The organism is Micromonospora sp. NRRL B-16802 (assembly GCF_001279555.1).
Classification (GTDB): domain Bacteria; phylum Actinomycetota; class Actinomycetes; order Mycobacteriales; family Micromonosporaceae; genus Micromonospora; species Micromonospora profundi.
Genome location: NZ_LGEB01000002.1, coordinates 1 through 115343, shown reverse-complemented (window position 1 = coordinate 115343; position 115343 = coordinate 1). Strand labels below are relative to the sequence as shown.

The 115343-nt window shown below is 71.9% G+C and carries 101 protein-coding genes and 3 tRNA genes (1 of these 104 running past the window's edge); 34 read left to right on the top strand and 70 right to left on the bottom strand.

All coding sequences use genetic code 11. The features are described from left to right. The 5 genes from rimM to proS all read right to left on the bottom strand — a co-directional run. Positions 1-202 carry the start of a ribosome maturation factor RimM gene (rimM, locus tag ADK66_RS03680; protein WP_053652450.1) on the bottom strand. 374 nt of this gene lie to the left of the window's left edge, so 202 of the gene's 576 nt are visible here — the first part of the coding sequence; the start codon lies at positions 200-202; its stop codon lies off the left edge, out of view. Next, positions 202-435: an RNA-binding protein gene (locus tag ADK66_RS03675; protein ID WP_053652449.1), complete on the bottom strand. Its 234-nt coding sequence runs from the start codon at positions 433-435 to the stop codon at positions 202-204. Before ADK66_RS03675 ends, rimM begins: the two co-directional genes overlap by 1 nt. A 1-nt stretch (position 436) precedes the next feature. Beyond that, positions 437-937: a 30S ribosomal protein S16 gene (gene rpsP, locus ADK66_RS03670; protein ID WP_053652448.1), complete on the bottom strand. Its 501-nt coding sequence runs from the start codon at positions 935-937 to the stop codon at positions 437-439. 230 nt (positions 938-1167) lie between these two features. Continuing rightward, a complete protein-coding gene (locus tag ADK66_RS03665; protein ID WP_053652447.1) occupies positions 1168-1815 on the bottom strand; it encodes a DUF402 domain-containing protein in 648 nt (215 codons plus the stop codon). A gap of 75 nt (positions 1816-1890) precedes the next feature. Further along, a complete protein-coding gene (gene proS, locus ADK66_RS03660) occupies positions 1891-3297 on the bottom strand; it encodes a proline--tRNA ligase (protein ID WP_053652446.1) in 1407 nt (468 codons plus the stop codon). A 182-nt stretch (positions 3298-3479) separates the two neighbouring features. Here proS and ADK66_RS03655 point away from each other — a divergent pair, with 182 nt between their 5' ends. Then, positions 3480-4082 carry a TetR family transcriptional regulator gene (locus ADK66_RS03655; RefSeq protein ID WP_053652445.1) on the top strand — a complete coding sequence of 201 codons (603 nt, stop codon included), beginning with the start codon at positions 3480-3482 and terminating at the stop codon, positions 4080-4082. A gap of 177 nt (positions 4083-4259) precedes the next feature. Here the strand turns inward: ADK66_RS03655 and ADK66_RS03650 are convergent, their stop codons facing one another. The 7 genes from ADK66_RS03650 to ftsY form a co-directional block, all read right to left on the bottom strand. Beyond that, complete coding sequence (locus tag ADK66_RS03650) at positions 4260-5339, bottom strand: amidohydrolase family protein (RefSeq protein ID WP_053652444.1); 1080 nt, start codon at positions 5337-5339, stop codon at positions 4260-4262. Positions 5340-5430: 91 nt separating this feature from the next. Then, entirely contained in the window at positions 5431-6984 is a 1554-nt protein-coding gene (ffh, locus tag ADK66_RS03645) for a signal recognition particle protein (RefSeq protein WP_053652443.1), read from the bottom strand. A 402-nt stretch (positions 6985-7386) separates the two neighbouring features. Beyond that, entirely contained in the window at positions 7387-9657 is a 2271-nt protein-coding gene (locus ADK66_RS03640; protein WP_053652442.1) for a [protein-PII] uridylyltransferase, read from the bottom strand. A gap of 16 nt (positions 9658-9673) precedes the next feature. Then, positions 9674-10012 carry a P-II family nitrogen regulator gene (locus ADK66_RS03635; RefSeq protein ID WP_007456507.1) on the bottom strand — a complete coding sequence of 113 codons (339 nt, stop codon included), beginning with the start codon at positions 10010-10012 and terminating at the stop codon, positions 9674-9676. Positions 10013-10037: 25 nt separating this feature from the next. Further along, a complete protein-coding gene (locus tag ADK66_RS03630; RefSeq protein ID WP_053652441.1) occupies positions 10038-11450 on the bottom strand; it encodes an ammonium transporter in 1413 nt (470 codons plus the stop codon). 289 nt (positions 11451-11739) lie between these two features. Next, on the bottom strand, positions 11740-12603 hold the full coding sequence (locus ADK66_RS03625; protein ID WP_192580334.1) for an aminoglycoside phosphotransferase family protein: 864 nt from the start codon (positions 12601-12603) through the stop codon (positions 11740-11742). Positions 12604-12609: 6 nt separating this feature from the next. Beyond that, complete coding sequence (gene ftsY, locus ADK66_RS03620) at positions 12610-13800, bottom strand: signal recognition particle-docking protein FtsY (protein ID WP_053652440.1); 1191 nt, start codon at positions 13798-13800, stop codon at positions 12610-12612. A gap of 83 nt (positions 13801-13883) precedes the next feature. Between ftsY and ADK66_RS03615 the strand changes: the two genes are divergently transcribed. The 5 genes from ADK66_RS03615 (at position 13884) to ADK66_RS03595 (ending at position 18847) form a co-directional block, all read left to right on the top strand. Next, positions 13884-15596 (top strand): alkaline phosphatase D family protein, encoded by a 1713-nt coding sequence (locus ADK66_RS03615; RefSeq protein ID WP_053652439.1) that lies wholly within the window; start codon positions 13884-13886, stop codon positions 15594-15596. A 26-nt stretch (positions 15597-15622) separates the two neighbouring features. Continuing rightward, positions 15623-16063 (top strand): MarR family winged helix-turn-helix transcriptional regulator, encoded by a 441-nt coding sequence (locus ADK66_RS03610; RefSeq protein WP_053652438.1) that lies wholly within the window; start codon positions 15623-15625, stop codon positions 16061-16063. A 133-nt stretch (positions 16064-16196) separates the two neighbouring features. Further along, the gene (locus ADK66_RS03605; RefSeq protein WP_053652437.1) at positions 16197-17786 is read left to right on the top strand and encodes an MDR family MFS transporter; all 1590 of its coding nucleotides are present in this window, start codon (positions 16197-16199) and stop codon (positions 17784-17786) included. Continuing rightward, on the top strand, positions 17783-18277 hold the full coding sequence (locus tag ADK66_RS03600; RefSeq protein ID WP_053652436.1) for a universal stress protein: 495 nt from the start codon (positions 17783-17785) through the stop codon (positions 18275-18277). Before ADK66_RS03605 ends, ADK66_RS03600 begins: the two co-directional genes overlap by 4 nt. A gap of 42 nt (positions 18278-18319) precedes the next feature. Then, positions 18320-18847, top strand: a complete 528-nt coding sequence (locus ADK66_RS03595) for a DinB family protein (protein ID WP_053652435.1) — start codon at positions 18320-18322, stop codon at positions 18845-18847. A gap of 8 nt (positions 18848-18855) precedes the next feature. Here ADK66_RS03595 and ADK66_RS03590 read toward each other — a convergent pair whose 3' ends face one another. The 3 genes from ADK66_RS03590 to ADK66_RS03580 all read right to left on the bottom strand — a co-directional run bounded on the left by ADK66_RS03590 (position 18856) and on the right by ADK66_RS03580 (position 23632). Continuing rightward, positions 18856-19476, bottom strand: a complete 621-nt coding sequence (locus ADK66_RS03590; protein WP_053652434.1) for an HAD-IA family hydrolase — start codon at positions 19474-19476, stop codon at positions 18856-18858. Beyond that, the gene (smc, locus tag ADK66_RS03585) at positions 19476-23090 is read right to left on the bottom strand and encodes a chromosome segregation protein SMC (RefSeq protein ID WP_053652433.1); all 3615 of its coding nucleotides are present in this window, start codon (positions 23088-23090) and stop codon (positions 19476-19478) included. Before smc ends, ADK66_RS03590 begins: the two co-directional genes overlap by 1 nt. A 347-nt stretch (positions 23091-23437) precedes the next feature. Then, the gene (locus ADK66_RS03580; protein WP_007456482.1) at positions 23438-23632 is read right to left on the bottom strand and encodes a hypothetical protein; all 195 of its coding nucleotides are present in this window, start codon (positions 23630-23632) and stop codon (positions 23438-23440) included. Between the two features lie 370 nt (positions 23633-24002). On the opposite strand from ADK66_RS03580, the gene ADK66_RS03575 reads away from it, so the two are divergent. Both ADK66_RS03575 and ADK66_RS03570 read left to right on the top strand, forming a co-directional pair. Beyond that, positions 24003-25076, top strand: a complete 1074-nt coding sequence (locus ADK66_RS03575) for a CAP domain-containing protein (protein ID WP_082377174.1) — start codon at positions 24003-24005, stop codon at positions 25074-25076. Positions 25077-25190: 114 nt separating this feature from the next. Then, entirely contained in the window at positions 25191-26033 is an 843-nt protein-coding gene (locus ADK66_RS03570) for an endo alpha-1,4 polygalactosaminidase (protein ID WP_053652432.1), read from the top strand. Between the two features lie 48 nt (positions 26034-26081). On the opposite strand, the gene ADK66_RS03565 is transcribed toward ADK66_RS03570, so the two are convergent. The 9 genes from ADK66_RS03565 to rsmD all read right to left on the bottom strand — a co-directional run bounded on the left by ADK66_RS03565 (position 26082) and on the right by rsmD (position 34084). Then, on the bottom strand, positions 26082-28307 hold the full coding sequence (locus tag ADK66_RS03565; protein ID WP_053652431.1) for an MMPL family transporter: 2226 nt from the start codon (positions 28305-28307) through the stop codon (positions 26082-26084). Between the two features lie 220 nt (positions 28308-28527). Further along, entirely contained in the window at positions 28528-29385 is an 858-nt protein-coding gene (gene mutM / locus ADK66_RS03560; RefSeq protein ID WP_053652533.1) for a bifunctional DNA-formamidopyrimidine glycosylase/DNA-(apurinic or apyrimidinic site) lyase, read from the bottom strand. Then, on the bottom strand, positions 29378-30316 hold the full coding sequence (rnc, locus tag ADK66_RS03555; RefSeq protein ID WP_231639885.1) for a ribonuclease III: 939 nt from the start codon (positions 30314-30316) through the stop codon (positions 29378-29380). The genes mutM and rnc overlap by 8 nt, the downstream gene beginning before the upstream one ends. After that, the gene (locus tag ADK66_RS03550) at positions 30313-31278 is read right to left on the bottom strand and encodes a fatty acid synthesis plsX protein (RefSeq protein ID WP_053652532.1); all 966 of its coding nucleotides are present in this window, start codon (positions 31276-31278) and stop codon (positions 30313-30315) included. Before ADK66_RS03550 ends, rnc begins: the two co-directional genes overlap by 4 nt. Positions 31279-31413: 135 nt before the next feature. Further along, on the bottom strand, positions 31414-31587 hold the full coding sequence (gene rpmF / locus ADK66_RS03545; RefSeq protein WP_030335284.1) for a 50S ribosomal protein L32: 174 nt from the start codon (positions 31585-31587) through the stop codon (positions 31414-31416). A gap of 5 nt (positions 31588-31592) precedes the next feature. After that, complete coding sequence (locus ADK66_RS03540) at positions 31593-32156, bottom strand: DUF177 domain-containing protein (RefSeq protein ID WP_053652430.1); 564 nt, start codon at positions 32154-32156, stop codon at positions 31593-31595. 109 nt (positions 32157-32265) lie between these two features. Then, entirely contained in the window at positions 32266-32763 is a 498-nt protein-coding gene (locus ADK66_RS03535) for a hypothetical protein (RefSeq protein WP_053652429.1), read from the bottom strand. Between the two features lie 278 nt (positions 32764-33041). After that, the gene (gene coaD, locus ADK66_RS03530; RefSeq protein WP_053652428.1) at positions 33042-33524 is read right to left on the bottom strand and encodes a pantetheine-phosphate adenylyltransferase; all 483 of its coding nucleotides are present in this window, start codon (positions 33522-33524) and stop codon (positions 33042-33044) included. After that, positions 33521-34084 carry a 16S rRNA (guanine(966)-N(2))-methyltransferase RsmD gene (rsmD, locus tag ADK66_RS03525; RefSeq protein ID WP_053652427.1) on the bottom strand — a complete coding sequence of 188 codons (564 nt, stop codon included), beginning with the start codon at positions 34082-34084 and terminating at the stop codon, positions 33521-33523. The genes coaD and rsmD overlap by 4 nt, the downstream gene beginning before the upstream one ends. A 302-nt stretch (positions 34085-34386) precedes the next feature. Between rsmD and ADK66_RS03520 the strand changes: the two genes are divergently transcribed. Together ADK66_RS03520 and ADK66_RS03515 are read left to right on the top strand one after the other, a co-directional pair. Beyond that, complete coding sequence (locus ADK66_RS03520) at positions 34387-35895, top strand: hypothetical protein (protein ID WP_053652426.1); 1509 nt, start codon at positions 34387-34389, stop codon at positions 35893-35895. Positions 35896-36216: 321 nt separating this feature from the next. After that, entirely contained in the window at positions 36217-37188 is a 972-nt protein-coding gene (locus ADK66_RS03515; RefSeq protein ID WP_053652425.1) for an LPXTG cell wall anchor domain-containing protein, read from the top strand. A gap of 413 nt (positions 37189-37601) precedes the next feature. Here the strand turns inward: ADK66_RS03515 and recG are convergent, their stop codons facing one another. Beyond that, positions 37602-39800 carry an ATP-dependent DNA helicase RecG gene (gene recG, locus ADK66_RS03510; RefSeq protein ID WP_053652424.1) on the bottom strand — a complete coding sequence of 733 codons (2199 nt, stop codon included), beginning with the start codon at positions 39798-39800 and terminating at the stop codon, positions 37602-37604. Then, entirely contained in the window at positions 39797-41410 is a 1614-nt protein-coding gene (locus ADK66_RS03505) for a DAK2 domain-containing protein (protein WP_053652423.1), read from the bottom strand. Before ADK66_RS03505 ends, recG begins: the two co-directional genes overlap by 4 nt. A 269-nt stretch (positions 41411-41679) precedes the next feature. Here ADK66_RS03505 and rpmB point away from each other — a divergent pair, with 269 nt between their 5' ends. Then, positions 41680-41871 (top strand): 50S ribosomal protein L28, encoded by a 192-nt coding sequence (gene rpmB / locus ADK66_RS03500; RefSeq protein ID WP_011905179.1) that lies wholly within the window; start codon positions 41680-41682, stop codon positions 41869-41871. Positions 41872-41998: 127 nt separating this feature from the next. Here the strand turns inward: rpmB and ADK66_RS03495 are convergent, their stop codons facing one another. Both ADK66_RS03495 and ADK66_RS03490 read right to left on the bottom strand, forming a co-directional pair. Beyond that, positions 41999-42460, bottom strand: a complete 462-nt coding sequence (locus ADK66_RS03495) for a GNAT family N-acetyltransferase (protein WP_053652531.1) — start codon at positions 42458-42460, stop codon at positions 41999-42001. A gap of 29 nt (positions 42461-42489) precedes the next feature. Beyond that, positions 42490-43422 carry a thiamine-phosphate kinase gene (locus ADK66_RS03490; protein ID WP_369814757.1) on the bottom strand — a complete coding sequence of 311 codons (933 nt, stop codon included), beginning with the start codon at positions 43420-43422 and terminating at the stop codon, positions 42490-42492. Between the two features lie 153 nt (positions 43423-43575). Between ADK66_RS03490 and ADK66_RS03485 the strand changes: the two genes are divergently transcribed. After that, positions 43576-43809, top strand: a complete 234-nt coding sequence (locus tag ADK66_RS03485; protein ID WP_007456453.1) for an Lrp/AsnC ligand binding domain-containing protein — start codon at positions 43576-43578, stop codon at positions 43807-43809. Between the two features lie 9 nt (positions 43810-43818). Continuing rightward, entirely contained in the window at positions 43819-44502 is a 684-nt protein-coding gene (locus tag ADK66_RS03480) for a DUF3515 family protein (protein WP_082377185.1), read from the top strand. A gap of 76 nt (positions 44503-44578) precedes the next feature. Here the strand turns inward: ADK66_RS03480 and ADK66_RS03475 are convergent, their stop codons facing one another. Both ADK66_RS03475 and ADK66_RS03470 read right to left on the bottom strand, forming a co-directional pair. Then, the gene (locus ADK66_RS03475; RefSeq protein WP_053652421.1) at positions 44579-45679 is read right to left on the bottom strand and encodes a D-alanine--D-alanine ligase family protein; all 1101 of its coding nucleotides are present in this window, start codon (positions 45677-45679) and stop codon (positions 44579-44581) included. A gap of 161 nt (positions 45680-45840) precedes the next feature. Further along, positions 45841-46059: a hypothetical protein gene (locus ADK66_RS03470; protein ID WP_053652420.1), complete on the bottom strand. Its 219-nt coding sequence runs from the start codon at positions 46057-46059 to the stop codon at positions 45841-45843. 276 nt (positions 46060-46335) lie between these two features. Between ADK66_RS03470 and ADK66_RS03465 the strand changes: the two genes are divergently transcribed. Both ADK66_RS03465 and ADK66_RS03460 read left to right on the top strand, forming a co-directional pair. Beyond that, complete coding sequence (locus ADK66_RS03465) at positions 46336-47181, top strand: helix-turn-helix transcriptional regulator (protein ID WP_053652419.1); 846 nt, start codon at positions 46336-46338, stop codon at positions 47179-47181. A gap of 5 nt (positions 47182-47186) precedes the next feature. After that, positions 47187-47387 carry a DUF397 domain-containing protein gene (locus ADK66_RS03460; protein ID WP_053652418.1) on the top strand — a complete coding sequence of 67 codons (201 nt, stop codon included), beginning with the start codon at positions 47187-47189 and terminating at the stop codon, positions 47385-47387. Positions 47388-47615: 228 nt separating this feature from the next. Here the strand turns inward: ADK66_RS03460 and ADK66_RS03455 are convergent, their stop codons facing one another. The 5 genes from ADK66_RS03455 to ADK66_RS03435 all read right to left on the bottom strand — a co-directional run bounded on the left by ADK66_RS03455 (position 47616) and on the right by ADK66_RS03435 (position 52839). Next, complete coding sequence (locus ADK66_RS03455) at positions 47616-48665, bottom strand: ROK family protein (RefSeq protein WP_053652417.1); 1050 nt, start codon at positions 48663-48665, stop codon at positions 47616-47618. A 513-nt stretch (positions 48666-49178) separates the two neighbouring features. Further along, positions 49179-49967: a putative protein N(5)-glutamine methyltransferase gene (locus tag ADK66_RS03450; RefSeq protein ID WP_053652529.1), complete on the bottom strand. Its 789-nt coding sequence runs from the start codon at positions 49965-49967 to the stop codon at positions 49179-49181. A gap of 4 nt (positions 49968-49971) precedes the next feature. After that, positions 49972-51090, bottom strand: coding sequence for a cystathionine gamma-lyase (locus tag ADK66_RS03445; RefSeq protein ID WP_053652416.1), 1119 nt, complete (start codon positions 51088-51090; stop codon positions 49972-49974). Positions 51091-51097: 7 nt separating this feature from the next. After that, positions 51098-52105 carry an NAD(P)H-dependent glycerol-3-phosphate dehydrogenase gene (locus ADK66_RS03440; RefSeq protein WP_053652415.1) on the bottom strand — a complete coding sequence of 336 codons (1008 nt, stop codon included), beginning with the start codon at positions 52103-52105 and terminating at the stop codon, positions 51098-51100. After that, positions 52102-52839: a 1-acyl-sn-glycerol-3-phosphate acyltransferase gene (locus ADK66_RS03435; protein ID WP_053652528.1), complete on the bottom strand. Its 738-nt coding sequence runs from the start codon at positions 52837-52839 to the stop codon at positions 52102-52104. The genes ADK66_RS03440 and ADK66_RS03435 overlap by 4 nt, the downstream gene beginning before the upstream one ends. A 127-nt stretch (positions 52840-52966) precedes the next feature. On the opposite strand from ADK66_RS03435, the gene cofC reads away from it, so the two are divergent. From cofC to ADK66_RS03410, 5 genes are read left to right on the top strand one after another with little or no spacing between them, the layout of a single operon-like run. Continuing rightward, positions 52967-53617, top strand: coding sequence for a 2-phospho-L-lactate guanylyltransferase (cofC, locus tag ADK66_RS03430; RefSeq protein ID WP_053652414.1), 651 nt, complete (start codon positions 52967-52969; stop codon positions 53615-53617). Positions 53618-53640: 23 nt separating this feature from the next. Then, complete coding sequence (locus ADK66_RS03425; RefSeq protein ID WP_053652527.1) at positions 53641-53838, top strand: cold-shock protein; 198 nt, start codon at positions 53641-53643, stop codon at positions 53836-53838. Between the two features lie 54 nt (positions 53839-53892). Continuing rightward, positions 53893-56238 (top strand): RNA degradosome polyphosphate kinase, encoded by a 2346-nt coding sequence (locus tag ADK66_RS03420; RefSeq protein WP_053652413.1) that lies wholly within the window; start codon positions 53893-53895, stop codon positions 56236-56238. A gap of 24 nt (positions 56239-56262) precedes the next feature. After that, on the top strand, positions 56263-57783 hold the full coding sequence (locus ADK66_RS03415; protein ID WP_053652412.1) for a CYTH and CHAD domain-containing protein: 1521 nt from the start codon (positions 56263-56265) through the stop codon (positions 57781-57783). After that, positions 57771-58649, top strand: a complete 879-nt coding sequence (locus tag ADK66_RS03410; RefSeq protein WP_053652526.1) for an NUDIX hydrolase — start codon at positions 57771-57773, stop codon at positions 58647-58649. The genes ADK66_RS03415 and ADK66_RS03410 overlap by 13 nt, the downstream gene beginning before the upstream one ends. A 100-nt stretch (positions 58650-58749) precedes the next feature. Here ADK66_RS03410 and ADK66_RS03405 read toward each other — a convergent pair whose 3' ends face one another. The 4 genes from ADK66_RS03405 to leuC all read right to left on the bottom strand — a co-directional run bounded on the left by ADK66_RS03405 (position 58750) and on the right by leuC (position 63823). Beyond that, positions 58750-60750 carry an endonuclease/exonuclease/phosphatase family protein gene (locus ADK66_RS03405; protein ID WP_053652411.1) on the bottom strand — a complete coding sequence of 667 codons (2001 nt, stop codon included), beginning with the start codon at positions 60748-60750 and terminating at the stop codon, positions 58750-58752. Positions 60751-60895: 145 nt separating this feature from the next. Further along, a complete protein-coding gene (locus ADK66_RS03400; protein WP_053652410.1) occupies positions 60896-61603 on the bottom strand; it encodes an HU family DNA-binding protein in 708 nt (235 codons plus the stop codon). Positions 61604-61775: 172 nt separating this feature from the next. Beyond that, positions 61776-62363, bottom strand: a complete 588-nt coding sequence (gene leuD / locus ADK66_RS03395) for a 3-isopropylmalate dehydratase small subunit (protein WP_053652409.1) — start codon at positions 62361-62363, stop codon at positions 61776-61778. Positions 62364-62377: 14 nt separating this feature from the next. Continuing rightward, positions 62378-63823: a 3-isopropylmalate dehydratase large subunit gene (leuC, locus tag ADK66_RS03390; protein WP_053652408.1), complete on the bottom strand. Its 1446-nt coding sequence runs from the start codon at positions 63821-63823 to the stop codon at positions 62378-62380. 49 nt (positions 63824-63872) lie between these two features. On the opposite strand from leuC, the gene ADK66_RS03385 reads away from it, so the two are divergent. After that, positions 63873-64559: an IclR family transcriptional regulator gene (locus tag ADK66_RS03385; RefSeq protein ID WP_053652407.1), complete on the top strand. Its 687-nt coding sequence runs from the start codon at positions 63873-63875 to the stop codon at positions 64557-64559. Positions 64560-64737: 178 nt separating this feature from the next. Here the strand turns inward: ADK66_RS03385 and ADK66_RS03380 are convergent. From ADK66_RS03380 to ADK66_RS03365, 4 genes are all read right to left on the bottom strand, one after another. After that, positions 64738-64810 (bottom strand) — tRNA-Glu (locus ADK66_RS03380). A gap of 207 nt (positions 64811-65017) precedes the next feature. Beyond that, positions 65018-65090 (bottom strand) — tRNA-Glu (locus tag ADK66_RS03375). Positions 65091-65225: 135 nt separating this feature from the next. Beyond that, positions 65226-65297: transfer RNA gene (locus ADK66_RS03370), tRNA-Gln, on the bottom strand. A gap of 108 nt (positions 65298-65405) precedes the next feature. Beyond that, the gene (locus tag ADK66_RS03365) at positions 65406-66209 is read right to left on the bottom strand and encodes a fumarylacetoacetate hydrolase family protein (protein ID WP_082377171.1); all 804 of its coding nucleotides are present in this window, start codon (positions 66207-66209) and stop codon (positions 65406-65408) included. A 175-nt stretch (positions 66210-66384) separates the two neighbouring features. Between ADK66_RS03365 and ADK66_RS03360 the strand changes: the two genes are divergently transcribed. Next, positions 66385-67833 carry a hypothetical protein gene (locus ADK66_RS03360; RefSeq protein ID WP_053652405.1) on the top strand — a complete coding sequence of 483 codons (1449 nt, stop codon included), beginning with the start codon at positions 66385-66387 and terminating at the stop codon, positions 67831-67833. Positions 67834-67867: 34 nt separating this feature from the next. Then, positions 67868-68734: a hypothetical protein gene (locus ADK66_RS03355; protein WP_053652404.1), complete on the top strand. Its 867-nt coding sequence runs from the start codon at positions 67868-67870 to the stop codon at positions 68732-68734. 79 nt (positions 68735-68813) lie between these two features. Here the strand turns inward: ADK66_RS03355 and ADK66_RS03350 are convergent, their stop codons facing one another. The 9 genes from ADK66_RS03350 to ADK66_RS03310 all read right to left on the bottom strand — a co-directional run bounded on the left by ADK66_RS03350 (position 68814) and on the right by ADK66_RS03310 (position 76148). Next, positions 68814-69410, bottom strand: coding sequence for a TetR family transcriptional regulator (locus tag ADK66_RS03350; protein ID WP_053652403.1), 597 nt, complete (start codon positions 69408-69410; stop codon positions 68814-68816). Between the two features lie 73 nt (positions 69411-69483). Next, positions 69484-70482 (bottom strand): aldo/keto reductase, encoded by a 999-nt coding sequence (locus ADK66_RS03345; RefSeq protein WP_053652402.1) that lies wholly within the window; start codon positions 70480-70482, stop codon positions 69484-69486. A 120-nt stretch (positions 70483-70602) separates the two neighbouring features. Beyond that, positions 70603-71028 carry an alternative ribosome rescue aminoacyl-tRNA hydrolase ArfB gene (arfB, locus tag ADK66_RS03340; protein WP_053652401.1) on the bottom strand — a complete coding sequence of 142 codons (426 nt, stop codon included), beginning with the start codon at positions 71026-71028 and terminating at the stop codon, positions 70603-70605. A 34-nt stretch (positions 71029-71062) separates the two neighbouring features. Further along, complete coding sequence (locus ADK66_RS03335; RefSeq protein ID WP_053652400.1) at positions 71063-71359, bottom strand: hypothetical protein; 297 nt, start codon at positions 71357-71359, stop codon at positions 71063-71065. A gap of 110 nt (positions 71360-71469) precedes the next feature. Then, positions 71470-72330: a S1C family serine protease gene (locus ADK66_RS03330; protein WP_053652399.1), complete on the bottom strand. Its 861-nt coding sequence runs from the start codon at positions 72328-72330 to the stop codon at positions 71470-71472. A gap of 35 nt (positions 72331-72365) precedes the next feature. After that, positions 72366-73325 carry a VWA domain-containing protein gene (locus tag ADK66_RS03325; RefSeq protein ID WP_053652398.1) on the bottom strand — a complete coding sequence of 320 codons (960 nt, stop codon included), beginning with the start codon at positions 73323-73325 and terminating at the stop codon, positions 72366-72368. After that, positions 73322-74332: a DUF58 domain-containing protein gene (locus tag ADK66_RS03320; RefSeq protein WP_197281404.1), complete on the bottom strand. Its 1011-nt coding sequence runs from the start codon at positions 74330-74332 to the stop codon at positions 73322-73324. The genes ADK66_RS03325 and ADK66_RS03320 overlap by 4 nt, the downstream gene beginning before the upstream one ends. Before the next feature lie 26 nt (positions 74333-74358). Further along, positions 74359-75408 (bottom strand): MoxR family ATPase, encoded by a 1050-nt coding sequence (locus ADK66_RS03315; RefSeq protein ID WP_053652396.1) that lies wholly within the window; start codon positions 75406-75408, stop codon positions 74359-74361. Between the two features lie 233 nt (positions 75409-75641). Beyond that, the gene (locus ADK66_RS03310; RefSeq protein ID WP_053652395.1) at positions 75642-76148 is read right to left on the bottom strand and encodes a hypothetical protein; all 507 of its coding nucleotides are present in this window, start codon (positions 76146-76148) and stop codon (positions 75642-75644) included. A 367-nt stretch (positions 76149-76515) separates the two neighbouring features. Between ADK66_RS03310 and ADK66_RS03305 the strand changes: the two genes are divergently transcribed. After that, on the top strand, positions 76516-77460 hold the full coding sequence (locus tag ADK66_RS03305) for an endonuclease/exonuclease/phosphatase family protein (RefSeq protein WP_053652525.1): 945 nt from the start codon (positions 76516-76518) through the stop codon (positions 77458-77460). A 139-nt stretch (positions 77461-77599) separates the two neighbouring features. Here ADK66_RS03305 and cimA read toward each other — a convergent pair whose 3' ends face one another. Continuing rightward, positions 77600-79183 carry a citramalate synthase gene (gene cimA / locus ADK66_RS03300; RefSeq protein ID WP_053652394.1) on the bottom strand — a complete coding sequence of 528 codons (1584 nt, stop codon included), beginning with the start codon at positions 79181-79183 and terminating at the stop codon, positions 77600-77602. A gap of 289 nt (positions 79184-79472) precedes the next feature. Between cimA and ADK66_RS03295 the strand changes: the two genes are divergently transcribed. Continuing rightward, complete coding sequence (locus ADK66_RS03295; RefSeq protein WP_053652524.1) at positions 79473-79931, top strand: hypothetical protein; 459 nt, start codon at positions 79473-79475, stop codon at positions 79929-79931. 56 nt (positions 79932-79987) lie between these two features. Continuing rightward, positions 79988-80728 (top strand): tyrosine-protein phosphatase, encoded by a 741-nt coding sequence (locus ADK66_RS03290; protein ID WP_053652523.1) that lies wholly within the window; start codon positions 79988-79990, stop codon positions 80726-80728. Between the two features lie 81 nt (positions 80729-80809). On the opposite strand, the gene ADK66_RS03285 is transcribed toward ADK66_RS03290, so the two are convergent. After that, on the bottom strand, positions 80810-81907 hold the full coding sequence (locus ADK66_RS03285) for a branched-chain amino acid aminotransferase (RefSeq protein WP_053652393.1): 1098 nt from the start codon (positions 81905-81907) through the stop codon (positions 80810-80812). 162 nt (positions 81908-82069) lie between these two features. After that, positions 82070-83104: a 3-isopropylmalate dehydrogenase gene (locus tag ADK66_RS03280; RefSeq protein WP_053652392.1), complete on the bottom strand. Its 1035-nt coding sequence runs from the start codon at positions 83102-83104 to the stop codon at positions 82070-82072. 224 nt (positions 83105-83328) lie between these two features. On the opposite strand from ADK66_RS03280, the gene ADK66_RS03275 reads away from it, so the two are divergent. Next, positions 83329-84171, top strand: a complete 843-nt coding sequence (locus ADK66_RS03275; RefSeq protein ID WP_053652391.1) for an FAD:protein FMN transferase — start codon at positions 83329-83331, stop codon at positions 84169-84171. 401 nt (positions 84172-84572) lie between these two features. After that, positions 84573-84929, top strand: coding sequence for a hypothetical protein (locus tag ADK66_RS03270; RefSeq protein WP_053652390.1), 357 nt, complete (start codon positions 84573-84575; stop codon positions 84927-84929). Positions 84930-85017: 88 nt separating this feature from the next. Here the strand turns inward: ADK66_RS03270 and serA are convergent, their stop codons facing one another. From serA to ADK66_RS03245, 5 genes are all read right to left on the bottom strand, one after another. Continuing rightward, positions 85018-86616: a phosphoglycerate dehydrogenase gene (serA, locus tag ADK66_RS03265; protein WP_053652389.1), complete on the bottom strand. Its 1599-nt coding sequence runs from the start codon at positions 86614-86616 to the stop codon at positions 85018-85020. 401 nt (positions 86617-87017) lie between these two features. Then, complete coding sequence (ilvC, locus tag ADK66_RS03260) at positions 87018-88031, bottom strand: ketol-acid reductoisomerase (protein WP_053652388.1); 1014 nt, start codon at positions 88029-88031, stop codon at positions 87018-87020. Positions 88032-88125: 94 nt separating this feature from the next. Next, positions 88126-88641: an acetolactate synthase small subunit gene (ilvN, locus tag ADK66_RS03255; protein WP_053652387.1), complete on the bottom strand. Its 516-nt coding sequence runs from the start codon at positions 88639-88641 to the stop codon at positions 88126-88128. A gap of 2 nt (positions 88642-88643) precedes the next feature. Then, entirely contained in the window at positions 88644-90524 is a 1881-nt protein-coding gene (locus tag ADK66_RS03250; protein ID WP_053652386.1) for an acetolactate synthase large subunit, read from the bottom strand. A 187-nt stretch (positions 90525-90711) separates the two neighbouring features. Then, positions 90712-93066, bottom strand: coding sequence for a bifunctional diguanylate cyclase/phosphodiesterase (locus tag ADK66_RS03245; protein WP_053652385.1), 2355 nt, complete (start codon positions 93064-93066; stop codon positions 90712-90714). A gap of 127 nt (positions 93067-93193) precedes the next feature. Between ADK66_RS03245 and ilvD the strand changes: the two genes are divergently transcribed. Beyond that, a complete protein-coding gene (gene ilvD / locus ADK66_RS03240) occupies positions 93194-95041 on the top strand; it encodes a dihydroxy-acid dehydratase (protein WP_082377182.1) in 1848 nt (615 codons plus the stop codon). A gap of 104 nt (positions 95042-95145) precedes the next feature. Here the strand turns inward: ilvD and ADK66_RS31765 are convergent, their stop codons facing one another. From ADK66_RS31765 to ADK66_RS32130, 5 genes are all read right to left on the bottom strand, one after another. Then, a complete protein-coding gene (locus ADK66_RS31765; RefSeq protein ID WP_167945542.1) occupies positions 95146-95319 on the bottom strand; it encodes a hypothetical protein in 174 nt (57 codons plus the stop codon). A 118-nt stretch (positions 95320-95437) separates the two neighbouring features. After that, positions 95438-97147, bottom strand: a complete 1710-nt coding sequence (locus ADK66_RS03230) for a SulP family inorganic anion transporter (protein ID WP_053652382.1) — start codon at positions 97145-97147, stop codon at positions 95438-95440. Continuing rightward, positions 97144-97482, bottom strand: coding sequence for a helix-turn-helix transcriptional regulator (locus ADK66_RS03225; protein WP_013284484.1), 339 nt, complete (start codon positions 97480-97482; stop codon positions 97144-97146). The genes ADK66_RS03230 and ADK66_RS03225 overlap by 4 nt, the downstream gene beginning before the upstream one ends. 76 nt (positions 97483-97558) lie before the next feature. Next, a complete protein-coding gene (locus ADK66_RS03220) occupies positions 97559-99997 on the bottom strand; it encodes a glycoside hydrolase family 2 protein (protein ID WP_053652381.1) in 2439 nt (812 codons plus the stop codon). Further along, a complete protein-coding gene (locus tag ADK66_RS32130; RefSeq protein ID WP_053652380.1) occupies positions 99994-100251 on the bottom strand; it encodes a hypothetical protein in 258 nt (85 codons plus the stop codon). The genes ADK66_RS03220 and ADK66_RS32130 overlap by 4 nt, the downstream gene beginning before the upstream one ends. 116 nt (positions 100252-100367) lie before the next feature. On the opposite strand from ADK66_RS32130, the gene ADK66_RS03210 reads away from it, so the two are divergent. After that, positions 100368-101387 (top strand): LacI family DNA-binding transcriptional regulator, encoded by a 1020-nt coding sequence (locus ADK66_RS03210; RefSeq protein WP_053652379.1) that lies wholly within the window; start codon positions 100368-100370, stop codon positions 101385-101387. A gap of 20 nt (positions 101388-101407) precedes the next feature. On the opposite strand, the gene ADK66_RS03205 is transcribed toward ADK66_RS03210, so the two are convergent. Continuing rightward, positions 101408-103960, bottom strand: a complete 2553-nt coding sequence (locus ADK66_RS03205) for a GGDEF domain-containing phosphodiesterase (protein ID WP_053652522.1) — start codon at positions 103958-103960, stop codon at positions 101408-101410. 216 nt (positions 103961-104176) lie between these two features. Between ADK66_RS03205 and ADK66_RS03200 the strand changes: the two genes are divergently transcribed. Then, positions 104177-104569, top strand: a complete 393-nt coding sequence (locus ADK66_RS03200) for a PH domain-containing protein (RefSeq protein WP_053652378.1) — start codon at positions 104177-104179, stop codon at positions 104567-104569. Between the two features lie 94 nt (positions 104570-104663). On the opposite strand, the gene ADK66_RS03195 is transcribed toward ADK66_RS03200, so the two are convergent. Further along, positions 104664-105590: a 2-hydroxyacid dehydrogenase gene (locus tag ADK66_RS03195; protein WP_053652377.1), complete on the bottom strand. Its 927-nt coding sequence runs from the start codon at positions 105588-105590 to the stop codon at positions 104664-104666. Positions 105591-105775: 185 nt separating this feature from the next. Here ADK66_RS03195 and ADK66_RS03190 point away from each other — a divergent pair, with 185 nt between their 5' ends. From ADK66_RS03190 to ADK66_RS03180, 3 genes are all read left to right on the top strand, one after another. Beyond that, complete coding sequence (locus ADK66_RS03190; RefSeq protein WP_053652376.1) at positions 105776-107593, top strand: SpoIIE family protein phosphatase; 1818 nt, start codon at positions 105776-105778, stop codon at positions 107591-107593. A gap of 81 nt (positions 107594-107674) precedes the next feature. After that, a complete protein-coding gene (locus tag ADK66_RS03185) occupies positions 107675-108847 on the top strand; it encodes a sorbosone dehydrogenase family protein (protein ID WP_053652375.1) in 1173 nt (390 codons plus the stop codon). A 61-nt stretch (positions 108848-108908) separates the two neighbouring features. Beyond that, the gene (locus ADK66_RS03180) at positions 108909-110474 is read left to right on the top strand and encodes a metallophosphoesterase (protein WP_053652374.1); all 1566 of its coding nucleotides are present in this window, start codon (positions 108909-108911) and stop codon (positions 110472-110474) included. Between the two features lie 12 nt (positions 110475-110486). Here ADK66_RS03180 and ADK66_RS03175 read toward each other — a convergent pair whose 3' ends face one another. From ADK66_RS03175 to ADK66_RS03165, 3 genes are all read right to left on the bottom strand, one after another. After that, positions 110487-112844, bottom strand: coding sequence for a pyruvate dehydrogenase (locus ADK66_RS03175; protein WP_053652373.1), 2358 nt, complete (start codon positions 112842-112844; stop codon positions 110487-110489). A gap of 120 nt (positions 112845-112964) precedes the next feature. Then, a complete protein-coding gene (gene gatB, locus ADK66_RS03170; RefSeq protein WP_053652372.1) occupies positions 112965-114464 on the bottom strand; it encodes an Asp-tRNA(Asn)/Glu-tRNA(Gln) amidotransferase subunit GatB in 1500 nt (499 codons plus the stop codon). 132 nt (positions 114465-114596) lie between these two features. Beyond that, a partial coding sequence (locus tag ADK66_RS03165; protein WP_231639883.1) for a putative Ig domain-containing protein occupies positions 114597-115343 on the bottom strand: 747 nt, incomplete at its 5' end.

The window sequence follows — 115343 nt, the reverse complement described above, 5'->3', positions numbered from 1 at the left end:
TGGCCGGGACCCGGAACAGCACCCCGGGAACGTCGGCCGACCCGGGCGGCGGCGGGGCTGGGTTCGGGGGTGTCGCCCCCGGCTCAGTGCGCAGCACTGTGCCGGGGGCGAACCGCGCTTCGGGCTCGTCGGTCCGCACTTCCACGGTGACCTCACCGCGGATGCCGTGCGGTTTGCCGATCCTTCCGACGACGAGCTGCATCAGTACGAGTCGACGATGTCGACGCGTACCCCGCGCCCGCCGATGGAGCCGATCACCTGACGCAGCGCCTTGGCGGTCCGACCGGACCGCCCGATCACCGTGCCGAGGTCCTCGGGGTGGACGCGGACTTCTAGCCGCTTGCCCCGACGGGAATCGACCATCCGCACCCGGACGTCGTCCGGGTGCTCGACGATGCCCTTGACCAGGTGCTCCAACGCCGGACGCAGAGGCATGTCAGGCCTGCTCACCAGCGTCGGCGGCGGGGGCCTCGGCCGGAGCCTCAGCGGCCGGAGCCTCGGCGGCGGGCGCCTCGGTCGCCGGGGCTTCGGTCTTCGGAGCCTCGGCAGCCTTGGCGGCCTTCTTGGCCGGCTTGGCCGGGGTCTCCGGGGCCAGTCCGGCGGCGGCCTTCGACTCAGCCTCGTACGCCGCCTTGCGGTCGGCCTTCTCGGGGGCGACCAGCAGCGGCGGCGGGGCCGGCAGACCCTTGAACTTCTGCCAGTCACCGGTCAGCTCCAGCAGCCGCTGCACCGCCTCGCTCGGCTGGGCGCCGACGGACAGCCAGTACTGGACCCGCTCCGACTTGACCTCGATGATCGAAGGGTCTTCCTTCGGCTGGTACACACCGACGAACTCGATCGCACGACCGTCACGCTTGGTACGCGAGTCGGCGATGACGATGCGGTACTGCGGGTTGCGGATCTTGCCCATCCGCAGGAGCCGGATCTTTACGGCCACAGTTGTTTCGCTCCTGTTGCGATCTCACCGGCCCGTTCGGGCGGTGTGCATGGGTGAGCGCCGACCGGCACAGTGGGGTTGGGCCGGAGACAACTCGGTGGACTGGCAACGCGCCCGGGTTAGAGGGCGCCGAACGCGCGCCGGATACCAGCGACCTATTCTGCCAGATCCGTCGCCGATCGCTCACACCGGACCCGTACAGCGGGTCACCGGTGACCAGGAACACCGCCTCAGCGCACCGGCGGGCGGTCCCACCCCGGGGGAAGTTCATCCGGTACGTCCCATTCCGGCGGCGGTTGGTAGTCGCACCAGGTGCCGTCGAACGGGAACCTGCCGGCCTCGGCGAGCGCGATCACCCGTTCGCCCTCGGCGCGGACCGCCTTCTCGTCGGTCACCCAGTAGTCGTCACCGAAGGCGAGCCGTTCGACGAACTCGTCCTCGTCCTTCCACTGCCAGCTGCGGTCCGCCCGCACCACCACGTCGAGGTCCTGGTCCACCACGTCGACGCCGGCCACCGGGCCGTCGTCCCAGCGCACGCCGGGCTCCTCCAGATTGACGTACCAGTTGACGAACCGGCCGTGGGCGTCCCGGAACCACCAGACCGAGTGCGCCGCCCCGGTGGGCAGGAACTTCAACAGCGGCGGGCCGTTCCAGCGGCCATGCGCCAACCGGTACGTCGACGAGATCCACTCGGCGAACGACACGGCCCGCATCCCCAGCCCGGCCTCGGTCACCTCGTGGGCCACCGGGGAGTCCCGGGCGATCCAGACCAGCAGGCCGCGCTCGTCGTCGCTGACCACCCGGCCCGGCCGGACCCATCCGATCCGGCCGTGGCGCACGTTCCGGTGCATGATCAGCCGACCCGGCGCGAAGCGCACGGCAAGACCTCCGGAGCTGTTAGCAGGGGGCCCTTCCTCTACCGCAGGCGGTAAGAAGGTGCCCTTCCTTACATCTCAGTAGGCGCGGGCGAGGATGGCGACCAGGTCGGGCTCGTCCTCCGAGTCCGGCACCGAGCCGTCGGCGCGTACCAGGCAGCGCACCGTCACGCCCTGGCCGTTGGCCTCCGCCTCACCCGCCACGCCGACCGCCGACCACGGCACCCGGGCCCAGCCGGTCGCGGCAGCCTCGATCGCCTCCGCGAGGGTGGCCACCTCCACCGTGCGGGAGTTCCGGTTGGCAAGCGCCTGGTCGTGCAGCACCTGCTGGTCGGCCTCCAACGCCGCCAGCACCGCGGCGACCACGTCGGCAACCGGCGTCGGGGACTTCGAGCCGTCGGTACGGCGCACCACTACCGCGTTGCCCGCGGCCAGGTCACGGGGGCCGACCTCGACGCGTACCGGATAGCCCCGCAGCTCGGCGTCGACGGCCCGGCGACCGAACGCGGTGTCGGTCCGGTCGTCGAGCGCCACCCGGACACCGGCGTCGCGCAGGGCGTCGCGCAGCTTGGCCGCCGCCTCGCCGACACCCTCGCCGTCCTTGACGATCATGACGTACGCCTGGATCGGGGCCAGCCTCGGCGGCACCCGCAGGCCGTTGTCGTCGCCGTGGGCCATGATCAGACCGCCGAGCATCCGGGTCGACGTGCCCCAGGAGGTCGTCCAGGCGTGCTCCCGGCCACCCTCCTTGGCGGAGTAGCTGATGTCGAACGCCTTGGCGAAGTTCTGGCCCAGCTCGTGGCTGGTGCCCAACTGAAGCGCCTTGCCGTCGCCCATCATGCCTTCGCAGGTGTACGTCGCCGTGGCACCGGCAAAACGCTCACGGGCCGTCTTCAGGCCCACCACCACCGGGATGGCGAGCACGTTGACCATCAGGTCCTCGTACGCCTCGTGCAGGATCCGCCGCGCGTACGCCCGCGCGTCCTCGCGGGTGGCGTGCGCGGTGTGCCCCTCCTGCCACAGGAACTCGCTGGTCCGCAGGAAGATCCGCGGGCGCAGCTCCCACCGGACCACGTTCGCCCACTGGTTGAGCAGCAGCGGCAGGTCCCGGTACGAGTCGATCCACTTGGCCATGAACTCGCCGATGACCGTCTCGCTGGTGGGACGCACCACCACCGGCTCGGCGAGCTGCTTGCCGCCACCGTGGGTGACCACCGCCAGCTCCGGCGAGAAGCCCTCGACGTGCTGTGCCTCACGCTTGAGGTAGCTCTCGGGGATGAAGAGCGGGAAGTACGCGTTCTCCGCCCCGGCCGCCTTGATCCGGGCGTCCATCTCGGCCTGCATCCGCTCCCAGATGGCGTAGCCGGCCGGTCGGATGACCATGGTCCCGCGGACCGGGCCGTTGTCGGCCAGCTTCGCCTTGGCGATCAGGTCCTGGTACCAGCGGGGGAAGTCCTCCGCACGGGGAGTGAGCACGCGTGCCATGACCGCACATCCTATGCGCCGCACGGTGAGCCACCGCGCCCGGGAGGCGTCACGCCACGCCGACGGTGCCCCGCCAGCACCTTTGGACGGCAGCGCCGCTTCCATCTGCGCTTCGCTACAGCTGTGTCCGGCTACGGCGACGCTGGGCTGATGGGCCGGCGCGATCGTAGACTTCGATCATCATGACTGAATCGACGCACTCGCCGCGCCAGCGGCTGCGGGACACGATCGTGGACGCGGCGCGGGCGCGGACCATCGCCTCCGGCTGGGATGCGGTACGGATGGGCGGGGTGGCCACCGCGGCCGGGGTGAGCCGGCAGACCGTCTACAACGAGTTCGGCAGCAAGGCCGGGCTGGCCGAGGCGCTCGCCCGACGTGAGGTCGACCGGTTCGTCGGCGACGTCCGGGCCGCACTCGTCGCGCACGGTGACGACGTTCAGGCCGGCGCGTACGCGGCGATCTCGCACACCCTCGCCACGGCTGCGGACAACCCACTGGTCAAGGCGATCCTGACCAGCGCCCGGGGCGGCTCGGACGAACTTCTGCCGTACCTGACCACCCGGGCCGAAGTGGTGCTCAGCGAGGCGTCCGGCGCGCTGATCGAGTGGGCCGACGGGCAACTGCCCGGAGCGGACCGGGCCGCGCTGACCTTCGCCGCCGACACGATCGTCCGGCTCGTGGTCAGCCACATCGTGCTCCCCGCCAACCCGATCGACCAGACCGCCACGGCCCTGACCAACCTGGCCGTACGCCTCTTCGCCGCCGCAGCCCGCCCCACCCCATAACCGGCAGCCCTGGCAAAACCCCGCCGCCAGTGACCCGTGACGGGGCCGACGACCGCAGCCACCCCCGCCCCGATCCGATCCGCCCGATCCGACTGGCGACTACATCCAGGATCAAGCGTGATCTTGCGCCACGACAGACGACGGGCGGGCGGCGGGCGGACGCCTGGGCCCTTGGCGTCAGCGGATGACGCGACCTCGGAGGATCGTGCGGGACGGGGCGCGGACGACGCGCAGGTCACGACGAGGGTCCTCGGGGTAGACGGTCAGGTCGGCGAGGCCGCCTTCGACCAGGCCGGGGAAGCCGAGCCACTCGCGGGCGCCCCAGGAGGCGGCGGCGAGCACGTCAAGCGCCGGCATTCCGGCCTGCTCGTGCAGCAGCATCATCTCGTCGGCGGCGAGCCCGTGGTTGATGCCGCCGCCGGCGTCGGTACCGACGTAGATCGGCACGCCCGCCTCGTGGGCGGCCCGCACCACCTCGGGGAAGCGGTCGCGCAAGGAGAGCATGTGGTCGGCGTACCGGGGGAATTTCTCCCGTGCCTGGTCGGCGATGCCCCCGAAGGTGGCGATGTTGATCATCGTGGGGACGAGCGCGGTGCCTCTGCGGGCCATCTCGTCGATCAGGTCGAGGCTCAGCCCGGTGCCGTGCTCCACCGAGTCCACTCCGGCCCGCACCATGATCTCGACGGCGGATTCGGAGAAGGTGTGCACCGCGGCGCGTACCCCGGCGTCGTGCGCCGCCCGCACGGCGGCGGTGAGGGTCTCGGCGTCCCAGGCCGGCGCCAGGTCGCCCACGCCCCTGTCGATCCAGTCGCCGACCAGCTTGACCCAGCCGTTGCCGGCCCGCGCCTGCGCGGCGACCGTCGCGGCCACGTCGGGCGCGCCGACCTCCACTCCGATGTCGCGCAGGTAGCGCTTCGGCGGCGCGACGTGCCGGCCGGCGCGGGCCAGTCGCGGCAGGTCCGGTTCGTCGCCCAACTCGGCGTACGGGTACGGCGAGCCCGCGTCGCGGATGGCCAGCACGCCAGCGTCGCGGTCGGTGCGGGCCAGCGTGCGGGCCTGGTCGAGGGAGGTGATCGGGGTGCCGCCGCGCGCGATGCCGATGTGGCAGTGCGCGTCGACGAGGCCGGGAAGGACGAACCCGCCGTCCACGACGGTCTCCGCGCCGGACACCGGGGTGAAGGTCACCCGGTCGTCGACCAGCCAGAGATCCCGGACCTCGTCGTCGGGGAGCAGCACACCGCGCACATGAAGAGCCATGGGCACAGTCCTACCCGATCAGCGCACATCGAGGGCGAGCAGGTCGTTCTTCCGGGCGGTCGACACCCTCGCCCGCCGTCACCGACACGCGTCAGCGGGGGCCCTTGTCGCCGCCCTTGCCGAGCTTGTTGAAGTCGATCTTCGGAAGCTTGAAGCCGGGCGGGAGGCCCTGACCACCCGCGAGGTCGTTCGGGTCCATCCCCGGCGGGAGCTGCGGCATGCCGCCCGGGAAGCCACCCGGCATCCCTGCACCGGTACGCGGACGACCGCCGCCCTTGGTGCCCTTGCGCTTGTTCTTCGGCGACTTGGTCGCCTTGCGCCGGCCGGCGCCGGGCAGGCCCATCATGCCGCCCATCTGCTTCATCATCTTCTGCGCGTCGGCGAAGCGGTTGAGCAGCTGGTTGACGTCCATCACTGTGACGCCGGAGCCGTTGGCGATGCGTGCCCGGCGGGACCCGTTGATGATCTTCGGGTTGGAGCGCTCGCCAGGGGTCATCGACCGGATGATCGCGGTGACCCGGTCGAAGTGGCTGTCGTCCAGCTCGGCCAACTGGTCCTTCATCTGCCCCATGCCGGGCATCATGGCCAGCACGTTGGCGATCGGCCCCATCCGCCGCACGGCGATGAGCTGGTCGAGGAAGTCATCGAGGGTGAACTGCTCACCGCCTACCAGCTTGGCGGTCATCTTCTCCTTCTGATCGGAGTCGAAGGCCTGCTCGGCCTGCTCGATCAGAGTGAGGACGTCGCCCATGCCGAGGATGCGGCTGGCCATCCGGTCGGGGTGGAAGACGTCGAAGTCCTCCAGCTTTTCACCTGTGGAGGCGAACAAGATCGGCTGCCCGGTCACCTCGCGCACGGACAGCGCGGCACCACCACGCGCGTCACCGTCGAGCTTGGACAGCACCACGCCGGTGATGCCGACGCCGTCGCGGAACGCCTCAGCAGTGCGGACGGCGTCCTGACCGACCATCGCGTCGATGACGAAGATGACCTCGTCGGGCTGGACGGCGTCACGGATGTTGGCGGCCTGCTGCATCATCTCGGCGTCGATGCCGAGTCGACCGGCGGTGTCGACGATGACGATGTCGCGCGCCGCCCGCTTCGCGTGCTCGATCGACGCGCGGGCCACCTGCACCGGGTCACCGGTGCCGTTGCCGGGCTCCGGGGCGTACACCTCGACACCGGCCCGACCACCGAGCACCTGGAGCTGCCCGACGGCGTTGGGGCGCTGGAGGTCGGCGGCGACCAGCAGCGGCTGGTGCCCCTGGCTCTTGAGCCAGCGGGCCAGCTTGCCTGCCAAGGTGGTCTTACCGGAACCCTGGAGGCCGGCCAGCATGATCACGGTCGGCGGCTGCTTGGCGAACTGGAGCCGCCGCCCCTCGCCGCCGAGCACGTTGATCAGCTCTTCGTTGACGATCTTGATGATCTGCTGGGCCGGGTTCAGCGCCTGCGAGACCTCGGCGCTGCGGGCACGCTCCTTGACGGCCGCGATGAAGCCCTTGACCACCGGCAGCGCGACGTCCGCCTCCAGCAGCGCAAGGCGGATCTCGCGCGCGGTGGCGTCGATGTCGGCGTCGGTGAGCCGGCCCTTGCCGCGGAGCTTGGTGAAGATCCCGGACAGGCGGTCACTCAAGGTGTCAAACACGCGAACATCCCGTTTGTCAGTGTTCCGGCGGGCACAACCCGGCCGGCACTGCGGAGTCCGGCCACCGCTAGGGTAACCGGCCCGCCAGCCGGGCGCTGTCGCCCGGCCCGGCCTGCGTCGCCGGCCCCAACTCGGGCGGGCCCTCGCCTACCCGCCCGCGCTCCCGACGGTGGTGGGTTGAGCGGCGACGGCCTGGCCCGCCTCGGTGCCGGACTCCGCCGCGAGCGTGATGACACAGAGGTATCAATATGACTGTGAGGTATCACGCTCACCACACGGCAGGACCGGGCGCGAGCCGCACGGCAGCCAGGACCGGGCCCGAGCCGCACGGCAGGACCGGACCCGAGCACGGCAGCCAGGACCGGGCGCGAGCCGCACGGCAGGACCGGGACGCGACGGGAGCTACACGGCGGCGAGGACCGCGGCTTCCAGGCGGGCCCGGGTGGCGTCGTCAGGCCAGCCGCCGACCAGGTAGAAGGCATCGACCACGTCACCGCCGAGGGTGGAGATGCGGGCGGCGCGGACCAGCGCGCCCGCCTCGTCGAGCGCGCAGGTGACCCGGTAGAGCAGCCCGGCGGCGTCGGCGGCGCGGAGTTCGAGCAGTACGGCGTCGGTGGCCGCCTCGCGGTGCCAGACGACCCGGGGAGCCGCGCCACCGCCCCGGGCGGCGAGCGCACGACCGCGTAGCCGCTGGGTGACCGACACGTCGCCGCCGACCGCTCGGCGCAGGTCGGCGCGCAGCGGGACCGGATCGGCCGGCAGTCCGTAGCGGGGTTGCACCCGGCACTCGACCAGGGCCCGGCCGTCGACCACGGAGGCGTCCGCGGAGATCACTTCCAGCCGGTGCAGGGCCAGGCAACCGGCCACCGTGGCGAGCAGGCCACGCCGGTCGGCCGCGGCCACCGCCACCCGGTCGCCGGTCAGGTGGACGACCGGCAGCGGCCCGTCCAGCAGCGCCGGGTCCGGGGCCGGGGGCTCGGGGAGTACGCCGGTGTCCAGTGCGGTGCGGACGCGGGCGACAAGCTCGGCGACGAGCCTGCCCTTCCAGTCCGACCAGGCGGCGGGGCCGGTGGCCGCCGCGTCCGCGCGGACCAGCGCGTGCAGCAGGTCGAGGGTGCCGGTGTCGCCCACCGCCTCGGCCACCGACGCGATGGTGACCGGGTCGGAGAGGTCCCGGCGGGTGGCCACGTCGGGCAGCAGCAGGTGCAGCCGGACCAGCCGGCCGATCAGCTCGACCTCGGCGGCGGGCAGGCCGATCCTTGTCGCCACCGCCTCGGCGACCGGAACGCCGACGGTGCTGTGGTCGCCGGGAAGGCCCTTGCCGATGTCGTGCAGGAGAGCGCCGAGCAGCAGCAGGTCGGGGCGTTCCACATCGCGGGCATGGTGGCTGGCCTCGTGGGCGGTCTGCACGAGGTGCCGGTCGAGGGTGTAGCGGTGCACCGGGTTGTGCTGGGGCAGGCTGCGCAGCCGGGTCCACTCGGGCAGCCAGCCGTCGACAAGGCCGTACCTGTCGCAGGTTTCCCAGGCGGGCACGAGGCCGGGACCGGCGCCGAGGAGGGTGGTGAGCGCGGCCCGGGCCTCGGCCGGCCACGGCGCGGGCAGCGGCGGGCAGTACGCGGCCAGCCACTCGCAGGTGGCCCGTGCGATCGGCAGCCGGGTCGCGGCGGCCGCGGCGGCCACCCGCAGGGACAGGCTCGGGTCGGGGCGTGCGCCGATGGCCGTGCGGGCAAGCACCAGCTCGCCGTCGTGCTCGACGACATCACGGGCCACCGGGCGGCGGACGGGTCGACCGTTGCCGCCCCGGGAGCGGCCGGAGCGCAGCCGGTCGGCGGCGCGGAAGGCGTCGTCCAGGGCGTGACTCACAGTGCGGGCGTCCCCGGCCACTCGGCGCAGGAGGGCGTCGCCGTCGTCAAGTGCGAGGAGCGCGGCGACGCCGTCGCGTTCCTGGGCGACCAGCCGGTCCACCCGGCGGCCGACCTGCTGGTGCAGGGCGTCCCGGGTGTCTAGCAGGCGCAGGTGGGCGGCGCGGACGGCGGGTCGCAGCGCGTCGGTGATGCCGGCGGCGGAGATCGCCCGCAGCAGCCCCACGTCGCGCAGCCCGCCAGCGGCCTCCTTGAGGTCACCTTCGAGCAGGAAGGCGAGTTCGCCGTGGGCCTGCCAGCGGGCGGTGGTGACCTCCCGCAGGCCCACCAGTTGGCGGACGGCGGTGCGCCGCCAGTGGTCGGCGGCGGTGCTCACCAGCGCCTCGGCCAGCACCGGGTCGCCGGCCACCAGCCGCGCGTCGAGCAGCCCGAGGGCGACCTTGACGTCGTCCTGGGCCACCGAGAGCGCTTCGGAGACGGTCCGCACCGAGTGGTCCAAGCGCAGGCCGGCGTCCCATATGGGGTACCAGACCGAGGCTGCCAGTTCGTCGGTGCCGGGCACGCCGGCGTGCAGCAGGACCAGGTCGAGATCGCCGTACGGGGCGCACTGCCGCCGTCCCAGCCCGCCCACAGCGATCAGCGCGACGCCGTCCCGCGGAGGAAGTAGACCGCGCAGGAAGTTGTCGTACGCCGCCGCTCGCGCCTGTCGGGCGGGCTCGCCGATGCCCCCCGGTACGCCGACGACCTCGTTGATCAAGAGGTTCGCGCCACGGTCGGCCGCTGACGCGTTCCCCTTGATCAACGAGGTCATGTCGGTCGCTTCCTGATCAGAGAGCGTCGAGGCCGCGCTCGCCGGTACGCACCCGGACGACCTCCTCGACACCGGTGACCCAGACCTTGCCATCGCCGATCTTGCCCGTACGGGCCGCCCCGACGATCGCGTCCACGATCTTTTCCACGTCGATCTCGTCGGTGAGCACCTCGACCCGGATCTTGGGCAGGAACTCGACCGTGTACTCGGCACCCCGGTAGACCTCGGTGTGCCCCTTCTGCCGTCCGTACCCCTGCACCTCGCTGACGGTCAACCCGGCCACCCCGAGGGCGTGCAGAGCTTCCTTCACCGCGTCCAGTTGGTACGGCTTGATGACCGCGGTCACCAGCTTCATGTCCAACCCCTCCATCCCAGGAACGTTAACCGGCGACCTTCTCGCTGACCGGCGCGGAGGAGTCCGCTTCCGGCGTGGCACCGCTCGTCGCGCCGCCACCAGGGGTGCCGATGCCGGCCATCGCGAACGCGCTGCCCGTGCCGCCACCTGACGGGGACAGGTCGTAGCCGCTCTCGGCGTGCTCGGCGATGTCGATGCCGTCGACCTCGGCCTCACCCTTGACGCGGAAGCCGATCGTCTTCTCGATGGCGAAGGCCAACACCCAGGCGATGGCGAACGACCAGACGGTGACGATCAGACCGGCGAGGGCCTGCCGCCCGAGCTGGGTCACGCCGCCGCCGTAGAACAGGCCGTCGGAGGCACCCACCACGTCGCTGATCGCGGCGTTGACGGAGTTGGTGGCGAACAGGCCCAGCCAGAGCGAGCCGATCCAGCCGCCGACGAAGTGCACGCCGACCACGTCGAGGGAGTCGTCGTAGCCGAGCTTGTACTTGAGGCTGACGGCCACGGCGCACACGGCTCCGGCGACGAGGCCGAGCAGCACTGCCGCCCACGGTGCGATGAAGCCACAGGCCGGGGTGATGGCGACCAGGCCGGCCACAGCGCCGGAGGAGGCACCGACCATCGTCGGCTTGCGGTCCTTGATCCACTCGACAACGATCCAGCCGAGCACTGCCGCCGCCGTGGCGAGCTGGGTGTTGATGAAGGCGAGCGCGGCGACCGAGTCGACGGTCAGCTCCGAGCCGGCGTTGAACCCGAACCAGCCGAACCACAGCAGACCCGCGCCGAGCGCGACCAGCGGGATGTTGTGCGGCTTCATGCCCTCCCGCGGCCAGCCGAGCCGCTTGCCGAGCACCAGAGCCACGGCCAGGGCTGCCGCACCGGCGTTGATGTGCACGGCGGTGCCGCCGGCGAAGTCCAGCGCGTGGATGTCACCGCCGATGATGCCGCCGCCCCACACCCAGTGGGCGACGGGGAAGTAGACAAGGGTGGCCCAGCCGAAGGCGAACAGCAGCCAGCCGGCGAACTTGGCCCGGTCGGCGATGGCACCGCTGATCAGCGCGACGGTGATGACCGCGAAGACCATCTGGAAGGCCATGAACACGTAGAGCGGAACCCCGATGCCGCTGGGGTTCTCGGCCGTGGCACCCCACAGGTCGGTCTCGGCGAGGAAGGTCTTGGTGCCGAGGTACGCGCCCGGGTCGCCCCAGAAGCCGTTCACGTCGGTCCCGAAGGCGACGCTGAAACCGTAGAACCACCACAGAATAGAGATGAGCCCGATGGCGGAGAAGCTCATCATCATCATGTTGAGTACGCCCTTGGACCGGTTGAGGCCGCCGTAGAACAGCGCCAGTCCGGGGGTCATGAGCAGCACGAGCGCTGTCGAAACCAGCAGCCAAACGGTATTGGCGCCGTCGATCGTCGGTGCTTCAGGCACGCTGGCCTCCTAAAGGTGAAGTCCTCCTTCGCGGCTTTCCGGGGCAGCGTCGCCCGTTGGCCGGTTGCGCGGAAGCTTCGCGGCCGGCTGTTTCACGCAGGGTCCCGTGCGGGTTTCCGTTTGGTGACGGGTTGTTTCGTACGTGTCACGGAGTCTGCACAGTCGTCGGCATGGACGGTGGTGGATCGTCCGGACGGCGGATGTCGATGGCCGACCGGCGGTACCCATCGACCGACGCGCCCGCCGAGACCGGCCGGGCATCGACCGGCCGGCGCTCAGCGGGTGACGCTCAGCGGAGGGCGTTCTCCAGGGCGTGCCGCTCGTAGTCGAGCAGCCGCAGATCGCGCATCGGCCGGCGCAGGTGCCCCTTGTGCACGATCCGGACGAATGCCGGCTCACCGGCGGCGGCCATGCGGCGGATGCCCTCGACGTGGTCCACGATCCGCTTGCGGATGGTCCGGATCAGGCGATGCCGGTCACGGGGGATCAGCCCGTACGCGTCGGCGAACAGCCGCAGCCGACGCGGACGGTCCGGACGCTTCCAGCCCAGCGTGATCGAGTCCCGGTCCGCGAAGATCGGAACCCAGGTCCATGCCGCGTACGCCACGTCGTAGATCCGGGCGCCGGGCGAGGCGAGGTCGAAGTCGATGAGCCCGAGCGTGCCGTCCGGTCGCCAGATCACGTTGTGCGGCGCGGCGTCGTGGTGGCAGATCACCTCGGTGTCCGGTGGCGGGGGGCCGAACGAGCGCCAGACCGCACCCGGCGGCGGGGTGAAGCCGTACTGCGCGTCGTGGAACATCCGCAGCATCGTGGCGACAGTGACAAGCGCCTCGTCGGTGACCCAGTGCGGGGCCAGCGGATATTCTCCGCACTCCCCCTCCAGGTACGACAGCACCTCACGGTTGCGTTCGTCCATGCCGAGCGCCCGGGGTGCGCCGGTGAACCCGACGTACTCCAGGTGCCGCAGCAGGGCGTGCACGGACGGGGTCCACGGCCCGGCGTTGCGGCGGACCGTGTCCCCGACGCGGACAACGGTGCTCACGTTGCCGCCGTGCAGCGGGATCTCCTGCGAAGTCACGTACGGTCTCCCGAGGCGCTGCGAGGGGTGGCCGGGATCACGCCAGCCCGCGTACGCGCGATCGTCAGTGGTCACCCGAGACTACGCGTCCCGTCCGGCCGGCTCGGTCCCCAGCAAGGCGTCGACGAACTGCGCCGGGTCGAACGGGGCGAGATCGTCCTTGCCTTCGCCGAGCCCGACGAGCTTCACCGGGATGCCGAGCTTGCGCTGCACGGCGATCACGATGCCGCCCTTCGCGGTGCCGTCGAGCTTTGTCAGCACGACGCCTGTCACGTTTACCACCTCGGTGAAGACGCGCGCCTGTTCGAGGCCGTTCTGGCCGGTCGTGGCGTCCAGGATGAGCAGTGTCTCGTCGATCGGGCCCTGCTTCTCGACCACCCGCTTGACCTTGCCCAGCTCGTCCATCAGGCCGATCTTGTTCTGGAGGCGGCCGGCGGTGTCGATGAGCACGGTGTCCACGCCGGTGTCGATGCCACGACGGACGGCGTCGAAGGCGACGCTGGCCGGGTCGGCGGCCTCCGGGCCACGGACGGTCTCCGCGCCGACCCGCTCGCCCCAGGTCTGCAACTGGTCGGCGGCGGCGGCCCGGAAGGTGTCGGCGGCGCCGAGCAGCACGGTACGGCCGTCGGCGACCAGCACCCGGGCGATCTTGCCGCAGGTGGTGGTCTTGCCGGCGCCGTTGACGCCGACCACCAGCACGACCGCCGGCATGCCGTCCTTCGGGGCGGTGCGCAGCGACCGGTCCATGCTCGGGTCGAGGGCGTTCACCAGCTCGGCGGCGAGCAGCGCGCGCAGCTCACCGGCCGAGCGGGTGCCCAGCACGCGGGTGCGCTCGCGCAGACTGTCGACGATGTCACGGGTCGCGTCGACGCCGACGTCGGCGGTGATCAGGCTGTCCTCGATCTCCTCCCAGACGTCCTCGTCTAGGTGGTCGCGGGCGAGCAACCCGAGCAGGCCCTTGCCGAAGACGTTCTGCGAGCGGGACAGCCGGGAGCGGAGCCGGACCAGCCGACCGGCGGTCGGCTCGGGCACCTCGACGGTGGGCGCGGGCGCCTCGATCACCGGCGGTGGCTCGACCAGGACGCCGGTGGACAGATCGGACTCCGGTGCCTCGACCGGCGGGCCGGCGAGATCCTCCTCGGCGCGTGTGTCGACCTCGGTGCGCGGCAGCGGTGGCTCGGGCCTCCGGCGCAACCGGGGCACGACCAGCCCGACTGTGCCGGCGATCAGCACACCGAGCAGGACCAGAGCGAGGACGAGATATTCGGCCATGCCGGAATCCTGTCAGATGCCGGCGGCGGCGTCCCAGCCACCGCACCCGGCCGCTTCCACGAACCGGCGGTAGGCTCGGCCGCATGCCCGCCGCACACCTCCTGATCGGCCCTCTGCTGCGGCGCGTGGTGGACACCCGGGCGACGGTCTGGGTGGAGACGGCGGCGCCCGCCGTGGTCACCGTCCGCACCGCCGACGGCGCCACCGGCACCGCTGCCACCTTCTCGGCGTACGACCACCACTACGCGCTCGTGGTGGTGGAGGGCCTCACCCCGGACAGCACGACGACGTACGAGGTGCTTGTCGACGGCGAGGTGGTCTGGCCGGTGCCGAGCAGCGGCTTCCCGCCGAGCGTGATCCGCACCCGGGCCGCCGACGACAGGGATCAGCCGGTCAATCTGATCTTCGGCTCGTGTCGGGAGACCACCCAGCACTCCACCACCCGCAAGCTGCCGCCGGACGCGCTCGACGCGTACGCCCGGCGTTTGATGGCCGACCCGGAGTCGAACGCGCTGCCGGACCTGCTGGTGCTGCTCGGCGACCAGGTCTACGCCGATGTGACCTCGCCGACTGTGCGCCGGCTGCTGCGTCGCCGCCGGCGTCGTCCGAAGGGCGCTCCGGCGGACCAGGTGGTGAGCTTCGACGAGTACACGAAGCTCTATCTGGAGTCCTGGCGCGATCCGGAGATCCGCTGGCTGCTGTCCACCGTGCCGAGCGTGATGATCTTCGACGATCACGAGATCATCGACGACTGGAACACGTCCGCGTCGTGGCGGGCGGAGGTGCGCGAGCAACCGTGGTGGGCCGAGCGGATCGGCAGTGGGCTCGCCTCCTACTGGGTCTACCAGCACCTGGGCAACCTCTCCCCCGACGAGATCGCCGCCGACCCGGTCTTCGCCAAGGTGTCGGCCGCCGAGGACGCCACTGGCGTGCTCCGCGAGTTCGGTGCCCGGGTCGACAAGGAATCCGACGTGGCGCACGACACCGAGCGCTGGCGCGCTGTGCAGTACCAGTGGAGCTACGCGCTCGACCTGGGCCGGACCCGGCTGGTCATGCTGGACAACAGGTGCAGCCGGGTGCTCGAGCCGGGCAACCGGGCGATGCTGCCGCCCGGTGAGTGGTCGTGGTTCCTCGACCAGGCGCACGGCGTCTACGACCACCTGGTGGTCGGCAGTTCGCTGCCGTGGCTGCTGCCGCAGGGCATCCACCACATCGAGTCGTGGAACGAGAAGCTCGCCGACTCGCGCCGCCCCTGGGTGGCACGCGGGGCGGAGAAGCTGCGCCGGGCGCTCGACCTGGAGCACTGGGCTGCTTTCCGGCGCTCCTTCGAGGCGCTCGCGGAGACGTTCGCCCGGATCGGCACCGGCACGCCGAGGCAGTCCGGGGCACGGGTCGGTGCCGGCCCGGCGTACGCCCCACCGGCGTCGATAAGCGTGCTCTCCGGGGACGTGCACCACTCGTACGTGGCTCGGGCGCGGTTCGCCGACCCATCGGTGATCACTCCGGTGCACCAGCTCACCTGCTCGCCCATCCACAACCAGGTGCCCGCCGGGATCCGCCCGTTGATGCGGCTGGGCTGGTCGTCCGGCCCGGCGGGGGCGACACGGGCGCTGGCCCGCTCGGCTGGCGTCCGTCGCCCGGGGGTGCGCTGGCGCAAGCTGGCCGGTCCGTACTTCGGTAACGCCGTCGGCACCCTGACCCATCAGGGTCGCCGGGCCGACGTCGTCATCGAGGGCACCACGGGCGAGGGGCACCTACGTCGGGTGATGAACCGGCGGCTCTCCGGCGACCGCTGATCCGGCCCCGCCGTAGTCTCTAGCCCGTGGACGAGCACCTTCCGGAGCCGATCCGGGCAGTCGAGCACGAGTTGACAGCCCTGCTGCGTCGAGGTCGGGCAGTCTCCTGGGAGATCGCCCGGGAGGTGCACCCGAACCTCGAACCGAACACGTACGGGCTGCTGCTCTGGCTGCGGCGCAGTGGGTCGATCCGGTTGACCGAGCTGGCGGCGCGACTCGGCGTGGGAAAGGGCACGCTGAGTCGGCAGATCAACGGGCTGGAGGCGCTGGGTCTGGTCCACCGCGACCCCGACCCGAGTGATCGGCGGGCCGCGCAGATCAGGTTCACCGAGGAGGGTCGGCGCCGGTTCGACGCCGCCCGGGCGGCCCGCGTGGGCGAGTTCCTGCGCACCCTTGACGACTGGCCGGCCCGGGACGTCGAGGAGTTCGCCCGCCTGCTCGGCAGGTTCAACGACTCCTGGAAATGACCCGCGCGGCGGGGAATGACGCCCACGTCCGCCAAGTTGTTGCTTGAGGCAACCAAAGCACCCGGTTGCTTCAGGCAACCCTCCGAGGCGGGCGAGCCCCGGTGACCCCCCACACCGCATGGAGGCAACAACGATGAGCCAGGCGACAGCGCCAACCCGGGCGCCCGGCGTCGTCGACATGACCCACCGGCAGATCCTGGAGGCTCTCTCCGGCCTGCTGCTGGGCATGTTCGTCGCGATTCTCTCCTCGACGGTGGTGTCGAACGCGCTGCCGCGGATCATCACCGAACTACGCGGCGGCCAGTCCGCGTACACCTGGGTGGTCACCTCCGCCCTGCTGGCAACCACCGCAACAACCCCCATCTGGGGCAAACTGGCCGATCTGGTCAGCAAGAAGACACTCGTCCAGTTGTCGCTGGTGATCTACGTCCTCGGCTCGGTGCTCGCCGGAGCGGCGCAGGGCACCGGCGAACTGATCGCGTGCCGGGTGTTGCAGGGCATCGGCGCCGGCGGCCTCACGGCCCTGGCCCAGGTGATCATGGCCACCATGATCGCGCCGCGTGAGCGTGGCCGCTACAGCGGCTACCTCGGTGCGGTGATGGCGGTCGGCACCATCGGCGGCCCGCTCATCGGTGGCGTGATCGTCGACACCTCGTGGCTCGGCTGGCGCTGGTGCTTCTACGTCGGCGTGCCGTTCGCCATCGCCGCGCTCGTCGTCCTCCAGAAGACGCTGCGCCTGCCTGTGGTCAAGCGCAAGGCCCAGATCGACTGGTGGGGCGCCACGCTCATCACGGCGGCCGTCTCGGTGCTGCTGGTCTGGGTCTCGCTCGCCGGCAACCAGTTCGCCTGGGCCTCCGGGCAGAGCGTCGTCATGGTGCTCGGCGCCCTGGTGCTCGCCGCGCTGGCGATCCGGGTGGAGACCCGGGCCGCCGAGCCGATGATCCCGCCACGGCTGTTCCGCAACCGCACCATCGTCCTGGCCGTCGTCGCCAGCATCGCCGTCGGCGTGGGCATGTTCGGCGCCTCGGTCTTCCTCGGCCAGTACTTCCAGATCAGCCGCGGCCAGAGCCCGACCATGTCCGGCCTCATGACGCTGCCCATGATCCTCGGCCTGCTTGTCTCCTCGACGCTGAGCGGTCGGATCATCACCCGCACCGGACGCTGGAAGCGGTTCCTGGTGCTCGGCACGGCACTGCTCACCGCCGGATTCGCGCTGATGGGCACGCTGCGGGCCGACACCAGCTTCACCCTGCTCTCGGTCTACATGGCGTTGATCGGCATCGGCCTGGGCATGACCATGCAGAACCTGGTCCTCGCCGTGCAGAACACAGTCGACCCACGCGAACTCGGCGCGGCCAGCTCGGTGGTGGCGTTCTTCCGCAGCCTCGGCGGCGCGATCGGCGTCTCCGCGCTCGGCGCGGTGCTCGCCCACAAGGTCAAGGACTACACGGCAGCCGGCCTGTCGCAGCTCGGCATCCCCGCGTCCAGTTCCGGCAGCGGCGGGAGCCTGCCCGACGTGCACACCCTGCCCGGCCCGATCCGGCTCGTGGTGGAGAGCGCGTACGGCCACGGAGCCGGCGACATCTTCCTGGCCGCCGCCCCCTTCGCGCTTATCGCGCTGATCGCGGTGATCTTCATCAAGGAGGTGCCGCTGCGGCAGCACAACAGCGCACCGACGACAGGCGACGTCGAGCGGGAGCCGGCCGTGGAGGCAGCAGCATGAGCGTCGGAGCACCGGACCGCGAGGAATTCGGCCCCCGGACCCGTCCGCTGCCGTTCGAGCGGGGCACCGACGGCCCCCGGGTCGTCCTGGTCGGCGTGGACGGCACCCGCACCTCCGAGCGGGCTGGCGCCTACGCCGCCGGTCTCGCCCGCCGGCAGGGCGCCGCCCTCGTGGTGGTCTTCGTCAGCTCGTCGAGCGGGCTGACCGCCCTCGTGCCCGGGATGGACGCCGCCGCGGTCCAGCGCACCCACGACGAGCTGGCCGACGAACTGCGTCGCGAATGCCGGCGCGGAGCCGACGAGTGGAAGCTGCCGGTGACCTTCCTGTGCCGGCGCGGCGACGCCTACGCCGAGCTGTGCGCGGCGGCCGACGAGTGCCAGGCCGACATGGTCGTGGTGGGCGCGTCCGAGCAGGCCGGTCACCGGCTTGTCGGCTCGGTCGCGACCCGCCTCGTCCGCACCGGGCGCTGGCCGGTCGTCGTGGTGCCCTGAAAAGCCGTCGCTTTTGTCGTACCCGGACCACAGGATGTCCGGATGACATGGAGAGCACCCGAGATCGACCGCACACATGAGCCGCTCGTCGCTGACGAGCGCACCATGCTCGAAGGTTGGCTCGACTATCACCGCGAGACCCTGCTGCAGAAGTGCGCCGGGCTGACCGCCGAGCAGTTGCGCACGGCGAGCGTCGAGCCGTCCGGCCTGAGCCTGCTCGGGCTGGTCCTGCACATGACCGACGTGGAGCGGTCCTGGTTCCGCCAGCGCTTCGCGGGCGAGGTCCTACCCGACCTGTTCGACTACGACACCGACAACGACGCCGACTTCCACGCCGCCGCCGACGCCGACCCGGAGGCGGCCTTCGCCACCTTCCGGGCCGAGGTCGAGGCCGCCCGGGCCGCGACCGCGGGACGATCCCTGGACGAGACGTTCACGCTGACCCGCAGCGACGGAGACCGCACCTTCAGCCTGCGCTGGGTCTACGTGCACATGATCGAGGAGTACGCCCGGCACAACGGGCACGCCGACCTGATCCGCGAGCGGATCGACGGCGTCACCGGCGACTGACGGCAGGCTCAGTAGTCCAGGGCCGCCCGCAGGTAGCGCAGATCCGCGTGCCCGCCCCAGCGGTGCGCCGACAGCCCGGCCGCGCGGGCGCCCCGGATCGCCCAGTCCTCGTCGTCGACGAACAGGACCCGGGCCGGCGGGGTCCGGACCGCCACGCACGCCGCCTGGAAATACTCCGGCGCGGGTTTGTGCACACCGAGGGTCGAGGAGTTGACCACCACGTCCACCTCGTCGGCGAGGTCGAGCGCGGCGAGGTCGGCGTCGAGCAGGTCTGTGGCGTTGGTGGCCAGACCGACCCGGATCCCCGCGGCGCGCACCTCCCGGACGAAGTCGAGCACCTCGGTGTCCACCTCGCCCCGGTAGCGCTGCCACTGCTCCACCGCCGCCCGAGCCCGGTCCGGGCCACCGGCCGGCTCGACGAGCGCGTCGGCCACGCTGCTCATCCAGTCGGCGTGGCTGACCTGCCCGGTGAGCACCGGCCGGAGCCGACCCCACTGCATCGCGATCTCGCTGAGCACACCGTCGGCCAGGCCGTACTCTCGCTCCACCTCGGCGGCGACCGCCGGATCCCACCGCCGCAGGACGCCATCCAGATCCAGCAGGAGCGCCGTCGCGCGTTCCCGAGCCACTACCCGTTCTCCTCGCCGCGGCTGTGCCGCTGGTCGTCCTCATCGGCCCTGTTGAGCCGTTGACTGATCACCTGGGTGACCCCGCTGCGCATCGTCACGCCGTAGAGCGCGTCGGCGATCTCCATCGTCCGCTTCTGGTGGGTGATGACGATGAGCTGGCTCTTCTCCCGCAACTGTGCCAGCAAGGTGATCAACCGGCCCAGGTTGACGTCGTCCAGGGCCGCCTCGACCTCGTCCATGATGTAGAACGGGCTGGGCCGGGCGCGGAAGATCGCCACCAGCATGGCCACCGCGGTCAGCGACCGCTCGCCACCGGAGAGCAGCGACAACCGCTTGATCTTCTTGCCCGGCGGGCGGGCCTCCACCTCGACACCCGTAGTGAGCAGATCGTCCGGGTCGGTGAGGATCAACCGGCCCTCGCCGCCGGGGAAGAGCACCGTGAACACCTGCTCGAACTCCCGCGCCGTGTCGGCGAACGCGCTGGCGAAGACCTCAAGGATCCGCTCGTCCACGTCCTTGACCACCGTGAGCAGGTCCCGCCGGGTGGCCTTGAGGTCCTCCAACTGCTCGGAGAGGAACTTGAAGCGCTCCTCCAGCGCGGCGAACTCCTCCAGGGCCAGCGGGTTGACCTTGCCCAGCAGGGCCAGCTCCCGCTCCGCCTTGGCGGCCCGCTTCTCCTGCACGGGCCGCTCGTAGCGGACCGGCTCGGGCACCGGCAGGCCGTCGCGTTCGGCTGTCGCGACGTCGACAGGGGTCGGTGGGACGGGCTGGTTCGGCCCGTACTCGGCGACGAGGGTCTCCACGTCCAGCCCGAAGTCCTCGGCCGCCTTCGCCTCCAACTGCTCGATGCGCAGTCGCTGCTCGGCGCGGGCCACCTCGTCGCGGTGCACCTGGCTGGTCAGCCGCTCCAGTTCCGCGGCCAGTCGCTTGGCTGCCCCGCGTACCTCCTGGAGTTCCGCCTCGCGGGCGGCCCGTTCCCGGGCCACCTCGTCGCGGTGCTCCTCGGCCGTCGCGATCGAGGTGGTGAGCCGGGTGAGCGCCTCCCGGGCGCCAGCCGCGACGGCCCGGGCGATGCCCGCGCCCCGGGTGCGCGCGGCCCGCCGGGCTGCGGCGCGCTCCCGGGCGGCGCGCTCCGCGGTGGCCTGCCGGGCCAGCGAGTCGGCCCGGCCGGCGATCGAGGAGACCCGCTCCTCGGCGGTACGCACCGCGAGCCGGACCTCCATCTCGTTCTGCCGGGCCTGCGGCACCATGGCGGCGAGTTGGTCCCGTTCCTCGGTGGAGGGTTCGGCGTCGACAGGGGTCTCCTCGGCCAGGCGCAGCCGCTCCTCCAGCTCGGCGAGCGCGGCAAGGTCCCGCTGTCGGGCCGCCTCGGCGCGCGCCCGGGATTCACCGAGCCGGTCGGTCTCCGCCTTCGCCGAGCGCGCCGCCGCACCCAGCTCGGCCAGCCGGCGGGCGGCGGCGTTGCGGTGGCTCTCCGCCTCGCGCTTCTCGGCGGCGGCGTGCTGCACTGCCTCCTTGGCGGCGGTCACCTCGGCGCGCGCCTCGACGAGCTGCTCGCGCAGCTCGGCGCCGGAGCGTTCGGCGGCGAGCCGGTTGGTACGCGCCTCCTCGACGGCCGCCTGCACCTCGATGTAGCTGGGCGCCTTGGCCGACCCACCGGCCGCCGCGTACGCCCCGACCACATCGCCGTCGGGGGTGACCGCACGCAGCTCGGGGTTGCCGGCGACCAGCTCGGCAGCGGCGGCGAGGTCGTCGACGAGCGCCACGTCGCGCAGCGCCCGGTGCACGGCGGGGCGCAGCTCGGCGCCGCACTCGACGAGGTCGGGTGCCCAGCGGGCACCGTCGGGCAGCTTCGGGCGCAGCGCGTCGGCGGAGCCGGTCATGCCGGGCCCCGCCGGACTGCCGACGAGCAGGCCCGCCCGGCCGGCGTCGGAGATCTTCAGCAGGCGCATCGCCTCGACGGCCTCGTCCACGCCGCTGATGGCTACCGCGTCGGCGAGCCCGCCGAGCGCGGCGGCAAGCGCCGCCTCGTGCCCCGGCGCGACGGTGAGCAGCCCGGCGAGGCTGCCGAGCAGGCCCGGCACGTCCCCGGCACGGGCCAGCAGCGCGCCGGCGCCGTCCTTGCGCCGCAGACCGAGTGCCAGCGCCTCCTCCCGGGCCTTCCAGGTGGCGGCGTCCTTCTCGGCGGCCCGCTCGGCGTCGGCGAGCGACCGTACGGTGGCCTGCGCCCGCTCCTGCACGGCGACGGCCTCGGCGTGCCGGGCGTCCAGGTCGGCGTTGTCCCGGTCCGCCTCGGTGGACTGCGCGGCCACCGCGTCCAGGTCGGCCTGTGCCTGCTCGGCGCGGCCCAGCGCGTCGGCGTGCGCCACGGCGAGCCGTTCGATCTCCTCACCGGCGCTCGTGGTGCGGGCGCGGGCCGAGTTGACCTGGCCGGTGAGCCGGGCCATGCCCTCGCGCCGGTCGGCGATGGCCTTGGCGGCGACGACAAGCTCCCGCTCGGCGGCGGCGAGCTGCCGTTCCAGCTCCTGACGGTGCTCGACGGCCTCGGCCAGCCGGACCTGGTCGTCGGTCAGTGCCGCGCGCAGCTCCTCCTCCTGCTCGCGGACCCGCTCCGACTCGGCCTCCAGCTGGTCGGGGTCGCGGCCCGGGCGCTCGTCGTCGCCGGTGGCGCTGAGGTGCCGCAGCCGCTCCCGGGCCAGCTGTTCGATCGAGCGGAAGCGTTCCTGGAGGGCGGACAGCTTGTACCAGGTGTCCTGGGCGGCGGCGAGCAGCGGAGCGTCCTCGGCCAGCGCGGCCTCCAACTCGCCGAGCCGGCCCTGCACCTCGGTGTGCTCGCCCTCGATCTGCTCGCGCCGCTCCCGTAGCGCGGTCTCGTCGGCGATCTCCCGGTCGAGGGTGGTCCGCAGGGTGGCGAGGTCGTCGGCGAGCAGCCGGAGCCGGGCGTCGCGCAGGTTGGCCTGGATGGCGGCGGCTCGGCGGGCCACCTCCGCCTGGCGGCCCAGCGGCTTGAGCTGGCGGCGCAGCTCGGCGGTGAGGTCGGTCAGGCGGTTGAGGTTCACCTGCATGGCGTCGAGCTTGCGCAGCGCCTTTTCCTTGCGCTTGCGGTGCTTGAGGACGCCTGCCGCCTCCTCGATGAACGCGCGGCGGTCCTCCGGCTTGGCGTGCAGCATGCCGTCGAGCCGGCCCTGACCGACGATGATGTGCATCTCCCGGCCGATACCGGAGTCCGACAGCAGCTCCTGGATGTCGAGCAGCCGGCAGGAGTTGCCGTTGATCTCGTACTCGCTCTCGCCGGAGCGGAACATCCGGCGGGTGATCGAGACCTCGGTGTACTCGATGGGCAACGCGCCGTCGGTGTTGTCGATGGTGAGGGTGACCTCGGCGCGGCCCAGCGGCGCGCGACCGGCGGTGCCGGCGAAGATCACGTCCTCCATCTTGCCGCCGCGCAGCGCCTTGGCGCCCTGCTCGCCGAGCACCCAGGCGATGGCGTCGACGACGTTGGACTTGCCGGAGCCGTTCGGGCCCACCACGCAGGTGATTCCGGGCTCCAGCTTCAACGTCGTGGCGGAGGCGAAGGACTTGAAGCCCCGCACCGTCAGACTCTTGAGATACACCTTCTCGATCCTCGTCCGGTGGCCGCCGTACCGTCGCCGGCTGCGGGGACCTGGGTGAACCCGCAGACTAACCCGGTGGCGGGAGCCGTCGGGCACGCGACCCGCCCCGGGTCGTGCCGGCAGTCGGCCGGACCGCCTCTGCGGCTGTGACCGGAAAGACAAAGCGCATTCATGATCAGCCTGCTGGTACGCGTATTTCCGGAAACCGTCCGGGTGGGTGGCGCGGCACCGAATACAAGATCACGAATCATCGGCCGAGGAAAAGGAGCCGGACAGCGTTGCGCGCCGGCACGGAGGTGTCGGCGCGCATTTTTGCGGTGGTGCGATTCAGTTTTCCGACCCGGAGATCAGGTCAGCGCCGGCTCGGCGAGACGAAGCAGATCATCCGCTTCCGCCGCTGCCGCCGCGAGCCGATCATTGTCGGCACGCAGACGCGTGATCTCGAACTCCAGTGCCTGAACCCTGGCACGCAGTCGGGTGACCTCGTCGAGCAGACGCCGGTCGGGCGCTGCACCTACGTGGCCGTAGAGGGCCTTCGCCATGCTGACTCCTTGATATGCGCTGCCGGAAAGGCCGGCCAACGCGCGCCCATTTGTACGCGGCTGCCATTCCAGGTGTATCTGGGCATGACCGGGCGCGACTGGCGACACCTATATATTGAGCCGCTAACCCCTCGTTCGTCAAGTTCTCGCAGGCCGTAGATCATCTCCACGTCGACCTGTCCACTTGTCGGGGGGCTGCCACAAGGCACGGACACGCTCTGTCCGGACACCTTTACTGTACGCCCGGATTCCCGGAAGTCCGCCCCTCGGCGTCCCACTTCCCCTTAACTCTTCCTTAGCCACGTTGCCGCAGCTCGTGGGCGAGTCGTAGCGTCACCCCGGCCAACAACCGACCCCGTGGAGGCATGGCGTGCACGGCTGGACCGACCCGATGGACCCGAACGGCGCACCCCGGCGCGCCGAGCGGCCGACCGACGAGCCGGACTGGCTGAGAGATCGACCGGAGCCCCGTTCGGCCTACCTGTTCGGCGACGACCCCGACCAACCCGGCGACGGGTGGCACCACACGGAGCCCACCTCCCGGTGGCAGCCGGCACCCATGGATGAGCCCACCGACGCGGAGGCCACTGGCGGCTGGGCGGCACCGACCAGCGCCATGCCCATTGACGCGGAGACCAGCGGCGCTTGGCGGGCCGGCACCGGCGACGAGGGCCGGCCCGGCGAGGGCCGACACCGCTCGCCGCGGCGCTGGCGTCGCCCCCTGCTGATCGGCGGCGCCGCCGCGGCCGCCACGCTCGTGGTGAGCTTCGGTGTGGGCGCACTCGCCCTGCCCGGCGGGGACCGGTCGACAGTTGAGCCGACCGCTGTCGACGACACCGCCGCCGCCGCGCCCGCCGAGCAAGCCGAGCAACCGGCCGGCGACACCTTGATCGCACCCTCCCCCACCGCCACGCCCAGCACGGCACAGCCGACCCCGACGCCGAGCAAGGTCGTCAAGCCCACCCCGGCGCCGTCGCGCTCCACCGCCGCGTCACGGCGTACCGCACCCCGCAGCACCGCGCCGAGCAGCTCCGGCGGCTCCGGCGGCACCGCTGGCACGGTGAGCGCCCAGGCTCGCGAGGTGGTGGACCTGGTGAACGCCGAGCGGGCCAAGGCCGGCTGCAAGGCGCTGAGCATCGACGACAAGCTGATGACCGCCGCGCAGCGGCACAGCCAGGACCAGGCCGACCACAAGAACATGTCGCACACCGGCAGCGACGGCAGCAACCCCGGCGTCCGGCTCGACCGGGTCGGCTACGCCTGGCGCACCTACGGCGAGAACGTGGCCTGGAACCAGCAGACGCCGGCCAGCGTGATGAGCGCCTGGATGAACAGCACCGGCCACCGGAAGAACATCCTGAACTGCGCGTTCACCGAGATCGGCGTCGGCATCGCCAGTAGCAACGGCCCGTACTGGACGCAGGTCTTCGCGGCGCCGCGCTGACCGCGCGTCGTCCGCGCCCCCGCGCTCGTTTGACCCGGTGAGGTACGTCGGGCCGGAGCGCGGGGCGGCGTACCGGCCGGCGGCGACGGGCCGCCCAGGACCCGGGAGCTGCCGATGCGGATCCGGCCGCGGCGACGAACCGCCGTACGCCCGCTGCGTCGGATCGTGTCGGCAGGCGTCGCGCTCGTCCTGGTGCTACCGGTGTACGGGTGCCGGGCCGAGCTGACCCCGCCCGGCGCGCCCACCCCGTGGCCGGCCGGGCAGGCCCGCCACTGGCAGTGGCAGTGGCAGCTCAGCGGCCCGCTCGACCCGACAGTGGACGCGGACGTCTTCCTGCTCGACCCGGTGGCCACCACCGCCGCGCAGACCGCCGAGCTGCGCTCGCGCGACCGCCGGCTGATCTGCCAGGTGTACGTCGGCTCGGTGCGCTCGACCGACCCGGACGCCAGCCGGTTTCCCGCCACCGTGCAGGGCTCGGCCGCACGCCGACCCGGCAGCCGGTGGCTGGACGTACGGGGATGGGACGCTCTGGAGCCGGTGCTGGCCGACCGGTTCCGGCTCTGCCGGGGCAAGGGCTTCGGCGCTGTGGCGTTCGCCGACGCCGACGGGTACGAGCACCGCACCGGCTTTCCCCTCGGCTTCGACGACCAGCTGCTGTTCAACCGTCGGCTGGCGCAGCTGGCCCGGTCGCTTGACCTCTCACCCGGGCTGGTCAACGCCGTGCCGCAGCTCGCGGCGCTGGCCCCCGACTTCGATTTTGCGGTGAACGAGGAGTGCGTACGGCTGGACCAGTGCGCCAAGCTGCTGCCGTTCGCCGATGCGGGCAAGCCTGTCTTCCACGTCGAATACACGGGCTCGACCGACGACTTCTGCGTCACCACTGTCGGCTACGGCTTCGCGTCGATACGCAAGGAACGGGCGTTGGACGCCTGGCGGGAGGCGTGCGCGCTGCCCTGACACGGTCGGCCGGGCCACAGTCGTGGCCCGGCCTAACTCGCGCCTGGGTCAGGGCACCGCCACCAGCTCCGGCGCGGCTGCCGGCGGATCGGCGTCGGCGGGGGCCGGCTTCGGACGCGGGCGCAGGAAGCGCGGCGCCCACCAGTTGGCGTCGCCGAGCATGGTCATCAGCGCCGGCAGCACCACGGCCCGGATGATCGTGGCGTCCAGAAGGATCGCCGCCGCCAGGCCGATACCGAGTTGCTTCATGTCGATGGTGCTCAACGTGGCGAAGATCGAGAACACGCCGACCATCACGATCGCCGCGCTTGTCACCACCCCCGCCGACGAGGTGATGCCGTACGAGACGGCGTCCCTGGTGGACATCCCCGCCAGGACTCCTTCACGAATCCGGCTGACCACGAACACGTGGTAGTCCATCGAGAGTCCGAAGAGCACCACGAAGAGGAACAGCGGCAGCCAGGACACGATCGCGCCCATCGAGGTGAAACCGAGCAGCCCTTCGGCCCACTCACCCTGGAACACCAGCACGACGAGCCCGTACGCGGCGCCGGCGGAGAGCAGGTTCAGCAGGATCGAGCTTGCCGCCACCACCACCGACCGGAAGGTGAACACCATGACGAGGAAGGTGAGCACCAGCACGAACCCGATCACCAGCGGCAGCTTGCTCTTGATGTGCTGCGCGTAGTCCTCGCTGTCGGCAACGCTCCCGCCCACCGCGTACTCAATCCCGGGGATGCCCCGCAGCTCGGCCGGGACAAGGTCGTCGCGCAGCTTCTCCAACGACTGCACCGACCGGTCGTCCCTGCTGGCGTACGGGGTGGCGACGTCCAGCACCGACACCCGCCGGTCGGCCGACACCTCGATCTTCGGGCCGTCCGCCTCGGCGGGAGCGAACAGCGGGTCACCGGCGGCACGGCCGGCGAGGCCGGCGAGCGCGGCGTGGACCCGGTCGGCCTGCTCGGCAGGCGCGCGTACCGCCACCACATGGTTGGTGCCGGTGCTCGGGAAGGCCGCGGTGAGTCTGTCGTACGCCTGCATCGCCGGCGTGGTGCGCGGCAGGTCCTCCATGCCGGGGAACTTCAGCTTCATGCCGAGCGCGGGTGCGGCAAGCGCGAGCAGCAGACCGACCGAGATGACAAGGGTCGCGACCGGAGCACGCAGGGCGGGCCGGAGCACCGCCGGCCAGAGTCGAGGTGCGCGGGGTGCGCCGTTGCGGTCGGCGCGCGGCGCGGTCAGGCGCCAGAGCAGCGGCACCCGGGGCCGGTCGACCCAGCGGCCGAGCCTGGCCAGCAGGGCCGGCAGTACGGTCAGCGAGCCGGTCACCGCGACGGCGACCACAAGGATCGAGCCGACGGCCAGGGACGAGAAGACCACGTCGCCGGCGAGCAGCAGCCCGGCCATCGAGATGATCACCGCGAAGCCGGAGACCACAACGGCGTGCCCGGAGGTCTCCGCGGCGATCTCGACAGCGTCCAGGCCGGAGCGGCCCTTGGCCCGCTCCTCGCGTTCCCGGCGGATGTAGAACAGCGAGTAGTCGACACCGACAGCCATGCCGATCAGCAGGATCACCGGCGCGGTGGTGTCGGTGGCGGGCACCAGGTGCGAGGCGAGGGTGGAGAGACCCATCGCGGCGGCGACCGAGGAGAGCGCCAACAGCACCGGCACGCTGGCGGCGATCAACGCGCCGAACGCGATGATCAGGATGGCCAGTGTGACCGGCAGGCTGAGCAGCTCGGCGCGCTTGAAGTCCTTGCCCAGGGTGTCGTCGAGGGCCTGGTTGATCGACGGGCCGCCGACCTGCTCGACGCGGAGCCCCGGATGCGCGCCCTGCACTGTCGCTGTCGCGTCGCGCAGCGGCTGCACCCGGTCCGACGCGGTACCCGGATCACCGGACATGGTGATCGGCAGCAACACCGCCGACGCGTCCCGCGCGGTGACCGGTTGGCCGACGCCTGCGACCCCGGGGACGGTACGCAGCCGGGCCGCCGCGTCGTCGGCCGCCGTCTTCGCCGCCACCAGGTCCAGGGACCCGTCCCGGGCGGTGATCAGTACGTTCTCCACGGCCGGGTCGTCGAAGGCTCCGGAGTCGACGATCACGCCGGCCCGCCCCGCCTCGCCGATCGCCTGGTCGTTGTTTGTCGCCTCGTTGAGGCCGACGGCGTTGCCACCCACGAAACACACCGCCACGAACACGGCCCACAGCGCGATCGCCCGCCACGGATGCTCGGCGCTCCACCGCGCCATCCGCACCGTCACCGGTCTTGCGCCCATCTCAGGTCCCCCTGTCACGTCAGCCCCCTGTCAACGGTGCTGACGCTAGAGACGGGACGAGACCATCACATCGGGGATCGGCCGGGCCTGCCCCGGAGTCCGTCCACCATGGGTGGCGGGCCACCGGGCCGGTGTCAACCCCCGACCCGGTCACCGATTCCGGGGACGATCCGGGGTGCCGGGCGCGACCCGCCGACGCCGACCCGGATGCCGCTCCGGGTCATCCCCGAAGGGAGCCCCTGGGCCGGGGCTGACAACGCGGGCAGCTGTACGAGGAGCGGTTCATGAACGCCTCACGGCGGATGGGCGTGCCACACCGCCGGCACGGCTCGCCCTCACGGCCGTACACGTTCAGCTCCCTGTCGAAGTAACCGCTCTCGCCGTTGACGTTGACGTAGAGGGCGTCGAAGCTGGTGCCGCCCTCCTTGATCGCCTCACCCAGCACGTCACGGACGTGCCCGAGCAGGCGCTGCGCGGCCGGCCCGGTCAGCGCGTCGGTGGGGCGGACGCCGTGCAGTCGGGCACGCCAGAGCGCCTCGTCGGCGTAGATGTTGCCCACCCCGGAGATCAGCGTCTGGTCGAGCAGGGCGCGCTTCACCTCGGTCCGTCGGCGGCGCAGCGAGGCGACGAACTCCGTGTCGGAGAACTCCGGGTCCATCGGGTCGCGGGCGATGTGCGCGATCTCCGCGGGCAGCTCGGCGCCACCTTCACTCACCGAGAGCCCACCGAACGTGCGCTGGTCGACGAAGCGCAGCTCCGGCCCGTCGTCGGCGAACCGGAACCGGACCCGCAGGTGGGTCTCGTCCGGAGTGCCGGGCTGCTGGAGCAGCAACTGCCCGGACATGCCGAGGTGCCCGATCACCGCGTCGCCGCTGTCCAGCGGAAGCCACAGGTACTTGCCGCGGCGGCGGACGTCCAGCACGGTCCGGTCGGCGAGCACGTCGGCGAAGTGCGCCCCACCCGGGACGTGCCGCCGGACGGCGCGCGGGTGTCGGACCTCGACCGAGGCGATCCGCCGACCGATCACCCACTGGGCGAGCCCCTGCCGTACGGTCTCGACCTCGGGCAGCTCAGGCACGGCGTACACCAGTCTCGTGGCCGTCGGCACCCCCGGCCGGCATGGACTGCGCCAGGTGGTCGGCCTGCTCGCTCTGGGCTGCCCGCTCGGCGCGCTCCAACGGCCCGAACGACTCGTCCCCGTCGGTCAGGTCACTGCCGTCGCCCGGCTGGTCCCGGTGGTCGGTGCTGGCCCGCCCGTTCTGGCCGCTCTGGCTGGTCTGGCCTTCGTCGTCGGGGCCGTTCTGCTCGGCGAGCGTCCGCCAGGCCGCCTCGGCGGCCCGCTGCTCGGCCTCCTTCTTGCTGCGTCCCTCGGCGCCGCCGTAGCGGTTGCCGGCCACCACGACCCAGGCGGTGAACGTCTTCAGGTGGTCCGGGCCGGTGCCCTCGATCCGGTACTCCGGAACGCCGAGCCCCAACGCCGCGGTCAACTCCTGGAGGCTGGTCTTCCAGTCCAGGGCGGCACCCCGGCCAGCCGACTCGGCCATCAGCGGGTCGAAGAGCCTGTGGATCACGATCCCGGCGGTGTCCAGCCCGTACTGGAGGTAGATCGCGCCGAGCAGCGCCTCAAGCGTGTCGGCGAGGATGCTCGCCTTGTCCCGCCCACCGGTGGTCTCCTCACCCTTGCCGAGCAGCAGGTACGCGCCGAGGCCGTCCGGCCCCAGACCACGCGCCACGTCGGCGAGCGCCCGCATGTTGACCACGCTGGCCCGCAGCTTGGCCAACTGGCCCTCGGGCAGATCGGGATGGTTGTGGAACAGCGCCGTGGTGATCACGACGCCGAGCACCGAGTCGCCGAGGAACTCCAGCCGTTCGTTTGTCGGCAGGCCACCGTTCTCGTACGCGTACGAGCGGTGGGTCAGCGCCCGTTCCAGCAGGTCCGGCTCGATGCTGACGCCGAACGCGGCTTCCAGGTGACCGACGGACGCCCGCCGCCGCTTGTCGTTGCTCATGATGTACGTACCTCGGTGTCGGTGGAGCGGTCTGAGCGGTCGGCCACGGCGTCGCCGTCGAGCAACGCGGAAACCAGGTCGATGGCGCGTCTCCGCCACAGGTGAGCGGCGAGGGCGATGCCGGAGGCGACGTCGTCGGCGCCGGCGGAGCCGTGGCAGACGACCACCGTTCCGGCGACGCCCAGCAGAGCGGCGGCACGGGGTGCGCCGCCGCCGACGGGCGGGCCGCCGGCCATCGCGTACGCGCCCTCGATCGCCTTGAGCAGCACGTTACCGGTGAAGCCGTCGGTGACCACCACATCGGCGCGCGCGCCGAGCGTCACGTCGTACCCCTCGACCAGGCCGACGTAGTGCGCGCCGCCGGGCAGCGGCTCGACGGAGAGCAGGGGGTCGGTGGCGCGGCGTACCCGGTCGCCCTTGCCGGCCTCGGTGCCGACCGAGAGCAGGCCGACCCGGGGCGCGGCGACCGAGTGGGCGACCGCGGCGTACGCGGCGCCGAGAACGGCGTGCCGGGCGAGGGTGGCCGGGCGGGGCTCCAGCGTGCCGCCGACGTCGAGCAGCACTACCGGCCCGGCTACCGCGGGCAGCGTGGCGACCAGGGCGGGTTGGCGGATCTCGGGCCAGCGACCCAGGCCGAGCACGGCGGCGGTGACAGTGGCGCCGGTGGCTCCGGCGGAGACCAGCGCGTCGGCGGTGCCGTCGCGGACGGCGGTGACGACGGCCCGGACGGTGCTCTCCGCGCGGGCGGCGCTGGGATGGTCGGCCATGCCGACGGAATCGCGGACCGGCCGCACGGTGATCCGGGCCCGCTGGGCCGGGCCGAGGGCAGCGATCAGCTCGTCGGCGACCTCGGTCGGGCCGACGAGCAGCAGGTGCAGGTCCGGGTCGGCGCGCATGGCACGCAGAGCGCCGTCAACCACGACGGCGGGAGCGTCGTCCCCGCCGAGGAGGTCAACGGCGATCCGCGCGGTGCCCCGCTCCGCCGGAACACCGGCCGGGTTGGGCCGGCCGGTGTCGGAGGGAGCCGGGGCACCGGGCGAATGCCAGGGTGCGCGCGCCGCCCGACCTGGGGTCGGGGGCGTCACTCGGCGTCCAGGTCAGACCTCGAGAACCTGGCGGCCGTTGTAGGTGCCGCAGACGGAGCAGGCGGCGTGCGGCAGCTTCGGGGACTTGCACTGCGGGCACGCGACGGTCGCTACCACGGTCGCCTTCCAGTTCGCCCGGCGGGACCGGGTGTTGCTGCGCGACATCTTGCGCTTGGGGACGGCCACGGTTCTTACTCCTCTGTACGGGTCAGTTGCGACAGGCCCGCCCAACGCGGGTCGATCTGCTGGTGACTGTGGTCGGCCGGCAGATCGTCCCAGTGCGCCCCACATTCGGGGCACAGTCCTGGGCAGTCCTCCCGGCAGCGCGGGTTGGTCGGCAGCGTGAGCACCAACGCGTCCCGCAGCGCCGGCTCCAGGTCGATCAGATCGCCCTGCATCCGGCCCACCTCGTCCTCGTCGGTCGTGGCGTCCGTGGTGCTGTTCTCGTACGCGTACAGCTCCTGGATCGTCACGGCCATCGAGTTGTTGATTTCGCGCAGGCAACGCCCGCACTCGCCCCGGACGGGACCGGTGATGGTCCCGGAGACGAGCACACCTTCGGACACCGACTGCAACCTCAGATCGAGGGTGAGGTCTGCGCCCTCCGGCACGCCGATCAACTCCACACCGAGGTCCGCCGGTGCCGGCACGTCCCGCTGGACCTCACGCAACGCGCCAGGGCGGCGCGGCAGGTCCCTCGTGTCGAGGACCAGCGGCGACCTGGGGTCGAGTGTCGATGGCGAGCGCTTGGGCATAGTCAGACTCCGGCCGGTGAGAGGCCGACAAAAAAGGTTACCTGGGCGACCGCCGGACCGTCGAACCGGGGGCGACGCCCGCCTTGAGTGTCGGCTGGTGAGGTGCCGCTCAGAAGGGTAGCGGGCGTTCCGCCTCATCCCCACCGAAGGTGCCGATCTCCCGCAGCGCGTGCATCTTGTCGCGACCACGCTCTATCGAGGCGAGCGCCCGGGTGAGGAACTGCTCGAAGTTGGCAAGCGCCGTGTCGACGTAGTCGTCGACCTCCTCGCGCAGGCGCTGCGCCTCGGCCCGGGCTTCGGAGATGATCCGCGCCCCCTCGTGCTCGGCCGACACGGTGATCTCATTCACCGAGACCAGGCGGGCGTGTTCTGCCTCACCCTCGCTGATGATCCGGTCCGCCTCGCGCTTGCCCGCTTCCATGATCTTGTCGCGCTCGTCGAGGAGCGCGGCGGCGCGGCGCAGGTCGGCGGGCAGTTCGGCACGCATCTCATCGAGAGCGGCGATCATCTCGCCCCGGTCGACCATGCAGTTGTTGCGCGACATCGGGACGGAGCGGGCCTGCTCCACCATGGCGATCAGTTCGTCGATGCGATCGAGCGGGTCCACCGGTACCTCACTCCTGTCGTTCGTCGGCCGACCTCCATGATGCGGGCTACGGCCGGTTCCCCGCTCCACCAATCATGTCGTGCCCGCCCCACCCACGCCCCATCCACCCCAACCCGGCGCGTCGCGCCCCCATCGCGCTCCGCGACCCTGGCACCGCCCAAACCCCGGCGATCTTGCACTTTCCGCCTCGACAATTGCCGCACCTACACACATTCCCGCGACCACAACTGCAAGATCGCGGGAGGTGAGGGTGGGGTGGGGGGGTTAGGGGGGCGAGGTCAGGGGCGGGGGGTCAGGCGAGTTTGTAGCGCTTCTCGCACTGCGTCGGGGACGTGGGCGGAGATGTCGCCGCCCCACTTGGCCACGTCCTTGACGAGGCTGGAGGAGAGGAACGAGTAGAGGGGGTTGGTCGGCATGAACAACGTCTCGACCCCGGCCAGCCCGATGTTCATCTGGGCCATCTGCAACTCGTAGTCGAAGTCGCTGACCGCCCGCAGACCCTTGATCAGGACACTCGCCTGCTGGGCCCGGCAGAAGTCGACAAGCAACCCCCGGAACGACTCGACCCGCACGTTGCCGTACGAGGAGGTCACCTCGCGGAGCATGTCGATCCGCTCCTCGACGGTGAACAGGCCACTCTTCGACTGGTTCACCAGCACGCCGACGATCACCTCGTCGAAGAGCCGACTGGCCCGACCGATGATGTCGAGGTGACCGTTTGTCACCGGGTCGAACGAGCCGGGACACACCGCGCGTCTCATGATCGGCGACCGTACCAAAGCGTGGTCTCGCCGTAACGGCGGCTACGCCCGGGGGTGATGCCCTCCACCCAGTCGAACTGCCTGGTCCTGCTGGACCGTTCCACCACCACGAGCGCGTCGGGCGCCAGCCAGTCACCGTCGACAAGCGCGGTCAGCAGCGCGGTGATCTCCTCGTCCGGCACGGCGTACGGCGGGTCGGCGAAGACCACGTCGTACGGTCCGCCGTCCGGGCTGGCGGCCAGTGCGGTCGCCACCTTGCCGGCGACCAGCCGGACGGCCGAGCCGGCCCGCAGGGTCGCCACGTTCTCGCGAATCACCCGGGCAGCCCGGGGGTCGGACTCCACGAGCAGGACGTGCCGGGCACCCCGGGACAGCGCCTCCAGCCCCACCGCGCCGGAACCGGCGTACAGGTCGGCGAAGCGCACGCCGTCGAGGTCGACCTCGGCCTGCACGGCACTGAAGAGCGCCTCGCGGACCCGATCCGAGGTGGGTCGGGTGCCCGCACCGGGGGGTGCGGCGATCCGACGGCCACCGAGTGTCCCGGCCACGATCCGGGTCATCGCCTCCTCCTGCTCATGACCTCGACGCTACGCGACCCGCCGAAGTCGGCAACACGGTAGGTATCGCCGCGACGATCACGTGATCACTTCTCGTATATCAATGATCTCAAGTTCATATCATTCGCCTTAGTGAATCCTGAGGCCTGTATCACTCGTGGCGATCTCGCTAGGGTCTGCCGGGTGCCGGCGGCAACCCACCGGCCCACGGTATCGGGAGGGCGCCGCACCGTCTGGACGTGCAGCGACCGTCCACTGTCTCTCTCGTGCCACACCCCTGACGCTTCAGCACTCCAGGAGTACCCGTGATCCGTCCCAAGCTGTCGCTACGGCGACCGCTGGCCGTCCTGGGAGCCGCCCTCATCGGCCTCGCCGGGGTCGTCGCGGTGGCCGCCCCAGCCAGCGCGCACCACACGACCATCACCGCCACCGCCGACTGCGACAAGCGCACCGGCGAGCGCGTGATCACGTGGAAGGTGGAGAACAGCGAGCGCGACAAGGCCGTGACGCTCAAGAGGGTGACCTCCGAGCCCGCGACCGACGTGACAGTGCCCGTCCGGGGCGCCACCTCCGTGCCCCTTCAGGGGTACGTCATCGAGAAGCGCGGCTCCGTGCAGGCCGTCCAGCGGGTGCCCGGCGACACCGCCACCGCCAAGCTGACGGTGTTCGGCAAGTGGCAGAAGAACGGCAAGGAAGCCACCAACAACGGCAGCATCAACCTTGCCGCCGACAGGTCCTGCACGCCGGCGCCGAAGTGCATCGACGCCAGCAAGGCCAAGTACAGCCACACCTTCGACGGCCCGAAGGGCACCGCCACCGTCAAGCTCGACGGTGACCTGCCGCTGTGCGGCGAGGGCAAGCAGTGGTTCACGCTGGTGTCGTACTTCGCGCCGCGCCCGCAGTTCGCCACCCCGCAGTACGTCTACGGCACGCCGGACAGCGACTGGATCGGCGGCACCCAGACCGAGATCGAGCTGAACGTCGAGATCCCGGACTGCCACACCCAGGTCGACCTGATCTGGGGTGACGGCGAGCAGGTCATCGACCCACTGGTCGAGGGCGGCAAGCGGTACGACAACAAGAAGCTCGGATCCCCGGGCGCGCCGGGCAACCGGTCCAAGGGCGTGCAGGGCTGGTACAACGGCGGCGACAAGAGCTGCACCACCCCGGCCTCGACCTTCGCGTCCAACTGCGACGGTTCGGTGGCCGTCTCGCTGAGCAACGACGGCAGGATCAGCAAGTACCCGGTCGAGTTCGAGATCAAGGGTGCGGACGGCTGGTCCAAGAAGGTCTCCGTCGCGGCGGGCAAGGCCGACAACAGCATCGTGGTTCCGGCCGCCAACGCCGGCAAGATCGAGGTGCTTGTCGACGGCAAGGTGGTCGAGAACGGCACGTACTCGTGGCAGCGCCCCGAGGACTGCCCCCTGCCGGCCGTCACCACCGAGGCCGACTGCAAGACCTTCGCGCTCACCGTGACCAACCCCGAGGGTGGTCTCCCGGTGAAGGCCACCTTCGCGTACGGCGACAAGACCGAGACCCGTACGGTGGCCGCCGGCGGCTCGGAGAAGGTGACCTTCAAGGCCAGCAAGGCCGAGTCGGCGCTCGTCACCCTGCCGGATCTGGACCTGGAACTGGAAGCCATCTACACGCCGGAGGGTGACTGCGGCGGCGGTGGCGGCGGCGGCGAGGAGCCGGGTCTCCCGGTCACCGGTGCGGCGGCGGGCGGCATCGCCGCCGGGGCGATCGCCCTGCTGATCGCGGGCGCCGTGTTGTTCGTCATCGCCCGACGGCGTCGGGTGACCTTCACCGCCTGACCTGTTCGGCCCACGGGCGCGTCGACCAACCGGTCGACGCGCCCGTGGCGTGTTCGGCTCCACTCCGGGGCAACGCCGCAGGGATCGGCAGTGACCGGGCGAACACGTACCGGCGATCAATGATCACGAATTAGTAAAGTTGCCTTCCGGCAATGATCTGAACTCCCCAGATTCACCATTGATCAGTACAGTCACCCTCTGTTCCCGCCTCGCGCGGGAGCATCCCGCGTCGCGACGCCCCGTTGAGCAGACGACCCGCACAGGCGTCCCGCCTCCCGGCTCCCCGCACGCGATCCGTACTCCCCCTCACCAGGAGCCTGCGTGAACCCTCCCAAGTCTCCGTTGCGGCGCATCGCGGCCATCGCCGCCGGCGCGCTGATCGGTCTCGTCGGTGTCGGCGCCCTCGCCGCGCCCGCCAGTGCGCACCACCCCGAGCCTTCCGGCACCTACTGCCTGGCCGCAGACGGCCTGACCACTGTGACCTGGAAGGTCGGCAACAGCGAGAACATCACTGCCGAGGTCACGGCTCTCACGTCCACCGTGCCCAACGAGTTCCGTGACGGCAACCTGGCCGTCGGCGCGACGCTCCCGAAGAAGGGCGACGGTTTCCTCACCGCCACCCAGACCCACCGCTTCACCGAGCGGAAGCCGAAGATCGAGCTGACCGTCGAGGCCCGGTGGGTGCGTCCGAACCGGATCGTGACCGAGCACCGGACGGTGGCGGCAAAGCCGGCCGGCACCTGCGCGGCCCAGCCCACCACGCCGCCGGCCAGCCCGACGCCGACCGCCACGCCGACCGTGAGCGCGTCGCCCACCCCGAGCGTGCCGGCGTCGCCCAGCCCCAGCGCGACCACTGTCTCCCCGACGCCGACCCAGAGCCCGTCGGAGACCCCGACGGCTCCCTCGGTACCGGTCGAGCCGGTGGGCACCGTCGAGTCGACCTGCGACAAGCTCACCTTCACGGTGGAGAACCCCGCCGACGGTGAGACCGTCACCCTCACCCTGACCCCGAACAAGGGCGAGGTGAAGACGCTCACCGTCAAGCCGGGCGAGACCGGCTCCGTCTCGTTCCCCGCGACCGAGGGCCTCACCGTCACTCCGGCCGCCGATGGTCTCGACGACACCGAGCCGATCGCGTGGGAGAAGCCGGCCGAGTGCGACGGTCAGGGCGGCGGCCTGCCGCTCACCGGCGCGAACACCACCATGATCGCCGGCGGTGCCGTCGTGCTGCTGGCCGCCGGTGCGGGCCTGTTCGTGATGGCTCGCCGTCGCCGGCTCCGCTTCACCGTCTGACCCGAACCGCGCTGAAACCCGAGGGCGCGTCGACCACCCGGTCGACGCGCCCTCGGGCGTTTCCGGCTCGGTCACGGTCCGCCTCGGCCCGCAGTCGGCCTTGGCCCGCAGTGCGGCTCAAGCCGCGGTTCGGCGCCTCCATCTCGCGGTCAGCGCAGTGACCGGCGGCGGCACCGAGGACAGGTCTCATGCGCGTCCTTTGCTCTGCCTACCTCCACGCAACGGCCGCCGTCCGCATACCGGACCTGGCCTGTTGCGTCCGTTGAAGCAGAGCAAAGGACGCGCGGAGGTACCACCGCACGGCAGGCACGACGTGAGGCAGGCACGACGCCCGGGCAGACGTGACGATCCAACCCATCCCATTTCGACCGCGACGAGGGCGGGGCGGTCAGCGGCAGAGCCTCAGAACGCGGTCAGCCCTTTTCCAGATACTCCGCGCGGTCCTCGTCGACAAGGGCCGCGACCGACGCGGCAAGCGCCGGGTTGCGGGTCAACTCCGGGTCGTCCTCGATCAGGGTGATCGCCTCGGCGCGGGCGTCGCGGATCAGGTCGGCGTCGCGTCGCAGGGACAGCAGCCGCAGGTGCGAGCGGTGCCCCGACTGGGTGGCGCCCAGCACGTCACCTTCGCGTCGTTGCTCCAGGTCAAGCTCGGCGAGCTTGAACCCGTCGCTTGTGGACGCGACGGCGTCCAGCCGTTCCCGTGCCGACGACCCCTCGGCCGCCTCGCTCACCAGCAGGCAGAGCCCGGCGGCGGAGCCCCGGCCGACCCGGCCCCGCAACTGGTGCAGTTGTGAGACACCGAACCGGTCGGCGTCCAGCACGATCATCACCGTCGCGTTCGGCACGTCCACACCGACCTCGATGACAGTGGTCGCCACAAGCACGTCCAGGTCACCGGCGACGAAGGAGCGCATCACCGCGTCCTTCTCGTCGGCGGGCAGGCGGCCATGCAGCACCCCGATCCGCAGCCCGTGCAACGGCCCGTCGGCAAGCAGCGGGGCCACCTCGGTCACGGCGAGGGGCGGGCGACGGCCGTTGTCGTCGAGCGGCGGTTCCTCATCCTCCGACGTCGGGCCCTCCCCGATCCGCGGGCACACCACGTACGCCTGATGGCCGGCGGCCACCTCCTCACGCAGCCGGCGCCACGCCCGGTCCAGGAAGGCTGGCTTCTCGGCGGCCGGCACCACGTGCGAGGCGATCGGCGACCGCCCTCGGGGCAACTGGGAGAGGGTGGACACCTCCAGGTCGCCGTAGACGGTCATCGCCACCGTGCGCGGGATCGGGGTGGCCGTCATCACCAGCACGTGCGGCGGCTGGGCGGCCTTGGCCCGCAACGCGTCGCGCTGCTCCACGCCGAAGCGGTGCTGCTCGTCGACCACCACCAGACCCAGGTCGGCGAAGTCCACCCCCTCGTACAGCAGGGCGTGGGTGCCCAGCACGATGCCGGCGTTGCCGCTGGCCACCTCGCCGAGCGCCCGACGGCGGGCCGCCGCACCAAGCGAGCCGGTCACCAACTCGACACGGGTGGCGTGCTCGGCGGAATCCAGCTCGCCGGCCCGGCCCAACGGCCCGAGCAGGTCCAGCATGCCGCGGTGATGCTGCGCGGCCAGCACCTCGGTGGGCGCCAGCAGCGCGGCCTGCCCACCCGCGTCGACCACCTGGAGCATCGCCCGCAGCGCCACCACCGTCTTGCCCGAGCCCACCTCGCCCTGCAGGAGGCGGTGCATCGGATGCGGGGCCGCCAGGTCCTCAGCGATCTCCACACCGACGTCACGCTGCCCGGCCGTCAGCTCGTACGGCAGTCGGGCGTCGAACGCGTCCAGCAGGCCGCCGGCGCGCGCCGGACGGGGGCGGGCCGGCCAGTCGGCGGCCCGGTGTTTGCGCTGCACCAGTGTCAACTGGACGGCGAACGCCTCGTCCCACTTGAGCCGCCGCCGCGCCCGGTAGAGCTCCTCCTTGCTGGACGGACGGTGGATCTCCCGCAGGGCGGTGCCCAGGCCGACCAGGTTGCGGCTGGCCCGCACTGTGGCCGGCAGCGGGTCCTCCGGTGGGGTGAACGTGTCCAGTACGACACGCACGCAGCGGGCGATCACCCAGGTCGGGACGGCAGCGGCAGCCGGGTACACGGGGATCAGCGCGCCGGCGAACTCCTCGATCTCGTCGCTGACCGCCGCCTCGCCCTCACCGCCCTCGCCGAGCAGGACGTACTCCGGGCCGTTGAGCTGTCGTTTGCCCCGGAACTCGGTGACCTTGCCGGCGAACAGACCCCACCGGCCCGGACGCAGCTCCCGCTCGCGCCACGCCTGGTTGCCGAAGAACGTGAGCGTCAGCAACCCGCCGGAACCGTCGCCGACGGTCACCTCCAGCAGGTTGCCCCGACGTTGGCGCATCGGGCGAACGGCGGTGCGCTGCACCTGGGCCAGCACGGTTACCTGCTCGCCGACGTCCAGCGAGCGGATGTCGGTGTGCTCGCCACGCTCGTCGTAGCGGCGCGGAAAGTGGTAGATCAGGTCACCCGCGGTGTGCAGGTCGAGCTGGGAGGCCAGGGCCTTGGCCGTCTTGTCGCCCACTAGCTTCTTCAGCGGAGTGTCCACCGTGGCCGGCTCACTCATTCGACCCCCACCAGGAGCGGATAGAACGGCTGGCCGCCCGGGTACGCGTGCACCTCGACGAACGGCCAGCGCCGCTCGACGTGCGCCCGGACGGCGTCGGTCAGCCCGGGGGGCGCGTCCACACCGGCCAGCAGGGTGACCATCTCGCCGCCACCGCCGAGCATCTGGTCGACCACTGCGGCGCACGTGTCGATGAGGTCGGCGCCGATGAGGTGCACCTCCCCCTCCACAAGTGCCAGCACGTCCCCGGGGTGGCACGGGCCGGCGACTGTCAACGCGTCGCGGCTCGCGTGGCAGACCTCGGCGTAGCGGCAGGCGCCGGCCGCCTCGGCCATCGCGATCACGTCGTCCTCGAAGCGGCGGGTGCCGTCACGGACCGCGAGGGCGGCGAGGGCCTGCACCGGCGAGCGGGTCGGCACCACGCTGACCTTGATGCCGTGGCGGTGTGCCTCACGGGCCGCCGCGCTCGCCACCGCCCCGGTGTTCGGGTTGTTGGGCAGCACCACCACACGCGCCGCGCCGGTGCCGCGTACCGCCTCCAGCAGCTCACCGATGGACGGGTTGCCCGGCACGACAGTGGCGCCCTCGGAGGCGAACAACTCGGCGATCCCCTCGCCGGTGGCGACCACCACGGCGGCGCGTCCCGCCTCGACCGGGACGGGGGGCGGCTCCGGCTGGTCGGCGAAGCGGGTCACCGAGATCCGGTACGGGCGGCCGGCAGCGACACCCGCCTCGATCGCCGCGCCCACGTCGTTGACGTGCACGTGCACGTTCCAGGTGGCGTCCGGCTCGCGCCCGTCGCCGACCACGACGAGCGAATCCCCGAGCGTTGCAAGCGTCCGACGCAGCACGGCCACCGCGTCGGCCGGGGCGTCGAGCAGGAACTGCACCTCGTAGGCGTACTCATCGGAGCCGGTCTCCCGCGCGACGGCGGCGGCCGGCCGGGCGGTCCGCGGCGCCGGTGCGAGCCCTGAGGCGGTCTCCCCGGTGAGGACCTCGACCAGGGCGTCGAGCAGGACGCAGAGGCCCTTGCCACCGGCGTCGACCACGCCGGCGCGGGCCAGGGCCGGCAACTGCTCCGGGGTACGCGACAGCGCCTCGGCCGCCGACCGCGCGGCGAGCCGGGCCACCGCCGGAAGGTCGTCGCTGTCGGCCCCCTCGGCCGCGGCGGCGGCCGCGGCGACAACTGTGAGCAGGGTCCCCTCCACGGGTTGGCCGACCGCGGCGTAAGCGGCGGTGGTCGCGGACCGCAGCGCGACGGTCAGGCCCCGACCGCGCACCACCGGCATGACGGCCACGGCGTCGGCGAAACCGCGCAGGATCTGCGAGAGGATCACGCCGGAGTTGCCCCGCGCGCCGAGCAGTGCGCCCTGGGCCATCAGCCGCAGCGCGTGCCCGTGCGCGGTCGGACCGCTGTCGGGGAGGGTGTCCAGGTCCATCGAGAGTGCCTGCTGGGCCGACGTGAGGGTGAGCACCAGGTTGGTGCCGGTGTCGCCGTCGGGCACCGGATAGACGTTGAGCTGGTCGATCTCGCCCTGGTGGCGCTTCAGCGCGGCCAGCCCGCTCGCGCACCAGCGGCGGACCGCTGCGGCGTCGAGGGAGTCCAGCACGGCCAGAAGCCTACTGGCGCGCACCGACACGCGTCGGACTCGCCGCGTGTGTCCGCCGCCCACCGCCTTCCGGCCGGGGCGGATCACTCCGGTACCGTTGCCGCCGGACCGGCTGCCACCAGGCGGGCGGCCCCACCGGCAGGCCGGCCGCGAGCGCCCGCTCGACCGGGCCGGTTCGCCGGGCCGGTGGGTCATCGGGTAACCTGACCAGGTTGCCCGCGCAGCGCCTGCCGGCGACCTCATGAACGTTTCAATCCCAGGAGTATCCCGTGGCTAGCGTGTGCGACGTCTGTGGCAAGGGGCCGGGCTTCGGCCACAACGTGTCCCACTCGCACCGGCGGACCAACCGCCGCTGGAACCCGAACATCCAGTCGGTGCGTACCCCGGCCGGTGGTGGCAACACCAAGAAGTTGAAGGTCTGCACCTCGTGCATCAAGGCCGGCAAGGTCACCCGCGCCTGACGCGGCGGCACCACCTCTTCTCGTTCGGCTCAGCCGGCGGACCCAGCGGTCCGCCGGCTGAATCGTGTCCGCGCTCCGGGCTGCCCGGCAGGTCGGGGCCTGCGCTGTCGCCGGGCGGCCCGGCCGGTCAGAGCGCCCGGCCGAAGGACACGCAGCCCTCCGAGTCCTTGTAGAAGCCGAAGTTCGGGATCCGGTCGTAGCCGGCGGACGTGTACATGGCGATCGCCTCGGGCTGGCGATCCCCGCACTCCAGGATCATCCGCTTGCGGCCCTGGTCACGGGCCGACCGCTCGACCGCCGCGAGCACCATCCGCGCCACGCCGCGCCCACGGGCCGCCGGCGCTGTGTACATCCGCTTCAACTCCGCGGTGTCCGGGCCGTGGGCGCGCCAGCCGCCGCAGCCGACCGGCTCGCCGCCCAGGTAGGCGATGACGAACGCGCCGTCCGGCGGCTCGAACTCGGAGGCGTCCACCGGGGTGTCGTCGCCGGTGCCGCCGTAGCGGGCCCCGAGGTCGGCAAGCGCCTCCTTGATCAACTGCTGCGCCACCGGCGCGTCGAACCGCGCCAGCCGGATCTCGATCTCACTCACGGCGTCCAGGGTACGGCCGGCGCGGGCCCTCACCGGAAGTGGTCCCAGCCCCTCGGCCCGTCGTAGGCGCCCCCGTCGACTGTCACCCCGGCACCGGCCGTGACCAGGCCGATCGGCCGCCATTCCGGCGGCAACGCCACCTCCGGGGGGAAGGTCGCGGCAAGCGCGTGGTCCTCGCCACCGGCAAGGATCCAGGTGTACGGGTCGACGCCGAGCGCCCGCGCCGCGTCGGCCATCTGCCGGGGCACCTCGAACACATCCCGGCGTACGTCGATGGCCACCCCGCTTGCCTTCGCCACGTGCCCGAGGTCGGCGAGCAGCCCGTCCGACACGTCGATCATGGCGGTCGCGCCGAGCACTGCTGCCTGCGGCCCGGCCGCGTACGGCACCTGCGGTCGCCGGTACGCCTCGACAAGCAGTCGGGGCGTGCGGAAACCACGGGTGAGCACTGTCAGCCCGGCCGCCGCGTACCCGATGCGCCCGGCCAGGGCCAGTACGTCCCCGGGACGCGCGCCGGAGCGCACCACCGGCGCCCGGCCACCGAGGTCACCCAGCGCTGTCACCGCGATGGTCAGGGTGGGGCTTGCCGACATGTCCCCACCGACAACGCTCGCGCCGACCGTCGCCGCCTCGGCGGCCAACCCGTCGGCGAGCCCTTCCGCCCAGCTGGTCTCCAGCTCCGCCGGCATGCAGAGGGCCACCAGCAGCGCCGTCGGGGTGGCGCCCATCGCCGCGATGTCGGCCAGGTTGGCAGCCGCAGCCCGGTGACCGACGTCGGCCGCCGAGCACCAGTCCCGCCGGAAGTGCCGGCCGTCGACAAGCACGTCGGTCGAGACAGCCACCCGGCCGTCCGGCGCGGCCACCACCGCCGCGTCGTCCCCCGGGCCGAGCAGTGTCGTCGGCCCCATCGCCAACCGCGCGGTGACCCGCCCGATCAACCCGAACTCGCCGATCCCGGCCACGCTGGCACCACCGCCGGCGTTCCGCCCGTCCTGCCCGGCTCCGCCGTGCTCGCTCACCGCTGCTCCTTGACCACCGATAGGGATCAGACCTGGTCCGTAAGGTAGTTTCACCCTTCGGGCCGCCCCTGGGCGGCGACGGACGGAGGTCGAGTCGTGGTACAGGCGTACATCCTCATCCAGACCGAGGTCGGCCGCGCACGTGACGTGGCGGGTCTCATCGCGGACATCGCCGGCGTCGTACGCGTCGACGCCGTCACCGGGCCGTACGACGTGGTCGTCCTCACCGAGGCGAACACCGTCGACGAACTCGGCAAACTCATCGTCAGCAAGGTGCAGATGGTGCCCGGCATCACCCGCACCCTCACGTGTTCGGTGGTGCGGCTGTAAGTGGACGAGATGACGACCTCCTCGGCTGCTCTCGACGACGACGGCACGCGCGACGCGGCCGACGGGACACCCGAGCGGGCTGACGGTAACCGCGCGACCGGCGACCCGGCTGCCGACGCGCCGACCGGCCGGGACCGGACCACCCGGAGCGCCGCACTGCTTGCCACCTTGATCGCGATTCCGGTCACGCTGCTGGTGGCCGTACTGGCCTTCACGAAGCTCGCCCCGGACACGCCGGCCGCCGCGCCGAGCCCGTCCGCCACGACCCCCCGGGCGCAGTCCACCGCCCCCGTCGAGATGGCCGCCCCGGCGCTGGCCGCCCGCCCGGCCACGGTCTGCCGTGCGCTGCTCTCCCAGCTGCCGCAGACCATCCGCGACCTGAACCAGCGCCCGGTCACCGCCGGCCCGGAGCAGAACGCCGCGTACGGCGATCCCGCACTCACCGTTGCCTGCGGGGGTGCCGAGCCGGACTTCCCCGCCACCGACGAGGTCTGGACCGTCAACCGGGTCTGCTGGCATGCCGCCGAGCAGACCGACGCGACGGTGCTCACCACCGTCGACCGGGAGACGCCGGTGACGGTACGCGTCCCGCGCTCCTACGAGCAGCCGTTGCAGTGGGCGGCGCCGATCTCCGACGTGATCGTGGCCTCGGTGCCCTCCGGCGGGGCCATCCCCTCCGGCTGCCAGCGCTGATCGGGCCGGGCGCGCCGATCGGCGCGGCCCGACGGCCGGAGCCGACACTGCTGATCGGCCGACAGTCCGGTGGGCCTCAGTGCAGGCCGACGCCGCGCCGCTGGGCGGTGCGGATCAGGCGGTTGACCAGCTTCGGATACTCCAGCCCGGAGGCCGCCCACATCCGCGGGAACATCGACGTCGGCGTGAACCCGGGCATCGTGTTGATCTCGTTGAGGTAGACGTCCAGCTCGGGGGTGACGAAGAAGTCCGCCCGGGCCAGACCGGCGCAGTCCAGGGCGGTGAACGCGCGGACGGCGTACTCCTGCACCTGGCGGGTCACCTTCTCCGGCAGACCGGCCGGAATGTCGTACTCGCAGGAGTCGTCAAGGTACTTCGCCTCGAAGTCGTAGAAGTCGTGGTCGGCGACGACCCGCACCTCGGCCAGTACTGACGCCTCGGGCACGCCGCCGGCCTCGCCCTCCAGCACGCCGCACTCGATCTCGCGGCCGACGATCCCGGCCTCGATGATGACCTTCGGGTCGAACTGCCGGGCGGCGGCGACCGCCTCGTCCAGCCGCGCCCAGTCGGTGACCCGGGTGATGCCGAACGACGACCCGGCCCGGGACGGCTTGACGAAGACCGGCAGGCCGAGGCGCTCCTTGTCCTGCTCGCTGAGCGTCATCCCGTTGCGCAGCACCGTGTACGGGCCGACTGGGATACCCTCGGCCGCGCAGAGCTTCTTCGTGAACTCCTTGTCCATTGCGGCGGCGGAGGCGAACACGTTCGCCCCGACGTACGGGATGCCTGCCATCTCCAGCATTCCCTGGATGGTGCCGTCCTCGCCGTACGCGCCGTGCAGGACGGGGAAGACCACATCGACGTCGGCGAGCACCCGGGGACCCTCGGTGGGGTCGAGCACCATGAGGCCGTTGCCTGTGGGGTCGGCACGCAGCACGATGTCGTCGCCGGACTCGGCGGTGATCTCCGGTAGCTGGCGGGCATTGATGGCGAGCTGGGCGGGGTCGCCGCTTGTCAGCACCCACTGTCCGGCTCGGGTGATGCCCACCGGTACCACCTCGTACTCGTCCGGGTCGAGCGCGCCGAAAACGCTGCCGGCGCTGACGCAGGAGATGCCGTGCTCCGGGCTACGGCCGCCGAAGACGATCGCCACGCGGGTCTTGCCTGGGGTGGTCACTCCGGTCACCTCTTCGTACGCGACTGCGGCTGGTCGTGCTCGCCGGTGGCGCTCACCCGGTTGACCTTACTGTGCGTGGCGGTAGGGCGAGGCGATACCCGGCGAGCCACGAAGCGACGCGGCAATCGGTCAACAGAGGTTATACGGTGCGTTACGGACGGTCAGTTCCTGGCGCGTCGACGGCCGACCGCGATCACCTTGACCCGCTGGCGGCCGGCCCGCACCATGCCCAGGGCCATGAATGCTCCGGCGATCCGGTCGGCGGCCTCCCTGCTGCTGGCACCGACCACCTGTCGTCGCCGCTCGGGGGCGGTGCGCTCGTTGCGGCCGATGCCCTCGACTAGACGTACGTCGGTGAGCACGACCAGGAATCGGGTCATCTCCTGCCGCCCGGGGGAACGGCGAGGCACTCCGAGCCGGTACGCACGTCGTCTCCTTCCGGGAGGCCGAAATGACGGCGGCACGCGACGATCGGGTACGGGGGAGAAACCCGATCGCCACGCGCCCTATCCCCTCCGGTCACTCACCACCACCGTCGCCACGACAACCGGCGGTGAGGACGTGGTGACAGCGTGACACGTACATGGCCGTGAATGCAACTCTCATCGGCGCGGTCCCATACACACATTCCCGCGAATGTGTGCGACCATCGATGCATGCCCCCCAAGACCGCTCGCGCCCGCCGGCTCGGCATCGCCCTCCGCCATCACCGGGAGGCCGCCGGGCTGACACTGGAAACCGCCGCGGACGAGATCAACAGCACGCGGAGCACCCTCTCCCGCTACGAGAACGCCCAGACGCTGATCAACCCGGCCACCGTGCGCGCTCTGCTCACCTCGTACGGAGTGGGCGCCGAGGAGGTGGCCGCAGCGGTGCAGCTCGCCAAGGACGCCCGCAAACCGGGCTGGTGGGTGTCGTACTCGTACGTGCTGGACCCCCGCACCATCGACTTCATCGCCCTGGAGGCGGAGGCCACAGCCATCGCCAACTTCGAACCCTCGGTGGTGCCCGGCCTCTTGCAGACGGCCGACTACGTACGCGGGGTGATGCGCGGGGGGCCGCACACCCTTGTCGACGACCTGGTGGAGCAGCGGGTCAAGGCCCGGCTCGACCGCCAGCAGCGAATCACCGGCGACAATCCAGCCATCTTCGACGCGATCATCGACGAGGGCGCACTGCTGCGCCCCGTCGGCGACCAGTCGGTGATGGACGGGCAGCTACGACACCTGGTCAAGATGGCCGAGCTGCCCAACATCACCGTCCAGGTGATCCCGCTCTCCGCCGGTTACCACCGCGGCACACGGGGCTCGCTGCACATCCTGGAGTTCGCCGACCCGGAGGACCCGATCATCGCCTCGGTGGAGACCGTCGCCGGTCAGATGATCCTCGACCGGGCAGGTGAAACACGCACCTGTACCAAGATCATGGAGCATCTGCGGAGCGTGGCGCTCAGCCCCGCCGACACCCGCAAGCAGCTCCTTACACTCCTGAAGGGACGGTAGGAACGATGACACCGACGATCACCGCGGCACTGGCCGCGGCGAGATGGCGCAAGAGCAGCCGAAGTGGTGACCAGGGCGCCTGCGTGGAGGTCGCCTCGATCCCACGCCTGGTGGCCGTCCGCGACTCCAAGGACCCGGCCGGCCCGGCCCTCCTGTTCCCCCCGGCGGCCTGGGCCACCTTCGCCCAGGCCCCGCCCCGCCACTGACCGCACCGTCGACAGCGGGCCTGGCGTGCCACCGAGCGCGCCGGGCCCGTGGGCGGTCCACCCAACCGCGGGCCGCGGCTGGCCGTCAAGCGGCCTCAGGGTCGCCCTGGTGCCCGCTTCGAGCGGCCAGAGCAACGACCTGCCCGGCCAAATCCATGGTGTGCCCGGCCGAAGCGACGATCTGCGCGGCCGGAGCAACGACCTGCCGGCGGACGATGACCAGCGGGCTCAGGCGACCAGCGGGCCGGGTTCCGGCGCGGCGCGCAGCGCCTCAAGCGCGGCGATCGCCACGCCACGGGCACCTGCCATGTCCCGGTCCGGCACCAGTGCGAACGTGGCAAGCGCCGCCTGCTCCTGTCGGAGCACCGTGTGCTCGCGGACCGTCGCCAGGAACCAGTCCCGGAACTCCGGCGCCGCCTCCACCACGCCACCACCCACGAAGTACGCGTGCGGGTCGGTGAAGTTGGACGCCACAGTGAACAGCCGGCCCAGCGCCATCGCCTGCTGGGTGAACAGGTCCCGGGCCAGCGCGTCGCCCCGCTCCCCGTAACCCCGGACGAGTTTCGCCGCCCGGGCCAACGGCTCGGCGGTGAGCGGGTGGTCGGGGTAGCGGGCCAGCCAGTACGGCAGCAGGTTGCGCTCGATGCCGGTAAGCGACGCGACGCTCTCGACGTCCCCTGTGAAACCACAGGCGCAGGTCGGCTCCGGCTGTCCCGGGCCGAGCAGCCCGTTCAGCGGGATGTGCACGTGGCCCAGTTCCCCGGCCATCCCGGCGGCGCCGGCGATCACCCGACCACCTTCGACAACGCCACCGCCGAGCCCGGTGCCGACGATCGCGGCGACCGACGACCTGCTCATCGCCTCGTCGCCGAAGTACACGTGGTGGGCGTAGAGCGCGGCGGCGTTGCCGTCGTTGTGGTAGATCACGGGCAGGCCGAGGCGCCGCTCCAGCGCGCCCCGTACGTCGAAGCCGCGCCACGCGGGCTGGGAGAAGTTTGTCGAGCCCCGCGACGAGATGACACCTGTGGCGCTCGCCGGGCCGGGGGTGTCCAGGCCGACCGCGCGGACCATCTCGCGCGGCACGCCCGTCCGGGCCAGCGCACCGTCCAGCGCGCGGGCCAACGCCTCGATCGCGGCCTCCGGCCCGGCGCGTACCTCGCTGGGGATCTCCAGGAGCCCGTCGACCAGGAACCGGCCGTCCACAGTCAGCACCGTGGCGTTGTTGCTGGTGCCGCCGTTGTCGAGGCCGACGACCACCGGCACCCCTGCGCTGCCCACCGAAACCGCCTCCCGACGACATGGATGTGAGCCGAGGCTAGTGCCAAGCCCTCTCCCCCGCCATGCCGACCGCCTCAGGACCTGCGAAAGCCCGACATCCCGGCGAGAGGGCGTTCGTTCATGGCCCTCGGCTGCCCGACCCTCAGCCCTCAGCCCTCGGTCCCCGGTCCCCGGTCCCGAGGAGGGTCGTCGCGTGTCCTTTGCTCTGCTTCAACCCACGCAACGCAAACGACCCCGAAGTGTTGCGCCGGTTGAAGCAGAGCAAAGGACGGACAAGGGGTACGGGCGGGCGGTGGCCTTGCCGGGCCTGGGCGACGCGGATTCCTGTCCACGCCGGCCGACCGGCACGGCGGACTGCCGACGGCCGACCGGCACGGCGGACTGCCGACGGCGGACCTTGGAGCTGACGATGTTGGCCCGCGTGTTGAGCCGACCCCGGTGGGGGCGGCGGGAGTGGCGGCAGCGACAGCGACGTCGGTGGTGGCAGCGGCGGTGGCGGGCGGGCGAGAGGGCTCAGCGGAGGCGGCGGGCCGTCACCGCTGTGGCGTCCAGGTCCTCGTCGTGCCGCACGTCCGGCTCCAGCCCGACCGCGTCAAGGGCAGCGCAGAGCGCATCCGCCTGGACGACACTGACCTCGACGACCAGGTGGCCGCCGGGTGCCAGCCAGTGGGCAGCGCCTGCGGCCACCCGGCGCAGCACCGCGAGCCCGTCCGGCCCACCGTCGAGCGCCACCGGCGCCTCGTGCAGCCGCGCCTCGGGGGGCATCAGCGCCACCGCGTCGGTCGGCACGTACGGAGCGTTGGCGACCACCAGGTCCAGTTGGCCCCGCCAGCGCGGCGGCAGTGGGGCGAACAGGTCACCTTCGTACACCTCGGCGGCCAGCCCCGCGAGGTTGCGCCTGGCGCACGCCACCGCCGCCGGGTCGATGTCGGCGGCTGCCAGCCAGCGCGGCGCGAGCCGGTGCGCGAGTGCCACAGTGGTGGCCCCGGAGCCGCAGCACAGGTCGACAACCGCCGCCGCCGCGCCGGTCACGGAGGCCGCCGCCTCGACCAGCAGGGCGGTCCGGCCACGGGGCACGAAGACGCCAGCGTCGACCGCGATCCGCAGGCCGCAGAACTCCGCCCAGCCGAGCAGGTATTCCAGCGGTTCGCCGGCCACCCGGCGGTCGGTCAGCTCCGCCAACGCGGCGGGAGACTCGGCGGCGGCGAGCAGCAGATCGGCCTCGTCCTCGGCGTAGACGCAACCGGCGGCGCGCAACCTGCCCACGAGAACGGACCGGTCGGCGAGAGGCGCGGCTGTCACGACCTCAGGCCGGCCCGGCGGCGTCAAGCGCGGCGGCGATGTCGGCCACCAGGTCGGCAGTGTCCTCCACGCCGCAGGAGAGCCGGACGAAGCCGGGCGAGGTGTCGTCGCCCCACTGTGCCCGCCGGTCGGCAGTGGTGTGCGTACCACCGAAGGAGGTGGCGGCGGCCACCAGCCGGGCGGCGGTGATGAAGCGGGCAACCCGGTCGGCGTCGCCCAGGTCGAACGAGAGCACGCCGGGCATCCGGCGCATCTGCGTCGACGCCACCGGGTACGCGGGGTCGTCCGGCAGCCCCGGCCAGCGCAGACCTGTCACGTCCGTCCGGCCGGCCAACAGGTCGGCGATCGCTGCGGCGTTCGCGCTCTGCCGGGCCAGCCGCAGGTCGAGCGTGGCCATCGACCTGTGGGCCAGCCAGGAATCGAACGCGCCCGGTACCGAGCCGGTGGCCGTGCGCCAGGACGTCACCGCCCCGACCAGATCGGCGGACCGGCTCGCCAGGTAGCCCAGCAGCAGGTCGGAGTGGCCGGTGAGCGCCTTGGTGCCGGACGCGACCACAAGGTCGGCGCCGAGGTCCAGCGGGCGCTGCCCGAGCGGGGTCGCGGTGGTGTTGTCCACGGCGAGCAGGGCGCCTGCGGCGTGCGCGCGCTCGGCCAGGGCCGCCACGTCGACCACGTCAAGGCCGGGGTTGGCGGGGGTCTCCACAAGCACCAGGCGTACGCCCTCAAGCGACGGGTACGGCCCTGCGGTCGGCACGAAGACCACCCGTACACCGATGGTTTCCAGCACGTCGGTGGCGAACGCCCGGACGGGAAAGTAGCCGTCGGCGGGCAGCAGCACGGTGTCCCCCGGCCGGAGCACCGCGAGCAGCAGGCCGGTGATGGCCGCCTGACCGGTGGCGAAGACGCGGCAGTCACCGCCCTCCAGCTCTCCGATGGCGGCCTCCAGCAGCCGCCGGGTCGGATTGTCGGGGCGGCCGTAGCCGTTCGGCGACGAACCCTGGCCCTGCCACGGGTCGAGGTGGTACGGCGCGGCGAACACCGGCCCCGGCAGGAACGGGTCCCCCGGTGCCGGCTCGGGCAACCCGGCGTGTACGCAGCGGGTGCCGTCTCCCAGATCGGTCATCGGATCCTCACTCGTACGACTCGGGCTTGGCGGTGCGGCTCATCAGAGCCTCCACGGCCAGGCGTGGGTCCATGCCCTCGTGGCAGATCCGCTCGACGTGCTCGGTGATCGGCATTTCCACACCGTGCGCGCGGGCCAGGTCGCGGATCGCCAGGCAGCTCTTCACGCCCTCGGCGGTCTGCCGGGTCGCGGCCTGCGCCTGCTCCAGGGTCTCGCCCCGACCCAGGTGCTCGCCGAAGGTGCGGTTGCGGGCCAGCGGGGACGAGCAGGACGCCACCAGGTCGCCCATGCCCGCCAGGCCGGCGAAGGTGATCGGGTCCGCGCCGAGCGCCACGCCCAGGCGGGCCGTCTCGGCCAGCCCGCGGGTCATCAGCATGGCCCGGGTGTTGTCGCCGAAGCCCATCGCTGTGGCGATGCCGTACGACAGCGCGATGACGTTCTTGACCGCCCCGCCCAGCTCGCAGCCGATCACGTCGTCGTTCGTGTACGGGCGCAGGTAGGGCGTCCGGATCGACGACTGGACGAGGGCGGTGCGGTGCGGGTTCGTCCCGGCGACCACAGTTGCGGCCGGCTGCTCGGCGGCGATCTCCGGGGCGAGGTTCGGCCCGGAGACGACAACAACCCGGTCCGCGGCGACCCGGGCGGTCTCCACGATGACCTCGCTCATCCGCTTGGTGGTGCCGAGCTCGATGCCCTTCATCAGCGACACCAGCGTGGCGTCCGGGTGCAGGTGCCCGGCCCACTCGGCGAGGTTGCCCCGCAGGGTCTGCGACGGTACGGCAAGCACCACCAACTCGGCGTCGGTGATCGCCTCGATGGCGTCGGCGGTGGCGGTGACCCGCTCCGGCAGCAGCAGATCAGGCAGGTACTCGGTGTTGCGCCGCTCGGTGCGGATGCTCTCGGCCACCGCGGGGCGTCGCGCCCACACAGTGACGTCCCGCCCGGCGTCGGCGAGGATCTTGGCGAACGCGGTGCCCCAGGAGCCTGCGCCGAGAACCGCGACGTGACCGGTCACGCGACACCTCCGTGTTGCTGGGGTTCGGCGGAGGGTCGGACCGGCCGCGCCCACAGCGGTGGCGGCGTTCCGCCCCGGATCTCGGCGAGCATGTCCCGCAGGCGCAGCATGATGGCGTCCGTCATTTCCTCGAGGGTGGCCCGGGTCGGCGGGGCGTCCGCCCACCGGGTCAGGTCGACCGGGTCGCCGGCGACCACGGTAACCGGGATCCGGGGGCGCACGTTCAACCGGTTGGTACGCGGGTCGAAGATCCGCTCCGGCCCCCACATCACCAGCGGCACCACGGGCGCGCCGGTGGCCAGCGCCAGTCGGGCCGCGCCGGTCTTGGCCTTCATGGGCCACAGGTCCGGCTGCTTGGTGGTGGTGCCCTCCGGGTAGATCACGACGGCGCCGCCCTGATCCAGCGCTTCCACCAGGGCGTCCAGTGAGCGGACCGCGTCCACGCTGCCCCGCTCCACCGGGATCTGCCGGCACTGGCGCAGGATCCAGCCGACCAGGGGCACCCGGAACACGCTGGCCTTGCCCAGGTACTGCGGCCAGCGGCCCGAGTCGTAGATGAAGTGCGCGGAGACCAGCGGGTCGGCGTGTGAGATGTGGTTCGCCACGATGATCACGCCGCCGTCCCGGCCGAGGTGCTCGCCGCCCCGCCACGTCCGTCGGGTCCACACGAGCATCACCGGTTTGACAAGCACCACGGCGAACCGTCGCCAGAACCCCAGCCTCCGCCGTGCCACCTGTGCCTCCTCGTCGCGCCCCGCACCGCCACGGGTCCGGCCCACGACACCCGCAGCGGAAATCATGCCTGCTCGCCCCCGGTACGGCCAGGGAGGGTCCCGCCGCTCTGCTGGCAGGATTGCGGGCGTGAGTCAGCCGAGGTGGGCAGTGGTGGTGCCGGTGAAGCGTCTGTCGGCAGCCAAGAGCCGGCTGCGGGGCGCGCTGCCCGGCGTACCCCATGAGGAGCTGGCGCTGGCCCTGGCCGCCGACACGCTCCGCGCGGTGCTGGCCTGCCCGGCGGTCGCCGAGGCCCTGGTGGTCACCGACGACGCCCGCGTGGCGGCGGCGGCCCGCGCAGCCGGAGCGCAGGTGCTTCCCGACCAGCCGGACGCCGGCCTGAACGCCGCCTTCCGGCACGGCGCGGCACACGCCCCCGCCGGGTGGGTGGCCGGGCTCACCGCCGACCTGCCCGCGCTGCGCCCGACCGAGTTGGCCGGCGCGCTGCTCGCGGCCCAAGCCGGAGACGATGGGGTACGCCGGTTCGTGGCGGATGCGCCAGGCCTCGGCACGGTGCTGCTCGCCGCGCCGCCCGGAGTCGACCTCGAACCCCGGTTCGGGGTGGGTTCGGCGGCGGCGCACACGGCGAGCGGCGCCCTGCCGCTGCCCGGCGACTGGCCCAGCCTGCGCCGCGACGTGGACACCGCCGACGACCTGGCCGCCGCCGCCCGGCTCGGCCTCGGGCCGCGTACCGCCGCGCTGGTGGCCGCCGCCGCCTGCCCGGCACGCTCCACGAGCTGACCCCGCCGGTGTACGGTGCCAGCATGCAGGGCACGGTGGCCAGTTACGACGCGGCGACACGCAGCGGGACGCTGCTGCTCGACGACGGCACCGAGATGAATTTTCCCGCTCGGGCGTTCGACGCCTCCGGGCTGCGGCTGCTCCGGCTCGGCCAGCGGGTGCGCATCGACACCGATCCCGACGGCGAGGTCGTCCGGGTGACATTGCCGACGATGATCTGAACCGTCGGGGCGAAGTTCATTTTGCGTTAACCGTAATCGGGTGATTATGAGCGGGTGAGCACCCCTCGCGAGCACCCGGTCAGCCCGTCCACCACCGATCCTCTCAACGGCGTCCGCGCCCGTGGCACCGATGGCCGGTTTCGGCCGTCCCGAGCCGAACGGGCAGGCGCCGCCCGCGCCGACACCCTCGCCGACGACCCGGGGGCTGCCTCCTCAGGGCTCGACGAGGTCCTCGAATCCGCCACCCCGCCCACCGAGACGGACGGGCCGGCCGCCGGCGCCCTGACCGCCGGCTCCCCCGCTGCCGGCGACGCGGACGACGGACCGGCTGCTCCCCCGCTGCCGGAGGACCGCTTCCTCAACCGGGAGCTGTCCTGGCTCGACTTCAACGCACGGGTGCTCACGCTCGCCGAGGACCAGCGCACCCCGCTGCTGGAGCGGGCCAAGTTCCTCGCCATCTTCGCCAGCAACCTCGACGAGTTCTACATGGTGCGGATCGCCGGGTTGAAGCGGCGGCTCTCCGCCGGCCTGCCGGTACGCGGTGGGGACCGGCTGCCCCTGCGTACGCAGCTGGACCTGATCGCCGAGCGGACCGCCGCACTTGTCGCCCGGCACGCCGCCTGCTTCGTCGACGACGTGCTGCCCAAGCTCGCCGGGGAGGGCATCCGCATCCTGCGCTGGGCCGAGTTGGGCGAGCCGGAGCGGGAGCGGCTGCGCACCTACTTCCGGGAGCACATCTTCCCGGTGCTGACCCCGCTCGCTGTCGACCCGGCGCACCCGTTCCCGTACATCTCCGGGCGGTCGCTCAACCTCGCCGTCGCGGTCCGCGACCCGGACGGCGGCTCGGAGCTGTTCGCCCGGGTGAAGGTGCCCAACAACGTGCCCCGCTTCGTGCGGGTGGACCGGGATCAGCCCGGTGTGCGGATGCTGCCGGTCGAGGACCTGATCTCGGTGCACCTGGGTCAGCTGTTCAGCGGCATGCACGTGGTCGAGTGCCACCTGTTCCGGGTCACCCGCAACGCCGAGGTGGAGGTCGACGAGGACCGCGACGAGGACCTGCTCCAAGCCCTCGAACGGGAGCTCGCCCGCCGCCGGTTCGGCCCGCCGGTGCGGTTGGAGGCCGACGCGTCGATCTCCGACCACATGCTGGAGCTGCTCGTCCGTGAGCTGGACATGGACGACCAGGACGTGCTGCGGGTGCCCGGTCTGCTGGACCTCTCGGCCCTCTGGCAGGTGTACGGCGAGGCCGACCGCCCCGATCTGAAGGACCCACCGTTCGTGCCGGCCACCCACCCCCGGCTCGCCGAGGGCGAGGTGCCGCGCAGCGTCTTCGCGACCCTGCGGGACGGGGACATCCTCGTGCACCACCCGTACCACTCGTTCGCCACCAGCGTTCAGCGCTTCGTCGAGCAGGCCGCCGCCGACCCGAACGTACTGGCCATCAAGCAGACCCTCTACCGGACCAGCGGTGACTCGCCGATCGTCGACGCGCTCGTCGACGCGGCGGCCGCCGGCAAGCAGGTGGTGGTGCTGGTCGAGGTCAAGGCCCGCTTCGACGAGGTGGCGAACATCGGTTGGGCACGCACGCTGGAACGCGCCGGCTGCCACGTCGTGTACGGCCTCGTGGGCCTCAAGACGCACTGCAAGACAGCCCTGGTGGTCCGGCAGGAGGGCAACCAGATCCGCAGGTACTGCCACATCGGCACCGGCAACTACCACCCGAAGACCGCCCGGCTGTACGAGGACTTCGGCATGCTCACGGCCGACCCGGAGATCGGCGCGGACCTCACCGACCTGTTCAACGTGCTGACCGGCTACAGCCGGCAGACCGCGTACCGGCGGTTGCTCGTCGCCCCGCAGGGCATCCGCAGCGGCCTCATCGAGCGGATCGAGCGGGAGATCGCGCACGTCCGGCTCGGCATGCCCGGCCTGGTCCAGTTCAAAGTCAACTCGCTGGTCGACGAGGGCGTGACCGACGCGCTGTACCGGGCCTCGCAGGCCGGCGTCCACGTCGACCTGCTCATCCGCGGGATGTGCACGCTGCGTCCGGGCGTTCCGGGGCTCTCGGAGAACATCCGGGTCCGCTCGATCCTGGGCCGGTTCCTTGAGCACTCCCGGGTCTTCCGGTTCGGAAACAACGGCGAGGCCGAGTTCTGGATGGGCTCGGCGGACCTGATGCACCGCAACCTGGACCGGCGGGTGGAGGCGCTGGTGCGGGTGACCGATCCGGTGGCCCGGGCCGAACTGGACCACGTGCTGACCGCGGCGATGGGCCCGGACGTCGACGCGTTCGAGTTGGCCGGCGACGGCTCGTGGACCCGGCGTACCAGCGACAGCCAGGGTGCCCGGGTGCATCTACAGGAACTGCTGCTGCGCCGTGTCGGTGGCACGGCCGGCTGACCGTTCGCGGCATAGGCTGAGTGGATGGTCGAGGAGGAGCAGAAGTACGAGGTGGACGACACCTACGTGCTACCGGACCTGTCCGCCACGGCCCCGGCCGGCGGCCAGGTCCGGGCGTTGCCACAGGTGACGCTTGTCGCCCGCTACCTCGACACCGTCGACCTGCGGCTGGCCCGGGCCGGCGCCTCGCTGCGCCACCGCCGGGGCGACGAGCTGCCGTGGACGGTGAAGCTGCCCACCGGCACACCTGGCGTCCGGCATGAGATCTCCCGCCCGGGGGCTGCCGGGCAGCCGCCACCGGAGCTCGTGGAGCTGGTCACCGCCCTGCACCGGGGCGCTCCCCTGGCGCCGGTGACTGTCGTGCGGACCGTCCGGCACGCCCACGAGGTGTGCGACGAGGCAGGCGCGGTGCTGGCCGAGGTGGTGGACGACCAGGTGAGCGTGCTCGACGACAACGACGCCACCACCGGCACGTTCCGCGAGCTGGAGGTGGAGCTCAAGGCCGGCGACCGCACGCTGCTGGACCAGATCGGCGGTGTGCTGCGCGAGGCAGGCGCTCGGGACGGCTCGTTCACCCCGAAGCACGTACGCGCGCTGGGCGCGGCTGCGCAGGCCGAGCCCGACCTGGTCGCGCCGGGCGAACTGCCCGCCGACGCGACCGCCGGCGACGTGGTCACCGAGGCGGTCCGCAAGGAGGTACGCCGCCTGCTGGCGCACGACCCGCTGGTGCGGCTGCGCGTCCCGGGTGGCGGCGGTGACAGCGCCGTGCACCAGATGCGGGTGGCCATCCGGCGGCTGCGCAGCGACCTGCGGACGTTCAAACCGCTGCTCCGCAGGTCGTGGTCGAGTCCGCTGCGCGCGGAACTGCGCTGGCTGGCCGAGCACCTCGGCGCCGCTCGCGACGCCGAGGTGCTGCGTGCCCGGCTGCGACGTACCGCGAACGCGGATCCGCTCAGCCCTCCCGACCAGGACGCTGTGGACCGGCTGGACAAGGCGCTGGCCAAGCGGCAGCGGCAGGCGCTCGCCGCCATCGACAAGGCGCTGCGCTCCGCGCGTTACCTGGCGCTTGTGGACGCGCTGGTGCTTGCCGCCCGCGCTCCCCGGTTCACCCGCCGGGCCGCCGAGCCGGCCGCTCGGACGCTGCCCGCCCTTGTGGCCCGCCCGTGGAAACGGCTCACCGGCCCCGACGGCGTCGAAGGGCTCGACCCGCTGGGCCCCGACGACCGCTGGCACACCGTCCGCAAGGAGGCCAAACAGGCCCGTTACGCGGTCAACGCGGTCCTCCCCGCCGTCGGCAAGGACGCGCGCCGGCTGTCCCGCGCGCTGGCCCAGGTGCAGGACGTGCTCGGCGAACACCAGGACGCCGCGGTCGCCGCTGACACCTGGCTCGCCCTCGCAGCCGACCGACCGGGCGACCACAAGCTGGCGGTCGTCGCCGGGCGGCTCGCCGAGCGGGAACGCGAGACGGTCCGCCAGATGCGTGCCCAGTTTCCCGCCGCGTGGCACCGGGCCACCCGGCGACGGCGCACCAGATGGCTCCCGTGATCGGCATCCGGGCGGCCGGCGGGGTCTGCTGGCGTCCCAGCGCCGACGGCGTACACGTGTGCGTCGTGCACCGTCCCCGCCACGGGGACTGGACGCTGCCCAAGGGCAAGCTGGAGCCGGGCGAGCATCCGATGGTCGCGGCCGTCCGCGAGGTCGCCGAGGAGGCCGACGTACGCGGCGTACCGCAGGTACGGCTGCCGTCGGTGCGTTACCGCAGCGAAGGTCAGGACAAGCTTGTCGACTACTGGTCGATGCGGACGGTCGCCAACGGCGGATTCCAGCCCGACACCGAGGTGGACGACATGCGGTGGCTCGCCGTCGACGACGCTATCCGGCTGGTCAGCTACCCGCACGACGCCGAGGTGCTTGCCGCGTTCGCCGCGCTGCCTCCGGTGACGGCCACCGTCGCGCTGGTACGGCACGCGCACGCCGGCAAGCGGGCCACCTGGACCGGCCCGGACACCGCCCGCCCGCTCGACGCGCAGGGGTGGGCGCAGGCGGACGCCCTCGCCGCGCTGATCGCACTGGTCCGGCCGGCCCGGCTGGTGTCGGCGTCGCCTCGTCGCTGCGTACAGACCCTGGATCCGGCGGCCGCACTACTCGACCTACCGATCGAGATCTGCGGCGATCTGGACGAGCCTCAGCCGGGCCAGCAGCAGGACGAGCAGGTGCTCGCCACCGCCGCCCGCCTGCTGGAGTTGGCCTGCGCCGGCGGCCAGGTGGCGGTGTGCAGCCAGGGCAAGGTGCTGCCGGGTGCGTTGGAACGGCTCACCGGGCACGCCGACGACGATTTCACCACGCCGAAGGGCGGCGGCTGGCTGCTCGCCTTCAGCGGCGACCGGCTGCTCGCCACCGACCGCCTCTGAGCCCACCCGGCTCCGTCGACGTCGAGCCACCGGAGGCCGGCGATCCGGAGTGGATCAACGGTCGAACTCGCGGGTCAACGGATCAACGGGTCAGCGGGGGTCAGCGGGGCGGCAGGGTGAGGGTCACCGCGACCGGCAGGTGATCACTGGCCGTGCCGGGCGGCGCGACCGGGCCGCTCGGTGTCAGACCGGGCGAGACGAAGACGTGGTCGATCTCCTGGCGCGGGTCGTCGGCCGGGCTTGTCGCCAGCGGTCGCCCCGCCGCCAGCGCGTCGACGAGACCGGCCTCGGTGAATTTGCCGAACGCCTCGTCGCCCGGCTCGGTGTTCAGGTCACCGCCCACCACCAGCGGACGGCCGGCCGCGTACTCGATGGCGAAGTCGACGACCGCGCGCGCCTGGACCACCGGGCCGCCGCCGGGCGGCGGTTGCAGATGCGTGCTGACCACCGCGCACCGGACGCCACCGCTGAAGTTCACTGTGACGGCGAGGGCCTGCGCGCCGGTGGGCGCCCCGACGGCCGGCAGCCGCAGCGTCCGCTCGTCCTCGATCGGCCAACGGCTGAGCACCGCATCCCCCCAGACTGCGTCAGCGGCCGCCCCGAACACGTACGGCATGTCGAGACGATCGGCCAGCAGGTCCAGGGTGTCGTGGCCGCCGTTGAGCAGCCAGCCGCGGTCCACCTCGCTGAGCAGCACCACGTCGGGCCGCTGGCGCTCGATCGTGTTGGTCAGCGCGGGCAGGTCGAACCGGCCGTCCAACCCGAAGCCCATCCGGATGTTGTAGGCCACCACAGTGATCTCCTTCGGCGGCCCGTTTCGGTTTGTCGACACCCCCACCTTGTCGGCGAACACGGGTGCCAGCATGGCAAGCGCGGTGACCACCGCAGTGGTCGGCAGTGGCGCCAACGACCCGGCAGAGCGCCGGCCGGCAGGCGGCCCCACGACGGGGCGGGAGGTGAACGCCACGGCCGCGACCAGCCCGGCGACCACCACGGGAACCGCACCGTTGGGGTAGCCGAGGTCGTAGGCGGAGTAGTAGGCCACGGCCGCCAGGACGAAGACGAGCATGCCGGCTGCGAGCGCGTACCCCCGGCGGGCTGCCGCTCGCAGGGCATCCACCCTGCCCGCCTCGCCCACACCGACCCCGGCGGCCGTCGCGGACCCGCCCACCGCGTCGGCGCGGGAGGGGTCGACGGCGCTCGCCGCGTCGGCGCGGGCCAGCCCGACAGCGCTCGCCGCGTCGGTGAGGGCGAGGCAGGCGCCGAGACCGATGGCGGTGAGCGGGATGGCCGCGAGGAGCAGGTCGCCGTTGTCGAGGGCGAAGAGCACCGCGCCGGCAAGCACGGCCACCGGTCCCAGTGCCCGGCCCCACGGCCGTCTGGGCGGGCCGGCCAGCGCGGCCAGCAGGAACCCGGCGACGGCCACCGGTACCGGCGCGAGGCCGAACAACGGTGAGCTGGCCACGCCGTCGTCGGCCACCAGGTACGACATCGCGGTCTGGGCGAGCGCCGGGGCGAGGGCGACCATGCCGGCCAGCAGCAGCACCGGCCCGGCCAGCAGCCACGACCGGGCGCCGCCAGGGCCGGGTGGCGTGCCCCGCACCGCCGTGGCGAGCAGGAACGCCCCCACCGCCACGGCACTGAGCAGCCACGCCGTCCAGTCGCTGCGCCAGGCCAGGTCGTAGGTGTCGAGCAGCGCGTGGAGCGCCGCGTTCACCGCCAACCCCAGCGCCAGCCCTGGCACCGGCCGGTCGATGCCACCGGCGACGCCCACCAACCAGACCAGTCCGGCGAGCAGTCCCGCGGTGGCCAGCCAGAGCTGTGCGCGTCCACCAGGGGTAGCGGTGAGCGCGAGCCGCGCGGCGGCCAGCAGGACGGCCGCCGTGACGGTGACGGGACGGGCGCCCACCCGGCGGACAAGCGCCGGGGCCGCCGCAGCGAGGACGAACCAGCCGAGGGCGAACGCGCCCATCAGCTCGGCCGGGGTGGACGCGGCCTGACCGAAGATGGTGATGATGCCGGGCAGCCATACGCGCAGGACGTCGATGAGCAGAATGACGCCCAGCGCGAGCGATCCGGTGGTGAGCTGGCGGTAGCGCACCGGCGCCCCATTTCCGTCGGCGGGCCGGCAGAAGGGGGGCCGGCACGGCGATTCTGCGCGTCCACGCCGGGCGGGTCAATGCTCCCCGGGTACACCGCAGGGCGCCCACCGCGCGGGTGGACGCCCTGTGGGCTGTACGGGTCGGTCAGCGCTTGCTGGCCGCCTTCTTGGCGGGAGCTTTCTTCGCGGGCGCCTTCTTGGCCGCCGTGCTCTTGCTCGCCGCCGCCGTGGTCTTCTTCGCCGTGGTGGACTTGGCCGCCGCGGCGCTCTTCTTCGTCGGTGCGGCCTTCTTGCTGGCGGCCGTCTTGGTCGCCGTGGTGGTCTTGCTCGCCTTGGCCGGGGCGGTCTTCTTGCTGGCGACCGTCTTGGTCGCCGTGGTGGTCTTGGCCGCCTTGGCCGGGGCGGTCTTCTTGCTGGCCGCCTTGGCGGCGGTGGCCTTGGTGCCCGTCGCCTTGGCGCTGGTGGCCTTGGCGCTGGTGGCCTTGGCGCTCGTCGCCTTCGTGCCGGTGGCCTTGGCCCCGGTGGTCTTGGCCGTCGTGCTGGCGGTCTTCTTCGCCGCCACCGTGGCCTTCGGCACCTTGCCGCTGGCCACCATCTCCTTGAAACCGGCCCCGGGGCGGAAGGTCGGGACGGACGTCTTCTTGACCTTCACCGCCTCGCCGGTGCGCGGGTTACGCGCTGTTCGTGCGCCACGCACACGCTTTTCGAACGCTCCGAATCCGGTGATCGCCACCTTCTCGCCCTTGGTGACCGCCGCCTGGACCTCAGTGAGGACCGCGTCGAGCGCGGCCGTCGCCGTCTTCCGGTCCCCCAGGCGAACGGCGAGCGCCTCGATGAGCTCGGCTTTGTTCACGACTTCCTCCCGATTATGCAACTGACTCGACGCGAGCCATTCTGCGCGCACGGTATGCCCTGTGCTGCCTGGACACAAACATTCGGTAGAAAAAAGCCCTTGTGTCGTAACGGATTCGCCCCCACCGGTTGGACCGGTGAGGGCGAAATCCGATGTGCGGGTGGGCGTACGGCTATGCCACCGAGGGCAGGAACGGCAGTCGACCCGCCTCGTACGAGTCGATGTCGGCGACGTGTCGGAGGGTGAGTCCAATGTCGTCCAGACCCTCCAGCAGCCGCCACCGGCTGAAGTCGTCAAGCGGGAACGACCATGTGGCGTCGCCCGCCCGGAGCTCTCGGGCGGTCAGGTCGACAGTCACCGGAGTGGTTGGATCGGCCTCGACGAGATCCCACAACTCCTCGACGGCTTTCAATTCCAACTCGACCGGCAGCAGACCCTCCTTGAGTGCGTTGCCGCGGAAGATGTCGCCGAAGCGCGGCGACACCACAGCGCGGAAGCCCCAGTCCCGCAGCGCCCAGACGGCGTGCTCCCGGGAGGAGCCGGTGCCGAACTCCGGGCCGGCGATGAGGATCGACGCACCAGAATAGGATTCATCGTTGAGAACGAATGCGGGATCTTCCCGCCAGGCGTTGAAGAGCCCGTCGGCGAAGCCGGTACGGGTCACCCTCTTGAGGTACACGGCCGGGATGATCTGGTCGGTGTCCACGTTGGATCGCCGCAGGGGCACGGCCGTGCCGGTGTGGGTGGTGAACTTGTCCATCTCCTCGGTCCCTTCTACAGATCGGCGGGGGCGGCGAGCCTGCCGACCACGGCGGTGGCGGCGGCGACCGGCGGGGAGACCAGGTGGGTGCGTCCGCCCCGGCCCTGACGACCCTCGAAGTTGCGGTTGGAGGTGGACGCGGAGCGCTCACCCGGCTTCAGCGTGTCGGGGTTCATGCCCAGGCACATGGAGCAGCCGGCGAACCGCCATTCGGCACCGGCGTCGGAGAAGACCTTGTCCAGGCCTTCGGCCTCGGCGGCCTCCCGCACGGCGGCGGAGCCGGGCACCACGAGCATCCGGACACCGTCGGCGACCTTGTGGCCCCGCAGCACGTCGGCGGCGGCCCGCAGGTCCTCCAGGCGGCCGTTGGTGCAGGAGCCCACGAAGACCACGTCGATGGGGAGTTCCCGCAGCGGGGTGCCGGGGCGCAGGTCCATGTACTCAAGCGCGCGACGGGCGGCGACCCGCTCCGAATCGGTGGTGAACTCCTCCGGGTCCGGCACGGGCGCGCTCAGCGGCGCACCCTGCCCGGGGTTGGTGCCCCAGGTGACGAACGGCGTGATCTGGCTGGCGTCGAGGGTCACCTCGGCGTCGAAGCGCGCGCCCTCGTCGGTGGGCAGTGTCCGCCACCAGGCGAGCGCCGCGTCCCAGTCCGCGCCCTGCGGCGCGTTCGGGCGACCCTTGAGGTACGCGAAGGTCGTCTCGTCCGGCGCGATCATGCCGGCCTTGGCGCCCCACTCGATGGACATGTTGGCGATGGTCATCCGCCCCTCCATGGAGAGGGACCGGATCGCCTCACCGCGGTACTCCACGATGTGACCACGCCCACCGCCGGTGCCGACCTGGGTGATCAGTGCCAGCACCAGGTCCTTGGCGGTGACGCCGGGGGCGAGCTGGCCGGTGACGTTCACGGCCATGGTCTTCGGGCGGCTCTGCGGCAGCGTCTGGGTGGCGAGGACGTGCTCCACCTCACTGGTGCCGATGCCGAAGGCGAGCGCGCCGAACGCGCCGTGGGTGGCGGTGTGGGAGTCGCCACAGACGATCGTCATGCCCGGCTGGGTGAGCCCGAGCTGCGGGCCGATGACGTGCACGATGCCCTGGTTCTCGTCACCGAGCGGGTGCAGCTTCACGCCGAACTCGGCGCAGTTGCGGCGCAGCGTCTCGATCTGCGTCCGTGACGTCGGATCCGCGATGGTGAGCAGGTCACCGCGGCGGGACCGGAACGCCGGATCGGCGTACCCGGTCGGGGTGTTGTGGTCCTCTGTCGCGAGCGTCAGGTCGGTTCGGCGCACCCGGCGGCCGGCGAGCCGCAGCCCGTCGAACGCCTGCGGGCTTGTCACCTCATGCAGCAGGTGCAGGTCGATGAAGAGCAGGTCCGGCTCACCAACGGCGGACCGAACGACGTGCGCGTCCCAAACCTTCTCGGCCAGGGTCCTCGGCTCAGGAGTGACTCCCACCATCTGGACATCCTAAATTCTGGGAGGTATGTTTCGGCTTGTGGGACACAGTATGAGCGGTGTTGGCGTTCTCGACAAGGCGGTGGTCATCCTGGCCGCCTGTGTCGACGGCGCCAGCCTGGCCGAACTCGTTGAACGCACGAAGCTGCCCCGTGCCACCGCGCACCGGCTGGCACAGGCACTGGAGATCCATCGGATGCTCGTCCGGGACACCCAGGGCCGCTGGCGGCCCGGCCCCCGGTTGGGCGAGCTTGCCAATGCGGCACCGGACGTCCTGCTGACCGCCGCCGAGCCGCTGCTGGCCGCGCTGCGCGACGCCACAGGGGAGAGCGCTCAGCTCTACCTGCGCCGCGCGGACGAGCGGATCTGCGTAGCGGCCGCAGAGCGTGCCAGCGGCCTGCGGGACACGGTTCCGGTCGGCTCGGTGCTGCCCATGACCGCCGGTTCGTCCGCCCAGATCCTGCTCGCCTGGGAGCCGCCGGAGGCGGTCATGCCGCTGCTGCCGCGCAGCAAGTTCACGGGCCGCACCCTTGCCGAGGTACGCCGCCGCGGCTGGGCGCAGAGCGTCGCCGAACGCGAGGCGGGTGTGGCGAGTGTCTCCGCCCCGATCCGGGACCGCACCGGCCGTGTGATCGCCTCGATCAGCATCTCGGGCCCCATCGAACGCCTCGGTCGCCGCCCCGGCGAACGCCACGCCATGGCGGTCGTACGGGCCGGCCAGCGCCTCTCCGGCCTCTGACCGACGGCTCAGCGGCCTCCGACCGGCGTCGGTCCGGCCTCCGACCGGCGCTGGTGATCATGGGGTTGGCGTGGACCGGCACCGGCGTAGTCAGACCGCCAACCTCATGATCACCGCGAGGTGGGTCGGTGGAACGGAAAAGGGCTCGTCTCGCGAAGCGAGACGAGCCCTTTTGTTGTAGCCCCGACCGGATTCGAACCGGCGCTACCGCCTTGAGAGGGCGGCGTCCTGGGCCACTAGACGACGGGGCCAGAACTTTGCTGTTCACCACCCTCGCGGGCGGTGCGGCTTGTAGTCTAGCGGCACCATCGGCCGGGGCGAGCGCGGGGTGCGGGGCCGCCGACCGGCAGGTGGCGACCAGAAAACGACCCCCAGGTGACCCGGACCCGGCCCGGAACGACGGGCCCTGGACGACGAAACAGCCCGCCTCACGAGGTGAGACGGGCTGTGCACAGATGTAGCCCCGACCGGATTCGAACCGGCGCTACCGCCTTGAGAGGGCGGCGTCCTGGGCCACTAGACGACGGGGCCAGAACAAACTTTCGCTCCCCCACCCTCGCGGGCAGAGGAGCTGCACTCTACCAGAGATCATCCTCCGCCCCTCGCGAGGCGGAGGAGAACTCCGTCAGAATCCAGCGTCCGGGATTCTCGCGAATCCCAGCTGCGCTGGGGTACCAGGACTCGAACCTAGACTAACTGAACCAGAATCAGTCGGGCTGCCAATTACCCCATACCCCATTGGCCCCTTGCGGCGCCGGGAGTGAACATTACCCTCCCAGCGCCGGCAGGCCAAATCCGATCCCCCCGAAACGCCCTTGAGCTGCGGAAACAGGGGCATCGGACCGATCAGGCGACGGGGACCACCGGGTTGCTGAGCTCACCGATGCCCTCGATCCGCACGGTGACCGTATCCCCCTCGACGAGAGGGCTAACCCCCGCCGGTGTGCCGGTGAGCACCACGTCGCCGGGCAGCAGCGTCATCACGTGCGAGATGTACGACACCAGGCCGGCCACATCGAAGACCATGTCCTTCGTCCGGCCGAGCTGGCGTACCTCCATCTCGTCGGGATTGCGGCCCACCTCACACCGGATCTCCAGGTCGGAGACGTCCAGGCCGGTGGTGATCCACGGCCCGATGGGGCAGAAGGAGTCGAAGCCCTTGGCCCGCGTCCACTGCCCGTCGGAGCGCTGGAGGTCCCGGGCCGTGACGTCGTTGGCGCAGGTGTAGCCGAAGATGGCGCGTTCGGCGGCGGCCCGGTCGGCGCGACGGGCACCCGGCGCGCCGATCACGACCGCCAGCTCCGCCTCGTGCTCGACCTGCTTGGAGAAGATCGGCAGCCGGATGGCGTCCCGGGGACCGATCACCGAGGTGGACGGCTTGAGGAAGAGCAACGGCTCCTTGGGTACGTCGTTGCCCAGCTCGGCGGCGTGGTCGGCGTAGTTGCGGCCCACGCAGACCACCTTGCTGGGCAGGATCGGCGAGAGCAGCCGGACATCGGAGAGGGCCCACCGGGCCCCGCTGAAGGAGAGTTGGCCGAACGGGTGACCTTCGATCTCGGCGATGGTCAGGCCCTGCGGCCCGGCCTCCGGTTCGCCCTCGACGGCCCCGAACGACATTCCCTTGGCATGAGCGAAACGAGCGATACGCACCTGGCCAATCTAGCCCTGCCGACGGGTTCACCGGCCACGACCGGCTGCCGGGTGTGCGCAACCCGTCAGCGCGGCGACACTCTAGCGGCCGCCGGGGTGACCGGGGCGAGATTCCTGACTTCGTACCCGCACGGAGAGACCGCGCCCTTAGCGTCGGCTCCGGAGGTTCGTTCGTATGCCTGCATCGACACGACACCACAAGGCCCTCGCAGTGTTCGTCCACTGCCTCGGCATCACCCTCGCCGCCGTGCCGGCCCTGCCCGCGGTGGACCCGGAGGCGTCAGCCGCGTCACGACCACCGACGGCCGCGTCACGACCACCGACGCGCACGCCGCAACCAGCGGCGCCGTCGGCGGTGGCGATGGCCGCACCGCTACCGGAGGCGGCGAGCACCGCGCCGGCCCCACCCGCGATGGCAGCACCGCGCGCGGCCAGTGCCGAGCCCACCCCACCGTCGGCGCCACCGGCGATGGCACCACCGACGCGGACACCGGCGTCGGCGCCGCCGCCTCCGGTCACCGTGGCGGTCGCGCCGGAGAGCAGCCCGGCACCTCGGTACCGGATCCATGTGCGCAACGTGGGGGACTCGCCGGTCGACACCACGGTTCGCCAGGAGTTGCCCTCCGGGGCGTCGGTCACCGCGATCAGTGACGGCGGCCGGTCCACCCGTTCCGGCGGGTCGACAGGTGAGGTGACGTGGCGGCTACGGCTGCCCGCGCACAGCACCACCACGCTGGGCACCGCGCTGACCACCACCGCGCCGGGCCAGGCACTTACCGCGCCGGCCTGCGCCTTCACGAGCGACGGCAACCGGCCGTACGACTGCGCGTCGGCCACCTGGCAGGCGGCGGGGACACCGGCGGCCCAGGCCACCGATGCGCAGCCCCTCTGGCGGCAGGTCCCGTTGCTGCTTGCCGGCGTGGCGGTCCTGTTGCTGCTCGGCGCCGCCCTGTTCTGGTTGTGGCGTCGTCGGCGGGGCCGGCGGGTGACCGCCGCCGCCCTGTCCAGCAGCGACGGACCCGGCAACGAGCGCGGAACCGTCTATCCGCGTCCAGCCACACCGAAACCGGTACGTCGTCGGCGTACCCCGCCTGTCGCTCTGCTTGTCGTCGGGGCGGTGGTGGTGTTGGCCGCCGTGGTCGGCACCGCCGGCTGGACGGCGACCCGGCAGGTCTCCCAAATCGACACGCAGAAACAGCCGACCAGCGGCGCGTGGGTGGGCACGGGGGTGTCCGGGCCGGTGGGTGTGCCGCTGCGCGAGTCCGCGTTCGAGTTCACCGTCTACCGGATGACCTGTGCGGAGCCCGGCAGTGCGAGCGGTGGGGCTCCGGCCTCTGCCCGGCGCTGCCAGGCCACGGTTGGCATGCGCAACATCACCGGCACCCAGCAGCCCTGGCACGGGCAGTTGCAGCGGGCGTACCTGCCCGGCGGTCGCTGGGTGAGCACCGACGAGCCGGCCACCCGCGCGGCCAACCTGGGCCGCGACGTCTTCGCCAACCCGGTCGCGGCGGGCAGCCGGGTGGTGCTTCCGCTGGTCTTCACCGTCGACGGGCGGGACCCGCCCCGGCAGTTGGAGCTGCGCAGCGGCGTCTTCTCCGCCGGCGTGCGGGTGCAGATGCCCTGACCGGCGAACGGGCGGCGGTCGTACCCTGGGGTCCGTGACCGCCGCCCTCGCCCCCGCCGTGCTCGACGTAGCGACCTGGCAGGCACGGCGTCGGGCCCACGAGGAGCGGGTGGACGTCTGGTTGACCCCGCACCTTGCCCGGCGGCGCCGGGGCGAGCGGCACCCGGTGGCCGACTTCCTGTTCACGTACTACTCGCACCGGCCGGCGCAGCTGCGCCGCTGGCATCCGGGCGCGGGGGTCGAGCTGCGCGGCGCGGACCCTGCCGAGTTCGGCAGGGACTACCGCGCGACCGCCGCCGGGGTCACCCTCGACACCGATGGTGTACGCCAGCGGCGTGGCGAGTCGATCGAGTGGATCCGCTCCCTACTCACGGCCACCGCGGGGCGGGCGCCACACTTCGGCTGCTTCGGGATGCACGAGTGGGCGATGGTCTACCGGCAGACCCAGGAGGAGTTGCGGCACAACGCGTGGCCGTTGCGACTGGACCCGGATCAGACCGCCGCGATCGTCGAGGAGCGCGGGGTGCGGTGCAGCCACTTCGACGCGTTCCGGTTCTTCACCCCGCCGGCCCGCCCGTTGAACCTGCTCACCCCGACCCGGGAAACCCAGCACGAGCACGAGCAGCCGGGCTGCCTGCACGCCAACATGGACGTCTACAAGTGGGCGTACAAACTGTCGCCGCTGGTGCCCTCGGAGCTGGTGGCGGACTGTTTCGAGCTGGCCCGAGAGATCCGTACGCTCGACATGCGGGCCAGCCCGTACGACCTGGCGGCGCTCGGCTACCCGCCGGTGCGGGTGGAGACGCCGGAGGGTCGGGCGGAGTACGCCGCCGCGCAGCGCGGGTTCGCCGACCGGGCCGGCGTGCTGCGCCACCGGCTGCTCGCGGCCGTTCCCGCGTGAGGCGACGGCTCGCCGCCTGACCGGCAGTTCGCAGCCTGGCTGACTGCCTTCCTGCGGCGCGGTCCCGGGGACGGCGGGGTCAGTTCGCCGGACGGGTTCGCAGTCCGTCGAGAAGCAGCCCGATCACCGCTGCCATGTCCGCGTCGAGGCCGGGCTCGGTCCACTCGGTCCGGTGGGACGGGTGGTGGAACCGGGCCGTGGCCTGCAACAGCGCCCGGCCGGCCACCGCCGGGTCCGGCACGTCGAAGTCGCCGGCAGCGATCCCGTCGGCCACGATGAGGCTGAGCTGACCGGCGAGGATCTCCAGGTGATTGGCGACGGCGCCCTCGGAGAGGGTGGCGAGCTGGTGGAAGTTGTCGAACAGCTCCGGATCCTCCCGGGCCATCCGACGCTTGGTGCCGCTCAGCTCGGCAAGCCACCGACGCAGCCGCTGCGGGGCGGGGTCGTTGCCGGTGGCGACCTCGACGAGCGGGGTCGAGACCCGGGCCAGCCAGCGTTCGGCGACCGCCTCGCGGAGCGCGGCCTTGCTGGCGAAGTGCCGGTAGACGCTGCCGTGGCTGACGCCCAGCGCGCGGGCGACGTCCAGCACTGTGGCCTTGGCGGGCCCGTACCGGCGCAACGCCTCCTCGGCGGTGTCGAGGATGCGGTCGGCCGTCAGGGCGGTGGCGTCGCTCATCGCTCCAGCCTCCCTGACCGCGTGCGCGGCCGTGGCGCGACCCCCGGGTGGCGGGCACGCCACGGCCGGATCGTCATGCCCGCTCGCTGTCCAGCAACGCCATCTGCGCTTCGCCGTAGCGGCTGCCGGCTGCGGCGTCGGCCGGGACGGCGGCCTCGATGGCGGCCAGGTCCTCGCCGGTGAGGGTGACCGCCCTCGCGCCCAGTGCCTCGGTGAGCCGGTCCCGGCGACGGGCGCCGACCAGGGGCACGATGTCCTCGCCCCGGGCGAGCACCCAGGCGATGGCGATCTGCGCCACGGTGACGCCCCGGGCCTCGGCGATGGCCCGCAGGGCGTCGACCAGTGCCAGGTTGCGGTCCAGGTTCGCGCCGGAGAACCGGGGCAGGTGGCTGCGGAAGTCGGTGGAGACGGTGTCCCTGCGAGCCGTCCAGTGGCCGCTGATGAGGCCACGGGACAGCACCCCGTACGCGGTGATCCCCACGCCCAGCTCGCGGGCCGTCGGCAGGATGTCGGCCTCCGGGTTACGGGAGATCAGCGAGTATTCGATCTGGAGGTCGGCGATCGGGTGGATGGCGTGCGCCCGTCGCAGCGTCTCCGCGCTCACCTCGGACAGGCCGATGTGCCGGATGTGACCGGCCTTGACGAGCTCGGCGAGGGTGCCGACCACGTCCTCCACCGGCACGTCTCCCGGCAGCCGGGCCGGACGGTAGATGTCGATGTGGTCGGTGCCGAGGCGCCGCAGCGAGTACGCCAGGAAGTTCTTGATCGCGACGGGTCGAACGTCGGCGCCGTTCCAGCCGCCGTCGACGTCGCGCAGGGCGCCGAACTTGACGCTGATCACCGCGTCGTCGCGGTTTCGGCCGCGCAACGCCTCGCGCAGCAGCATCTCGTTGTGGCCCATCCCGTAGAAGTCGCCGGTGTCCAGCAGGGTGACGCCGGCGTCCAGGGCGGCGTGGATGGTGGCGATGCTCTCGACCTCGTCGGCGTCGCCGTAGAGGTCGGACATGCCCATCAGGCCGAGGCCGAGAGCGGAGACGGTCGGGCCGGTGGTGCCGAGCGTGCGGGTGTCCATGGGGGTGTTCCTCTCCTCGTTGACTCCGTCAGCATACATACTTTGACTGACAGATTCCAGATTCTGTCATCCGATAGCCGGAGAGGGTCAGTGTCGAGCTGACATTCGTGAGGAGTCGGACTACTCGCCGTCGACGCGACGGTCGCGCTTGCGCTGCGACTGGCGCTTCTTCTCAGCCAGCCGGCGCTCCTTCGCGCCCCGCGACGGCCGTGTCGCGCGTCGAGGTGGCGGCGGGGGTGCCGCGGCCTCACGCAGCAGCGCCACCATCCGCGCGCGGGCCGCCTCCCGGTTGGCGAGCTGCGCCCGGTGTTCGCTTGCCGCGATCGTCAGCACCCCGTCCACCAGGCGGTTGGCCAGGCGTGCCAGCGCCCGCGACCGGATCCAGTCGGGCACCGATGGAGAGTTGGCCAGGTCGTAGCTCAGCTCGACCCGGGAGTCGGCGGTGTTCACACCCTGCCCACCTGGCCCGGACGAACGGGAGAAGCGCTCCCGCAGCTCTCCGGCGGGGACGACCCACCGGTCGGTCACCCGCAGTCCGTCGTCCACGCTCCGAGGCTAACCCGCACCGGCGTACCGGGGGTCACCGGTGCGGAGGCTCACTCTGCGTCGAGGATGGACTGGGCGTCGGGCCGGCGGTCTCGTCGTCCGAGCCGACTGCGGCGTACGCCACCGCGCCGAACAGCAGCAACCCGATCACCGCGGCCTTCACTGCGACCCCACGGATCAGCAGCCAAGCGCCACGACGTGCCGTCGGTACCGACTTCTTCGCGGTCTGGTAGTCGGTCCACCCGCGCCGCGCCCGGGCGTACGCCGACCCCACCGCACATCCGATGATCAGGCCCACCAGCAGGAGGACCGTGAGAAGAGGACGCTCCACCTCCGCCAGTATCCATATCGAGCGTCATATTTCCACGGTTTGATGTCGTCCGGCCGGATATCCGACACCACCGGCGGCCGGATCGACCGCCGGGGAGCCGTCCGGGCAGCTCAGCCGCCCTTCCCGATGATCGTGTCGGCGCTCTGCTGCACCTGCTCGATCGGGATGGCGAAGCCGATGCCGATCGACCCGTTGCCGTCGATGGTGGCGATCGCGGTGTTCACCCCGACCACCTCGCCACGGGCGTTGACGAGCGGCCCGCCCGAGTTGCCGGGATTGATCGACGCGTCGGTCTGCACCGCGCTGTGCCGGTTGTTGCCCAGCCGTACCTGGCGGTCAAGCGCACTGACGATGCCTGCGGTGACCGTCCCGGACAGGCCCAACGGTGAGCCCACCGCCAGCACGGGCTCACCGACCCGGGTGGCACCCGGCTTGGCAAGCGGCAACGGGGAGAGCCCGGCCGACGGCGGCACCTTCAGCACCGCCAGGTCGCTGCGCGGTTCCCGGCCGACCACCTCGGCTTCGTAGCGGCGGCCGTCGGGCAACTCGACTGTCACCGGGCCGCCGCCGCCCTTGGCCAGGATGTGGTCGTTGGTGACGAGGTGCTGCTGGTCGTCGATGGCGAACCCGGAACCGGTCGCGGACGCGCCGTTTGCACCACCGGCGAGCACCGACACCACCCCGGGCACCGTCCGCTCGGCGGCGGTGACCAGTTCCGCAGGCACCGGGGCGGCGGACGCGGCAGCCGGGCCGGGCGTACCGCTCTGGCTGGCCACCACACCGCCGGCCAGAGCGCCCGAGACTGCGGAGACCGCCACGACAGCCAACGCGGCGACCAGCCGGCCGGGACGCCACCCGCCTGGATCCCGGCCCGAGCCGGGCGCGTCCCACCACCCACGCCCGTCCGGGTCGAGTTCGGGCGAGATGAACCAGGGACCGCGCGGTTCGCCCAGTCCGGTCTGCACAGCCATGCGTACTCCTCACGGTCGGGCGTCGGCCCGGCGGATCAGGGCAGTCGGGAGAACCAGCGCATCGAGCCGGCAGCCGCGCCCATCGCGAAGATGAGTCCGAGGCCGATGAACCGGGCCGAGACGTCCTGACGTTCGGTGCGGTAGCCGACCGAGCTGCCGATGTCGTCGTAGACGGCCCGCAACTCGTCGCTGGTGCTGGCCTCGTGGAACATCCCGCCGGTCTCGTCGGCGACCGCTCGCAGCGTCTGCCCGTCGACCGGCACCTGGACGGGCCGCCCGCCCCGGTCCACGAACCCGGACGGGGTGCCGAAGGAGATCGCGTGCACCGGCACCTTCGCCGTCACCGCCTCCGCCGCCGCCTCCATCGGGTCCATGCCCGAGGTGTTCGCCCCGTCCGAGAGCAGGATGATCCGGGCCGGCGGTGGCTCCTTCGCGGCCTCGCTGTCCAGGCCCTTGACCGCACCCAGCGAGGTGTTTATGGCCTCGCCGATAGCGGTGCCCTGCACCCCGGTCACCCCCTCGGCGAGCCGGCCGATCCCCTCCTCCAGGGCCTCCCGGTCGGTGCCCGGCGGCACCAGCACGGCCGCGCTACCTGCGAAGGCGACCAGCCCCACGTTGAACTCGTCGGGCAAGCCGTCGACGAACCGCCGGGCCGCCTGCTTTGCCGCCGCCAGCCGGTCCGGCTCCACGTCGGTGGCGAGCATCGAGGTGGACACGTCCACCGCCACCATCACTGTGGCGCGCTCCCGAGGCACCCGGACCTCGGCGCTGGGCCGGGCGAACCCGACCACGAGCAGCGCCAGCATGGCCAGGAACAGCCCGGCCGGAACGTGCCGGCGCCAGGCCGGACGCTCCGGCGCGACCCTGTCGAGCAACCGCAGGTTGGTGAAGCGGACCGCGTACCGGCTGCGACCACGCTGCATCACCAGGTACGCGACGACAAGGGCGAGCACGCCGAGCAGCAGCCAGAGGCGCAGCGGCGACTCCCAGTTCACGCGGCACCTCCCCGGGCCACCCCGGCCGGCGCGGCGGCCATCCGCCGCTGGGCGTGCACGTGCCGGACGATGTCCGCACCCCAGTCCCGGTCGGTACGCAACGCCAGATGCGTTGCCGCGCCCCGGCGCAGGGCCTGACGGACCTGCTCACGCTGGGCGGCGGCGGCTTCGGCATAGCGCTCACGCAGCCGGCGGTCCGATGTGCACACCTCACGGCGGCGGCCGGTCTCCGGGTCGACGAGCGTGATGAGGCCGACGTCGGGCAACTCCAACTCACGCGGGTCGGTCACCTCGATCGCCAGCACCTGATGGCGTACGGACAGCCGGCGCAGTGTCGCCTCCCAGGGCGGCGGGTGGCCGGGGTCGTCGGGCAGTCCGTCGAGGAAGTCCGAGACCACCACCACCAGACCGCGCTGGTTGGCGACCCGGTGCAGCGCGTCGAGCCCGTCCGCCAGCTCCGGCGATCCGAGAGTCGTACCCGGCGATCCGGCCGACGGCCGGGGCGGGTCGCCGTGGCCCGGCGTACGCGGGGCGGCCAGCAGGGCGCGGAGCAGACCGAGCAGGTGGGTACGGCCGCTGCGGGCGGGAAAGCGGCGTACCCCGTCGGCGCGCAGCACCTGGGCACCGAGTCGGTTGCCGACGCCCGCGGTCAGGAAACCGACGGCGGCGACCGCGGCGACGGCCAGCTCCCGCTTGTCCAGTTCGGCCGTGCCGAACTCCATGCTCGCGGTGCCGTCGACGAGCATCCAGGTGGTCAGCTCCCGGTCGGCGTCGACCTGCCGGACGTGCGGAACGGCGGTACGGGCTGTCACCGCCCAGTCCATCCGGCGGACCTCGTCCTCCCCCGGCCGGTACTCACGGCTGCCGGCGGGTTCGCTGCCCGGCCCGGGGAGCAGGCCACGGTACTGGCCGTGCAGCAGGCCGTTGAGCCGCCGGGTGACTGTCAACTCCAGACGACGCAGTCGTTGATCTGGGCTCAGCTCGGCCAGCCCGGGTTCCGGCGGCACCGCGACCGTCGTACGGCTGGCGCGTCTCATGCCGCCGCCAGGTCCGGCGTCTGGTGTGGACGGGAGTTCGCCACCCGGGGTGGCGGCACCGCCTCCACCAGCCGTCGCACCAGGCTCTCGGCCGACACCCCGTCGGCGACCGCGTCGAAGGAGAGCACGAGCCGGTGGGCGAGGACGTCCACCGCCAACTCCCGGACGTCCTCGGGCAGCACGTACTCCCGTCCGCGCAGGAACGCCTGCGCCCGGGCTGCCGCGACCAGGCCGAGGGTGGCGCGCGGGCTGGCGCCGTACGCCAGCAGGGGCGCGATCTCCGGCAGCCCGAACCGGCCCGGGTCGCGGGTGGCGAGGATGAGTCGGACCACGTACTCGGCCAGCGCGTGGTGCACGAAGACCCGTTCGGCGCGGGCCTGGAGATCCTGCAACCGTTGCGCGTCGAGCACCTGCCGTGGGCTGGGCCGCTCAGTGCTCATCCGGTAGAGGATTGCCAGCTCGTCGGCGTCGCTGGGATAGTCGACGACCACCTTCATCAGGAACCGGTCGCGCTGCGCCTCGGGGAGTTGGTAGACCCCCTCCGACTCGATGGGGTTCTGGGTGGCCAGCACCAGGAACGGCGACGGCACCGGCCAACTGCGTCCGCCGATGGAGACCTGCCGCTCCGCCATGGCCTCCAACAGCGCCGACTGGACCTTGGCGGGGGCGCGGTTGATCTCGTCGGCCAGCACCAGGTTGGCCATGATCGGGCCCAGTTCGATGTCGAACGTCTCCTTGGAGGCCCGATAGATCCGGGTGCCGACGATGTCGGAGGGGACCAGGTCCGGCGTGAACTGGATCCGGGAGAAGGTGCCGCCGACCACTGTGGCGAGGGTCTGCGCGGCAAGTGTCTTTGCCACGCCGGGGACCCCCTCCAGGAGGCAGTGCCCGTTGGCGATCAAAGCGGTGAGCAGTCGTTCGACGAGCCGATCCTGCCCGACGATCACGCGTTTGACCTCGAAGAGGGTCTGTTCCAGCTCGACGCCGGTCGGCTCGGGTTCGACCGGGCTGGGCATGCTGGCCAGGGTGTCCGAGATGTCCGTCACGGTGCTTGCTTCCCGGGCGGAGGGGCCGGCAAACGTCGGATTGTGCGCACCGGACCGGTCCGTTGTGCACCGGATGAGGACGAGCCGCCCGGACGGGTGACAACCGGAAGAAGACGACCGCACGAGTACGTCGGCCCCGGGCGGGCAGGAGCTGGCCCGACCGTGACGAGCCGGCCCGCCCGGGCACGGCGCGGCCCCCGCACGCCAGGTGCGGGGGCCCGGACGTCGGTGGGTCAGGAGAGGTGGACGACCAGGTGGAAGCCCAGGTCGGTCGGGGTGCCCGCCGAGTTGCGGGTCTGCACGAAGACAGCGTTCGGCGTGCCGAGGCGGGGTGCGACCGCGACCTCGCCGGACGGCGGGACGCAGCAGGCGTCGGCCCGACCGATGCTGGCCACGAAGGTGCCGGCTGTGACGACCGTGCCGAACTGCACCTCGTACTGGCCGGTGCCGTACTTGATGACGGTGCCGGTGCCGCGCGCCTTGGTGCCGTTGGCGTTGACGACGACGGTGGTGGCGGAGGCGGCGAGCGTGGTCGCCTTGGCGCTCAGCGCGGCCTTGGCCTTGCGGGCGGACTCCGCCGTCACCGGCGGCTGGGCGCTCGTGCCGCGGGCGGCCGGCTGGGCGGCCTCGACCGGAGCCTTCGCCGTCGGTTGGGCGACGGCGATCCCACCTCCGGCGAGGGTGAGCCCCAGGACGGCAAATGTGATCGCCGCTGCCTTACGTCGGAAAGATGTGCTCATGACAGGTCCCCTTTGTGTGACCGTGCGTATTCGGCCGACCCGCGGGGCGGGACGGATAACTGCCGGAAATATGCGGCGCCGACGCATCAGCTTGGGCTGAAAGTCTTCGCTTTCAGCCTCCTTGAGCTGCTGTTACTACTCTGAGTTGCGTCGTTTTGACCAGTTGGAACGTAGCACCGGAAAAAGCTGAGCGTCAATAGTTGATCTCGCATTATCGGGTTGCCGACGGACCGTCGAATAATTGTGAAAGGTGAACGTGCAACCATTCACGAAATGCGCATCCGGTGCCGTTATGCTGTTCGCCATGATCGTCGACGCTGCGCCTGCGGCCACGTCCCCGCGTCGCCGCCGAACGACCTTCGTTGCGGTGCTCTGCTGGGTGGCGGTTGGGCCGACGGCCACCTGGGCTGCTCTACGGCTCGCCGGCCTGGACCGTGGGCCGCTCGTGCAGGCGTTCGCCTTCACCCCGTACGTCGCGGGATGGAGCATCATCGCCCTCGCCCTCGCCGCCGCCCTGCGGCGCTGGGGCCCGGCGGCGGTCGCGGCCCTGGCCGTGGTGGCACTGCTCGGCGCTGTCGCACCCCGCGCGCTTGCCAGTTCGCAGCCCGCGACGACAGGCCCCACCATCCGGGTGCTCACCGCCAACCTGCTCGCCGGCTCCGCCGACGCGACCACGCTCGTGGAGTTGGTCCGGCGGCACCGGGTCGACGTGCTCGCCGTGCAGGAGTTCACCCCCGACGCGCAGGCAGCCCTGGACCGGCTCGGCCTCGACCGGCTGCTCCCCCACCGGCAACTCAACCCGCACATCGGCACGCCCGGCTCCGGGCTCTACTCACGCTGGCCGCTCAGCGACGTTGGCACCAGGCACAACCGGGGCCAGGGCGGCTGGGGGTTCAGCCAGGCGTACGGCACCGTGACCGTCCCCGGGGCGCCACCGGTCCGTGTCGAGTCGGCCCACCCCTCGGCGCCGTCCGCGCTGGACCAGGTCGGCGCGTGGCGTGCCGACCTGACCACCCAACCACCGGCCACGCCAGATGGTGAGCTGCGGATCCTCGCCGGGGACTTCAACGCCACCCTCGACCATGGTCCGCTGCGGGCGCTGCTGCGCACCGGCTACGTCGACGCGGCCGACGCCACCGGCTCAGGGCTCACCGGCACGTGGGGCCCCTACGACGGCGACCTGATCCCCCCGGTCACCATCGACCATGTGCTCGTCGACAGGCGCATCGCGGTCCGCGCAGTGAAAGTGCTGCACCTACCCGACAGCGACCACCGCCCCGTCCTGGCAACCCTCCGCCTCCCCACCTCGTAACCACCCCGCGCCCTCCCACCGTGCCACCAACCGCGCCCGCGATCTTGCACTTGATGCCGCGGCATAGGGAGCGAAAGCCGCATAACGGCGACACAAAGTGCAAGATCGCGGGGGTGGGGGGGGGTGAGGGCGGGGGTGGCTAGACCGTTGCGGGGGCCAGGCCGTAGGTCAGGGCGTCTACCAGGGCGTGCCAGCTCGCCTCGACCACGTTGTTGTGTACGCCCACTGTGGTCCAGTCCCGGCCACCTTCCTCGGAGGTCTCCAGCAGCACCCGGGTGACCGCGCCGGTGCCGTGGCTGCCCTCCAGGATGCGCACCTTGTAGTCGGCCAGTTCGAAGTTGCGCAGCTGCGGATAGTGCCGGGTAAGCCCCACCCGCAGCGCCTCGTCGAGCGCGTTGACCGGGCCGTTGCCCTCGGCGGTGGCGATCACCCGCTCGCCGCGTACCCGGATCTTCACTGTCGCCTCGGACACGACGGCGCCGTCCTCGCGGTGCTCGACAAGCACCCGGTACGACTCCAGGGTGAACGGGCGGGCCGGGCCGCCCTCGGGCAGCTCGGAGCGGACGAGCAGCTCGAAGGAGGCGTCCGCGGCCTCGAAGGACCAGCCCTCGGCCTCCAGTTCCTTGACCCGCTTCGTGACCCGGGTCAGCGCTTCCGGACGGCCGGCCAGGTCCAGTCCGAGCTCACGACTCTTGAGCTCGACGCTGGCCCGGCCGGCCATCTCGGTCACCAGGATCCGCATGTCGTTGCCTACCACCGACGGGTCCACGTGGTTGTAGAGCAACGGGTCGACCTTGATCGCGCTCGCGTGCAGCCCTGCCTTGTGGGCGAAGGCGGCGGCCCCGGCGTACGCCTGGTGGGTGTCGGGGGCGATGTTTGCGATTTCGGCGATGGCGTGCGAGACCCGCACCATCTGTTCCAGGCAGCCGTCCGGTAGGACGGGCATGCCCAGCTTGAGCTGGAGGTTGGCGACGACCGCGAAGATGTCGGCGTTGCCGGGGCGCTCGCCGTACCCGTTGGCGGTGCCCTGGACGTGCCGGACACCGGCCTCGACGGCGGCGATCGTGTTGGCGACAGCGCAGGCGGTGTCGTTCTGGGCGTGCATGCCGAACAGCCCGGCGTCGACGCCGAGGCGGTCGGTCAGGTCGAGGATCGCGGCTGTCACCTGGGAGGGCAGCATGCCGCCGTTGGTGTCGCAGAGCACCATGCGCTCGGCGCCGGCGTCGAGCGCGGTCTGCACCACTGCCGTGCCGTACGCCGGGTCGTGCCGGAAGCCGTCGAAGAAGTGTTCGCCGTCGACGAAGACCCGGCGGCCCTCGCGGACGAGGTGGGTGACGGTGTCGCGGATCATCGCCAGGTTCTCCGCGCCGGTGGTACGCAGCGCCCGTTCGACGTGCCGGATGTCGGCCTTGGCGACGAGCGCGATCGCTGGCGTCTGCGCGTCCAGGAGGCCGCGTACCTGGGGATCGTCGGCGACTGCGACCCCGGCCTTGCGGGTGGCGCCGAACGCGACAAGCACGGCGTGCCGCAGCTGCAGCTCGGTGTGTGCGCGGCGGAAGAATTCGGTGTCCTTGGGTACCGCGCCCGGCCAGCCGCCCTCGATGAACCCGACGCCGAACTCGTCGAGCAGCCGGGCCACCGCCAGCTTGTCGACCACCGAGTAGGTGAGCCCTTCGCGCTGGGCGCCGTCGCGCAACGTCGTGTCGTAGACCTGGAACGTCATCAGGGTCCTTTCTCAGAGCAACAAAAAGACCTCCCGCGGATGCGGGAGGTCTGCGCGCTCGGCGGAGGGGGATGCCGGCGCGCTAGGTCGCAATAATCAGGGCGGTGCTGGTCACGTCCGCTACTCTGCCACCGCTTCCCCGTTTCTGGGAGCAACAATCCACATCCCGGGACGTGATGTGCGCCCCACGCCGTCGCCGTCGCCGTTTCCGGCCCCCGGCCGCCGGGTAGCTCGGAGGGGGACACACCACCGACGCCGAGACGATCGGCGACAGTCAGGAGTGAACGGCATGGACAGGATCGATCCGCACGCCACCCACGCCGGGCCGGACCCGCTGCGCGGCGGCGACCAGGGCACCGTTGCCGGCGGCGCACCGGCCGGCGTCTTCGACCCCTGGCGCTACCGGGACCAGGCCGGGGTGGCCGACGCCGACCTGGTCGGCTACAAGGTCGAAGCCACCGACGGCGGAATCGGCAAGATCGACAGTGCCAGCCACGAGGTGGACGGCAGCTACCTGGTGGTGGACACCGGCCCGTGGATCTTCGGCAAGACGGTGATGCTTCCCGCCGGAACGGTCAACCAGGTCGACCACGACCAGCGCACCATTTCGATCGACCGGACCCGCGACCAGATCAAGGCAGCCCCCGAGTACGACGAGACCAGCCACAGCGACCCGGCGTACCGGGATCAGCTGGGTGGCTACTACGACGAGACGTACGGCGCGCTGCCGCCCGGCACCGCACGCTGACCGATCGAGCACAACGGTCGGTGGGGTCCGACCCCACCGACCGTTACCGTGTGAGCGTGGACGCCATCGACGACAACCGAAACATTCAGCTGCCCGCCACCTTCAACTTCCGCGACGTCGGCGGCTATCACGGCCACGACGCTCGGACCGTGAGCCGGGGCCGCCTCTACCGCTCCGACTCCCTGCACCGCCTCGACGAGCAGGACCGGGACGCGTTCGCCGCCATCGGCATCCGCACCGTCATCGACCTGCGCCGACCCACAGAGGTGGAGCGCGACGGGCGGGTCCCGAGCTATCCGGGCCTGACCTACCGTCACATCCACCCCGAGCACGACGACTGGGCCGCCACGCCCCACCAGGAGGGCACCGACCTGGCCCGCTACCTCGCGGACCGGTACGCCGATCTGGCCCAGACCGGCACCGCCGGCCTGGCCGAGGCCATCGGGCTCATCGCCGACTCCGCGAACGCTCCGGTGGTGGTGCACTGCGTCGCCGGCAAGGACCGCACCGGCATCGTCTGCGCGTTGACCCTCGCCGTGCTGGGCGTCGACGACGCCGACATCGTCGCCGACTACGCGCTCAGCACCGAGGCGTCGGCCCGGTTCAGCGCCTGGCTGACGGCCACCATGCCGCACGTCACGGACGTGCCGGCGCCGTTCCTGGCCTCACCCGCCGAGGCGATGCAGACCTTCCTCGACGAACTGCGTGCGGGGTACGGCTCGGTCGAGGCGTACCTGCGCCACGCCGGAGTGACCGACGCGCAGCTCGACGCCCTGCGCGAGCATCTGCTCGACTGAGAGACGGACGGTCGGCGGCGCGGCACCTTGCGGTGTCGCGCCGCCGACCGTTTTCGCTGAGCTGCGGGTACGCGAGGTGTGTCAGAGGACCTGGCGCACCCAGCCGTGCGGGTCGGGTGCGCTGCCCCGCTGGATGTCGACGAGCTGCTGACGCAGCGCCATCGTCACCCGGCCGGGCTCGCCGCCACCGATCAGGAACTCGCCGTCGGGGAAGCGCACCCCGCCGATCGGGGTGATGACCGCGGCGGTGCCGCAGGCGAAGACCTCGCGGAGCCGGCCGCTCGCCGCGTCGGCCTGCCAGTCGGCGAACGTGACAGGCCGCTCCTCGACCCGGTGACCAGCGCCCTCGGCCAGCGTGAGGACCGCGTCGCGGGTGATGCCCGGCAGGATCGTGCCGGTCAGCGGCGGGGTGACCACCGTGTCGTCGTCGTAGACGAAGAAGACGTTCATGCCGCCCAGCTCGTCGACGAAGCGTTGCTCCACAGCGTCGAGGAAGACCACCTGGTCGCAGCCGGCCTCGATGGCCTCGGCCTGGGCGGCCAGTGATGCGGCGTAGTTGCCGCCGCACTTGGCCGCGCCGGTGCCGCCGGGCGCGGCGCGGGTGTAGTCCGGCGAGACCCAGACGGTGACCGGCTTGACCCCGCCGCTGAAGTACGCCCCGACCGGTGAGGCGATCACCATGTAGAGGTATTCGTTCGACGGGCGGACGCCGAGGAAGACCTCGCTGGCGAACATGAACGGCCGCAGGTAGAGGCTGCCGTCCTCGCCGGTCGGGATCCACTCCCTGTCGATCTCGATGAGCTTGTGCAGCGAGTCGACGAAGACCTCGGGTGGCAGCACCGGCATCGCCATCCGCTGCGCCGAGCTGGCGAAGCGGGCGGCGTTGGCGTCCGGCCGGAACATGGTCACGCCACCGTCGGCCGTCCGGTACGCCTTGAGACCTTCGAAGATCTCCTGCGCGTAGTGCAGCACGGCGCTGGCCGGGTCCATCGGGATCGGTGCGCGCGCCTCCACCCGGGCGTCGTACCAACCCTTGCCCTCGGCGTAGCGGATGGTGACCATGTGGTCGGTGAACACCCGGCCGAAGCCGGGGTTGGCCAGCAGGGCGGCCCGGTCGGCGGCGGATACCGGCGCGGGATTCGGACGGATCTCGAAGTCGAGCATGTCACCACCGCTCATCGCGCTGACCTCCCTGCGGGACAACGGCATGCGGGATCGCACGCCGACATGGCTGTGCCGAAAACTTACCCCGAACGGTCGTTCAGCGGAAAGCGCCGCTCGGGGCGGGCTGAGTGCCCGGACAGGCGGATACCGCCCCGGCGCTTTGAGAGGCCGGGGCGGTCAGGCTACGGCGTGGGCGGCGAGACGGTCGCCGACCTCGGCGGTACGCAGCGTGACGCCTGGGGTGCGGCCGGAGAGCTCGGCGGCGACCGCCGCGTTGACCCGGGCCGCCGCGTCGGCGTGCCCGAGCTGCTCCAGCAGCAACGCGGCGGAGAGCACCGCGGCGACCGGGTCCGCGACGCCCTGCCCGGCGATGTCCGGGGCGGAGCCGTGCACCGGCTCGAACATCGAGGGGTACGTGCCCTCGGGGTTGATGCAGCCGCTGGCGGCCAGACCGATGCCACCGGTGACCGCTGCGGCGATGTCGGTGAGGATGTCGCCGAACAGGTTGTCGGTGACCACCACGTCGTAGCGCTGCGGCTGGGTGACCAGGAACATCGCGGCCGCGTCGACGTGCTGGTATTCGGTCTCGATGTCCGGGTGCTCGGCGGCGACGGCCTCGAAGGTGCGCGCCCACAGCGACCCGGCGTGGGTCAGCACGTTGGTCTTGTGCACGAGCGTGACCTTGCGGCGTTCCCGACGGCCGGCCCGCACGAACGCGTCACGGATGACCCGCTCCACGCCGTGCCGGGTGTTGAGGCTCTCCTCCGTGGCGACCTCGGCGGGGGTGTCGCGGTGCAGCGATCCGCCGGCGCCGGCGTAGAGACCCTCGGTGCCCTCGCGCACGACCACCAGGTCGACCTCGCCGGGCTTCACGTTGCCGAGGGGGCCTGCGACACCGGGCCAGAGCCGGGACGGGCGCAGGTTGACGTACTGGTCGAAGGCGAACCGGAGCTTGAGCAGCAGCCCCCGCTCCAGGACACCGGGCGGGACCGTGGGGTCGCCCACCGCGCCGAGCAGGATCGCGTCGTGCCCGGCCAGCTCGGCCAGCACCGAGTCGGGCAGCACCTCTCCGGTACGGTGCCAGCGGGCGGCACCGAGGTCGTACTCGGTGGCCTCGACACCGCCGGGCAGCACCGCGTCGAGGACCTTGCGGGCCTGCGTGACCACCTCGGGCCCGATGCCGTCCCCAGCCACCACCGCGATCCGCGCCACGACCGCACTCCCTACGTCGACTGCCCTGTCCGGGCAACGGTACGACCTTGTCCCGATTCCCGGTACGAAGCTTCCACGATATGGGATTTCCGATCCACAGCATCCTCTCAGCCGGGATCCATGTGGTGGTCATCTCCGCTGCCTAGGGTCGATGTCGACGGGTCAAAGGGCCCGGGAACGGCGATTCGCCACGACGCGACGCCAACTGCGAGGGGGCTGATGCCATGCTCATCGACGAGCAGCCGCGGACCCGCTGGCCGGACACGTCCGCGTTCCGCAACCGCCGGCCCGACCTGCGCCTGGGCAACCGCCGGCACCAGGTCGACCCGGCCAGCGCCACGCAGGGCCGGATCGCCCTGCAACACACGGTGCGCACCGCGACCGCTGAGTACACGCTGCTGCTCAACGCGCCCGAGTGGCTCGGCCGTCGAGGCGTCGGGGAAGCGCTGCGGGACAGCGTCGCGGAGCTACGCGCCATCGACCTGACCTACGGCCCGAACCGTCCGGAGAGCCTGGTCTCCAAGCTTCGCCGCGGAGAGATCAGCCCCGAGTCGTACCCCCCTCTGGCCGACCTGGTGGACCGCTGCGCGGCGATGCGCGCCGCCACCGACGGATGGTTCGACGCCTGGGCGGTGCCCGGCGGCTTCGACCCGGGCGGACTGCTCGGGGGCTGGGCCGTGGAACGCGCAGCCGCCCGGCTGCGGGCTGCCGGCGTGCACGACTACGCGGTGCTCACCGGCGCCGACCTCGTGGTGCGGGGCCGCGCGCCGCACGGCGGCCCGTGGCGGGTGGCGGTGCACCACCCGACGGCACCCGACCACGCGCCGCTGGTGCTGGAGATGACAGACGGCGCCGTCGGCACCTCCGGGGTGACCGGCCGGCAGGGGCACGTGGTGGACCCGCACACCGGCGAACCGGCCACCCAGCTCGCTGCCGCCACTGTCGTCGGCCCGGACCTGGCGGTCGCCGACGCCTACGCCACAGCGCTCTACGCCGCAGGCCCCACCGGCCTGGCGTGGTTCCGCGGTAACTCCGACTATCGCGCGCTCTTCGCCCACCGGCACTGAAGGCTCGCTCACCGGCTTTGAAACACGCCGCACGAGCCCCGCCTCCCCGCGGTGCTCCCCGCCCGATTCGCTCCTCGGCCGCCTGAGCGCGGCGGCCGGTCGGGCTGCGATCGGCCCCCACCGCCTCGGCAACGGCTGTGGGGGCCGGTCAGCGACGAGTGCGCGTGGCTCGCGCAATCGAGGGGTGCGGACCGGACGGGCCGGACGTCGACCGCGCCACCCGAAGACGGGCCGGCGCCGCGAACTCGGCCAGTGACCGCAGTCGTACGCTAGCGAATCGACGCAACTCGAGGCAAGAGTCTCCACAGCGGACCGTCGTGGGCAATGAGTCCCGGGTCGGACGATCCGGCTGCGGCGAGGCAGTTTCGACATGGTGAACGACGGATGGCACGCTGTCCGCCGTGAGTTTCGATCTGAGTGTGTGGGCCCTGGAGGACGGGGCGACGCCCGAGGACGTGCGGGCAGCGGTCGACGGTTGCCGGCAGGGGCGGCACGTGGACCGTTACCCGGACCCGCGGGTTGTCGCCTTCTACCGGGCGATCACCGCCTCCTATCCGGACCGTCACCCCGGCCCGGACAGTCCGTGGGCCGTCGCGCCCCTGCACGCCGCCCACGACCATGTCGAGCTGAACCTGCACCCGACCTGCGCGGACCAGGTGCTGCTGGACATCGAGCGACTGGCCGGCGCGCACGGGCTGATGCTCTTCGACCCGCAGGACGGCTCGGTCTACCCGCCGCCGACGCGGGTCACCAACTGACCGACCGGGGACGGCCCGCAACCCTCCCCCGCGGGGTACGACGAAGGGGCCCGGCATGCCGCCGGGCCCCCCGTGGTGTTGCCGTCGACTACTCGTCGCGCAGGTCCGCCGCGCTGGCAGACGTCGCGCCGATCGAGTCCGCCGCGGAGGTGAGCAGGTCGGCGCCGAGCGCCTGGTCGACGGTAAGCGTCATCAGCGTCTCGCCGCCCGCCTCGCGCCGGGCGACCTGCATCGCGGCGATGTTGATGCCCGACTCGCCGAGCAGGGTGCCGACGGTGCCGACGACACCCGGCCGGTCGGCGTAGCGCAGGAAGAGCAGGATGCCCTCGGCGCCGATCTCCACGTCGAAGCCGTCCACCTCGGTCAGCTTGATGATGTCCCGGGCGCCCGAGTGGGTCACCGTCCCGGAGACGCTCACCGTCCGGCCGTCCGGCAGCGCGCCGCGTACGGTGACCAGGGTGGGCTGCTCGGCGGTCTCGGCGAGGCTCGCGAGGGTGACCTCGACGCCGCGCTCGGCGGCCAGGTGCGGTGCGTTGACGTAGGTGACCTGCTCCTCGACCACGGAGCTGAACAGACCCTTCGTCGCGGCCAGCTTGAGCACCGACACGTCGTGGCCGACGATCTCGCCACGGACCTCGACGGTGACGCTCGCGGCGACCCCACCGGCGACAGCGGTGAACGCCCGGCCCAGCTTCTCGGCCAGCGGCAGCAGCGGCCGTACGTCCTGGGCGACCACGCCACCGGCCTGCACGTTCACGGCGTCCGGCACGAACTCGCCCTGCAACGCCAGCTTGACGCTCTTGGCCACGGCCAGGCCGGCCTTGTCCTGAGCCTCGTGGGTGGAGGCACCCAGGTGCGGGGTGGCCACCACGTTGTCGAACGCGAACAGCGGCGACGAGGTGCACGGCTCCTTGGCGTACACGTCCACACCGGCGCCGGCGACCCGGCCCTCGGCGATGGCGTCCGCGAGCGCCTGCTCGTCGACAAGACCACCACGGGCGGCGTTCACGATGCGCACGCCCGGCTTGACGATCGCCAGTTCCTTCTCACCGATGAGCCCCATCGTCTCCGGGGTCTTCGGCAGGTGGATGGAGATGAAGTCGCTCTCGCGCAGCAGCTCCTCGAGCCCGACCAGGCGTACGCCGAGCTGGGCCGCGCGGGCCGGCTGGATGTAGGGGTCGTACGCGATCAGCCGGGTGCCGAAGGCGGCGATGCGGGAGGCGAAGAGAACCCCGATCCGGCCAAGCCCGACCACGCCGACGGTCTTGCCCTGCACCTCGACGCCCGTGTACTTGGACCGCTTCCACTCCCCCGCCTTGAGCGCCGCGCTGGCGCTCGCGGTGTTGCGGGCCACTGCCAGCAGCAGCGCGACGGCCTGCTCGGCGGCGGAGACGATGTTCGAGGTGGGAGCGTTGACGACCATCACGCCCCGGGCGGTGGCCGCCGGCACCTCGACGTTGTCCAGGCCGATACCCGCCCGCGCGACCACCTTGAGTCGCGGCGCGGCGGCGATCGCCTCGGCGTCGATCTGGGTCGCGCTGCGCACGATGACGGCGTCGGCCTCGGAGAGCGCCGAGAGCAGGGCCGGACGGTCGGTGCCGTCGACGTGCCGGACGTCGAAGTCGTGGGCGAGCACCTCGATGGCGGCGGGGGCGAGTTCTTCGGCGATCAGTACGACAGGATTCATCGGTCCTCGTAGAGGTCGTGTATGCGATCGGCCCGGGCCGACAGGGCGCCGCACTGCGTCCTGCGCTGATCCCGTGCCGTGGCCGTCAGGTGCCGGCTGCGCGCACCTACCGCGATCGTAGGGCCCCGTTGGCCGGCATGTTCCGGTCTGCGAGGTGAGTGCCCTCACACGCGCGGTCCGGCGTTGGACATGGCCCGTTCACCTGGCCGACATCGTTGTTGCGGCTCGTCACGGCACCGCCGAGGCGTTCGTCACCTGATCCCAGAAGGTGAGCGCCCAGGGTCAGGTGGTGGTCCCGCGTACGGCCGATGGCCGGTGACCCGCGCTGGGGAGAGCGCGGGTCACCGGCCATCGGTGGATCATCCGCCGTTGGTGACGGCTGGACCGGTGCTACGAAACCGTCAGGCGGTCTCGGTGATCGGGCGGTCGACCCAGCTCATCATGCCGCGCAGCTTCGCGCCGGTCTCCTCGATCGGGTGCGCCGCGCCCTCGTTCTGCCACTTGGTGAAGTTGGGCCGGCCCGCCTCGTCCTCGGCGACCCACTCGCGGGCGAACTCGCCGGACTGGATCTCGCCCAGGATCTTGCGCATCTCGTCCTTGACACGGGAGTCGATGACGCGCGGGCCCCGGGAGAGGTCGCCGTACTCGGCGGTGTCGGAGATGCTGTACCGCATCTTCGCGATGCCACCCTCGTACATGAGGTCGACGATCAGCTTCAGCTCGTGCAGGCACTCGAAGTAGGCCACCTCGGGGGCGTAGCCGGCCTCGGTGAGCACCTCGAAACCGGTCTGCACCAGCGCCGCGGCACCGCCGCAGAGCACCGCCTGCTCACCGAAGAGGTCGGTCTCGGTCTCCTCGGTGAACGTGGTCTTGATCGCACCGGCGCGGGTGCCACCGATCCCCTTGGCGTACGCGAGGGCGAGCGCGAGCGCGTTGCCGCTTGCGTCCTGCTCGACGGCGACCAGGCAGGGCACGCCCTTGCCGTCGGTGTACTGGCGGCGGACCAGGTGGCCGGGGCCCTTCGGAGCGACCATGGCGACGTCCACCTCGGCCGGGGGCTTGATGAGCCCGTACCGGATGTTGAAGCCGTGGCCGAAGAAGAGGGCCTTGCCCGGGGCGAGGTGCGGGGCGATCGACTCGGTGTAGAGGGAGCGCTGGGCGGTGTCCGGCGCGAGCACCATGATCACGTCAGCCTCGGCGGCGGCCTGTGCCGGCGTGAGCACCCGCAGGCCCTGCTCCTCGGCCTTGGGACGGCTCTTGGAGCCCTCCGGCAGACCGATCACCACGTCGACGCCGGAGTCACGCAGCGACAGCGCGTGGGCGTGGCCCTGGCTGCCGTAGCCGATCACCGCGACCTTCTTGCCCTGGATCAGGCCGAGGTCGGCATCGTCGTCGTAGTAAACCTCAACGCTCATGAGAACTTCCCTTTCGTACGACGGCCCGGGCGGCCCGTCGTGGTCGGTGCGGATGGATTCGGAGGACGGCCCGCAGGGGCCGACCGGCAGCGGGTCAGGCGGCCCGCAAGGCGGGACCGGCGGTGATCGAACGCGAGCCGCGCCCGATCGCCACAAGGCCGGACTGCACCATTTCCTTGATGCCGAAGGGCTCCAGGTCGCGCAGCAGAGCGTCGAGCTTGTCGGGCGTACCGGTGGCCTCGATGGTCAGCGTGTCCGGTGCCACGTCGACAACCCGGGCGCGGAACAGGTTGACCGTCTCCAACACCTGGGTGCGTGCGGACCGGTCGGCGCGGACCTTCACCAGCAGCAACTCCCGGGCGACCGAGACCTGCGCGTCCAGCTCGACGATCTTGAGCACGTTGACGAGCTTGTTGAGCTGCTTGGTGACCTGCTCCAGCGGGGACGAGTCGGCGTTGACCACGATCGTGATCCGGGAAACGTCCGGGTTCTCGGTCTCGCCGACGGCGAGGCTGTCGATGTTGAACCCGCGCCGGGAGAACAGGCCGGAGACGCGGGCGAGAACGCCCGGCTTGTTCTCCACGAGCACGGACAGAGTGTGCATCGTCATGATCAGATGTCATCCTCGTCGAAGGCCGGGCGAACGCCACGGGCGAACATGATCTCGTCGTTGCTGGTGCCGGCGGCGACCATCGGCCAGACCATGGCGTCCTTGCCGACCACGAAGTCGATCACGACGGGAGCGTCGTTGATCTCCATGGCGGCGGCGATGGTCTTGTCCACGTCGTCGGGGCTCTCGCAGCGCAGCCCGACGCAGCCCAGCGCCTCGGCGAGCTTGACGAAGTCGGGAATGCGGTGCTTGTGGGTGCCGAGTTCGGTGTTGGAGTACCGCTCGTTGTAGAACAGCGTCTGCCACTGCCGGACCATGCCGAGATTGCCGTTGTTGATGACGGCGATCTTGACCGGGATGCCCTCCAGCGCGCAGGTGGCCAACTCCTGGTTGGTCATCTGGAAACAGCCGTCGCCGTCGACCGCCCACACCACGGTGTCGGGCTTGCCGACCTTCGCACCCATCGCGGCCGGCACCGCGTAGCCCATCGTGCCGAGCCCACCGGAGTTCAACCAGGTGTACGGCTTCTCGTACGAGATGAACTGGGACGCCCACATCTGGTGCTGCCCCACACCGGCCACGAAGATCGCGTCCGGGCCGACGATCTCACCCAGCCGCTTGATGACGTACTGCGGGGAGAGCGTGCCGTCCGCCGGTTCGTCGTAGCCCAGCGGGTAGCGGTTGCGCAGGTCGTCCAGCTGGGTCCACCAGTCGGCCAGGTCGGTGGTTTTCCCCGCCGACCGCTCGACAGTCACAGCGGCGATCAGCTCGTCGATGACGTGCCGGGCGTCGCCGACGATCGGGACGTCCGCGTGCCGGTTCTTGCCGATCTCGGCCGGGTCGATGTCGGCGTGCACGATGGCCGCGTCCGGTGCGAACGAGTCCAGCTTGCCGGTGACGCGGTCGTCGAAGCGGGCGCCCAGCGCCACGATCAGGTCGGCCTTCTGCAGGCCGTACACGGCGGAGACGGTGCCGTGCATGCCGGGCATCCCCAGGTGCTGCGGATGCGAGTCGGGGAAGGCACCGAGCGCCATGAGGGTGGTGACGACCGGGATGCCGGTCAGCTCGGCGAGCCGGCGCAGCCCGTCGGTGGCGCCGGCCTTGAGCACACCGCCGCCCACGTAGAGCACCGGACGGCGGGCCGCGGCCATCAGCCGGGCCGCCTCGCGGATCTGCTTGCCGTGCGGGTTCAGGGTGGGCCGGTAGCCGGGCAGTTCCAGCGTGGGCGGCCAGGCGAAGGTCGTCGACGCCTGGAGGACGTCCTTGGGGATGTCGACGAGCACCGGGCCGGGCCGGCCCGTGCTGGCCAGGTGGAACGCCTGGGCCAGCACCTGCGGGATCTCGTCGGCGTTCTGCACCAGGAAGTTGTGCTTGGTGATCGGCAGGGTGATGCCCTGGATGTCCGCCTCCTGGAAGGCGTCGGTGCCGATCGACGGGCGGGCCACCTGGCCGGTGATCGCCACCATCGGCACCGAGTCCATGTAGGCGTCGGCGATCGGGGTGACCAGGTTGGTCGCACCCGGGCCGGAGGTCGCCATGCAGACGCCGACCTTGCCGGTGGCCTGCGCGTACCCCGTCGCCGCGTGACCGGCGCCCTGCTCGTGGCGGACCAGGATGTGCCGGACGGTGGAGTCGTAGAGCGGGTCGTACGCCGGAAGGATCGCGCCGCCGGGGATGCCGAAGACGACGTCGACGCCGAGCGCCTCAAGGGACCGCACCAGCGAACCGGCGCCGGAAACCTCGGTCGGGGCGGGTGGCCGTACCGCCGGGGCGGCCGGGACTGCTGCGGCGCGCGAGGCGGCGGGGTCGGCGGTACCGGCCGGCTCGGCCGCGCGGGCCCGCCGGGCGGTGTGGGCGAGGGTCTCGGGCGTGGGTCTCGTCATTGTGGTTCTGGCCTTCGGCTGGAATGGCTGGGGCTCGTTCAGCGATGCGAGGCGGGCAGGGCCCGTCGCGACAGGTTCCGACGGCAATAAAAACGGCCCTCGTGCAGATGCACGGGGCCAGCGCACTCTCGATGAGGGAGAGTGCGCTCAGGTAAGTACTCGCAGCGACCGGTACGACGACATGTGGCTAAGCCTGACGCATCTCACGCGATGAGTCAACTGATCTCACATGTTGGTCAACGGACTGCGGCGCGTCGGCCGCCGACACGCCCTCTGCAGAGGGGATGACCTGCTCGGAAACCCCCGGAACCCGGCGCGGAGCGGGCACCCGGCTTTGCCGCGCACCCGGCGAGGTGGCCGCCTCCAGCATCGCCTCCAGGTGCTCGGCAGGCACTCCCCAGCCGAAGAGGGCGCCCTGACCGAACCGGCAGCCGGCAGCGACCACCGCTGCCAACTCGGTGGGCGTGGTCACACCCTCGGCGATGACCTCCAATCCCAACTGGTGACCCAGCCGCATCACGATGTCGACCATTGGGGCGAACGCCGGGCCGTCCTTGCCCACCGGGCGGACCGGCTCGTGCTCGGCCACCAGACTGTGGTCGATCTTGAGAATGTCGATCGGCAGACGACGCAGCTGCCCCAACGAGGAGTAGCCGGCGCCGAAGTCGTCCAGGGCGATCCGCACACCGGTCAGCCGCAGCGCTGTCAACCGTCGGATCAGCTCGTCCAGGTCGGTGGCGACCGCGTGCTCGGTGACCTCCAGCACGAGCCGCTGCGGCGGCACGTGGTGGGCGCGCAGCGCCTCGGCGACCTGCACCACGTACTCGGGGGCGTGCAGCTCGCGGGGTGAGACGTTCACCGAGACCCAGACGTCGTGCCCGTCGGCGAGCCACCGCGAGAGCTGGTAGCAGGCCTGGTGCAGCACCCAGGCGCCGAGCGTGGCGATCATCCCGCACTCCTCGGCGAGGGGGATGAACTCGTCCGGGCGTACGTTGCCCAGCTCGGGATGGTGCCACCGGAGCAGCGCCTCGGCACCGACCGGCCGGACCGACGGCAGCGACGCCACCGGCTGGAAGGCCAGCCGCAGCTCGTCGCGCTCGATGGCACCGCGCATCTCGTGCTCCAGCGTCGTGCGCCGGCGCAGCAACTGGTCGTACGCGGCGTCGTAACGCTCGATCCGGTTCTTGCCGCGCTGCTTGGCGTAGCGCAGGGCCAGGTCCGCGTGCCGCAGCAGCAGGTCCACGTCCGGTGCGCCCGCCCACCCGGCCACACCGATGCTCACCGACAGGAAGACCGGCCCCTCCTCCTGGTCGTACGGACGGTTGAGCACCCCCAGCAGCCGCTCGGCGACCCGGTCCGCCTCGGCCGGCCGAGCCGACATGAGGACGGCGAACTCGTCGCCGCCGAGGCGTGCCGCCATGTCGCCGGGGCGCAGGTTGCCGCGCAGCCGGCTGCCCACCTCGGCCAGGACGGCGTCGCCCACGCCGTGACCGCGCATGTCGTTGACGTGCTTGAAGCCGTCCAGGTCGAGACTGAGCAGGACGCACGGGGTGCCGGCCGCCGCGCTGTCGTGCAACGTGCGCAGCAGACCCCGCCTGTTGGCGAGCGATGTCAACGGGTCGGTGTGGGCCAGCTCGCGAAAGTGTGCCTCCCGCTCGGCCAGCCGGCCGGCGTAGTCCCGGACGTCCTTGAGGGTGACGTACTGCCGGGCGACGAGCGCGAAGCCCTCCACGATGCCGGCCACGATGCCCGGCGCGGTGAACTGGCCGCCCTGCAGGAGGTGGTAGGTCGCCGACGCGGCCATCGCCACCATCGGAACCACTGCGTATTCGCCGTCGCGCCCGATCAGGTCCAGCTCGATCTGCCCCGGCCGGTCGTCCCGGTACACCGCGAACGCGACGGCCAGCAGGCCGGCGGCCAGCACCGCAGCGCCGGCCAACGCCATCGTCGGCCCGGCCTGACAGAGCCCGGCGCTGAGACCCAGACCACCACAGCTCACCGCGCTGATCCCGGCGGCCAGCACCGTCAGGCCACGACGCGGGGCCGCGGCCCGGAAGACCACGATCACGGCGAGCCCCGCGCCGAGCGCGGCGCTCACCGTGGCCACCACGATCGCCGGGCAGGCCATCGGAGTGGCGTCACCCAGCAGCCGGGTCGGTTCGGAGAAGAGCACCCAACCGACGAACCACAGCGCCGCCGCCATCGTCACGCTGTCCAGGGCGAGCCGGGCCGTTCCCGCCGTGGTGGCGGCAACCCCCGGCAGCCGGAGCAGACCGGCCGCGAAGGCCAAGCCGCTCAGCGCGGTGCCGACCGCCGCTGCGGTGGCCCAGCCGGTGCGCAGACCCTGCTCGTGTGCCCAGTGGTCGCTCGCGGAGAGCACCGCCACCATGCCGGCCAGCAGGCTGAGAAGGGACACCCCGGCGGCCACCGCGAGCAGCACGTGCGCCGGCCGGTGCAGGCCGGTGCGCCGCCGGGCGACCATGGTCAGCAGCACGGTGGCGGCGACGGCGACCAGCCCGCTCAGCGCCGCGACGGCGACCATGCCCGGGGGGAGATGCACGTCTCAAGAGTGCCGGATGGGCACGCGCCGTGGGGACCTGATGTGCATCTGTTGGGACACGGCACACACACCGGACGGCCCGCGCGCGGACGGTGGCATGCTGGTACGCATGCCTGAGCTGCGGTCGAGGACTTCCACACACGGTCGGACGATGGCCGGCGCCCGGGCCCTCTGGCGGGCCACCGGGATGACCGACGACGATTTCGGCAAGCCGATCGTTGCCATCGCCAACAGTTTCACCCAGTTCGTCCCGGGCCACGTACACCTCAAGGACATGGGTGGCCTGGTCGCCGACGCGGTGGCCGAGGCCGGCGGGGTGGGACGGGAGTTCAACACCATCGCTGTCGACGACGGCATCGCCATGGGCCACGGCGGCATGCTCTACTCGCTGCCCAGCCGCGAGCTGATCGCCGACGCGGTCGAATACATGGTCAACGCACACTGCGCCGACGCCCTTGTCTGCATCTCCAACTGCGACAAGATCACCCCCGGCATGTTGCTGGCCGCGCTGCGACTCAACATCCCTACCGTCTTCGTCTCCGGCGGCCCGATGGAGGCCGGCAAGACGACGGCGATCGAGGGCATCGTGCACTCCAAGATCGACCTGATCGACGCGATGATCGCCTCCTCCAACGAGGCTGTCACCGACGAGCAGCTCGGTGAGATCGAGCGCTCCGCATGCCCCACCTGCGGCTCCTGCTCCGGCATGTTCACCGCCAACTCGATGAACTGCCTCACCGAGGCGATCGGGCTGGCGCTGCCCGGCAACGGTTCGACGCTCGCCACCCACGCCGCGCGCCGGTCGCTCTTCGTCGAGGCCGGCCGCACCGTCGTGGATATCGCCAAGCGGTGGTACGACGGTGACGACGACTCCGTGCTGCCCCGCAACGTCGCCTCCAAGGCCGCCTTCGGGAACGCGGTGGCCCTGGACGTCGCGATGGGCGGCTCCACGAACACGGTGCTGCACCTGCTCGCCGCCGCCCGCGAGGCGGAAATGGACTTCGGCGTCGCCGACATCGACGCCATCTCCCGGCGGGTGCCCTGCCTGGCCAAGGTCGCGCCGAACTCCCCGAAGTACCACATGGAGGACGTCCACCGGGCTGGCGGCATCCCCGCCATCCTCGGTGAGCTGGACCGCGCCGGGCAGCTCAACCGCGACGTGCACGCCGTGCACTCCCCCTCGCTGGCACAGTGGCTGACCGACTGGGATGTCCGCAGCGGCTCACCCACGCCGACGGCGGTCGAGCTGTTCCACGCCGCACCCGGCGGGGTGCGCACCACCCAACCGTTCTCCACCACCAACCGCTGGTCGACCCTTGACACCGACGCCGCAGAGGGCTGCATCCGCGACCGCGAGCACGCCTACTCCGCCGACGGTGGCCTGGCGATCCTGTTCGGCAACCTCGCCCCAGAGGGCTGCGTGGTCAAGACCGCCGGCGTGCCGGAGGAGTGCCTGACCTTCCGTGGGCCGGCGAAGGTCTACGAGTCGCAGGACGACGCCGTGACCGCGATCCTCGCCAAGGAGATCGTCGCCGGAGACGTCGTGGTGATCCGGTACGAGGGCCCGAAGGGCGGCCCCGGCATGCAGGAGATGCTCTACCCGACCTCGTTCCTCAAGGGCCGAGGGTTGGGGCGTTCCTGCGCGCTGCTCACCGACGGTCGTTTCTCCGGTGGCACCTCCGGGCTCTCCATCGGGCACGCCTCCCCCGAGGCCGCCTCCGGCGGGCTGATCGCCCTGGTCCGCAACGGTGACGAGATCGTCATCGACATCCCGGGGCGCTCCATCGAGCTGAACGTGCCCGCCGACGAGCTGGAGGCGCGCCGGGTGGCCGAGGAGAAGCGCGACAAGCCGTACACCCCTGTCGACAGGCAGCGTCCGGTGTCGGCGGCACTACGCGCGTACGCCTCGATGGCCACGTCGGCCAGCGACGGCGCGTACCGCCGCGTCCCCGAGTGAAGTAAGGAAGGGCCCCCTCTTAACGCCTCAGGTATAGGAGGGGGCCCTTCCTAACACCTCAGGTCCGTGCGGCGGACCGTTCCGTTCGTACGGCTGCCGTCGCGTCAGGGTTGGGTCGGGTCCTCCCCGGCCGGCGTGGTGCCGTCGACGGGCAGGCCGGCCTCCGCGGGCACGTCCTCGTCGGTTCCGTCCAGGTTCTCGTGCGGCTCCTCCGGGGTGACGTCGTCGGGGTCGGCGCCCCCGGCGTGCAGTTCGGAAAGCTCAACCGGATCAGTCATGCCGCCCTGGTACCCGCCCGGCGCCACCTCGAACGACCAGCCGCCCGTCCAGCGTCCATTTCGGTGCGAGCGGAGCCCGCCCACACCGACCGGGGGTCAGGTGCGCGGAGACGGGCGTCTAGGACGGGCTCGGGGCGAGGGCCACGCCTCGGGCGTAGCGGATGGCGGACGGGGTGTCCGGGAAGACCAGACCCTCGCGGCGCAGTTCGTCGGCGACACCGAGGGTGCTGAGCACCTGGTCGTGGCCCGGGGTGATGCCGGAGAGCAATACAGTGATCCCCCGGGCGCGCAGCCGGGCGATGGCGTCGCCGAGCACCTGGGCGCCTGTGGCGTCGACCGTGGAGACGCGGGACATCCGCAGGATCACCACCCGTACGTCGGCCACCTCCGCCAGCTCCAGCAGGAAGGTGTGCGCGGCGGCGAAGAAGAGCGGCCCGTCGAGCCGGTACGCGACGATGTGCTCGGTGAGCAGTGCGTGTTCCTCGGCGCTGTGCTCGCCGGTGTCCAGAGGGACCTGTTCCAGCCGGGCGCTGCGGGCGACCGCGCGCAGCGCCAGGACGGCCGCGACGGCGAGTCCGACGACCACAGCGGTCACCAGGTCCCAGATCACCGTGACGGCGAACGTCAGCACCAGCACGACCGCGTCGGCGCGGGTGGCCCGCATCAGCGCCAGCAGGGAGGCCGCCTCCACCATCCGGACGGTGGTGGCGAGCAGCACCCCGGCCAGTGCGGCGAGCGGGATACGGCCGACGAGCGGGGCGGCGGCGAGCACGATCGCGGCGAGGGCGACGGCGTGCGTGAGCGCGGCGAGCTTCGAGGACGCTCCGGCGCGCACGTTCACCGCGGTACGGGCGATGGCAGCGGTCGCCGGGATGCCGCCGAAGACCGGGGAGGCGAGGTTGGCCAGGCCCTGACCGAACAGTTCCCGGTCGGGGTCGTGCCGTTCGCCGACCGTCATTCCGTCCGCAACTGTCGCGGAGAGCAGGCTCTCCAGGGCGGCGAGCGCGGCCACGGCCACGGCGCTCGGCAGCAGCGTGCCGAGCGCGCCGACGTCGATGAAGTCCAGCGACGGTACGGGCAGTCCCTGCGGCAGCTCGCCGATCCGGGCCAGGTCGATCGGCGCCAACTCGGCGAGGAGCGTGGCGGCGGCCACTCCGACCAGGGAGAACGGCACGGCGGGCCGCCACCGGGCGCCGAGCAGCATCAACGCCGCCACGCCGAGCGTCACGGCGATCGCGGCGGGCCGGGGCTGCGCGGCGAACCGGGCGACCGCGTCGGCGGCCACCGCCCACACCTTCTCGCCGTGCGCGCCGGTGACGCCGAGCGCGGCCGGCACCTGTTGCAGCGCGATGACCACGGCGATACCGGCGGTGAAGCCCTCGATCACCGGGGTGGGCAGATAGCGGACGTAGCGGCCGAGGCGGGCCAGTGCGAGCGCGATCAGGATCAGCCCGGCCAGCGCGCCGACCATCAGCACGCCGCGGGCGCCGAACTGCTGCACCACGGGCACCAGCACCACTGTCATGGCACCGGTGGGACCGGAGACCTGGAGGTTGGAGCCGCCGAAGATCGCCGCGACGGCTCCGGCGACCACTGCGGTGACGAGGCCAGCCTGCGCGCCGAGCCCGGAGGTGACGCCGAAGGCGAGCGCGAGGGGAAGCGCCACCACTGCCACTGTGAGCCCGGCGACCAGGTCGCGTCGAGGTGAGCGACGCGCGTTCTCCCAGTCGGCCCGGCGGGGCAGCAGCCCGCCGAACAGCCGGCCCGCCTGCCGTACGACCTGGCCGGCGCGACGACGACCGGCCGCCGCAGGTGCCGCTGCACTCACCGGTCCGTCCCCGAGGCCCGTAGTTCGTCAAGCAGGGCGTCCCGGTCGGTGAGGACCGCGCCGAGGATGCGCCGCCCGGCGGCGAGCAGGTCGGCCACGTCGGGGGTGCTGAGCGCGTACATGACCAGGGGGCCGTCCCGGTACGAGGTGACCATGCCGGCCCGCCGCAGCACGGCGAGCTGCTGGGAGAGGTTCGATGCCTCCACGTCGATGGCTGCCAGCAGGTCCCGGACCGGCTTCGGCCCGTCCTGGAGCAGTTCGAGCACCCGGATGCGGACCGGATGCCCGAGGGTCCGGAACAGCTCCGCCTTCGCCTGGTACAGCGGCACCGACATGACACATCCCCTCCGCCGACTCTGAAGACTTTACCACTTGCAAAAGTCTTCAAATCGACGAAGATGACGGCCGCTCTCAGGTGAGGTCGTTGACGCAGCGCAGCACCGGACGGCTGGTGAGCGCCCCGGGGTCGAGCGGGCCGGGCGCGCGCACCGTGAACACGGCGCTCTCCCCCGGCAGCAGCGTCACCAGCGCCCTGTCGACCTGCGCGGCCGGATCGAGCCGGTCCGGAAACAGCGTCAGGTCGCGCAGCACCGTCCGGGCGGTCACCCGCACCCGCTGGCCACCGTCGACCGGCTCGACCGTCGCGTCCCACGCCGCCGCCGGCCAGTCGACGTCGCGGTCCTCGGCGAAGAACCACAGCGCGCGCTCCGCGGTGTCCCCGGCCTCCGCGACCAGCAGTTCGGCGCGGACCTCGTCCGGCCCCGCCAGCTCCGTCGGCAGCGCCAGCACCACCGAGGAGTACGCCGGAACGTCGAGGTCGACCGAGGTCTTCGCCCTCGGCTCCCCGGTGAGGGCGAGTCGGGTGATGGTGGCCGGCCCTGTCCACGCCTGCGCGGTCTCGTTCACCGCCACCAGGGCCAGCCCGCCGTCGCGCGGCTGCACGGTGAGCAGTCGGTCGGCGTACGCGTTGCGCAGCGCGTACCACAGGGGTTTGCGCCGACCGTCGCCGTCGACGGCCGACCAGGAGGTGACCGGCCAGCAGTCGTTGAGCTGCCACACGATGGTGCCGGCGCAGACGTCCCGGTGTGAGCGGAAGTGCTCCACGCCGAGCTGGATGGCGCGGGCCTGGTTGAGCTGGGTGAGGTAGTGCCAGTCGTCGAAGTCGGCGGGCGGCGGCAGGTGCGCGTCCAGACCGCGTTGCAGCTTCACGTCACCGTCGGCTGCCTTCTGGTGGTGAGCCATGCCCGGCGAGTCGTGCGCGAGAGGGTCGTCGGAGATGGACCGGCGCACCGTCGCGTACGCGGGTGGGGCCTGGTAGCCGAACTCGGCGACGAAGCGCGGCACGTACTCCCGGTATCTGGTGTAGTCGTCGGTATTCCACACGTCCCAGATGTGCGTGGTGCCGTGCGCCGGGTCGTTGGGGTGGATCGCCTCGCTGCCCGACCAGGGGCTGCCCGGCCAGTACGGGCGGGTCGGGTCGAGCGCGCCGACGATCCGGGGCAACACGTCGAGGTAGTAGCCACGACCCCAGGTACGCCCGGCAAGGGGCTCCTGCCAGTCCCAGTCGTGCCAGCCCCAGATGTTCTCGTTGTTGCCGGTCCAGAGCACCAGCGAGGGGTGACCGGCGAGGCGTGTCACCTGCTCCCGCGCCTCCGCCTCGACCTCGGTGCGCAACGGCTCCTCCTCCGGGTACGCCGCGCAGGCGAAGAGGAAGTCCTGCTGCACCAGCAGCCCACGCTCGTCGGCGAGGTCGTAGAAGTCGTCCGACTCGTACCGGCCACCGCCCCAGACGCGCAGCAGGTTGATGTTGGCGCCGGCTGCCTGGTCGAACCGCTGCGCCAGCCGGTCCCGCGTGATCCGGGTGGGAAACACGTCATCGGGGATCCAGTTGACCCCGCGTACGAAGACCGGGACGTCGTTCACCGACAACGCGAACGGGGTGCCGTGCTGGTCCTCGGTGGTGTCCAGTCGCACCGAACGGAAGCCGATCCGACGGGACCAGGTGTCCAGGGCGTCGCCGTCCGGCGCGTACAGGGTCACCTCAAGCGGGTGGCGCGTCTGCTCGCCGTACCCCCGGGGCCACCACAGTGCGGGCTCGCGGACGGTGACTGTGAGCACGGCAGTGCGCTCCCCGGCCGGGACGACGACCTCGGCGTGGACGCCGGCGACTGTGGCGCGGACTGTCAGCGGGACGGCCGCGACCCGCTCGACCTCGACGTGCAGCTCCACCCGCCCGTCCCGGCCGTCCAGTGTGACAAGCGGGCGGACGGTGGCCAGCCGGGCCGTGGACCAGGCGTGCAGGCCGATGTCCTGCCAGATGCCCGCTGTGACAAGCGTCGGCCCCCAGTCCCAGCCGAAGTTGCAGGCCATCTTGCGGATGAAGTTGAAGGGCTCCGGGTAGGCGTTGGGCCGGTCGCCGAGCCGGTCCCGCAGCGCCTCGGCGTACCGGTACGCGGAGTCGAACGCGACGACGAGGTCGTTGTCGCCGTCGCGCAGCAGCGAGCGGACGTCGAACCGGTAGCCACGGTGCATGTTCGCGGTACGGCCGACCTCGACGCCGTTGAGGGTGACGGTGGCGACCGTGTCCAGGCCGGCGCAGACCAGGTCGACACGCTCGTCGTCGCCCGGCTCGTGAACGAACGTGGTCTGGTAGACCCAGTCGGTGCGGCCGATCCAGGCAAGCGCCAGTTCGTTGTCGTCGAGGTACGGGTCGGGGATTATGCCGGCGGCGAGCAGGTCGGTGTGCACGCAGCCGGGCACTGTGGCCGGCACCGTCCGGTCGGCGATTCCGGCCGGGACCTGCGGTCCGGGTACCGCCCGCAGGGTCCAGCCCTCGTGCAACGGAGTCACGACCTCACCGCGCCTTCCATGATTCCGCGGACGACCTGACGTCCACCGATGAACAGCATGACCAGCAGGGGAACGGTAGCGATGAACTCCCCGCCGGGCACCACTGCGGGCGGCAGCTTCGCCGACGCCTCGTCGTCGCTCGTGGCGATGACGAACATCCAGTACAGCGGAAACGCGGCGAACAGCATGCTGACCGCGAGCAGCAGGTAGGTCCAGAGCCCGGCCGGCGTGTCCTGTGGCGCCCGGGCGGGCACACGGCGCGGACGGCCGGTCGCTCCCGGTTGCGCTACGTTGGGGCCGCCGACACGAGGCCCACGGCCATGGCAAGGTCAGAACCCCGACCCCGGGGCAGGAGCGGAGGAGCACGCCGGTGAAGCGGCCGACCATCGCCGACGTCGCCCGGCGTGCCGGCGTCTCCAAGGGCGCCGTGTCGTACGCGCTGAACGGGCAACCCGGCGTCTCCGAGGCCACCCGGCAACGCATCCTCGCCATCGCCACCGAGATCGGGTTCAGCCGGAGCAGCGCAGCCCGTGCGCTCTCCGCCGCCACCGCCGAGGCCGTCGGCCTGGCACTCTGCCGACCGGCCCGGATACTGGGCATCGAGCCGTTCTTCATGGAGCTGATCAGCGGCGTCGAGGCGGAACTCTCCGCCCGCTCGTACGCGCTGACCCTGCAGGTCGTGGCCGACCACGACGCCGAGATAGCGGTCTACCGGCGCTGGTGGGCCGAGCGTCGGGTGGACGGGGTGCTCGTCTGCGACCTGCGCACCGACGACAGACGCATCCCCGCCCTGGAACAGCTCCAACTGCCGGCAGTGGTCATCGGCGGGCCGGGCGGCACCGGCGAGCTGTCCAGCCTCTGGTCCGACGACGCCGCGGCGCTCACCGAGACCGTGGAATACCTGGTCGCGCTCGGGCACCGACGGATCGCCCGGGTCGGCGGCCTGCCCGACCTGCGGCACACCGCGATCCGCACCGAAGCCTTCACGGCGGTGTGCCAACGGCTCGGCCTGGTCGACGCGGTCACCGTCTGGTCCGACTACACCGGAGAGGAGGGCGGCCGGGCCACCCGCCGCCTGCTCAGCTCCGCCCAGCGACCCACCGCCGTCATCTACGACAACGACGTGATGGCGATCGCCGGGCTCTCCGTCGCCCAGGAGATGGGGCTCACCGTGCCGGACAACCTGTCCATAGTGGCCTGGGACGACTCACCACTCTGCCGGCTCGTGCACCCGCCCCTCACGGCCCTCGGCCGCGACATTCCGGCGTACGGCGCGCACGCCGCCCGCCAACTGCTCGCCGTCATCGCCGGGCAGCCCGCGACCCGCGTCCAGGATGAGACACCGCACCTCACGCCACGCGGCAGCACCGCACCGCCCCGCCAGCGGTGAACCGGGTTCGGTAGCCGGGTTCAGCGGGACGCCGACGGGAACTCCTCGAAGTACGCCTCGACCCGCTCGGCGGTGGCCGGACGGGCCAGCGCGAAACCCTGCCCGTAGTGGCAGCCGGCCCGGTGCGCCCCCTCCACCTGGATCGGTGACTCCAACTCCTCGGCGACGATCTCCACACCCAGCCGCTCACCCACGTTGACCACCACGTCGATCAGCGGTGGCTGTCCCGCCGACTGTGCGCCCACGAGGCCGGGGCCGACCTTCAACAGGTCGATGGGCAGCCGGCGCAGGTGGGCCAGCGAGGCGTGCTCGGCCCGGAAGTCGTCCAACGCCGTGCGGACACCCAGCGAGCGCAACCCGGCAAGCCGGGCCACCACAGTCGACAGGTCGCCACCGATCCTCGGCTCCGCCACCTCCACCACCAGCCGCTCCGGGGACACCCCGTACGCGGCCAGCACAGCGGCGACGCGCTGCACGAAGTCGGGTGTGGTCAGCTCCCGGGTGGTGACGTTGACTGCCATCCACAGCTCCCGGTTGCCCGCCGACCAGTCGGCCAACTGCCGGCAGGCCCGGTCCACCACCCACCACTCCAACTCCCCGACCAGGTCCAGATCCTCGGCGACAGGCAGCAGCTCGGCCGGAAGCACAGTGCCGAGCACCGGACTCCGCCAGCGCAGCAACGCCTCAGCGCCCACCGGCTGCCGGTCGGCCAGGTCCACCACCGGCTGGTAGACCAGATCCAGCTCGCCCCGCGCGACCGCACCCGGCAACTCGCGCTCCAGGTCGAGCCGACGCACCAACTGCTCCTCCAGGAACGCGTCGTACCACTCGACCCGGTCCCGACCCAGCTGGACCGCGCGTCGCCGCGCCAACTCAGCCTGCCGGAGCACGTCCGCCGGCCCGGCACCGCCCACCTCGGCCAGCCCGATGCTCGTCTGCACCCGCAGCACCGAGCCGCCCCACCGGTACGGCGGGGTGAGCGCGGCCAGCAGCCGGGTGCCCAGCGCGTACGCCAGCACCGGGCCGGCAGCGGTGACCACGGCGAAGCCGGTGCCGGTGCAGCCGGTGACAAGGTCGCCGGGCGCGACGACCGCACGGACCCGCAGGACCGCCTCGGCCAGGATGTCCTCCCGAGCCACCGGACCGAGCCCGTCGGCGCCGTGCAGGTCCACAAGCAGCAGCGCGCCGGCCGGCGCCGGCACGTCGCCGATCGAGGCAAGCGCGTCCAGGAGAGCCGCGCGGTCGGCCGGACCGTCGCCGCCCGACACCGACCCACGGCCGGACGGCGACCAGGCGACACCACAGTCGGGCCAGGCCACGCCGCCGGTCGAGGTGCCGGCGTCACCATCGTCGGGCCAGGCGAAGCAGCCGGCCGAGGTGCCGGCGTCACCGGACGGCCAGGCAGGAGTGCTGGTCGAGGTGCCCGCGTCACCGCCGGACGCCCAGGTCGCGCCGCCGCCCGTCGAGGTGCCGCCACCGGACGGCCAGGGCGCGTCGGGGCCGGACTCGCTGGCGTCCGCAGGCGGCTCGGCCCGGTCGTCCGGCGCTCCCGGCCAGCGGAGTTGCCGGAGGGCGCGGCCGGTACGGCGGCGGTGCGCGGCACGCCGTTCGCCGGTGGCCGCGTCGGCACCGCCCAGCAGCTCACGCAGCACCAGCGGTGGCACCGCGGCCAGGGCGAGCAGCACGCTCGTCCGGTCCGGTGTGCGGCCGGCAGCCGCGTGCAGGCCCACCACCAGCAGCAACACCGCCGCCGGAAGCACCACCCGGGGCCAGGTCAGCGTGGCGGGACCGAGAGTCGACTGCACGTCGCCCGCGGCCACCGCGGCATCCGCCCCGAACGCGGTCAGCAGCATCCCGAGCACCAGCGGCGGCACTGCCACAAGCGCCCCCCGACCCGCGTCCACTGGCGGCAGGACGGTCAGCAACGCCAGCGCGAGCAGGATGAGCAGGACCCCGCCACGACAGACGCCGGCACCCGAGCGTCGGCCCCGTCCGGTGAACGCGTTCAGCGCGGCCATGCCCAGCCCGCCGAGCGCCAGAGCACCGACAAGCCGGACCGGCGCCGAGACGACGTCGCCGGGAAGCAACAGCCAGCCGGCGAGCGCCAGTCCCACCGCCGGAGCGGTCGCCGACAACGGTCCCCGCAGCCGGACCACTGCCCACGGCGACGGCCGGCCCGGCAGCCGGAGCAGCCCGGCCGCGGACACTGCCGCGACGATCAGCGCACCCGCCAGGGCAGCGGCACGCTGCCCGGTGTCGACCAGCGGCAACGTGGCGGCGGTGAGACCGGCCGCCACCACCGCCGCGTCGAGCAGCACGCCCAGCGCCAGCGGGGACGGCTCGGCTGACGACAGGTCACTGTGGGTCACGGCGGTGCGGCGGCGGCTGGCCAGGCGGGTGAGGCGTACCCCGGCGAGCGTGGCACCCGCGCCGCCGGCGAGCGCGATCACCACCGAGGCCGGGACCAGGCCGGCGGCGCCGGCGAGAACGAGCAGCGCGACGGCCGCGAGCACGGCGGCCTCCGGTGCCGCCCGGCGGGGGACGAGGACACGGAACGGGTACGCGAGAGGCACGGCGGTCGCCTTCGTGAGGGGGCACGGGGCGGTGCGGCGATGCGGGACGGTGGACGTTGCGGATCCACTGCCCATCAGTCCAGAACGATCGACGGCCAGATCGGTTACGCATCAGCTACCGGCGCAGGCAGTGACCTGTGTCACTGTGCGGCGCGTCGGGTCGGCACGACACCGCCCGCCGCGAGCCCGACCAGGCCAAGGTGGGATCATCGCTGGGTGAGTACGCCCGATACGGTCCGCTTCCGGTACAACCAAGCCATCCTGGCCGCCGCGCTCGTCGCCTTCGTCGGCGCCCTTCCGTTGGCCAACGCCCGGACGTACCTGCTGCCGGTGTTGCTCGTTCCGCTCGCCGTCGGGGTGTGGGCCTGGCGGGCCGGCACCGACGCCAACCCCCGGGAACTGCGCCTGCGCGCGCTGCTGGGGCAACGCAGGATCGACTGGGACCACATCGTCGAGCTGGCCACCGATCCGCGCGGGCGGGCAGTCGCCCGGCTCGACGACGGTCAGCAGGTCGTCCTGCCCGCGGTGCGCGGCACGGACCTGCCCCGGCTGGTCTCGGCAACCGGCCAGACGCTGCCGAGTGAAACGACCGAGACCCCCGACCAGTAGCAACCTCCAGGGCCGTCGAGGCCCGACCAGCAGCAACTGCCCGGGACGCCGGCCGGGACCAGCGGCGACCGGGACGCCGGGCCTGCTGCGACCGTCAGTAGCCGTCGACCACCGTGTTGATCAGCGGCTCGCCGGCCGCGAAGCGCCGCACCTGCTCGCCGACCAGCCGGTACGCCCGCGGCAGCAACCCCCGCACCGACCCGGCGACGTGGGGCGTGAGGAGCACGTTCGGCATCGTCCAGAGCGGGGAGTCGACGGGCAGCGGCTCGGGGTCGGTGACGTCCAGAGCGGCCGAGATCCGACCGGAGGCCAACTCGGCCACCAGCGCCTCGGTGCGAGCCACCGGCCCCCGGGCGGCGTTGACAAGCAGCGCCCCGTCCGGCATGGCGGCCAGGAACTCCTTGTCGATCAGACCACGGGTCTGGTCGGTCAACGGCACCAGCACGACCACCACATCGGCCTCGGGCAGCAGACGCGGCAGTTCGGCCACGGCATGCACCCCCTGCTCGGGTCGGGCGGTCCGGGCGACAAGGGTGAAGCTCACCTCGAACGGGGCGAGCCGGTCGCGGACCGCCGTACCGATGGAGCCGGCGCCGACGATGAGCACCCGCTTGCCGGACAGCTCGTCGGTCGGGGTGTTCCCCTCGAACGCCCACCGCCGCTGCGCCTGCGCCCGGACGAAGGCGGGGAACGCCCGCAGCTGGGTGAGGATCGCCGTGACCACCCACTCGGCGGTGGACGGATCGTGCACACCCCGGGCATCGCAGAGGGTGACGCCCTCCGGCATCCGGTCGACCCAGGCGTCCGCCCCCGCCGAGAGCAACTGCACAACGGCCAGGTCAGGCAGCTCGCGCAGCAGCGCTGTCGCGTCCGACCCGCTCAGAAACGGCGGTACCCAGAAGCGGACGTCGGCCACGCCGGAGGGCAGCCGGTCGGGATGCTCGGCGACCTCCACCGTCACGCCCTCGGGCAGCCCGCCGACGAGGTGCAGGCCGGCCTGGTGTGGAATCCATACCTTCACGTCCGCCGACGATAGTCCCCGGCGCGGCGACCGGAGCGGGCACGGCGACGAACCGGCGTCCCGGGGGATGGCGCGAGGAGGCGGGGCGCGCGAGACTCGGCACACCGATGTTCGGTCCGGGCCCGAACGAGGTATAACCAAGGCCGGATGGCCGGTCGGCCTCCGCCCCCGCAGACAGGTGCTCGATGACCGACGGCTCCTCCGCCAGCCCGCGACGCGCGAGCACCCCGCCCCCGGGGCTCGCCGACGCAACGCGACTGCGCGCCCTCGCCGACACCGGTCTGGACGCCGCACCGGACGAAGCGTTCGACAGGTTCGCCCGGCTGGTCAGCGACCTGCTGGACGTTCCGGTCGCGCTGGTCTCCCTGGTCTCCGCCGACAGGCAGTTCTTTCCCGGTGCGGTGGGGCTGCCCGAGCCCTGGTCCGAGCGGCGGCAGACTCCCCTGAGCCACTCGTTCTGCCAGCACGTGGTGGACATCGAGGTGCCGATGGTGCTGCCGGACGCCCGGCTCTACCCCCGCGTACGGGACAACCAGGCCATCGAGGACCTCGGCGTGGTCGCGTACGCCGGAATGCCGTTGACCGATCTCTCCGGCCGGGTGCTCGGCGCGCTCTGCGCCATCGACAGCAAGCCGCGGGCCTGGACCGCCGGGCAGCTGCGGACACTTGCGGACCTGGCCGCTGCCTGTTCGTCCGAGCTGCGGCTGCGGATCGCCCTGGACGGGGCGCAGGAGGCACGCCGCCGTGTCGTGAGGGCGCACGAGCGGCTGGAACTGCTGGCCGGGGTCAGTGAGACGCTCGCCGGCACGCTGGACGTGGGCACGTCGCTGCGGCGGCTCGCCGCCACGATGGTGCCGCTGCTCGCCGACTGGTGCCTGCTCACCCTGGTCGGGCCAGCGGGCCTGCCCCGCGAGGTGGTGGCGGTGCACCGCGACCCGGCCCGGGCGGCGGACGTCGACGGTTTCGCGGCCCTGCTGCCCACCGGGCTGAGCCAGGAGTCGACGATCCGCGCGGTCCTGCGAACCGGCCAGCCCCGGCTCGGTGCGGTGGCGTCGCTTGCCGACGTCGCACGGGGCACCACCGATCCGGAGATGGTGGCGATCGCCGAACGTCTCGGCATCGCCTCCTACCTCAGCGTGCCGGTACGGGCCGCCGGTGGCACCGTGCTGGGCGCGATCACACTTGTCAACGCGCCCGGGCGTCAGCAGTTCGACGACCGGGACCTGCTCACCGCCGTGGACATCGGCCGCCGGGCCGGGCAGGCGATCGGCAACAGCTCGATGTACGGCGAGCAGCGGCACGTCGCCGAAGTCCTCCAGCACAGCATGCTGCCGCACCTGCCCGTCGTACCGGAGCTGGAGCTGGCGGCCCGCTACCAGCCGGCGGCCGACCGGGTGGAGGTCGGCGGCGACTGGTACGACGCCTTCGTCCAGCCCGACGGTGACCTGATCGCGGCGATCGGGGACGTGGCCGGGCACGACATCGAAGCGGCGGCCACGATGGGCCAGCTGCGCAACCTGGTGCGGGGCAACGCCTTCGGCCGGCCGGACGCGGTCGGGGCGTTGATGAGCCACCTGGACGGCGCGATCCGTGGCCTGCGGCTGCCGATCGCGGCCACCGCGACACTCGTCCGGATCTGCCGCCAGCACTCCGGTGTACGCGAGGTGACCTGGTGCAACGCCGGGCACCCGCCGGCCCTTGTGGTCCGTGTCGGTGGTGCGGTCGAGGTCCTCGAAGCGACGCCGGAGCCGCTGCTCGGGCTGGCCCGACCGTCGCCGCGGACCAGCCAGTCCACAAGCCTGACCACCGGCGACACGCTGCTGCTCTACACCGACGGGCTGATCGAGCGCCGGGACCGGTCCATCGACGACGGGCTCACCGAGCTGGTGGGCCGGTTGACAGGCACCGACACCGTCCCGCTCGACGACCTGTGCGACCTGCTGCTCGCCTCGATCCTGCATCGCGAGGACGACACGGCACTGCTTGCCGTACGGGCCCGCTGACAGGCCCCTCAAAGGAGCCGACGAGGTACCGTCCGCCCCGGCGGGCCCGGTTGGGTCGTCCGGCGGGCTACCCTGGGCCGGGTGAGAGATCGTCCCCCGTACCCTCGCACCCGCCGTCTCCGCTCGGTCCTCGCGGCGTCGTGCGCGGCGCTGCTGTTCGCCACCGGTTGCAGCTTCGGTGAGCCGGAGCCCGACCCGGCCGGCGAGCCCCCCAACCTGCCGACGCCGTCGGCAGCGGCGAGCCCTGGCGGGGCCGGCCAGCAGGCGGTGGCGACAGTGCTGGCCAAGGGCCTGCGGGTGCCGTGGGGCATCGCCTTCCTGCCCAACGGCGGCGCACTCGTCACCGAACGGGACAGCGGCAGGATCCTCCAGGTCGGCCCGGAGTCCGGGCCCGAGGGTCTACAGGTCCGGGTGGTGCAGACCATCTCCGACGTGGCGGCGGCGGGCGAGGGCGGCCTGCTGGGCATCGCCGCGTCACCCAGCTACGACCGGGACCGGACGGTCTTCGTCTACTACACCGCCGAGCAGGACAACCGGGTCGCCAAGCTCCAGATCGGCGGCCAGCCGACCCCCGTCCTCACCGGCATCCCCAAGGCCAACGTGCACAACGGCGGCGGGTTGGGGTTCGGCCCGGACGGCCAGCTCTACGTCAGCACGGGTGACGCCGGGGAACGCCCCGCCGCGCAGGACGTCAAGAGCCTCGGCGGCAAGATCCTGCGGATCACCGCCGACGGCAAGCCGTCGGCAGGTAACCCGTACCCCGGCTCCCCGGTCTGGTCGCTGGGGCACCGCAACGTGCAGGGTTTCGCGTGGGACGAGGCCAAGCGGATGTACGCCGTCGAGTTCGGCCAGAACACCTGGGACGAGATCAACCAGATCACCAAGGGCGGCAACTACGGCTGGCCGCAGGTCGAGGGGCGGGCCGGCGACAAGCGGTACACCGATCCGCTCACGCAGTGGGCTACCTCCGATGCGTCCTGCTCCGGCCTGGCCGCCACGGATCGACTGCTTGTCACCGGCTGCCTGCGCGGTAAGCGACTCTGGGTGATGGAGCTGACCGACACGGGCACCATGCTCGGTCAGCCCAGTGAGCTGCTCACCAACCGGTACGGTCGACTGCGCGCGGTGGCCGCCGCGCCGGACGGGTCGCTCTGGGTGAGCACCTCCAACCACGACGGGCGGGGCACCCCGGCGGGCGACGACGACCGGCTGCTGCGGGTGGTCTTCGCCGGCGGCGACGGCGGTCGCAGCTGACCTGCGTCACCATCCGCGCGGGTTTGCCAAGATCCTCCGACGGGCAGGTCAGAATCTCAGCATGGACGGGCAGCGCGACGAGCAGCACGACGACACCGGCGACCGGGACGAGCCGGTGGCCGGCAGCGAGCCGCCACGTACCCGGCGGATCGGTCGACCCGGCGGGCCGGTACGCCGCGCTGGCGTGATCCTCGCCGTGCTCGCCGTGGCACTTGCGGGGGCGGTGCTCGGCGTACTGGCCGGTGGGCAGGTGGACACCGACATCGGGCCGTTCCGGGCCACCCTCACCCTCTCCCCCGCCAGCGACGGCGGGACGACGATCGACGTACCGCCGCTCGGCGCGCTGCTGCTGGACAGCCATGACGGGCCGACGCACCTCACAGTGCGGCTCGGCGCACTGGACCAGGGGCGTACCGAGGCGCTACTGGACGACCCGGCGAGCATCAGCCGCGCCAGCCAGAGCGCTGTGGAGGACGTCCGCACCGGTGTGATGCGGCTCGGCCTGCGTACCCTCGCCGCGTCGGTGCTCGTCACCCTGATCCTCGCCGCGTTGATCTTCCGGAACGTGCGGCGTACCGCGTGGGCGGGCGGGTTGGCTCTGGTGATCACCGCCGGCAGCCTCGGAACGGCCGCGGCGACCCTGCGCCCGCAGGCCATCGAGGAGCCGCGCTACGAGGGCCTGCTCGTCAACGCGCCGGCGATCGTCGGCGACGCCCGCCGCATCGCCAACGACTACACGAAGTACGCCGAGCAGTTGCAGCGCATCGTCGGCAACGTCAGCCAGCTCTACACCACAGTGTCGGCGCTGCCGGTGTACGAGCCGGCGCCCGGCACCACGCGGGTCCTGCACGTCTCCGACATGCACCTCAACCCGACCGGCTGGCAGCTGATCCGGACGGTGGTGGAGCAGTTCGGCATCGACGTGGTCGTCGACACCGGAGACATCACCGACTGGGGCAGCGAGCCCGAGGAGTCCTTCGTCGGCTCGATCGGCCTGCTCAAGAAGCCGTACGTGTTCATCCGGGGCAACCACGACTCGGGCCGTACGGCGGCTGCGGTGGCCCGCCAACCGAACGCGATAGTGCTCAACAACTCGACCACGACTGTCGGCGGGCTGACCATCGCCGGCATCGGTGACCCGCGTTTCACACCCGACAAGAACACCTCCCCGGCCGGCAGCGGACTGACCCAGCAGGTGGCCGACCAGGTGATCGGCGCCGGCGAGCAGCTCGCCGCCACAGTGCGCAGCTCGCCCCGCCCGGTCAACATCGCGCTCGTGCACGACCCGGCGTCGGCCGGGCCACTCGCCGGCACCTGCCCGCTGGTGCTTGCCGGGCACACCCACGCCCGGCAGGTCTCCAAGCTGCCCGAGGCGCCCGGCCAGCAGCCCACCACGCTGATGGTGGAAGGCTCCACCGGCGGGGCCGGGCTACGCGGCCTGGAGGGCGAGAAGCCGACCCCGCTGTCGATGAGCGTGCTCTACTTCGACCAGCAGAAGATGCTCCAGGCGTACGACGACATCACCGTCGGCGGCACCGGGCAGGCCCAGGTCAACCTGGAACGCCACATTGTCGAAGCCCCGGCCGCCGGGCCGTCCGCCACGCCCACCCCGACCCCGACCCGCTGAGCAGGGGCCGGGTCAGCGTAGGGCCAGGGCGGCCAGGGCGGCGTTGACGATGCTGCCGGGCAGCAGGTCGTGCAACTCGTACAGCTCGGCCACGCTGCCGGACTGGCCGAACTCGTCCACGCCCAATGGCACCGCCGGGGCGCCGACCGCGGACCCCAGCCAGGCCATCGCGTGCGAGGCGGCATCGTGCACTGTCACCACGGGAACCCGGTCGGCGAACGCGGACCGCAGGGCACCCGGCACGCTGGGCACCGTGGCAGTCCGTACGCCCTGACGCAGGGTGCGCTGCCAGGCCCGGTAGAGCCTGTCGAGACTCGTCACGTCGACAACGTGCGCGGCGACACCCTCCTCGGCCAGCTCCGCGGCGGCGGCCAGCACCTCGGGCAGCACTGCCCCGGAGGCGGCCAGCTGCACCACTGGGGCGTCGGCCAGGTGCGGGTACGCCTGATGGGCGTCGACAAGCCGGTACGCCCCGGCGACGACCTGCCGGCGCAGCACCGCGTCGCCGATGCGGGCGCGGGCCGCCTCGAACGGCGCCTGGTCCAGCGGTCGGGTGCTCAACCGGAAGTAGTACGCCCCGTCCTCTCTCGGCGCGGCGGTCGCGGCCGGCGACGAACCGCCGGCGATCTGCCCGAGCGCGTCGCAGAGCAGCCAGTCCAGGCTGCCCGCGTACGCCGGTTCGAGGAACGTCACCCCGGGCAGCTCCAGGCCGACCGAGGCGGTGATCGTGGACTGGTGTGCACCGCCCTCTGGGGCGAGGGTGATGCCCGACGGCGTACCGGCAACCACGAACCGGGAACCGGAGTAGGTGCCGTACAGGAAGGCGTCCAAGCCGCGCAGCACGAACGGGTCGTAGACAGTGCCCACCGGCAGCAGTGGCTGCCCGGACAGGTCCCACGACAGGCCGAGCTGGCCGAGCAGCAGGAACAGGTTCATCTCCGAGATGCCCAGCTCGATGTGCTGCCCGGCGGGGCTCTCGGTCCAGCGCAGCATCCGGTCCTCGGTCCAGGAACGCTGCTCGGTGGGGGCGAACACCCCGGTCTTGTTGATGAACCCGGCAAGGTTCGTGGAAGTGGCCACGTCCGGGGCTGTGGTCACCAGGTAGCGGCCGACCTCCCGGTCCCGCGCCAGGTCCACGAGCACCCGACCGAATACCTCCTGCGTGGAGATCGGCTTGTTGGCGCGTACTCCGGTGCTTTCCGGAACGGTGACCCCCAACGCGCGCTCGCGGGGCGCGCGGGACAGCGCCTCGCGGCGGGCGCCGGCCCGGATGCCTGCCGGGGACGCAGGGTCGAGACGGTCCCACTCGGTCTCGGAGGTCAGGCCCTGCGCGGACCGCAGCGCGTCCACCTGCTCGGTGCTGAGCAGCGCCGAATGGTTGCGCGGATTGCCGGCGATGGGCAGACCCCAACCCTTCACGGTGTACGCGAAGACGACGCTGGGCCGGTCGGTGACCGCGTCGCACTGGGCGTAGGCGTCGAGCATCGCGGACAGGTCGTGCCCGCCCAGGTCGGTGACGAGCGGGCGCAGCTCCTCGTCGTCGATGCCCTCGGTGAAGGTGCCCACCTCGGCCGGCGCGCCGTCCAGGAACTGCTCGCGCAGTGCCGGACCGGTCAACCCGAACAGGGACTGGTACTGCTCGTTGGGCATCGCGTCGATCCAGTCGCGCAGTGCCTCGCCACCCGGTTTGGAGTACGCCTCGGCGAGCCGGCGGCCGTACTTGACCTCCACGACGTGCCAGCCGGCCGCCTCGAACTGGCCCCGCCACTGGTTGATCCGGATGCCCGGCACCACCCGGTCCAGCGACTGCCTGTTGAAGTCGACGAGCCACATCACGTTGCCCAGGCCGGTGGTGGCCGGGTCGGCGACCGCCTCCCAGATGTTGCCCTCGTCCAACTCGGCGTCGCCGATCAGCGCCACGAACCGGGAGTGCGGGCGGGCGCCGAAGTGCGCGTCGACGTAGCGCCGGGTCGCGGCGGCGAACAGCGGCGCCGCCGCGCCGAGGCCCACCGAGCCGGTGGAGAAGTCCACCTCGTCCGGGTCCTTGGTACGCGACGGGTACGACTGGAGACCGCCACGGGCCCGCAGCCGGGGCAGGTAGGAGCGGTCCAGGTTGCCCAGCAGGTACTGGATGGCGTGGAACACCGGGGAGGCGTGCGGCTTGACGGCGACCCGGTCCTCGGCGTCCAGGTGCTGGAACCACAGCGCTGTCATCGCCGTGACGAGGGACGCGCTGGACGCCTGGTGGCCGCCGACCTTCACCCCGTCGCCGGTGGCCCGGTCGTGGTTGGCCGCGTCCACGATCCGTGTGGCGAGCCACAGCACCCGTCGCTGGATCTCGTCGAGGACATCGAGGTCGTGCTGGTTCACTGTGCTCCATCCGGGCGTCGCCGTTGACGCCCTAGCAACAAGGGGTGCAAAGGTGCATGGGGTGCAAGGAAGGGCCCCTTCTTAACGCCTGGTGCATAAGAAGGGGCCCTTCCTAACCGATCAGCCCTGGACGCCGAGACGCTCCAGGATCAGCTCACGGACGGTCTTCGCGTCGGCCTGACCACGGGTCGTCTTCATGACCGCGCCGACCAGGGCGCCGGCCGCCGCGACCTTGCCGCTGCGGATCTTGTCAGCGATGCCCGGGTTGGCGGCGATCGCCTCGTCCACCGCAGCGGTGAGCGCGCCGGTGTCCGACACGACCTCCAGCCCTCGACTGGTCATGACCTCGGTGGGAGAGCCCTCACCGTCGACCACGCCCTCCAGGACCGTACGGGCCATCTTGTCGTTGAGCTTGCCGGCGTCGACCAGGCCCTGAAGCTCGGCGACCTGCGCCGGGGTGGCCCCGATGTCGGCCAGCTCCACGCCGGACTCGTTGGCCCGGCGGGACAGCTCGCCCAGCCACCACTTGCGGGCCGCCGCCGGGGTGGTGCCGGCGGCCACCGTGGCCTCGATCAGCTCGACCGCACCGGCGTTCAGCACCGACTGCATGTCCAGGTCCGACAGGCCCCACTGCTCCTGGAGCCGACGCCGGTGCACCCGGGGCAGCTCCGGCAGGGCGGCCTTCAGCTCGGCGACCCAGGCCGGATCCGGCGCGATCGGCACCAGGTCCGGCTCCGGGAAGTACCTGTAGTCGGTGGCCGTCTCCTTCGAGCGCCCCGAAGTGGTGTCACCGGTGTCCTCGTGGAAGTGCCGGGTCTCCTGCGTGATCCGGCCACCCGCGTCCAGCACCGACGCCTGCCGCAGCATCTCCGAACGGACCGCCCGCTCCACCGACCGCAGCGAGTTGACGTTCTTCGTCTCGGTACGGGTGCCCCACTCCTGCCCCGGCAGGTTGAGGGAGGTGTTCACGTCGCAGCGCAGCGAACCCTCCTCCATCCGCACGTCCGAGACACCGAGGGTACGGATCACGTCCCGAAGCTCGGCGACGTACGCCTTGGCGACGTCGGGGGCGAGCGCGCCGGTGCCCGTGATCGGCTTGGTGACGATCTCGACGAGCGGGATGCCGGCCCGGTTGTAGTCGACAAGCGACTCGGTCGCGCCGTGGATGCGGCCGGTCGCGCCACCGACGTGCAGCGTCTTGCCGGTGTCCTCCTCCAGGTGCACACGCTCGATCTCGATGCGCACCGTCTCGCCGCCCACCTCGACGTCGAGGTAACCGTCGACGCAGATCGGCTCGTCGTACTGGCTGATCTGGAAGTTCTTCGGCATGTCCGGATAGAAGTAGTTCTTCCGGGCGAACCGGCACCACTGCGCGATCGAGCAGTTCAACGCCAGGCCGATCCGGATGATCGCCTCGATGGCCGCCTTGTTGGCCACCGGCAGCGAGCCCGGCAGGCCCAGGCAGACCGGGCAGACCCGGGTGTTCGGCTCGCCGCCGAAGTCCGTCGGGCAGCCACAGAACATCTTGGTGTTCGTACCCAGCTCGACGTGGGTCTCCAGGCCGATCACCGGTTCGAAGCGCGCGACGACCTCGTCGTACGCGGGCAGTGTCGTCGTCATCTGAGCTCCAGGCGCGATCCGGACAGAACCGTTCCACCCTAATCGGCTGGCCCGGCCACCCCGCTGCCGGGCTTCGAGATCAACGCGCGGGCCGGGCGCGGCGGCATGGGAAGACCGGCCCGGGGTCGGGTGTCACTCGGGTGTGGTGAAGCGCCGACGGTTGTAGGCCAGCACGAGCAGGATGCCGCCGATGGAGAACGCCACGACGCCCATCAGCAGCAGCACGAGGGGCGAGCCCGGTCCGGTGACCGGCAGCCACACGCCACTCGCCTTCGACTTCGACGGCGTGGGCGTCGGCTGGGACGCGGCAGGGCTGCTCTCCGACGGTGTGGCGGCCGGGTCGCTCGCTGTCGGCGTGGCCGTCGGGCCGGTCGGGGTCGCAGTGGGGGTGCCCGGGGCCGGGGCGGCGACGATCAGCGACACCTCGCTCGTGGCGCTGGTGCTGCGACCCTTCGCCTGGACGGTGAAGGTGAACGTGCCGACGCTGCCGGGAGTGCCGCTGAGCAGGCCCTCCTTGTCGAGGGTGAGGCCGCCCGGCAGGGCCCCGGCGGCTAGAGCGAACGCGATGTCCGAATCACCGTCGGCGGTGAACCGGAAAGAGTAGGGCTGGTCGACCGTACCGGCAGGCGGGTCGCCGGAGGTGAAGGCGGCCGCGGCCTTGGCGACGACGATCGTGACGTCCTGCTCGTCGAAGAGCTTGTTCTTGTCGGTCATCCGCAGTGTGGACGTGTAGGTGCCCGGCGTGTTCGGCGCACCGCCGAGCGACGTACCCACCACCAGCATGCCCGGCGGCAGACTGCCCGACACCACCGACAGCTGGTACGGCCCGGTGCCACCAGTGGCCTCGACGGTGTGGATCGCGTACACCTGCCCGATGTA

What these genes read in the sequence shown, in the direction of transcription:
- ADK66_RS03675 (WP_053652449.1), bottom strand. Translation starts at nt 435, where the DNA reads ATGCCTCTGCGTCCGGCGTTGGAGCACCTGGTCAAGGGCATCGTCGAG.
- proS (WP_053652446.1), bottom strand. Translation starts at nt 3,297, where the DNA reads ATGGCACGCGTGCTCACTCCCCGTGCGGAGGACTTCCCCCGCTGGTAC.
- ADK66_RS03655 (WP_053652445.1), top strand. Translation starts at nt 3,480, where the DNA reads ATGACTGAATCGACGCACTCGCCGCGCCAGCGGCTGCGGGACACGATC.
- ADK66_RS03650 (WP_053652444.1), bottom strand. Translation starts at nt 5,339, where the DNA reads ATGGCTCTTCATGTGCGCGGTGTGCTGCTCCCCGACGACGAGGTCCGG.
- ADK66_RS03640 (WP_053652442.1), bottom strand. Translation starts at nt 9,657, where the DNA reads ATGACCTCGTTGATCAAGGGGAACGCGTCAGCGGCCGACCGTGGCGCG.
- ADK66_RS03635 (WP_007456507.1), bottom strand. Translation starts at nt 10,012, where the DNA reads ATGAAGCTGGTGACCGCGGTCATCAAGCCGTACCAACTGGACGCGGTG.
- ftsY (WP_053652440.1), bottom strand. Translation starts at nt 13,800, where the DNA reads ATGGCCGAATATCTCGTCCTCGCTCTGGTCCTGCTCGGTGTGCTGATC.
- ADK66_RS03615 (WP_053652439.1), top strand. Translation starts at nt 13,884, where the DNA reads ATGCCCGCCGCACACCTCCTGATCGGCCCTCTGCTGCGGCGCGTGGTG.
- ADK66_RS03605 (WP_053652437.1), top strand. Translation starts at nt 16,197, where the DNA reads ATGAGCCAGGCGACAGCGCCAACCCGGGCGCCCGGCGTCGTCGACATG.
- ADK66_RS03600 (WP_053652436.1), top strand. Translation starts at nt 17,783, where the DNA reads ATGAGCGTCGGAGCACCGGACCGCGAGGAATTCGGCCCCCGGACCCGT.
- ADK66_RS03595 (WP_053652435.1), top strand. Translation starts at nt 18,320, where the DNA reads ATGACATGGAGAGCACCCGAGATCGACCGCACACATGAGCCGCTCGTC.
- ADK66_RS03580 (WP_007456482.1), bottom strand. Translation starts at nt 23,632, where the DNA reads ATGGCGAAGGCCCTCTACGGCCACGTAGGTGCAGCGCCCGACCGGCGT.
- ADK66_RS03570 (WP_053652432.1), top strand. Translation starts at nt 25,191, where the DNA reads ATGCGGATCCGGCCGCGGCGACGAACCGCCGTACGCCCGCTGCGTCGG.
- ADK66_RS03565 (WP_053652431.1), bottom strand. Translation starts at nt 28,307, where the DNA reads ATGGGCGCAAGACCGGTGACGGTGCGGATGGCGCGGTGGAGCGCCGAG.
- rnc (WP_231639885.1), bottom strand. Translation starts at nt 30,316, where the DNA reads ATGAGCAACGACAAGCGGCGGCGGGCGTCCGTCGGTCACCTGGAAGCC.
- ADK66_RS03540 (WP_053652430.1), bottom strand. Translation starts at nt 32,156, where the DNA reads ATGCCCAAGCGCTCGCCATCGACACTCGACCCCAGGTCGCCGCTGGTC.
- coaD (WP_053652428.1), bottom strand. Translation starts at nt 33,524, where the DNA reads ATGAGACGCGCGGTGTGTCCCGGCTCGTTCGACCCGGTGACAAACGGT.
- rsmD (WP_053652427.1), bottom strand. Translation starts at nt 34,084, where the DNA reads ATGACCCGGATCGTGGCCGGGACACTCGGTGGCCGTCGGATCGCCGCA.
- recG (WP_053652424.1), bottom strand. Translation starts at nt 39,800, where the DNA reads ATGAGTGAGCCGGCCACGGTGGACACTCCGCTGAAGAAGCTAGTGGGC.
- ADK66_RS03480 (WP_082377185.1), top strand. Translation starts at nt 43,819, where the DNA reads ATGACGACCTCCTCGGCTGCTCTCGACGACGACGGCACGCGCGACGCG.
- ADK66_RS03470 (WP_053652420.1), bottom strand. Translation starts at nt 46,059, where the DNA reads ATGACCCGATTCCTGGTCGTGCTCACCGACGTACGTCTAGTCGAGGGC.
- ADK66_RS03465 (WP_053652419.1), top strand. Translation starts at nt 46,336, where the DNA reads ATGCCCCCCAAGACCGCTCGCGCCCGCCGGCTCGGCATCGCCCTCCGC.
- ADK66_RS03460 (WP_053652418.1), top strand. Translation starts at nt 47,187, where the DNA reads ATGACACCGACGATCACCGCGGCACTGGCCGCGGCGAGATGGCGCAAG.
- ADK66_RS03445 (WP_053652416.1), bottom strand. Translation starts at nt 51,090, where the DNA reads ATGACCGATCTGGGAGACGGCACCCGCTGCGTACACGCCGGGTTGCCC.
- ADK66_RS03425 (WP_053652527.1), top strand. Translation starts at nt 53,641, where the DNA reads ATGCAGGGCACGGTGGCCAGTTACGACGCGGCGACACGCAGCGGGACG.
- ADK66_RS03415 (WP_053652412.1), top strand. Translation starts at nt 56,263, where the DNA reads ATGGTCGAGGAGGAGCAGAAGTACGAGGTGGACGACACCTACGTGCTA.
- ADK66_RS03410 (WP_053652526.1), top strand. Translation starts at nt 57,771, where the DNA reads ATGGCTCCCGTGATCGGCATCCGGGCGGCCGGCGGGGTCTGCTGGCGT.
- leuD (WP_053652409.1), bottom strand. Translation starts at nt 62,363, where the DNA reads ATGGACAAGTTCACCACCCACACCGGCACGGCCGTGCCCCTGCGGCGA.
- leuC (WP_053652408.1), bottom strand. Translation starts at nt 63,823, where the DNA reads ATGGTGGGAGTCACTCCTGAGCCGAGGACCCTGGCCGAGAAGGTTTGG.
- ADK66_RS03385 (WP_053652407.1), top strand. Translation starts at nt 63,873, where the DNA reads ATGAGCGGTGTTGGCGTTCTCGACAAGGCGGTGGTCATCCTGGCCGCC.
- ADK66_RS03360 (WP_053652405.1), top strand. Translation starts at nt 66,385, where the DNA reads ATGCCTGCATCGACACGACACCACAAGGCCCTCGCAGTGTTCGTCCAC.
- ADK66_RS03350 (WP_053652403.1), bottom strand. Translation starts at nt 69,410, where the DNA reads ATGAGCGACGCCACCGCCCTGACGGCCGACCGCATCCTCGACACCGCC.
- ADK66_RS03345 (WP_053652402.1), bottom strand. Translation starts at nt 70,482, where the DNA reads ATGGACACCCGCACGCTCGGCACCACCGGCCCGACCGTCTCCGCTCTC.
- ADK66_RS03330 (WP_053652399.1), bottom strand. Translation starts at nt 72,330, where the DNA reads ATGGCTGTGCAGACCGGACTGGGCGAACCGCGCGGTCCCTGGTTCATC.
- ADK66_RS03310 (WP_053652395.1), bottom strand. Translation starts at nt 76,148, where the DNA reads ATGAGCACATCTTTCCGACGTAAGGCAGCGGCGATCACATTTGCCGTC.
- cimA (WP_053652394.1), bottom strand. Translation starts at nt 79,183, where the DNA reads ATGACGTTCCAGGTCTACGACACGACGTTGCGCGACGGCGCCCAGCGC.
- ADK66_RS03295 (WP_053652524.1), top strand. Translation starts at nt 79,473, where the DNA reads ATGGACAGGATCGATCCGCACGCCACCCACGCCGGGCCGGACCCGCTG.
- ADK66_RS03285 (WP_053652393.1), bottom strand. Translation starts at nt 81,907, where the DNA reads ATGAGCGGTGGTGACATGCTCGACTTCGAGATCCGTCCGAATCCCGCG.
- ADK66_RS03275 (WP_053652391.1), top strand. Translation starts at nt 83,329, where the DNA reads ATGCTCATCGACGAGCAGCCGCGGACCCGCTGGCCGGACACGTCCGCG.
- serA (WP_053652389.1), bottom strand. Translation starts at nt 86,616, where the DNA reads ATGAATCCTGTCGTACTGATCGCCGAAGAACTCGCCCCCGCCGCCATC.
- ilvC (WP_053652388.1), bottom strand. Translation starts at nt 88,031, where the DNA reads ATGAGCGTTGAGGTTTACTACGACGACGATGCCGACCTCGGCCTGATC.
- ilvN (WP_053652387.1), bottom strand. Translation starts at nt 88,641, where the DNA reads ATGACGATGCACACTCTGTCCGTGCTCGTGGAGAACAAGCCGGGCGTT.
- ADK66_RS03250 (WP_053652386.1), bottom strand. Translation starts at nt 90,524, where the DNA reads ATGACGAGACCCACGCCCGAGACCCTCGCCCACACCGCCCGGCGGGCC.
- ADK66_RS03245 (WP_053652385.1), bottom strand. Translation starts at nt 93,066, where the DNA reads ATGGTCGCCGTCGCGGCGCTGAGCGGGCTGGTCGCCGTCGCCGCCACC.
- ilvD (WP_082377182.1), top strand. Translation starts at nt 93,194, where the DNA reads ATGCCTGAGCTGCGGTCGAGGACTTCCACACACGGTCGGACGATGGCC.
- ADK66_RS31765 (WP_167945542.1), bottom strand. Translation starts at nt 95,319, where the DNA reads ATGACTGATCCGGTTGAGCTTTCCGAACTGCACGCCGGGGGCGCCGAC.
- ADK66_RS03225 (WP_013284484.1), bottom strand. Translation starts at nt 97,482, where the DNA reads ATGTCGGTGCCGCTGTACCAGGCGAAGGCGGAGCTGTTCCGGACCCTC.
- ADK66_RS03190 (WP_053652376.1), top strand. Translation starts at nt 105,776, where the DNA reads ATGACCGACGGCTCCTCCGCCAGCCCGCGACGCGCGAGCACCCCGCCC.
- ADK66_RS03180 (WP_053652374.1), top strand. Translation starts at nt 108,909, where the DNA reads ATGGACGGGCAGCGCGACGAGCAGCACGACGACACCGGCGACCGGGAC.
- gatB (WP_053652372.1), bottom strand. Translation starts at nt 114,464, where the DNA reads ATGACGACGACACTGCCCGCGTACGACGAGGTCGTCGCGCGCTTCGAA.